The 113497-nt window shown below is 69.6% G+C and carries 106 protein-coding genes, 1 tRNA gene and 3 pseudogenes; 48 read left to right on the top strand and 62 right to left on the bottom strand.

Features of this window, described 5'->3' with window-relative positions; genetic code table 11:
- Window positions 1-25 precede the first annotated feature (25 nt).
- From WYO_RS00690 to WYO_RS30545, 3 genes are all read right to left on the bottom strand, one after another.
- Entirely contained in the window at window positions 26-1261 is a 1236-nt protein-coding gene (locus tag WYO_RS00690; RefSeq protein ID WP_007557791.1) for a DUF3095 domain-containing protein, read from the bottom strand.
- Window positions 1262-1618: 357 nt separating this feature from the next.
- Complete coding sequence (locus tag WYO_RS00685; RefSeq protein WP_007557789.1) at window positions 1619-1933, bottom strand: hypothetical protein; 315 nt, start codon at window positions 1931-1933, stop codon at window positions 1619-1621.
- Window positions 1934-2152: 219 nt separating this feature from the next.
- Window positions 2153-2506 carry a hypothetical protein gene (locus tag WYO_RS30545; protein WP_210160726.1) on the bottom strand — a complete coding sequence of 118 codons (354 nt, stop codon included), beginning with the start codon at window positions 2504-2506 and terminating at the stop codon, window positions 2153-2155.
- A 102-nt stretch (window positions 2507-2608) separates the two neighbouring features.
- On the opposite strand from WYO_RS30545, the gene WYO_RS00680 reads away from it, so the two are divergent.
- The 3 genes from WYO_RS00680 (at window position 2609) to msrA (ending at window position 6169) form a co-directional block, all read left to right on the top strand.
- The gene (locus WYO_RS00680) at window positions 2609-4159 is read left to right on the top strand and encodes a GMC family oxidoreductase N-terminal domain-containing protein (RefSeq protein ID WP_244424014.1); all 1551 of its coding nucleotides are present in this window, start codon (window positions 2609-2611) and stop codon (window positions 4157-4159) included.
- A 97-nt stretch (window positions 4160-4256) separates the two neighbouring features.
- Window positions 4257-5129 (top strand): class I SAM-dependent methyltransferase, encoded by an 873-nt coding sequence (locus tag WYO_RS00675; RefSeq protein ID WP_007557783.1) that lies wholly within the window; start codon window positions 4257-4259, stop codon window positions 5127-5129.
- 521 nt (window positions 5130-5650) lie between these two features.
- Window positions 5651-6169 carry a peptide-methionine (S)-S-oxide reductase MsrA gene (msrA, locus tag WYO_RS00670; protein ID WP_007557781.1) on the top strand — a complete coding sequence of 173 codons (519 nt, stop codon included), beginning with the start codon at window positions 5651-5653 and terminating at the stop codon, window positions 6167-6169.
- Window positions 6170-6226: 57 nt separating this feature from the next.
- On the opposite strand, the gene WYO_RS00665 is transcribed toward msrA, so the two are convergent.
- The 4 genes from WYO_RS00665 to WYO_RS30535 all read right to left on the bottom strand — a co-directional run bounded on the left by WYO_RS00665 (window position 6227) and on the right by WYO_RS30535 (window position 7634).
- Window positions 6227-6436, bottom strand: coding sequence for a hypothetical protein (locus WYO_RS00665; RefSeq protein WP_007557779.1), 210 nt, complete (start codon window positions 6434-6436; stop codon window positions 6227-6229).
- Window positions 6437-6670: 234 nt separating this feature from the next.
- Complete coding sequence (locus WYO_RS31320) at window positions 6671-6829, bottom strand: hypothetical protein (RefSeq protein WP_165486525.1); 159 nt, start codon at window positions 6827-6829, stop codon at window positions 6671-6673.
- Between the two features lie 98 nt (window positions 6830-6927).
- A complete protein-coding gene (locus WYO_RS30540; RefSeq protein ID WP_128754888.1) occupies window positions 6928-7170 on the bottom strand; it encodes a hypothetical protein in 243 nt (80 codons plus the stop codon).
- Between the two features lie 53 nt (window positions 7171-7223).
- A complete protein-coding gene (locus tag WYO_RS30535) occupies window positions 7224-7634 on the bottom strand; it encodes a hypothetical protein (RefSeq protein WP_128754887.1) in 411 nt (136 codons plus the stop codon).
- A 153-nt stretch (window positions 7635-7787) separates the two neighbouring features.
- On the opposite strand from WYO_RS30535, the gene WYO_RS30530 reads away from it, so the two are divergent.
- Complete coding sequence (locus tag WYO_RS30530; protein WP_128754886.1) at window positions 7788-8318, top strand: DUF2721 domain-containing protein; 531 nt, start codon at window positions 7788-7790, stop codon at window positions 8316-8318.
- 263 nt (window positions 8319-8581) lie between these two features.
- Here the strand turns inward: WYO_RS30530 and WYO_RS29450 are convergent, their stop codons facing one another.
- Window positions 8582-8833 carry a hypothetical protein gene (locus WYO_RS29450; RefSeq protein WP_081496900.1) on the bottom strand — a complete coding sequence of 84 codons (252 nt, stop codon included), beginning with the start codon at window positions 8831-8833 and terminating at the stop codon, window positions 8582-8584.
- A gap of 491 nt (window positions 8834-9324) precedes the next feature.
- Here WYO_RS29450 and WYO_RS00655 point away from each other — a divergent pair, with 491 nt between their 5' ends.
- Both WYO_RS00655 and WYO_RS28840 read left to right on the top strand, forming a co-directional pair.
- A complete protein-coding gene (locus tag WYO_RS00655) occupies window positions 9325-10089 on the top strand; it encodes a Crp/Fnr family transcriptional regulator (RefSeq protein ID WP_007557775.1) in 765 nt (254 codons plus the stop codon).
- A gap of 2 nt (window positions 10090-10091) precedes the next feature.
- Window positions 10092-10355 (top strand): hypothetical protein, encoded by a 264-nt coding sequence (locus tag WYO_RS28840; RefSeq protein WP_007557774.1) that lies wholly within the window; start codon window positions 10092-10094, stop codon window positions 10353-10355.
- 277 nt (window positions 10356-10632) lie between these two features.
- Here WYO_RS28840 and WYO_RS00645 read toward each other — a convergent pair whose 3' ends face one another.
- Both WYO_RS00645 and WYO_RS00640 read right to left on the bottom strand, forming a co-directional pair.
- Window positions 10633-11607: an alpha/beta fold hydrolase gene (locus WYO_RS00645; RefSeq protein WP_007557772.1), complete on the bottom strand. Its 975-nt coding sequence runs from the start codon at window positions 11605-11607 to the stop codon at window positions 10633-10635.
- Between the two features lie 118 nt (window positions 11608-11725).
- Window positions 11726-12088, bottom strand: coding sequence for a hypothetical protein (locus WYO_RS00640; RefSeq protein WP_007557770.1), 363 nt, complete (start codon window positions 12086-12088; stop codon window positions 11726-11728).
- Window positions 12089-12355: 267 nt separating this feature from the next.
- Between WYO_RS00640 and WYO_RS00635 the strand changes: the two genes are divergently transcribed.
- Window positions 12356-13534: a zinc-dependent alcohol dehydrogenase gene (locus WYO_RS00635; RefSeq protein WP_007557768.1), complete on the top strand. Its 1179-nt coding sequence runs from the start codon at window positions 12356-12358 to the stop codon at window positions 13532-13534.
- A 202-nt stretch (window positions 13535-13736) separates the two neighbouring features.
- Here WYO_RS00635 and WYO_RS28835 read toward each other — a convergent pair.
- Window positions 13737-14839 (bottom strand): annotated as a pseudogene (locus WYO_RS28835) (IS3 family transposase).
- A gap of 27 nt (window positions 14840-14866) precedes the next feature.
- Between WYO_RS28835 and WYO_RS00620 the strand changes: the two are divergent.
- The 8 genes from WYO_RS00620 to WYO_RS00585 all read left to right on the top strand — a co-directional run bounded on the left by WYO_RS00620 (window position 14867) and on the right by WYO_RS00585 (window position 23747).
- A complete protein-coding gene (locus WYO_RS00620) occupies window positions 14867-15118 on the top strand; it encodes a hypothetical protein (protein WP_007557764.1) in 252 nt (83 codons plus the stop codon).
- Window positions 15119-16545: 1427 nt separating this feature from the next.
- Window positions 16546-17160: a 2,3-bisphosphoglycerate-dependent phosphoglycerate mutase gene (locus tag WYO_RS00615; protein ID WP_193375331.1), complete on the top strand. Its 615-nt coding sequence runs from the start codon at window positions 16546-16548 to the stop codon at window positions 17158-17160.
- 147 nt (window positions 17161-17307) lie between these two features.
- Complete coding sequence (locus WYO_RS00610; protein WP_007557760.1) at window positions 17308-18405, top strand: putative sulfate exporter family transporter; 1098 nt, start codon at window positions 17308-17310, stop codon at window positions 18403-18405.
- 101 nt (window positions 18406-18506) lie between these two features.
- Window positions 18507-19646, top strand: a complete 1140-nt coding sequence (locus tag WYO_RS00605) for an adenylate/guanylate cyclase domain-containing protein (protein ID WP_007557758.1) — start codon at window positions 18507-18509, stop codon at window positions 19644-19646.
- A gap of 196 nt (window positions 19647-19842) precedes the next feature.
- Window positions 19843-21066 carry a molybdopterin-dependent oxidoreductase gene (locus WYO_RS00600; protein WP_007557757.1) on the top strand — a complete coding sequence of 408 codons (1224 nt, stop codon included), beginning with the start codon at window positions 19843-19845 and terminating at the stop codon, window positions 21064-21066.
- An 11-nt stretch (window positions 21067-21077) separates the two neighbouring features.
- Window positions 21078-21416 (top strand): cytochrome c, encoded by a 339-nt coding sequence (locus tag WYO_RS00595; RefSeq protein ID WP_007557755.1) that lies wholly within the window; start codon window positions 21078-21080, stop codon window positions 21414-21416.
- Window positions 21417-21599: 183 nt separating this feature from the next.
- Complete coding sequence (locus tag WYO_RS00590) at window positions 21600-22583, top strand: beta-propeller fold lactonase family protein (protein ID WP_007557753.1); 984 nt, start codon at window positions 21600-21602, stop codon at window positions 22581-22583.
- 78 nt (window positions 22584-22661) lie between these two features.
- Window positions 22662-23747, top strand: a complete 1086-nt coding sequence (locus WYO_RS00585) for a sulfite oxidase (RefSeq protein WP_007557751.1) — start codon at window positions 22662-22664, stop codon at window positions 23745-23747.
- A 3-nt stretch (window positions 23748-23750) separates the two neighbouring features.
- Here WYO_RS00585 and WYO_RS00580 read toward each other — a convergent pair whose 3' ends face one another.
- Genes WYO_RS00580 through WYO_RS00560 form a run of 5 tightly spaced genes read right to left on the bottom strand, consistent with a single transcriptional unit; the run spans window position 23751 to window position 26748 of the window.
- Window positions 23751-24122, bottom strand: a complete 372-nt coding sequence (locus WYO_RS00580; RefSeq protein ID WP_007557749.1) for a DUF202 domain-containing protein — start codon at window positions 24120-24122, stop codon at window positions 23751-23753.
- Entirely contained in the window at window positions 24119-25009 is an 891-nt protein-coding gene (locus WYO_RS00575) for a LysR family transcriptional regulator (protein ID WP_007557747.1), read from the bottom strand. Before WYO_RS00575 ends, WYO_RS00580 begins: the two co-directional genes overlap by 4 nt.
- Window positions 25006-25815 (bottom strand): anti-sigma factor, encoded by an 810-nt coding sequence (locus tag WYO_RS00570; protein WP_007557745.1) that lies wholly within the window; start codon window positions 25813-25815, stop codon window positions 25006-25008. The genes WYO_RS00575 and WYO_RS00570 overlap by 4 nt, the downstream gene beginning before the upstream one ends.
- Window positions 25812-26321, bottom strand: a complete 510-nt coding sequence (locus WYO_RS00565) for a sigma-70 family RNA polymerase sigma factor (RefSeq protein WP_007557743.1) — start codon at window positions 26319-26321, stop codon at window positions 25812-25814. The genes WYO_RS00570 and WYO_RS00565 overlap by 4 nt, the downstream gene beginning before the upstream one ends.
- Before the next feature lie 43 nt (window positions 26322-26364).
- On the bottom strand, window positions 26365-26748 hold the full coding sequence (locus WYO_RS00560) for a hypothetical protein (protein WP_007557741.1): 384 nt from the start codon (window positions 26746-26748) through the stop codon (window positions 26365-26367).
- Window positions 26749-26929: 181 nt separating this feature from the next.
- Here WYO_RS00560 and WYO_RS00555 point away from each other — a divergent pair, with 181 nt between their 5' ends.
- Both WYO_RS00555 and WYO_RS00550 read left to right on the top strand, forming a co-directional pair.
- Window positions 26930-27382: a DUF305 domain-containing protein gene (locus WYO_RS00555; protein WP_007557739.1), complete on the top strand. Its 453-nt coding sequence runs from the start codon at window positions 26930-26932 to the stop codon at window positions 27380-27382.
- A complete protein-coding gene (locus WYO_RS00550; protein ID WP_007557737.1) occupies window positions 27379-28815 on the top strand; it encodes a YncE family protein in 1437 nt (478 codons plus the stop codon). The genes WYO_RS00555 and WYO_RS00550 overlap by 4 nt, the downstream gene beginning before the upstream one ends.
- 484 nt (window positions 28816-29299) lie before the next feature.
- On the opposite strand, the gene WYO_RS00545 is transcribed toward WYO_RS00550, so the two are convergent.
- The 3 genes from WYO_RS00545 to WYO_RS00535 are packed head-to-tail and all read right to left on the bottom strand — an operon-like array spanning window position 29300 to window position 33868.
- Window positions 29300-32722 (bottom strand): ATP-dependent helicase, encoded by a 3423-nt coding sequence (locus WYO_RS00545; protein ID WP_007557735.1) that lies wholly within the window; start codon window positions 32720-32722, stop codon window positions 29300-29302.
- A gap of 16 nt (window positions 32723-32738) precedes the next feature.
- A complete protein-coding gene (locus WYO_RS00540) occupies window positions 32739-33296 on the bottom strand; it encodes a hypothetical protein (protein WP_128754885.1) in 558 nt (185 codons plus the stop codon).
- 8 nt (window positions 33297-33304) lie between these two features.
- Window positions 33305-33868: a hypothetical protein gene (locus WYO_RS00535; protein WP_007557732.1), complete on the bottom strand. Its 564-nt coding sequence runs from the start codon at window positions 33866-33868 to the stop codon at window positions 33305-33307.
- 198 nt (window positions 33869-34066) lie between these two features.
- On the opposite strand from WYO_RS00535, the gene WYO_RS00530 reads away from it, so the two are divergent.
- The 4 genes from WYO_RS00530 (at window position 34067) to WYO_RS00515 (ending at window position 38545) form a co-directional block, all read left to right on the top strand.
- The gene (locus WYO_RS00530) at window positions 34067-35326 is read left to right on the top strand and encodes a nucleotidyltransferase (protein ID WP_007557730.1); all 1260 of its coding nucleotides are present in this window, start codon (window positions 34067-34069) and stop codon (window positions 35324-35326) included.
- Entirely contained in the window at window positions 35323-35793 is a 471-nt protein-coding gene (locus tag WYO_RS00525; protein ID WP_230365442.1) for a hypothetical protein, read from the top strand. Before WYO_RS00530 ends, WYO_RS00525 begins: the two co-directional genes overlap by 4 nt.
- Window positions 35790-36818, top strand: coding sequence for a CBASS cGAMP-activated phospholipase (locus tag WYO_RS00520; RefSeq protein WP_007557725.1), 1029 nt, complete (start codon window positions 35790-35792; stop codon window positions 36816-36818). Before WYO_RS00525 ends, WYO_RS00520 begins: the two co-directional genes overlap by 4 nt.
- A 113-nt stretch (window positions 36819-36931) precedes the next feature.
- Entirely contained in the window at window positions 36932-38545 is a 1614-nt protein-coding gene (locus WYO_RS00515; protein ID WP_007557723.1) for a DUF2235 domain-containing protein, read from the top strand.
- A gap of 41 nt (window positions 38546-38586) precedes the next feature.
- Here the strand turns inward: WYO_RS00515 and WYO_RS00510 are convergent, their stop codons facing one another.
- The 16 genes from WYO_RS00510 to WYO_RS00435 all read right to left on the bottom strand — a co-directional run bounded on the left by WYO_RS00510 (window position 38587) and on the right by WYO_RS00435 (window position 55702).
- Window positions 38587-40917 (bottom strand): TniQ family protein, encoded by a 2331-nt coding sequence (locus tag WYO_RS00510; protein WP_007557721.1) that lies wholly within the window; start codon window positions 40915-40917, stop codon window positions 38587-38589.
- Between the two features lie 10 nt (window positions 40918-40927).
- Entirely contained in the window at window positions 40928-41944 is a 1017-nt protein-coding gene (locus tag WYO_RS31315; RefSeq protein WP_007557718.1) for a TniB family NTP-binding protein, read from the bottom strand.
- A complete protein-coding gene (locus tag WYO_RS00500; RefSeq protein ID WP_007557716.1) occupies window positions 41937-44336 on the bottom strand; it encodes a Mu transposase C-terminal domain-containing protein in 2400 nt (799 codons plus the stop codon). The genes WYO_RS31315 and WYO_RS00500 overlap by 8 nt, the downstream gene beginning before the upstream one ends.
- Window positions 44333-45085: a hypothetical protein gene (locus WYO_RS00495; protein ID WP_007557715.1), complete on the bottom strand. Its 753-nt coding sequence runs from the start codon at window positions 45083-45085 to the stop codon at window positions 44333-44335. The genes WYO_RS00500 and WYO_RS00495 overlap by 4 nt, the downstream gene beginning before the upstream one ends.
- Window positions 45082-45915: a hypothetical protein gene (locus tag WYO_RS00490; RefSeq protein WP_007557713.1), complete on the bottom strand. Its 834-nt coding sequence runs from the start codon at window positions 45913-45915 to the stop codon at window positions 45082-45084. The genes WYO_RS00495 and WYO_RS00490 overlap by 4 nt, the downstream gene beginning before the upstream one ends.
- A gap of 14 nt (window positions 45916-45929) precedes the next feature.
- Window positions 45930-46283, bottom strand: a complete 354-nt coding sequence (locus tag WYO_RS00485) for a hypothetical protein (protein WP_007557711.1) — start codon at window positions 46281-46283, stop codon at window positions 45930-45932.
- Window positions 46284-46646: 363 nt separating this feature from the next.
- A complete protein-coding gene (locus WYO_RS00480) occupies window positions 46647-46826 on the bottom strand; it encodes a hypothetical protein (protein WP_039901821.1) in 180 nt (59 codons plus the stop codon).
- A gap of 437 nt (window positions 46827-47263) precedes the next feature.
- Window positions 47264-47773: a hypothetical protein gene (locus WYO_RS00475; protein ID WP_007557706.1), complete on the bottom strand. Its 510-nt coding sequence runs from the start codon at window positions 47771-47773 to the stop codon at window positions 47264-47266.
- 255 nt (window positions 47774-48028) lie between these two features.
- Window positions 48029-48979: a 3'-5' exonuclease gene (locus tag WYO_RS28830; RefSeq protein ID WP_007557704.1), complete on the bottom strand. Its 951-nt coding sequence runs from the start codon at window positions 48977-48979 to the stop codon at window positions 48029-48031.
- 1 nt (window position 48980) lies between these two features.
- Window positions 48981-49946: a hypothetical protein gene (locus WYO_RS00465; protein ID WP_007557702.1), complete on the bottom strand. Its 966-nt coding sequence runs from the start codon at window positions 49944-49946 to the stop codon at window positions 48981-48983.
- The gene (locus tag WYO_RS00460; RefSeq protein ID WP_007557700.1) at window positions 49943-51886 is read right to left on the bottom strand and encodes an AAA family ATPase; all 1944 of its coding nucleotides are present in this window, start codon (window positions 51884-51886) and stop codon (window positions 49943-49945) included. Before WYO_RS00460 ends, WYO_RS00465 begins: the two co-directional genes overlap by 4 nt.
- Before the next feature lie 69 nt (window positions 51887-51955).
- Window positions 51956-52786 (bottom strand): metallophosphoesterase, encoded by an 831-nt coding sequence (locus WYO_RS00455; RefSeq protein ID WP_085985759.1) that lies wholly within the window; start codon window positions 52784-52786, stop codon window positions 51956-51958.
- Window positions 52783-53235, bottom strand: coding sequence for a hypothetical protein (locus tag WYO_RS32055; RefSeq protein ID WP_007557694.1), 453 nt, complete (start codon window positions 53233-53235; stop codon window positions 52783-52785). Before WYO_RS32055 ends, WYO_RS00455 begins: the two co-directional genes overlap by 4 nt.
- A gap of 95 nt (window positions 53236-53330) precedes the next feature.
- Window positions 53331-54419 (bottom strand): DUF6634 family protein, encoded by a 1089-nt coding sequence (locus WYO_RS29195; protein WP_244424013.1) that lies wholly within the window; start codon window positions 54417-54419, stop codon window positions 53331-53333.
- A 178-nt stretch (window positions 54420-54597) separates the two neighbouring features.
- Window positions 54598-54906: a hypothetical protein gene (locus WYO_RS00440; protein WP_007557691.1), complete on the bottom strand. Its 309-nt coding sequence runs from the start codon at window positions 54904-54906 to the stop codon at window positions 54598-54600.
- A gap of 10 nt (window positions 54907-54916) precedes the next feature.
- Complete coding sequence (locus WYO_RS00435; RefSeq protein WP_007557690.1) at window positions 54917-55702, bottom strand: hypothetical protein; 786 nt, start codon at window positions 55700-55702, stop codon at window positions 54917-54919.
- A gap of 430 nt (window positions 55703-56132) precedes the next feature.
- Here WYO_RS00435 and WYO_RS00430 point away from each other — a divergent pair, with 430 nt between their 5' ends.
- Entirely contained in the window at window positions 56133-57248 is a 1116-nt protein-coding gene (locus WYO_RS00430) for a DNA-binding protein (RefSeq protein WP_007557688.1), read from the top strand.
- A gap of 420 nt (window positions 57249-57668) precedes the next feature.
- On the opposite strand, the gene WYO_RS00425 is transcribed toward WYO_RS00430, so the two are convergent.
- A complete protein-coding gene (locus tag WYO_RS00425) occupies window positions 57669-57884 on the bottom strand; it encodes a hypothetical protein (protein WP_007557687.1) in 216 nt (71 codons plus the stop codon).
- Complete coding sequence (gene arsH / locus WYO_RS00420) at window positions 57881-58633, bottom strand: arsenical resistance protein ArsH (protein WP_007557686.1); 753 nt, start codon at window positions 58631-58633, stop codon at window positions 57881-57883. Before arsH ends, WYO_RS00425 begins: the two co-directional genes overlap by 4 nt.
- A gap of 50 nt (window positions 58634-58683) precedes the next feature.
- On the opposite strand from arsH, the gene WYO_RS00415 reads away from it, so the two are divergent.
- The 7 genes from WYO_RS00415 to WYO_RS00385 all read left to right on the top strand — a co-directional run bounded on the left by WYO_RS00415 (window position 58684) and on the right by WYO_RS00385 (window position 65161).
- Complete coding sequence (locus tag WYO_RS00415; RefSeq protein ID WP_007557685.1) at window positions 58684-59043, top strand: metalloregulator ArsR/SmtB family transcription factor; 360 nt, start codon at window positions 58684-58686, stop codon at window positions 59041-59043.
- Complete coding sequence (locus WYO_RS00410) at window positions 59036-59563, top strand: arsenate reductase ArsC (protein WP_007557684.1); 528 nt, start codon at window positions 59036-59038, stop codon at window positions 59561-59563. Before WYO_RS00415 ends, WYO_RS00410 begins: the two co-directional genes overlap by 8 nt.
- Window positions 59563-59988, top strand: coding sequence for an arsenate reductase (glutaredoxin) (gene arsC / locus WYO_RS00405; RefSeq protein WP_007557683.1), 426 nt, complete (start codon window positions 59563-59565; stop codon window positions 59986-59988). Before WYO_RS00410 ends, arsC begins: the two co-directional genes overlap by 1 nt.
- Window positions 59989-60096: 108 nt before the next feature.
- Window positions 60097-61392, top strand: a complete 1296-nt coding sequence (locus WYO_RS00400; protein ID WP_007557682.1) for an arsenic transporter — start codon at window positions 60097-60099, stop codon at window positions 61390-61392.
- Between the two features lie 127 nt (window positions 61393-61519).
- Window positions 61520-62395: a PhnD/SsuA/transferrin family substrate-binding protein gene (locus tag WYO_RS00395; protein ID WP_007557681.1), complete on the top strand. Its 876-nt coding sequence runs from the start codon at window positions 61520-61522 to the stop codon at window positions 62393-62395.
- Between the two features lie 17 nt (window positions 62396-62412).
- Entirely contained in the window at window positions 62413-63840 is a 1428-nt protein-coding gene (locus WYO_RS00390; protein WP_007557680.1) for a HAMP domain-containing sensor histidine kinase, read from the top strand.
- Complete coding sequence (locus WYO_RS00385) at window positions 63830-65161, top strand: sigma-54 dependent transcriptional regulator (RefSeq protein WP_007557679.1); 1332 nt, start codon at window positions 63830-63832, stop codon at window positions 65159-65161. The genes WYO_RS00390 and WYO_RS00385 overlap by 11 nt, the downstream gene beginning before the upstream one ends.
- Window positions 65162-65287: 126 nt before the next feature.
- Here WYO_RS00385 and phnE (WYO_RS00380) read toward each other — a convergent pair whose 3' ends face one another.
- The 4 genes from phnE (WYO_RS00380) to phnC are packed head-to-tail and all read right to left on the bottom strand — an operon-like array spanning window position 65288 to window position 68830.
- Complete coding sequence (gene phnE, locus WYO_RS00380) at window positions 65288-66115, bottom strand: phosphonate ABC transporter, permease protein PhnE (protein ID WP_244424017.1); 828 nt, start codon at window positions 66113-66115, stop codon at window positions 65288-65290.
- 29 nt (window positions 66116-66144) lie between these two features.
- Entirely contained in the window at window positions 66145-67029 is an 885-nt protein-coding gene (gene phnE, locus WYO_RS00375; protein WP_007557677.1) for a phosphonate ABC transporter, permease protein PhnE, read from the bottom strand.
- Between the two features lie 26 nt (window positions 67030-67055).
- The gene (gene phnD, locus WYO_RS00370) at window positions 67056-67985 is read right to left on the bottom strand and encodes a phosphonate ABC transporter substrate-binding protein (RefSeq protein WP_007557676.1); all 930 of its coding nucleotides are present in this window, start codon (window positions 67983-67985) and stop codon (window positions 67056-67058) included.
- Window positions 67986-68026: 41 nt separating this feature from the next.
- A complete protein-coding gene (gene phnC / locus WYO_RS00365) occupies window positions 68027-68830 on the bottom strand; it encodes a phosphonate ABC transporter ATP-binding protein (protein ID WP_039901814.1) in 804 nt (267 codons plus the stop codon).
- 291 nt (window positions 68831-69121) lie between these two features.
- Here phnC and WYO_RS00360 point away from each other — a divergent pair, with 291 nt between their 5' ends.
- The 4 genes from WYO_RS00360 to WYO_RS00350 all read left to right on the top strand — a co-directional run bounded on the left by WYO_RS00360 (window position 69122) and on the right by WYO_RS00350 (window position 74113).
- The gene (locus WYO_RS00360; RefSeq protein WP_007557674.1) at window positions 69122-69646 is read left to right on the top strand and encodes an arsenate reductase (azurin) small subunit; all 525 of its coding nucleotides are present in this window, start codon (window positions 69122-69124) and stop codon (window positions 69644-69646) included.
- Between the two features lie 13 nt (window positions 69647-69659).
- Window positions 69660-72287 (top strand): arsenate reductase (azurin) large subunit, encoded by a 2628-nt coding sequence (locus tag WYO_RS00355; protein WP_007557673.1) that lies wholly within the window; start codon window positions 69660-69662, stop codon window positions 72285-72287.
- Window positions 72288-72439: 152 nt separating this feature from the next.
- On the top strand, window positions 72440-72613 hold the full coding sequence (locus WYO_RS31310; protein WP_165486527.1) for a hypothetical protein: 174 nt from the start codon (window positions 72440-72442) through the stop codon (window positions 72611-72613).
- Between the two features lie 48 nt (window positions 72614-72661).
- On the top strand, window positions 72662-74113 hold the full coding sequence (locus WYO_RS00350; protein ID WP_202948041.1) for an inorganic phosphate transporter: 1452 nt from the start codon (window positions 72662-72664) through the stop codon (window positions 74111-74113).
- A gap of 26 nt (window positions 74114-74139) precedes the next feature.
- On the opposite strand, the gene WYO_RS00345 is transcribed toward WYO_RS00350, so the two are convergent.
- The 7 genes from WYO_RS00345 to pstS form a co-directional block, all read right to left on the bottom strand.
- Complete coding sequence (locus WYO_RS00345; protein ID WP_007557670.1) at window positions 74140-74559, bottom strand: helix-turn-helix domain-containing protein; 420 nt, start codon at window positions 74557-74559, stop codon at window positions 74140-74142.
- 32 nt (window positions 74560-74591) lie between these two features.
- Window positions 74592-75296: a phosphate regulon transcriptional regulator PhoB gene (gene phoB, locus WYO_RS00340; RefSeq protein WP_007557669.1), complete on the bottom strand. Its 705-nt coding sequence runs from the start codon at window positions 75294-75296 to the stop codon at window positions 74592-74594.
- Window positions 75297-75318: 22 nt separating this feature from the next.
- Window positions 75319-76038 (bottom strand): phosphate signaling complex protein PhoU, encoded by a 720-nt coding sequence (gene phoU / locus WYO_RS00335; RefSeq protein ID WP_007557668.1) that lies wholly within the window; start codon window positions 76036-76038, stop codon window positions 75319-75321.
- 59 nt (window positions 76039-76097) lie between these two features.
- Entirely contained in the window at window positions 76098-76916 is an 819-nt protein-coding gene (gene pstB / locus WYO_RS00330; RefSeq protein WP_007557667.1) for a phosphate ABC transporter ATP-binding protein PstB, read from the bottom strand.
- On the bottom strand, window positions 76913-77812 hold the full coding sequence (gene pstA / locus WYO_RS00325; RefSeq protein ID WP_007557666.1) for a phosphate ABC transporter permease PstA: 900 nt from the start codon (window positions 77810-77812) through the stop codon (window positions 76913-76915). Before pstA ends, pstB begins: the two co-directional genes overlap by 4 nt.
- Window positions 77813-77831: 19 nt before the next feature.
- Window positions 77832-78749, bottom strand: a complete 918-nt coding sequence (gene pstC / locus WYO_RS00320; protein WP_244424016.1) for a phosphate ABC transporter permease subunit PstC — start codon at window positions 78747-78749, stop codon at window positions 77832-77834.
- Window positions 78750-78855: 106 nt separating this feature from the next.
- Window positions 78856-79890, bottom strand: a complete 1035-nt coding sequence (pstS, locus tag WYO_RS00315) for a phosphate ABC transporter substrate-binding protein PstS (RefSeq protein ID WP_007557661.1) — start codon at window positions 79888-79890, stop codon at window positions 78856-78858.
- Between the two features lie 238 nt (window positions 79891-80128).
- Here pstS and WYO_RS00310 point away from each other — a divergent pair, with 238 nt between their 5' ends.
- From WYO_RS00310 to WYO_RS00290, 5 genes and pseudogenes are all read left to right on the top strand, one after another.
- Complete coding sequence (locus WYO_RS00310; protein WP_007557659.1) at window positions 80129-80443, top strand: metalloregulator ArsR/SmtB family transcription factor; 315 nt, start codon at window positions 80129-80131, stop codon at window positions 80441-80443.
- A gap of 53 nt (window positions 80444-80496) precedes the next feature.
- A complete protein-coding gene (locus tag WYO_RS00305) occupies window positions 80497-81882 on the top strand; it encodes an NAD(P)-binding protein (protein ID WP_007557657.1) in 1386 nt (461 codons plus the stop codon).
- Complete coding sequence (locus tag WYO_RS00300; RefSeq protein WP_039901831.1) at window positions 81879-83042, top strand: MFS transporter; 1164 nt, start codon at window positions 81879-81881, stop codon at window positions 83040-83042. The genes WYO_RS00305 and WYO_RS00300 overlap by 4 nt, the downstream gene beginning before the upstream one ends.
- A 156-nt stretch (window positions 83043-83198) precedes the next feature.
- A pseudogene (locus WYO_RS28820) lies at window positions 83199-84288 on the top strand (cation transporter); the annotation flags it as partial.
- A gap of 416 nt (window positions 84289-84704) precedes the next feature.
- Window positions 84705-85235 carry a hypothetical protein gene (locus WYO_RS00290; protein ID WP_128754883.1) on the top strand — a complete coding sequence of 177 codons (531 nt, stop codon included), beginning with the start codon at window positions 84705-84707 and terminating at the stop codon, window positions 85233-85235.
- A 25-nt stretch (window positions 85236-85260) separates the two neighbouring features.
- Here the strand turns inward: WYO_RS00290 and WYO_RS32050 are convergent, their stop codons facing one another.
- Both WYO_RS32050 and WYO_RS00285 read right to left on the bottom strand, forming a co-directional pair.
- A complete protein-coding gene (locus WYO_RS32050) occupies window positions 85261-85434 on the bottom strand; it encodes a PepSY domain-containing protein (protein WP_244424015.1) in 174 nt (57 codons plus the stop codon).
- A 69-nt stretch (window positions 85435-85503) separates the two neighbouring features.
- A pseudogene (locus WYO_RS00285) lies at window positions 85504-86181 on the bottom strand (adenylate/guanylate cyclase domain-containing protein); the annotation flags it as partial.
- Between the two features lie 392 nt (window positions 86182-86573).
- Between WYO_RS00285 and WYO_RS00280 the strand changes: the two are divergent.
- From WYO_RS00280 to WYO_RS00260, 5 genes are all read left to right on the top strand, one after another.
- The gene (locus tag WYO_RS00280; protein WP_039901808.1) at window positions 86574-86978 is read left to right on the top strand and encodes a hypothetical protein; all 405 of its coding nucleotides are present in this window, start codon (window positions 86574-86576) and stop codon (window positions 86976-86978) included.
- Window positions 86979-87060: 82 nt separating this feature from the next.
- Window positions 87061-87465, top strand: coding sequence for a FixH family protein (locus WYO_RS00275; RefSeq protein ID WP_007557650.1), 405 nt, complete (start codon window positions 87061-87063; stop codon window positions 87463-87465).
- Entirely contained in the window at window positions 87462-89012 is a 1551-nt protein-coding gene (locus WYO_RS00270) for an efflux RND transporter periplasmic adaptor subunit (protein ID WP_007557649.1), read from the top strand. Before WYO_RS00275 ends, WYO_RS00270 begins: the two co-directional genes overlap by 4 nt.
- A complete protein-coding gene (locus tag WYO_RS00265; RefSeq protein ID WP_007557647.1) occupies window positions 89009-92182 on the top strand; it encodes a CusA/CzcA family heavy metal efflux RND transporter in 3174 nt (1057 codons plus the stop codon). Before WYO_RS00270 ends, WYO_RS00265 begins: the two co-directional genes overlap by 4 nt.
- A gap of 19 nt (window positions 92183-92201) precedes the next feature.
- Window positions 92202-92678, top strand: coding sequence for a DUF411 domain-containing protein (locus tag WYO_RS00260; RefSeq protein WP_039901829.1), 477 nt, complete (start codon window positions 92202-92204; stop codon window positions 92676-92678).
- 13 nt (window positions 92679-92691) lie between these two features.
- Here WYO_RS00260 and WYO_RS00255 read toward each other — a convergent pair whose 3' ends face one another.
- Window positions 92692-93432: an NYN domain-containing protein gene (locus WYO_RS00255; protein ID WP_007557645.1), complete on the bottom strand. Its 741-nt coding sequence runs from the start codon at window positions 93430-93432 to the stop codon at window positions 92692-92694.
- A 478-nt stretch (window positions 93433-93910) separates the two neighbouring features.
- On the bottom strand, window positions 93911-94312 hold the full coding sequence (locus tag WYO_RS00245; protein ID WP_007557643.1) for a helix-turn-helix domain-containing protein: 402 nt from the start codon (window positions 94310-94312) through the stop codon (window positions 93911-93913).
- Between the two features lie 100 nt (window positions 94313-94412).
- Here WYO_RS00245 and WYO_RS00240 point away from each other — a divergent pair, with 100 nt between their 5' ends.
- From WYO_RS00240 to WYO_RS00230, 3 genes are all read left to right on the top strand, one after another.
- Window positions 94413-96608, top strand: coding sequence for a heavy metal translocating P-type ATPase (locus tag WYO_RS00240; RefSeq protein ID WP_007557641.1), 2196 nt, complete (start codon window positions 94413-94415; stop codon window positions 96606-96608).
- A complete protein-coding gene (lspA, locus tag WYO_RS00235; protein ID WP_007557640.1) occupies window positions 96608-97123 on the top strand; it encodes a signal peptidase II in 516 nt (171 codons plus the stop codon). Before WYO_RS00240 ends, lspA begins: the two co-directional genes overlap by 1 nt.
- 302 nt (window positions 97124-97425) lie before the next feature.
- Window positions 97426-98676: a sodium/hydrogen exchanger gene (locus tag WYO_RS00230; RefSeq protein WP_007557639.1), complete on the top strand. Its 1251-nt coding sequence runs from the start codon at window positions 97426-97428 to the stop codon at window positions 98674-98676.
- Between the two features lie 18 nt (window positions 98677-98694).
- On the opposite strand, the gene WYO_RS00225 is transcribed toward WYO_RS00230, so the two are convergent.
- The 5 genes from WYO_RS00225 to WYO_RS00205 form a co-directional block, all read right to left on the bottom strand.
- Window positions 98695-99981, bottom strand: coding sequence for a hypothetical protein (locus WYO_RS00225; RefSeq protein ID WP_007557638.1), 1287 nt, complete (start codon window positions 99979-99981; stop codon window positions 98695-98697).
- Window positions 99982-100127: 146 nt separating this feature from the next.
- Window positions 100128-101483: a TolC family outer membrane protein gene (locus tag WYO_RS00220; protein WP_039901805.1), complete on the bottom strand. Its 1356-nt coding sequence runs from the start codon at window positions 101481-101483 to the stop codon at window positions 100128-100130.
- A gap of 1071 nt (window positions 101484-102554) precedes the next feature.
- Window positions 102555-103088 (bottom strand): hypothetical protein, encoded by a 534-nt coding sequence (locus WYO_RS00215; RefSeq protein ID WP_047170697.1) that lies wholly within the window; start codon window positions 103086-103088, stop codon window positions 102555-102557.
- 33 nt (window positions 103089-103121) lie between these two features.
- Complete coding sequence (locus WYO_RS00210; protein ID WP_007557633.1) at window positions 103122-106370, bottom strand: CusA/CzcA family heavy metal efflux RND transporter; 3249 nt, start codon at window positions 106368-106370, stop codon at window positions 103122-103124.
- Window positions 106371-106380: 10 nt separating this feature from the next.
- A complete protein-coding gene (locus WYO_RS00205; RefSeq protein WP_007557631.1) occupies window positions 106381-107760 on the bottom strand; it encodes an efflux RND transporter periplasmic adaptor subunit in 1380 nt (459 codons plus the stop codon).
- Window positions 107761-108562: 802 nt separating this feature from the next.
- Here WYO_RS00205 and WYO_RS00195 point away from each other — a divergent pair.
- Both WYO_RS00195 and WYO_RS00190 read left to right on the top strand, forming a co-directional pair.
- Window positions 108563-108799 carry a hypothetical protein gene (locus WYO_RS00195; protein ID WP_007557629.1) on the top strand — a complete coding sequence of 79 codons (237 nt, stop codon included), beginning with the start codon at window positions 108563-108565 and terminating at the stop codon, window positions 108797-108799.
- 163 nt (window positions 108800-108962) lie between these two features.
- Complete coding sequence (locus tag WYO_RS00190; protein ID WP_007557628.1) at window positions 108963-109196, top strand: hypothetical protein; 234 nt, start codon at window positions 108963-108965, stop codon at window positions 109194-109196.
- A 49-nt stretch (window positions 109197-109245) separates the two neighbouring features.
- Here WYO_RS00190 and WYO_RS00185 read toward each other — a convergent pair whose 3' ends face one another.
- The 5 genes from WYO_RS00185 to WYO_RS00165 all read right to left on the bottom strand — a co-directional run.
- Window positions 109246-109932, bottom strand: coding sequence for a hypothetical protein (locus tag WYO_RS00185; RefSeq protein ID WP_007557627.1), 687 nt, complete (start codon window positions 109930-109932; stop codon window positions 109246-109248).
- Between the two features lie 2 nt (window positions 109933-109934).
- Window positions 109935-110897, bottom strand: coding sequence for a cation diffusion facilitator family transporter (locus tag WYO_RS00180; protein ID WP_007557626.1), 963 nt, complete (start codon window positions 110895-110897; stop codon window positions 109935-109937).
- Between the two features lie 106 nt (window positions 110898-111003).
- Entirely contained in the window at window positions 111004-111426 is a 423-nt protein-coding gene (locus WYO_RS00175; protein ID WP_007557625.1) for a helix-turn-helix domain-containing protein, read from the bottom strand.
- Window positions 111427-111986: 560 nt separating this feature from the next.
- Window positions 111987-112063, bottom strand: a tRNA-Arg gene (locus WYO_RS00170).
- 191 nt (window positions 112064-112254) lie between these two features.
- Window positions 112255-113497 (bottom strand): AMP-binding protein (locus WYO_RS00165; protein ID WP_007557624.1); only part of this gene is annotated, 1243 nt, incomplete at its 5' end.

Genomic DNA, 113497 nt, shown 5'->3' with positions numbered 1-113497 from the left:
GCAGCAGCCACGCTTCACAGCCGCCTCACGGGCTGGTCGGCACCACGGCCCCGACACGTGCCGCCCGACCCTTCAGCCGTGCGGCGGCCGCGGCGTAGCCTCCGCCAGCGCCATCGATGAAGTGCATGTGCCCGCTGCTCGGAACCGGAGGGCTGATGCAGGTCAACTGCGCAGCCGATTGCCGTTCCAGGCCGAAATGACAGATCCCCTGTGCCTCTGCAGCGGTGAGCTGCGCCTCCAGCCGATCCGCGAAAGCCTCGGTGCAGTCCAGGGTCATCCGCAGCGCATCGTCGTATTTGCGGAAGTCCGTATTCCCGACGATCTCGTGCCGAAACGCGGCGGGATCGAACGCGCCTAGCCGCAAGCCTGTGCGATAGAGCAGGTATTCCGGAATCGATCGTGCCACGAGCCGGAGCTTGCGCCAGAGGCGGCTCTTACGGCAGCCCGGCATGGCGCGCAGTTCGAGATCCAGCCCCATCCACGGTCCATGCATCTGCGGTCCGTCGTCCTGCATCGGACGGGCGACCTCGGCACTGATCTCCAGGCTGTGCAGGATCTCTTGCACGAGTTGCCGGAAGGCCGGCGCATCGCCGCTGTGCTGCGGCACGAGCATGAGCGAGAGCATCAATGCGTGGCGGGGACGGATCTCCTGCCAGCGGCAGGAGAGGCCGGTCAGGTCAGGCTGGCTGCCGGGCTCGGCCGGTACGACGGCATAGTCGCCGGCCTTCATGGCGGCTTCTGCCCAGGGCAGACCGCCTCCGCTGAACATCGCATAGGAAACGTGAGCACTGGGCGCGTAGCGGGCCACGCGCACGTCGAGCCCGCGATCGCGCACGGCTGAGACCGGCAGGAGAGCGGTGCGCAGCTCGAGCTGCAGCGCCTCACGGACCCAGACGGCCGTTGCCGCCAGCGCTTGTCTAGCGGTGTCGACGTCTTCCGGGCCAATGGCGAAGCTTGCCCCATCGCCGCCGAAGACGAAGGGAAACTCGCGCCGGCCGAGAGCATTGGAGACGGCCGCGATGATGGCTGCGCCGGCCGCATTGACCGCCTTGTAGCGGCCCAGCCCGATCTGCTGCTGGGAGCCGACGACATCGGCCACACCAAGCCACCACGTCGTGGGCAGCGGCCGATAGAGGGCTGGATCCATGAGGCTGGAGAAGGCGGTGAACCGCGGCAGGCTCTCGTAGAAATCAGGAGGCGTGAGGTGCTTGGCGGGTTCGACCTGCCGAGCTGCATCCGCCGGTTTCCGCGTCGCCGCCATCGCCCTGCTCCCCGGCGCAGACTCCGGCCGCGTGACGCGCCCGGATCCCGGCACTGACATCATCCTTGGTGGAACCACCATCACCACGGTCACGTGCACGCCTACAAGCGAACGCGCGACGGCGGCGACACACTCGCGACCGCTCCGCGCAGGAGCGAGCGACACCTCTAACGCGGTTGCGGCTCCAGTTTCGATATTCGCGCGGCATCTTCGGGACGAATGGGGCGGGGGGGGCCGTCACCAGTCCGTCGTCACAGCAAGCGGTGGTGTGCCGAGGTGGGCCAACGGGCCGCCGCTGCGTGTGCAGCGGCGGCCGGTCTCTGACCGAGGGCTCAATGAGCCGAGACGAAAGCTCCGTCAGCTGCAGACGCGCTCGTGTCCGAAGAACAAAGGGTTGTAGACGAAGCGGCAATCCCCGAAATCCGAGCTGAGGAAGTAGCGGCCTGCGGGATAATCCCAGTTGAACCCGCCGAAGCGCCGACGGAATCCACGGTGGTGGAAGTATCGATGGTGGCCAAATCCGCCGTACCCGAAGCCGCGATGGCCAAAACCGCCCTGATGGCCGAAGCCGCCGTGACCGAACCCGCGGGCGTCGGCGCTGGCAGCACCGCCGGCCAGCGTCGCGAGCGCGAGCCCCGCGACCATCATCGTCTTCGTCGAAATCGTCTTCATCGTGCTTCTCCCTGCTGGGGTGACAGCACTCTGCGCCCGACGATGGCCGGTCGCTGTGATCCCGGTCACAGAGAGCCGGACGCCCGGCGTGGCGCGGGATCTACGGCAGCGGCGCAGGTTCGCGCTTCAACCAAAGCTCGATGGGTTGGAACCGTCGGCGGATGGCCACCGTCCGCCGCGCGTCGAAGAGGCCGCCCGGCTCAGCGATACCGGCAGCCGTCAGGAGATCGGCGCTGACGGCGAGGCGGTCTCACCCACGGGATCGTGGAATGTTTTGAAGCGGGCGCGGGTGCGGACCGGGCCGAGGCGCTCACGCGTCGGACCGGTGCAGCCGGTGAGATCGATGAAGCGCACCGGGATCGCGCGCGTGAGGGGCGCAGCCAGATAGGTCGGGCCTGTAACGCATTCGGGGGCGTCTGCGAACAGGCCATCGTCAACGTCAGCCAATACTTCCTGTGTGACGACGATCACAGTCACGCAAGCCAAAGGCATGGAACATCCATCCGAAGTCCCGCGGCTCAAGAGCTTCGTCGCGTGCTCCGCAGCGATGCCGGGAGAAACCGTGCCGTTCATCAGCAACGGCCGCGCGGCAGAAGAAGGACTTCATATATCGTGAGCCAGTCTCGTCTCGAAGATCGCGATTCCTCGCGGCGCGCGCAGGAGAACCAGCACCGCTTGGTCGCGGAGCTGCGGTCGCAATACGACGTCATCATTTGCGGCGCCGGATCCTCAGGCTCGGTTGTGGCGCGGCGCCTCGCGGAGAATGCCGATCTGCGCGTGCTGCTGATCGAAGCCGGGGGCAGCGACGATGCCGAGGCGGTGCTCGACCCTGCCCAATGGCCGGCCAATCTGGGCAGTGAGCGGGATTGGGGATTTCAGGCGCAGCCGAACCCCCACCTGAACGGCCGTGCCCTGTCGATGGCGATGGGCAAAGGTCTCGGGGGCGGCTCCAGCATCAACGTGATGGTCTGGGCGCGCGGGCACCGCAGCGACTGGGATTACTTCGCTGCGGAGTCTGGCGATGCCGGGTGGAGTTACGACAACGTCCTCCAGATCTATCGTCGCATCGAGAACTGGCAGGGTTCGCCGGATCCCCGGTATCGCGGCGTTTCCGGACCGGTCTGGGTCCAGCCTGCTTCGGATCCCAGCCCCATCGCACACGCGATGCTCGATGCGGCCCGCGAGATCGGCATCCCGACCTTCGCGCATCCGAATGGCGTGATGATGGAGGGGCCGGGCGGCGCGTCGATCTCGGACATGCTGGTTCGCGACGGCCGGCGCCAATCGCTCTACCGGGCCTATGTCCATCCGTGGCTCGACCGCCCCAACCTGACGGTCCTCACCGACGCGACCGTGCGGCGCGTCCTGATCGAGCAGCAGCGCGCGGTCGGCGTCGAAGTGGTTCGCGCCGGGCAGATCCTGGAGATCAGTGCCCGGGCCGAGGTGGTGCTGTCGCTGGGGGCCATCCAGACGCCCAAGGTTCTGATGCATTCCGGCATCGGGGACCATGCGGAGCTGACGCGCTTCGGCATCCCGGTGGTGCAGCACCTGCCGGGCGTCGGGCAGAATTTTCAGGACCACGTCTCGTTCGGATGCATCTGGGATTATGCCGAACCCATCGCCCCCCGGAACAGCGGCAGCGAGGCGACCCTGTACTGGACGAGCCGCCCCGGGCTCGATGCGCCGGATGTGCTCTTCTGCCAGGTCGAATTTCCCGTGCCGAGCGATCGGACCGCGGCGCGCGGTGTGCCGGCGCAGGGCTGGACGATGTTCGCCGGTCTGGCGCGCCCGGCGAGCCGCGGCCGGCTTCAGCTGACGAGTGCCGATCCCTCGGTGCCGTTGGCGATCGAGGCCAACATGATGTCCGATCCCGCGGATATGGCGACGGCCGTCGCCTGCGTGGATCTGTGCCGCGCGTTGGGCAACGCACAGGCGTTTCGGCCGCATGTCCGCGGAGAGGCCATGCCGGGCGACATCAAGGGAGGCGCGCTCGAAGACTTCATCCGTGATGCCGCCGTGACCTACTGGCACCAGAGCTGCACGGCCAAGATGGGCCGCGATGCCCTGTCGGTGGTCGATGCATCGCTGAACGTCTACGGGATCGACGCTCTGCGCATCGCGGACGCTTCGATCATGCCGCGTGTGACGGCGGGAAACACGCAGGCCCCCTGCGCCATCATCGGAGAGCGGGCGGCCCAGATGATCGCCCAGGCTCACGGCCTGTGATCACCCTGCGCGTCGCGGCCCGGCATGGTTCTGAGGCTGCCTCTTCTCCTTCAGGCGTCACGCCGCCTCGCGGAGATCATCACTCGGGCGGTCGCCAATGACTTTCCAAGCCGTTGAACGCACGCTGCGGCAGATGGGCGATGCGGCGCGAGGCCTTGCCGCGATCGGCGCCGCCTTACGCCTGCGGCGGGAGGCGATGGAGGTTCCTCCCGAGGTCGCGCGCCGGTTGCACGACGTGGTTGCGGCCTTGGTGCCGGGGGGCCTCGGCGAGCTCGATCAGGCGCAGGTCTCCGCGTCCCTGGCATCCGTCACGCACGCGCTGCAGGAGGCGCGGGATCTGTTGGATGGTCTGGAACGACCGGCAGTCTGGCAGGTCCGCGATCCTGCGATGTTGCAGGCTCAAGGCCAAGCCTCACGCGTCGTCGTACGGCACTTGGCGGTTTTGGGGGCCGAGCGCCCGGCGCTCGCAGCCGCACTCTCCGGGCGCTTCCTGGATGTCGGCACAGGTGTGGGCGGCATCGCTCTCGAAGCCGCAGCGCAGTGGCCCGCGCTGCATATCGTGGGCCTGGACATCTGGGAGCCGGCTCTCGAACTGGCCCGTGCGAACGTTGCAGCAGGCCCGTTCGGCAGCCGTATCGACTTCCGCCTGCAGGATGTGACCCAGTTCGATGATCCGGCCGGCTACTCGCTGACATGGCTCCCGGCACCCTTCCTCTCAGAGGACGCGGCTCGGACGGCGCTCGACCGTCTGACGTCTGCCCTCAAGCCGGAGGGATACCTTGTCGTCGGACTTTACGCGCCGCCTCCGGATCCGGTCGGCGCCGCGCTTGCAGCCCTGCGGCTGGTCCGCAACGGCGGCCACCTATGGGCGTGCGCTGACGTGGAGGATGAACTCCGCTCCCGTGGATTTACCGCCATCGAGACCTGTGCGGGACAGCCGGTCACGCTCGTGATGGGACGACGCGCGTAGAACGCTCTCCGTCGAGGCAGCGCATCGAGCGAGCCAGTAGGGGCCGGGTCCAGTTGCGACGCGATCAGGGCCTGTGATCGGGCGACTCGCGAGGCGCTGCCGCGTCGCGCCTTCGGATGTCTATCCAAGCCGCGATCCGGTTGATGGGGCGTACCCTGAGGCCCCTGCCAGGACCGCTTCAAGTGTCCGCTCCCGTGCGGTTGGCGCCCGAAGCGAACCGACGGTTATCGGCCAGCCTCTGCCTGCGTGTTGAGCCGACGTGAGCGTCTCAGATGGGTGGATGTCCGCCGGTCTGCTTTGCGGCAGCAATGCGTGGGAGCGGACGATGTCTTTGATCCTCCTCACGGCCCACAGCGGACGCCCATCAGCCATTCAAGGGTGGAGGCCCGGCTACAAGGGTATCATCAGACCGGTGAAGAGGAGGTCCGGACGCGGGCTCCACCGGGGCGGGGTACAGGGTCGCGGGGCAAGTGCCCACGGAATCCCTATCTAGGAGCATGGCGGAGCCTACGGAGGACAACATGGCGAGCGAAAGAGCGGTGCTGGCAGGCGGCTGTTTCTGGGGCATGCAGGACCTGATCCGACGTCAGGACGGTGTGCTGTCGACCCGTGTCGGCTACACCGGTGGCGACGTGCCGAACGCCACCTACCGCAACCACGGCACCCATGCTGAAGCGATCGAGATCGTCTACGACCCGGCCAGGACGAGCTTCCGGCGCATGCTGGAATTCTTCTTTCAGATCCACGACCCGACGACGCCGAACCGCCAAGGCAACGACCGCGGGCTGAGCTACCGTTCGGCGATCTACTACATCGACGACGACCAGCGTCGGGTTGCGGAGGATACCATCGCCGACGTCGACGCGTCCGGCCTGTGGCCCGGGAAGGTCGTGACCGAGGTGGCGCCCGCCGGACCGTTCTGGGAGGCCGAGCCCGAGCACCAGGATTACCTGGAGCGGCGGCCAGACGGGTACACCTGCCACTTCGTCAGACCGAACTGGATCCTTCCCGTACGGTCTGCGGCCACGCAGAACGCCTGATCGCGGCTAGAGGCGTTGGCGCTCCCGAGCGCCAACGCCTCGCCGATGGGGCCGCAATTATCGTAAAGTCGCGGATTCCCCGTCCTTCAGGCGTCGCTCCTCACCATCGGGGCCGCCCTGCGCGACATGGTCGTTCAGGCGGCCCAAGTGCTCGAAGACGTGTTCGAAGGCTGCGACGGCAGCCGTCTCGAAGGCGCCGTCGCCCTTGCCTTGGGCGTCCTTGAGGGCGCCCAGCAGGGCGCGGTGCTTCTCAGTATCGGTAGACATGCGCTTCTCCCGGCCGGCGACCGTACCGACTCGGTGAGCCAAGCTCCTTCATCGGTGCCGGTTCCTGCGGAGCGCCTCACGCTCCGACCGCAGGGCGCCGTTCACCACCGGCCATGCCGAGAGCGGGTCCTGACCGAACGGCCCGTGCCGACAACGCTCGACCCCGGCATCAAGCCTTTGATCGTCGCAACATAGCCTCTGGCGGCAAGACCGCGTCCCTCCACCCCGGCAAACCTACGCGGAGCCGTTGCCACCCGTCGCGCCATGGACCTCGCCGGTGACGTAGCGCACCTCTTGGCTTGCCAGGAAGACGTAGACCGGGGCGAGCCCCACCGGCTGGCCAAAGCGGCCAAGCGACACTTCAGCCTTTAGCGTGTCGACCGCGTCCTGCATCTGACTGCCGGAGTGGCAGGCGGCCGATGCCGACCTCGTCGATGAGTCGAACGCCTCGAGTAGGTCCGACGACGCCCGACGATCAGTATTTCGCTCCATCAAAGAGCGCGCAGGCCTCGCGCCGCGACTTCTGTCGTCGCGCCGCGGCGTTTAGGGCGGCTGGATCGCACTGGGCGCTGCGCGGAGTCCTGTATTGCTCTTCCGATTCCTCGCACTTCCTGTCGCCGATTTGCCGTCCAGGCGTAGTTCATCGCCACCGTCAGCAGCATGGCGTTCTGGGCGATCCTTGCGTTCAACCGAAACGCCTCATCGGCCAGCCGAGCGACCTCGTGGTAGAGCATTTTGGTCTCCGATCTGGGTTAGGCACCGCAGGCTGCCCCGAAATTCAATCGGCTCACAGGTGTGCGTAGGAGAACGAACAATCCTGCGGCCCGACCGCCGTTCGGTCCCCGAGGACACTGCGGCCAGACGCGATGATTTGTACGGTCTGTCGGCGATCACAGGCGGTCCGCGCAAGGACCTCTAAATCGCGCAGGTAGGAGATCAGCAATTCGTGCGGAATTTCATCCGTGTTAAGGGCGTCACCAACCTTGGATGACACGGTACGCTCAAGCTCAGTCCAGAAAGTGGAGGAAAGTTCCGCTTGGTGATTCATGGCTGCCGCTCGATCCGAATGTGTCGAACTCCTTTTGGACTCTCCTGGCCCGGCAACTCCATCGAATGTTAGATTTTGTTCGTTTTGACGAATGATTTTACTGCTCGCCAGCGCGCCGAGTTCACCGCCGGGATCAAGACCGGCCGTCATAGGCCAGGTTCTGCTGCGAGCGGATACGGAGATTCACGTAAGGTGCTGATCGAACATTACCCCGTGTCCGCGATTGAACTCAGATAGTTTGGAGAGCGCCCCACGCTTTCCGCGGTCTCAGGCCGTCGCAAGGCATGGGAGCAGCTGAACCCTATGAACTTGGATCTCGCAAATGTGCTGAAGGTGATTGGGCCGGCAGCGTCGCTCATTTTCGCGGCCTGGATTTTCGTGGGCTTTCTTCAAACCAGATACGATGCCGCCGTAGAACGCTACCGAGACATAATCGAAACATATAGAACGTCCGATCTATCTGGGAGCAGAAAATCCAACATGATAGATCAGATCGTGCACTATAAGCGTCGCTGCGAGCTGATGAGCAGGGCGACAGGATGTGGATTGGTGTCCGCAATTCTATTGATCTTTACCTTGATATCCGGTGGCATCGCTTTATCTTTCCCGGAGGTTGAATCCCTGAAATTTTTAAGTGCCGGATCCGCATTGCTCGGCTTGCTGCTCGTTATTGCGGGCACCATCATCGTGATGTTCGAAGGAAGGATAATTTATCGGCAAATACATACCGAGTTGCTCGACCTGCCGGACCTTGCAGAGAGCATAGGAGAGGAAGCCGGCGCCGTAACCGATCCGAAGAGGCACGCGCATAATACGGAGCGAGGTCGGTCGTGAGGCCGCTGCTCTGACACTCACGAGCTTTGGGAGCGGCCCGCCAGTCGGGTTCATGGGGGCTCGAGCATGCTGGAAGTCATCCCCGGCCCCCGTTTGTGCCGCCGCGCTTCTGAGGGGGCTGGGCCGCAGGCTTGCTCAGCAAGAGGTCTAGGACCGGCGCAGGTACGGAAACGAGGCACCGCTACGCCCGACCCCGCCATCTGATCGCATTCCGGGGCGTGGGGTTAGCCGGATGAGGCCGTCGTCCGGCCCTCAAGAGGGCGCTACGTACCCGCACGCGGAATGTGCCACGCGCCCAATAAGTCGAGCGAGGCGGAGTAAACCACTGCTCCGCCCTCGTTCCGGACACGCACTGCGAAGGTGTGACGATCGCGGTCTGGGATCTTGTTGCGTGCCATATCCGGAAGGGCATCAAGTGCCTCAATGCGGGCCGCGTCAACGCTCGGTAATTCGAAACCCTCCTCATCCTGAAAGCGGAAATCGCCGTCATCGGTATCGAAGAAAAAATGCGGCATTGTATGTTCAGTCTTCACGCAGGCGGGAGCATTCGCATCTCTCTGCCGTTAACGCCCAGATATTCATCGACGGTATATTCTTTTACGCCAACGCACAAAACGGAAAACTATCATACTTCATTCATAAGTTCGAATGACAGACAGAACAATGTCAAACAGCGGCAAAATCTCAAATATCAAACTTATCAGAGATGTTTTGCATTCCGGCCCTAAAATTAAGTATGGCCTGATCAGATCAGATGCGCTCTGATCGAGGGCCGCATCACGACTTCACCCGTCGAACCTCGTCGTACGAGCCGATCCGCCTTCATTCAAATGCTGAAGCTCCATCCGGCGGATGCTCCGCATCTGCGCTTCGCTCCGTCCGAAAGCGAACAGTTGTAAAGCCCCAGTCACCTGCCTGCGGCAGACCGCGAATATCCATCATATGACAAGGTTTTTATTGAAAGCTGGACGTAAGGACGCAGGCCCCCCTTCGCTGCCGTGGTCCGATGCAAGATGCGCTGATCCGCAAGCTTGAGAGCTTCGAGGAACTGACGAACGCCGACCGGGAGGCGTTGCGCGGGTTTGCTTCGCGGGTTCGGCAGGTGGGGGCTCGAACGGACCTGATCCGAGAGAACGACGTCCCCGGCAACGTCCATCTCATCCTCAGCGGCTATGCCTGTCGCTACAAGGTCCTGGCCGACGGCCATCGCCAGATCATGGCCTACTTCGTGCCCGGGGGTTTCTGCGACCTCAACGTGTTCATCCTTGACCAGATGGACCACAATATCGGCACGGTCTCAGCCTGTCAGGTCGTAGAGATCCCACGGCAAGCCATCGAAGAGATCACGGCGCGCCACCCGCGGGTGATGCGGGCTTTGATGTGGTGCGCTCTCGTGGATGAGGCCGTGCTGCGGGAGTGGCTCGTCAACCTCGGCAGCCGTCCGGCCGACCAGCGCATCGCGCATCTGTTCTGCGAGTTGCTGCTGCGCCTGGAAGCGGTGGGGCACGTCAACGACAACAGCTATCTGTTCCCGTTCACCCAGACCGATATTGCCGACACGATGGGCCTGTCGGACGTTCACGTGAACCGAACGATCAAGGAGTTGCGCCGGCTCGATCTCATCACGCTGAAGAGCCGGGTCCTCACAGTCTTGGACGTTGAGCAGCTCAAGACGTATTGCGGGTTCAATCCCAATTACCTCCATATCAGGAACGCGCGTTGGAGCGGCCGCCGGCAGGTGCCTTGGTTCAGCAGCGCTCTGGGAGGGTAGAGGTGGCAGGCCGGGACAACGTCGAGACCCTGGTCGTTCTCCAGCCCATCTTGGTCGACACGGCGAGCCCGGACCAGGTCGGCATGCTGGTGATGGCCAACGGGCTGCTCGTGGCGGTTCTGGTCCGTCTCGACGCACCGGAGCATGCGCGCTGCGGGAGTTGGTTCCTGGAGGTTGGATTAGGCCGTCTCGCGGGAGCGCGCGCCCCCACGTTCGACACGCTTGAGGACGCCACGCGCTGGATGCGACAACACCTGAAGCGCTAGTTTACGCCGAACGCCATGTAGCCATCGAAGGACCGCCTCGGGAATACGCGAGCTGTTCCCATGCTGCTGGAAAGTAACGCCGTGAAATTGGCAGCGCCGCAACAAGACCGGACAGTTTCCTCACTGATGGGGGCCCGAGACGTCACGATAGTATCTAAGCTCGCTCCCGCGTCAGCGTGTCTCAAACGGGTGCTGCCGCCTCGGAGAGCCGTGCGCTTGCGCCTGCAACGCAAGGCCCGGGCCGCGACGCGCTCCGGCACCGGTCGAGGCCCGGATCTCAGGCGACCGCCCGAATGGCAGGCTCCGACGCGCGCGCCACGGCGGCGATCACCTGATCGGGCGCGAGGTGGTGGATCATGTGGCCCATGCCGGGGACGACCATGAACGTGCTGCCGGGCAGTTCCCGATGGAGCCGCTGCGATTGCCGGCCGACATCGGCGATCTGATCGTCCCCGCCCGTGATGATCACGACGGGGATCCTTAGGTCCCGGTAATGGTGCTGAAGCTCCGCGGCGGCCGGCGTCATCGTGGCGGCATCCTCCGCCGAGGCACGCAGCTGCAGCGGGCGCAGCATCATGTCCTTCGGGAAGGCGTGATCGAAACGCTCCGAGACGGCTGCCGGCGCGAACATCCCCTTGATCAGGGCGGGCAGCATCAGGCGCCCGGCCAACGGCGACACCGTGTAGCGCATCAGGTCGCCAATCCCGGGGATCGCCACCGGAGCGGTGAGGATCACGTCGGCGCGCAGTGTGGGATAGTAGTAGCCCGAGGCCAGGACGAGGCTGCGCACCAGGTGCGGGGCCTGCAGCGCCAGGGCGACCGCCACCAGCGTGCCCCAGGAATGGCCGAGCACGACGGCCCGCGACACGTCGAGCCGCTCCAGCGCCTTCTCGAACAGGGTGGCGTGGGCGCGGGGCGTCCAGAGGCCCCGGGGCCGGTCGCTGTAGCCGTAGCCGGGCCGGTCGAAGATGATGACGCGGTGGCGCTTGGCGAGATCGTCGACGATGCCGCTCACCAGGAAATCCTGGATCAGGGTACCGTTGCCGTGGATCAGGACCAGCGGTTCCCCGTGGCCGCGCTCGATGTAATGCAGGCGCAGCCCATCGATAGTCATGAACTGGCCGATCGGCGGGGTGCGCCGCTCCGCCTTGCGGGTCGCCGCCAGCGCGTAGAGGGCCGAGGCGCCCAGGGCCGCGACCGAGCCCACCAGGGTCGGGACGAGCCAGGGGCGGGCGGGAGAGCGACGCGTCATGATCAGATCCTGAAAGGTGAGGCCGTGCTCCTGATCAACCGGATCAATCCGAAGCGATGCCGTCTGGGCGGGGAGCGCAACGGCTGACGCGTCGCGCAGCGTGTTGTGGGACGCGGTTCTACGGCAGCGCGCCGATCATGCCTTTGGCTTCGGTCATCGTGTGCTCGCAGGCGCGCTGCTGGCCGGCGCGATCCTCGTCCACCGCCCGGCCGATGAGCCGCCGCGCGTCGGAGATGTGAGCCGCCGTCGAGATCATGTGCGCGTCGCTCGGCGCGCCGGCCGGCGCCTGCGCCAGGGCCTTCGGCGACTTGCTGCTGCGGATCGTGTGGCCGTCCTGAAGGCCGGCCACGTGGATGGCGCCGGCACTGTCGAGGCGGCGTTCGATCGTCCCGATCTGCTCGGCGCAGGAACTGGCCCGGACCGGCAGCGGCAAGAGACCGAGCAAGAGGACGGAGGCCCCGAGGGCGAGTGTGAGACGCATAGGCGATCCTTGAGGTGCGGGGTTCGGGCTCGCGGGGCGAGCCAGGCCGGCGATGGCGCGGCCGGAACCGAAAACGGGATGCAGCCGCGGTGATCGAACGGCCGCAGAAATATTGCACTGTAATAGAGAAACCCTGGGCCGCCCCGATCGATCCGTTCGGAGAGGGAAAATATTTAGCGGATCTCCAGCGCGTAATTTCCCGGGATCATTTGTCCAAAAGCGCCGGTTAGATCTATCGACGCCTAAAAATCGATGGAGATGTTTTGAATGAAAGCGCTCACCTGGCAGAGCCGCGGCACGATCACCTGCGAGACCGTGCCCGATCCGACGATCGAGCACGGGCGGGACGTGATCATCAAGGTCACCGCCTGCGCGATCTGCGGCTCGGACCTGCACCTGATGGGCGGGTTCATGCCGACCATGGAATGCGGTGACATCCTCGGCCACGAGACCATGGGCGAGGTCATCGAGGTCGGGCGCGACAATCACAAGCTCAAGGTCGGCGACCGTATCGTGGTGCCGTTCACGATCTGCTGCGGCGAGTGCCGGCAATGCAAATGGGGCAATTGGAGCTGCTGCGAGCGGACCAATCCGAACGGCAAGCTGCAGGCCCAGACCTACGGCTACCCGCTCGCTGGCCTGTTCGGCTTCTCGCACATCACCGGCGGTTTCGCCGGCGGCCAGGCCGAGTATCTGCGCGTGCCCTACGCGGATGTCGGCCCCATCGTGGTGCCCGAGGGGCTCAGCGACGAGCAGGTCCTATTCCTCAGCGACATCTTTCCCACCGCCTACCAGGCAGCCGAGCATTGCGACATCGGCCCGGAGGATACGGTCGCGATCTGGGGGTGCGGGCCGGTGGGCGTGCTTGCCGTGAAGTGCTGCTATCTCCTGGGTGCCAAGCGCGTCATCGCTATCGACAGCGTGCCTGAGCGGTTGGCGCTCGCCCGCGAGGCCGGCGCGGAGACCATCGATCTCGGGCATCAGAACGTGCAGGACACGCTCATGGAGATGACCCACGGCCTGGGCCCCGACTCGGTGATCGAGGCGGTCGGCATGGAGTCCCACGGGGCCGACACCACGCTCCAGAAGGTCTCCTCCGCCATCATGGAGCACACGGTGAGCCTGGAGCGGCCGTTCGCGCTCAACCAGGCGATCCTGGCCTGCCGCCCCGGTGGCAACGTCTCGATGCCCGGCGTCTTCGCCGGCCCCGTCGGACCGGTGGCGCTCGGCATCCTCATGAACAAGGGCCTGACCCTGAAGACCGGCCAGACCCACATGGTCCGGTACATGAAGCCGCTCCTGGAGCACATCCAGAACGGCGACATCGACCCGTCTTTCATCATCAGCCACCGCTCCACCAACCTGGAGGAAGGGCCGGCGCTCTACGACGCGTTCCGGGACAAGACCGACAACTGCACGAAGGTCGTGTTCAAGCCGCACGGCTGATCGCGAGCGCGGCGGCATCAGCCGCCGCGTTTGCGGTGACGACCTCACCCCGGCGATGTTCGGAGGCACCGAGTCTCGCGATTGCGCCACACCAAGAATCGCACGCCGATCCCCGGCGCTACTGGCCTGCCCCCATTTGGTGGCCCAGGTTTGAAGTTAGTGCATCGTCGGTGTGGAGTTGACCCGGTTTATGGTCCACGTCCTATGCAAGTTCTCGGGCTATGACAGCTTGGTTGGCGAAGGCTCGGGGCGTCAAGCCACCCAGGGCCGTGTGGGGTCGATCTTCGTTGTGGTGGCACCTCCATTCCTCGATGCGCTCGCGGGCATCGGCCAGCGACAGGAACCACGAGGCGTTCAGGCATTCCGCTCGCAGGCGGCCGTTGAACGACTCGATGTAGGCGTTGTCGGTCGGCTTTCCCGGCCGGGAGAAGTCGATCTCGACCCCGTTCAGGTAGGCCCACTGGTCGAGCATGCGGCCGGCGAACTCCGGTCCATTATCCGCCCGCAGGCTCTTGGGTCACCCCCGCAGCCTGACCAAGGCATCGAGTGCCTCGGTAACTTGGTAGGCGCGGAAGTTGGCTCTCGGTGTGAGCGAGAGCGCCTCTCGCGTATGGCAATCGACGACCGTCAGGATCCGGAACGGACGGCCGTCGAAGACGCGGTCGGATACGAAGTCCATCGCCCAGACCTCATTGGGTCCACCGATCGCCAGGCACCCTTGGCGATACCGCCAAGACCGCTTGCGCTTGGGCAGCTTGAATTGGATCGACAGCCCCTCGTCGCGGTAGATCCGGTAGGTTCGCTTGTGGTTCACGGCCCATCCCTCCCGTTGCAACAGGATGTGCAGCCGCCGGTTGCCATAGCGAACCCGTGCAGCAGCGAGCTCCTTCAGCCGCATGCGCAGCGCGACCTGCGGGTCGGAGCGCTTCCTGTAACGCTGGGACGAACGGCCAAAGCCGGTGGCCTGACTGGCCCGACGCTCGCTGATTCCGTAGGTCACCTGCAGGTGACCGGCGACCTCGCGGCGAACGGCGGGCCTCACCACTTTCGCTTGAGGACGTCCTGCAGCATGGAGCGGTCCAGCGTCAGGTCGGCGACCGGCCGCTTGAGCTTGCCGTTCTCATCCTCCAGCTGCTTCAGCCGCCGAATCTCCGGCACCCCCATGCCGACGAACTGCTTCTTCCAGCGATAAAAGGTCGGCTCGGACACGCCCATCTTCCGGCAGACCTCGTCCACCGTCGCACCGTTCTCCGCCTGCCGCAGGGCAAAGGCGATCTGTTCGTTCGTGAAGCGTTTGCGAGGCATGGCATCCTCCCTCCTTCAGGGTTCGGGATGCCCGAAAAACTTGCGCTCAGCGTGGACCAGTTTGCTGGGTCAGGGTCATTCGGCCGGCTGATGCGGGAGAACGTGACGACGGGCGAGATCCCGTTCCGGAAGGCGTGGCTCCAGGCGATCGTCGATCAGGTCGAGGTGAGTGCGGACGTAATCCGCATCGTCGGCGACAAGGCCAGCCTGCAGGCAGCCATCACGGGCAGCAGCGCATCAACCGTGGCAGGGTGTTCGCAGTTCTGTACGGAAGTCTAGGACGTCAGATAACGCGCGACTACCCCCTCAACAATATCAACCCTTTAGCGTCAGCGCCAAGCACTCTAAGCCCGACTTCGCGCCAACAAAGAGCCGACTTTTACGCCTCTGCGCCATCAAACACCCGACTCCCGGTTGGCTGGGCCTACACGGCTCGAAGATCGGTCCACGAGGATGCTCAGCTGCCTGCATCAAGGCGCACATCGATGAGCACGCCGCCGAACTCGAAGATAGAACCTCTGTTGGCGCCAGATCGGATCTCAGCGGGCGGCAGATCAAACCATATGGGTGTAAATCATTAAAGTTCGATGGAAAACTGTTTCAGCACCGAGCAACTGCGCCCGACAGCCACGCACACCTATCCTCCGGCACGCCACCGACCTTGCTTCCACGCCGACGGGACGTCGGGCTTTCCTTCCCTCGCATCCGCTCGGTGAGCTGGGTCAGCTGACGGAGGCCCGTCGACAGCGTCACAACCACCTCTTCTCCGTCGGCCACCCCGACCGCTCCATAACCCGGGCAGCAAATTCGTGGCATCGTCCGGGGTTGGCGGTTAGGCCCTGTGAGTGCCACGGCTCGCCCCCCGCGACATCACGGGTTTCCCGGCGAACCGGCCACCGGGAAAGGCAAAACTATGTCGGGCCAATGGTGGCGCCCGGTCGTGGTGAAGGTGGCGGTCGATAAGGTCGATGGTGACGTACGGTCGCTCCTTTTCCTGTCAAATGGCTGCCAGCGCTTAAGCTTCGGCTCTCACCGCGGCCATGGAGGCGGAGTGGATCAACCCGGACGCGCTGCGCAGCTGGCTGGCGACGGCTCACGCCCGGGCGCCGGCACCGCACTAGGCGACAAGCGGATGCCCCGCGGGTCTAAAGCCGGCAGAAGGCGCCAGACCGGAGCCCGGGACTTCAGGCTTGGTCCGCGACGTCACCTGATGGGCGGATGACGAGTTCACGCCGTAGGTCGGTCGAATAGACCTAACGCGGGGGATGCCGTCAGTGTCACCTCGATGCCTTTGGGGGGTGGTGCTTGTCTGCACCTTCGGGAAGACCGCGCAGAAGCTCGTTTCCGGCGACGGTTGAGAGGGCCGCATCAAGGATCAAGTCCGCGGTCCCAAGCCTCTACGCTTCCGCCGGTCGGTTCAGGCCATAACCTCCATGCACTCCGCGATGGTGTAGGGGCGCGCTACGTTCGAGATGCTACGTGAGCTATCCCTAGGGCTGGCATGGGTGGGAAGCAGCTTGGCTGCTTTCGGTCGCAAGACGTTCTAAAGCGGACCTAGGATGAATCGCCGTCTCCGGATGGACGGTCCAACCCATCTCAGGGTCGAAGTTCGTTAAAGCCGGATGCCGTTTTCATCAGAGGCGATGCGACCGACGCGAAAGTGCGTTGCCTTGGGAGACAGAGTGATTCACGATCGCAAAGCCCCAATCACGCGACGTCTCGTGCTGGTCCGGCATGGCCAGAGCGTAGCCAACCGATCCGGTCTGTTCACGGGATTGCTGGACTCGCCCTTGACCGAGCAGGGTCGGATAGAAGCCGTGGCAGCCGGGCGGCGTTTGGCCGAGCGCAGCTGGCGCTTTTCCGATGCCTTCACCTCGACGCTGACGCGGGCCGTCGTGAGCGGCCGGCTTATCCTCGATACGCTCGGGCAACCCGGATTAATCCCTCAACGCTTCGCCGCGCTCGACGAGCGAGACTACGGCGACCTCAGCGGGCTCGACAAGACCGCCGCCGATGCGCGCTGGGGGGCGGAGCGGATCGAGACCTGGCGGCGCTCCTACGCCGAGGCGCCGCCGAACGGTGAGAGCCTGCGCGATACCGTCGCCCGCATCGTGCCATGCTACCTCCGATCCATCCTACCGGCGGTCATGGGCGGGGACGTGCTCGTCGTCGCCCACGGTAATTGCCTGCGGGCGCTCGTTATGGCGCTCGACGACCTCAGCCCGGCGGAGGTCGAGCAACTCGAACTCGCGACGGGCTCCGTCAGGATCTATGAGTTTGCTGCGGACACGACGATCGAGGCCCGCTGGATCGACGGTTGAATCCGCCTGTAGGCCCCCAAGAATGGGTCGCCTCACGCTTCGAAGGGATCCCCATTTGATCTAATTAAGTGATTGGAATTATCTAATCATTCCGTTGGAGTGAATGAAAGGGAAGTGGGATTCTCCGGCATCACATCGGAGCCACCCATGTCCGCCCCCAGACTTGTCTCCCACCCTCGATCGATGCGTGCCCTGGCCGGCACGAGAGCCATCCTTCCAGGACTGGGCCTCTGCGTGGCAGTTACCGCCGCAGCGGTCGGCTTCGAAGCCGTCGAGACGCACCTGTTCGGTCGCGCTTGGCTCGAAGCCCTGGTGCTGGCGATCCTCCTCGGGAGCGCGATCCGCACCGCCTGGACCCCGTCGCAGCGTTTCTTTCCCGGCATCGCCTTCGGGGCCAAGACCGTGCTGGAGATCGCGGTCGTAATGCTAGGCGCGTCGCTCAGCCTCGCGACGATCCTCGCCGCCGGCCCGGGCCTGCTCTTCGGCATCGCGGGCGTCGTCGTGGTCGCGATCCTGTCGAGCTACGGCATCGGCCGGGCGCTCGGACTGCATTCGCGCATGGCGATCCTCGTCGCCTGCGGCAACTCGATCTGCGGCAACTCGGCGATCGCCGCCACCGCCCCGGTGATCGGCGCCGACGGCGAGGACGTCGCCGCCTCCATCGCCTTCACCGCGGTGCTGGGCGTGCTGGTGGTGCTCGGCCTGCCGCTGCTGGTGCCGCTGCTCGGCCTGTCGCCGATGCAGTACGGCGTGCTCGCCGGCCTCACCGTCTACGCCGTGCCGCAGGTCCTCGCCGCCACCGCGCCGGTCGCGGCGCTCAGCGTCCAGGTCGGAACCCTGGTGAAGCTCGTCCGGGTGCTGATGCTCGGGCCGGTCGTTCTGATGCTCTCCCTCGGCGCGAGCCGGCTGCGCGAGGAGACCGACGAGGCCGCCCCCGGCGTCACAACCGGCGACCGCCCGGCCCCCGGCGGCCTCGCGATCCACCGCCTGGTGCCGTGGTTCATCCTCGCCTTCCTGGCGCTCGCGGGACTCCGCTCGGCCGGGCTGATCCCGCAAGTCGCGCTCGCGCCGATGTCGGAGACCGCCAACGTGCTGACCGTAGTCTCGATGGCGGCACTCGGCCTCGGGGTCGACGTGCGCAGCGTCGCCAAGGCCGGGGCGCGGGTGACCCTCGCTGTGGTCGCCTCGCTCCTTGCCCTCGGCGCCGTCAGCCTCGGCCTGATCCATGTGCTCGGCCTCGTCTGATCCACGCTATGGCATCGATCCGACCCCTTGATGGAAGAATTGCCGTGACACGTTCGTCCCAATCTTCATCCGAGGCAGTCGCGCAGGCGACGGGATGGTTGATGGGGCCGGGTCGCGAAGCGGTGGACGCGGCAGCCCTTCTCGATGGGTTCAGTGCGTGCCTCTCGGGGCTTGGCCTGCCGCTGGCCCGCGCCACCACCCACGCGCCGACCCTGCATCCGTCGTTCCGGTGGGTGATGCGCGTCTGGCATCCAGGAACGTCGAGCCTAGCCCTGCGTCGCCGCCACGGCATCGAGGGCACGCCGACCTTCCACGGCAACACCGTCGAGCACGTGGTCGAGACGCGGACCCCACTCCAATGCCGTCTCGACGGGGATGGGCCGCTGCCGTTTCCCGTGCTTGGCGAGCTTCGCAACGAGGGTCTGACCGACTACCTCATCGCGCCGCTGCATGCCGCGCGTGGACGCATGGGTGCCGCCTCCTGGGCCACGGCGAGACCGGGCGGCTTCACGCCGATCGAGATCGAGACGTTGCTAGCGCTGGTCGAGCCGTTCTCGCTGCTGTTCGAAATCAAGGCGCTCGACGACATGCTTGGCGCGGTCCTGAGCGCCTATGTCGGGCGCGACCCGGCGCGGCAAATCCTGGCCGGCACAGTGCGGCGCGGCGACGTACGCCTCATGCGGGCCGCGATGATGCTGACCGATCTGCGCGGGTTCGGTGAACTGTCCGACCGGCAAAGCCCCGACCATGTCGTGGCCGCCCTCAACCGGATGTTCGATGCCATCGTGCCGGCCGTCGAGGCGGAAGGCGGCGAGGTGCTAAAGTATATTGGTGACGGGCTGCTGGCCGTGTTCGATGCCGATCGCGACGAGGCCGAGGCGCGCCGTGCCGCCTTGCGTGCCGCCGAGGCCGCACTCGATGCGCTTGCGACCCTGCGCGACGGTGACAGGGCTGCCTTTGAGGTCGGCGTCGCACTTCATGTTGGGGAGGTCGCCTACGGCAATATCGGCGGCGGCGACCGGGTCGACTTCACGGCGATCGGCCGCGATCTCAACGTGCTCGCTCGCGTCGAGCGCCTGTGCAAGACCTACGACACGCCGCTGATCGCCACCGACACCTTCCTCCACGGCCTGGCGCATGCCCTCGAACCGCTCGGCATTGTCGCCCTTCGCGGTTTCGCCGAGCGTCACGCCTTGTTCGGGTGTCGCAGGACCGCGCCTGTCGAAGCACCGGCGGTCTGACGTCGAGACGATATCTGGCACCACCGGCGCGGAGATCCAAAATTCTCAAATCATCGCATTGGGAGATCGTTCGCATCGCGAAAGACCGTTGGTGGGAATTAAACGCATCCCGTAGCATCTCCCTAGTCGCAAGGAATCGCCACGGGTCCGGTGCCCTCGAACGCATCGACGCCGACGAACTTTGAAGGGAGAGACGATGCACGGATTGGAAAGACCGACGAACCGCCGCCTCCTGTTGGGCGGGCTCGGGCTCGGCAGCCTTGCCGCCGCGATGCCGGCCTGGGCCGCGGGCTCGGTGAAGCTGCCGCTACCCGGCGGCCCGGATGTGCGGGATCTCACGACGGCCTTTCCCGGCAAGGGCGAGATGATCCTCCAGCGTACCCATCCGCCGCTGCTGGAGACGCCGTTTGCGGTGTTCGATGAGGGCGTGTTCACCCCCAACGACCGCTTCTACGTGCGCTGGCACTGGGCCTCGATCCCAACCGAGGTTGATGCCGGCACCTTCCGTCTCAAGGTCCACGGTCATGTCGAGAAGGAGCTCTCGCTCTCCCTCGATGCCATCGCCGGCCTGCCGCGCTTCGAGATCGCCGCGGTCAACCAGTGCTCGGGCAACTCCCGCGGGCTGTTCGAGCCGCGGGTTCCCGGCGCGCAATGGGCCAACGGCTCGATGGGAAACGCCCGCTGGACCGGGGTGCGCCTCAAGGACGTGCTCGAAAAGGCCGGGGTGAAGGCCGGTGCCGTGCAGGTGCGCTTCAGCGGCCTCGATGAGCCGGTCGTGGACGACGCGCCGGACTTCAAGAAGTCGCTCGATCTCGACCACGCCAACGACGGTGAGGTGATGATCGCCTACGCGATGAACGGCGAGCAATTGCCGCTTCTCAACGGCTTCCCGCTTCGCCTCGTGGTGCCGGGCTGGTACTCGACCTACTGGGTCAAGATGTTGTCGGAGATCGAGGTGCTGGACAAGCCCGACGACCAGTACTGGATGAAGACCGCCTACCGCATCCCGGACGTGCCGGGCGCCAACATCAAGCCCGGCCAGACCGGCTTCAAGACGGTGCCGATCAACAAGATGGTACCGCGCTCGTTCGTCACCAACCTGCAGGATGGCGCCAAGGTGACGGCCGGCGCGCCGGTGGCGTTGCGCGGCATCGCTTTCGGCGGCGATTGCGGGGTGAAGGCGGTCGACTTCTCCGGCGACGGCGGCGCGACGTGGTTTCCAGCACAGCTCGGCGCGGACGAGGGCCCCTACAGCTTCCGCCGCTTCGAGGGCAGCCTGCCGGCGTTGGCCGCCGGCACCCACACGGTGAAGGTCCGCTGCACCAACACCAACGGCGTCGCGCAGCCCACGGACCGGGTCTGGAACGGGGCCGGCTTCATGCAGAACGGTATAGAAACCGTGTCCTTCCAGGCCGCTTGAGGAGAACAGCCATGACCCCGATCCGCTCTGCAGCCCTCAGCGTCGCGCTCATACTGTCTCCCCTGGTGGCGCTCGCCGCCCCGGCTCCCGAGCCGATGCGCTTCACCTCGCAATCGATCGAGATGCCGACCTCCGACCGGATCTTCCCCGACGGGCCCGGGGCCGAGGCGGTCAACAACAACTGCCTCGCCTGCCATTCGGCCGGGATGGTGTTGACCCAGCCCAAGCTCACGAAGGCGCAGTGGACCGAGACCGTGAACAAGATGGTCCACATCTACAAGGCTCCGGTCGATCAGGCCGACGTGCAGACCATCGTCGACTACCTCACGGCGTTGAAGCCGACCCCCTGAACTCCCGAATCCCGAGGCCGCCGCGTTTTTTCGCCGGCCTCGGGGAATAGACCGCCCTCGCTGGCATCTCCTTAAGGCGATGCATGGCCGGACCGGTCCCGCACGACGCAATCCGATTTCGAACCCGCCCGCACGGCTGGCCCCGGCCGCCGAACGAGCGCGCATGCCCAAGAGACCCGCTTCATGACCCATATCCGCACCAGTCTCCGCGCCTTCCTCGCCGGAGCTGCCTTGCTTCTCGCCCAGGGCCAGCCCGGGTCCGCCGCTGGTTTCGACGGCGCGATCAAGAACAACGCCTTGGCGCTGAACGCTGCCGGGACCGTCGCCGCTGTATCGAACAGCGAGGAGAGCGCCGTCGTCGTCTACGACGTCGCCAAGGGCACGGTGCTGCGCCGCCTCGACGGCTTCGTCACGCCGCGCAACATCGTGTTCGCGCCGGACGGCGCCCGCTTCTACGTCTCCGACAGCGGCACCGGCCGGATCACGGTCTACGAGACCGCCACCGGCAAGGAAGCCGGCGTTCTCGCCGCCGGGCCCGGGGTCTTCGGCACCGTGCTCTCGGCCGACGGGGGCAAGCTCTACGTCAACAACGAGGCCGCGAGCACGCTGACCGTGTTCGACACCAAGACTATGCTGGCAGATGCCGTGATTCCCGGCTTCGCGCAGCCGCGCCAGGGCGTGAAGCTGTCGCCCGACGGCAAGACCGTGTTCGTGACGAACTTCCTCGGCGACAAAATCACGTTGGTCGATACCGCCACCAACAAGATCACCGGCGAGATCGCTGGGTTCGACAAGCTGCGCGCCATCTCGATCACCAAGGACGGCAAGACGCTGTTTGCCGCCAACAGCGGCCGCAATACCATCGGCGTGGTCGATATCGCCGCCCGCAAAGTCACCTCCGAGGTGGAGGTGGGCAAGGACCCCTACGGAGCCGCACTGACACCGGACGGTCGCTTCGTCTATTCCGGCAACCTCAAGGACAACTCACTCTCAGTGATCGACACCGGCACCCTCAAGGTTGTCGCCACGGTGACCGGCCTGAACGAGCCGCGCCAGGCGATCGCGTTCTCGGCCGACAACGCCCGCGCCTACGTCCTCAACCGCGATCTCAGCGTCGCCGTGGTCGATCGCGCGAAGAATGCGGTGGTCTCGACAATGAAGCCCTGAGGCGACGCGCGCCGGGGGCCTTATCGCCCCCGGCGCGTTCTCGTCGTCGACATGTCAAGTACGCAGGACAAAGACCCCATGCTCCGCCTGTTCCAGCGCAAGGACCGCCTCATCGTCCACGGAAAGGCGCCCTACAACGCCGAGCCGCCGCTCGATCGCCTGCGGGCGGCGTTCCTCACCGAACAGGCCGACTTCTACGTCCGCAGCCACGGCGACATCCCGGACCTCGACGCCGACAGCTACCGCCTGACGGTAGATGGCATGGTCACCATGCCGCTCGAACTCTCCCTCGCGGAACTCAAGGCGCGCTTTGCGCACGCCACCGTCACGGCGGTGATGCAATGCGCCGGCAACAGACGGGCCGACATGCTGGCGGTGGCGCCGGTCTCCGGTGACCCGTGGGCGCCCGGTGCCATCGGCAACGCGGAATGGACCGGCGTGCGGCTCGCCGAGGTGCTGCGCGCGGCCGGCATCGATGCAGATGAAGAGCGCTACGTCGCCTTCGAGAGCCACGACCGGATCGCGGACACGGACACGCGCTTCGGCGCCTCGATCCCTCTCGCCAAGGCGCTGGCGCCCGAGACGCTGCTTGCCTTCGCGATGAACGGCGAGCCTCTCGCCCCCGAGCACGGCCATCCGTTGCGCGTGGTGGTGCCGGGATTTGCCGGCATCCGCAGCCCGAAATGGCTCGCCCGGATCACGGTGCAGGACCGGCCCTCCGACAACCCGATGCAGGCCGACGACTACAAGCTGTTTCCGCCCGACGTGACGGCCGAGACCGCGGACCCCGCCCACGGCATCACCATCGAGGCGATGCCGCTCAACAGCGCGATCTGCGAGCCCGCCCGCGGCGCGGCGTTGAAGGCCGGCCGGCACGCGATCCGCGGCTATGCCATCGCCAGCGACCGCGCGGTCGCCCGCGTCGACGTCTCGACGGATGGCGGCCGCAGCTGGGCGCAGGCCCGGATCGACCGCGATGCCGACGCGCCCTACGCGTGGACATTCTGGGAGATCGAGCGCGAGCTGACGGCCGGCGAGCACGAACTTGCGGTGCGGGCCTGGGACTCCGCCGGCCAGACCCAGCCGGCCGCCCCCGACGACACCTGGAACTACAAGGGCTACCTTAGCGCCGCATGGCACCGGGTGCGGGTCACCGTGGCCTGATCATCACGCCCAGAGCAAGGCGGTGGCCGCGAGGCCCGAGATCGCGATCAGCAAGGCCGCGATCCCGATGGTGAGGATGCGCGGCATCATCGGGATCTCGGCATGGGCGAGACGCGCCCGGATCGCCCGGTCCCGCCATGCGGCGCCGGCGAACGAGGCAAGCGCGCAGCCGATCAACGTGAGCGACAGCACCTTCAGCGGCCAGACCGCCAGCACCTCCCGCAGGAAGCGCTGCGCGGCCAAGCCGACGCCCAGAAAGGCGAGCCCGGTTCGAAGCCACGCCACGAACGTACGCTCGGCTGCCAGCACCGTCCGGTCCTCGGCGAGCCTCACCCGCGGGTCGTCGGGGGGCACTGGTTTCGCGGGCTCGCTCATTTGATGTTCGCCGTCGCGATCAGGTCGAGAAGCGCGTCGGCGGCCCGGCTGCGGTAGCGCTCCTTGTGGCGCAGCACCCGGAACGGCCGGCTCGGTAAGTCGAACGCCGCCCGCACCAGGGTCCCGGTTCGAAGCGCTGCGGCGACCACGGTCTCGGACAGGACGGCGGCCCCGCCCCCGGCCTCGACGGCGGCGCGCACTGCCTCGTTCGAGGGCAGTTCGAGCATGACCCGGAGCTGGGCCGCGGCAAGGCCGGCCGCACCCAGGGTCGCCTCGAAGGCCGAGCGGGTTCCCGATCCCGCTTCGCGCAGCACCCAGTCGGCCCCGGCGAGGTCTTCGGGTGCGAGTGCAGCCGCCCCGGCGAAGGGATGGTTTGGGGCGACCACGAGGACGAGTTTGTCCTGGGCGATGGTCGTGCTTGCGAGCGTCGGGTCGTCCAGCGCCCCCTCGACGAAGCCGAGTTCGGCCTGCCCCGCGCGCACCGCGTCGGCGGCGTCGGTGGTGTTGCCCACCGCCAACCGGATAGCGATCTCAGGGTAGGCCCGGCGGAAGGCGACGAGGTGGCGAGGCAGCCAGTCGCTGGCGATGGTCTGGCTGGCAAAAAGCGCCAGCGTCCCGCGTCGTAGGCCGCTGAGGTCGGCGAGCACAAGTTCGGCGGCCTCGGCCCGGGCGAGCACGGCGCGGGCCTCGACGAGGAACACGCGCCCTGCTTCGGTCAGCTCGATCCCGCGGCCAACCCGGTGAAACAGCTTCGTCGCGTGCCGCCCCTCGATGTTGGCGATCGCCGTGCTGACCGCCGACTGGACGAGGTTCAGCGCCTCGGCGGCCCGCGTCACGTGCTGTCGCTCGGCCACCGCCACGAAGATGCGAAGCTGATCGAGGGTCATGGCTGCCGACGATCCGGCGCGAGGCCGCGGACGTGCGCATCGACCGCCTGCGCGACGGAGAGCAGCCGGGCCTCGTCGGTGCGGCCGGTGACGACGTATGACATGCCACCATCGACCCAGGAGAAGGCAGCGATGTCGCCCTCGCGGGCGAAGCGGAAGAGCGTGCGGCCGTCGCCGTCACCGACGCGGCTGTAGAGCGTCAGCCGGGTGCCGCGGTCGTCGTCGTACATCAACATCGCCGCGGGCTCGGTGCCGGCCGGCAACAGGCGCCCGCCCATCAGCCGGAAGCCCTGCGCCGAGAGGTCGGGGGCCGCGACCGCGTGACCGAGACGCTTCGAGAGCCACGTCACGAGGTGGGGCTTCTCGTCGGCGCGCACCTCCACCGGATGCACCGCCTCGACCACGAAGGTGCGGAAGGCTGCGACCGCGTCCTGCGTCGCCGGTGCCTCCGCCACCGCCGCCGCCGCGGGCACACCGTGCAGGGCATGGCCAACCCAGCCGCCGGCACTGCCGAGCGCGAGGCAGAGCACGGCCGCAGCCGCCATGGGGAACCAGCGTGCGCCAGGGTACAGGTGTCGCGAGCGGATGTTGGCCACCCGCAGTCGCGCCGGGATCGCCTCCTCGGCGATCGGCGCGAGGCGGGCGCGCAGGCGCTCGCGCAGAACTCGGTCCGTCGAGACTTCAGCCGCACGCGCGGGGTTCCCCACGAGCCACGCCTCGACCAGCGCCTGCCGCTCCGGTTCAAGGCGGCCGTCGATCAGGCCGTGCAGATCGTCCTCGCCGACCGGGCGCGGATCCCCGCTCATTTAACCCTCCTCAGCAGGCCTGTCCGGCCCGTCTCCACAAATCCGCGCATCCGCGTGCGCGCCCGGCTCAATCGTGACATCACCGTGCCGAGCGGCACCCCGAGCACCTGTGCCGCTTCGGCATAGGACAGGTCCTCCACCGCCACGAGGAGCAACACCGAGCGCTGCTCCTCGGGCAGGGTGTCGAGCCCTGCGAGTACGTCACGGGCTCCCAAAGCTGCCCCCGGGTCGGCGCTCGGATCGGGCACCTGCTCCAACGCTTCCGCGCCGAGATCGGCGCCGCGCCGGCCCCGGCGTCGGACGGCGGCGAGGAACAGGTTGCGCTCGATCGTGAACAACCACGCCCGCAGGTCGCCGTCGCGGCGACGCCCGGACCAGGCGGACAATGCCCGCTCCAGGGTGTCCTGGACGAGGTCGTCCGCCGCTTCGCGATCCCGAAGAAGCGCGACCGCGTAGCGCCGCAGGGCCGGGATCTGCGGTTCGATCAGGGGGGCGATCTCGTCCAACGACGTGTCCCAATCAGAGGGAGCCGATCCGGGCATTCACCGATCAGGGCTTTGCGATGTGCCACGCACCGTTGAGGAAGCCGTCACCGGTGGTGTCGCCCGGCTTGGTGTCCTTGGCGAAGGTGTAGAGCGGCTTGCCCTTGTAGGCCCACTGCATCGTGCCGTCGTCCCGGGTCACCGTCGTCCAATCGCCGGAGGCCGCCGATCCGGAGGCAGCCGTCAGGGCCGGCCAGTTGGCGGCGCAGGGGCCGTTGCACATCGACTTGCCGCCCATGTCCTTGTCAAAGGTGTAGAGGGTCATGCTCTTGGCATCCACGAGCGCCGGCCCCTTGGCGGTCTCGGCCGTCATGGCGGGCGCGGCGGCCTGGGCGGCCACGGCGGAGAAGGCGATAGCCGCGAAGGCGGTGCGGATCAGCAGATTGCGCATGGGTGAAGTCTCCCGCGGTCGAGCATGACCGCATCGGGAGGGATGCGAAACGGGCGCCTTTATTCCGCTGACACACGAAAAAAGGCGATCCCATCGGCGCGAACGCTTTTTCGGCCCCGCCGCGGAATAAAGGCGGTCCGCTGGCATCCCTTCCATTGATACCGGATCGCGAGGAGGCCGCATGCGCGGAGCACTGGGATTTGCCGTGACGTCGGCGCTGATGGCGAGCGGCCTCGTCGGCGGCCGGATGATGATGCGCCCGACGCTGGCCGCCAGCGAGCCTCCGGCCGCGTCGTCAACGTCGTTCGACGCGATGATGGCGCAGTCGATGACGCGGATGCACGCCGACATGATGGTCCCGCCCTCGGGCGATCCCGACCGCGATTTCGCCGCGATGATGATCCCCCACCACGAGGGCGCGATCGCGATGGCCAAGGCGGAGCTGCTCTACGGCAAGGATCCGGTCCTGCGTCGCCTCGCGCAGGGAATCGTCGTCGAGCAGGGCCAGGAGATCGATGTGATGCGCCGTGCGCTCGCCAGTCTTCCTAAAGCGCCGCAGCCATCGACTGGTGCGGCCCATTCCCACGACCACAGTGCAGCCCCCGCCGCCATGCCCTCGGAGACCCGCCGATGAAGACCGCCCTGACTATCCTCGCCCTCGCGCTGCTCTCCGGCCCGGCGCTCGCCGGGCAGGCCCCGGGCGCAGCTTCCGCCCCGGACGTGCCGGTTAGCGGCAAGGATCGGTTCTACACCTCCGACCAGTTCTCCAACACGGTCTCGGTGGTCGATCCCGCCGCCAACACCCTGCTCGGGGTGATCCGGCTCGGCGACCCGACGCCGATGAACCTGAGCCCGCTCTATCGCGGGCAGCTTCTGGTTCACGGCATGGGCTTCTCGCCGGACCACAGGACCCTGCTCGCGGTCTCGATCGGTTCGAACTCCGTGAGCTTCATAGACACGGCGACCAACGCGGTCCGCCACACCGCCTATGTCGGCCGCTCGCCGCACGAAGCCTTCTTCACGCCGGACGGCCGAGAGGTTTGGGTGAGCGTGCGCGGCGAGGACCATATCGCGGTGCTCGATGCCGCCACCGCCAAGGAGACCCGCCGGATCACCGTACCGAACGGGCCCGGCATGACGATCTTCTCGCCGGACGGCGCCTACGGCTACGTCTGCTCCAGCTTCAGCCCCGAGACCGTCGTCATCGACACCAAGACCCACACCATCGTCGGCCGCGTGAAGCAAGAGAGCCCGTTCTGCCCCGACATCGCCGCGACGCCGGACGGCAAGCAGGTGTGGTTCACCCTTAAGGATGTCGGCCGCACCCAAGTGTTTTCGGCGCGTCCGCCCTTCGCGCCGCTGAAGACGATCGAGACCGGGCCGATCACCAACCACGTCAACATCGTCTCGACCAAGGCCGGCCAGTTCGCCTACGTGACGATCGGCGGCCTGAACCAGCTCAAGGTGTTCCGCACCGACGACTTCTCTCAGGTCGCCACCATCGCGACCGGCGCCCTGCCGCACGGGCTCTGGCCCTCGGGCGACGGCAGCCGCGTCTATGTCGGCCTGGAGAACGCCGACATGGCGGCGGTGATCGACACGGCGTCGAACACGGTGATCGCTGAGGTGCCGATCGGGCAGGGTCCGCAGGGCGTCGCCTACGTCCCGAACGCCGTGCCGGAGGGCGACGGAAAGCAGAACCTCCAGCCGCTGGGTGCTGCCGGCAAGACCAGCGCGCTGACGCTCACCGGTTCCGATGACAAGCCGGCGACGCAGGTCACCCTGTTCGACCAAGGCGTGCTGCAAACGCTACAGGCCGCGGTCACAGGACTGCCCGCGAAAATGCCCTTCGTGCTGGCGCTCGCCGCCAATCCGAAGGGAGCGACCGGCCTGGAGCCGCTCGCCGCCTTCATGACCAACCCGGCCGGCGCGGCCATCGTCAACGCGATCGGCCCGATCCGACAGGTCACCCGCACGGATGCCGGCGCTAGCCGGCGCTACCTCGTGGTGGTCTCGGGCAAGCCCGGTGAACTCGGCAGTGTCGTCCAGATGCAGACTGTGGATTGATCGAGTGGGGGGCGCTAGTTCGGAAGGCGAACACTCATAAGAGTACCTTGGCGGCGCGAGCCCAGTTTCGATGTCTGCTTTCGAGAACGACGTCGGACTGCTTCTACGGCGCAGTTGGGTCGGTAGGAGCCCGTCCGGCATTGCAGCGGGCCTTCTCCGAAGCGGGCACTCCGCTTCCGGCCTTCGGGGTTAGCCAGGGACGATCACGCCTTCGGCAAGCGGCCCCTCCGCAGGTTTGAAATAAGTCGGAAACGGCTCCTCATGCGATCAAGCCGATCTGGTCTGACCGCGGTTCAGACGAATGGTGCCGCCAAGTCGCAGCTCAGGTGACGGCTGATCGGGTACGTCGTGGCGTGCGGTCGGCACTTTACCAGTCAAATAACTGCCACGGCTCATGGTTTTCATATCAAGCACCTCAGCCGAGCCCGACGCAGGCGGCCGCGGCATCGTCCGCAGCGTAATCACGACCTTGTCCAGCCGTCGGCTACGCCTCATCGGGACGGTGAGCCGCGAGGATGCCCGCCGGCACGGGCCCGCAGGTCACGTAGTGCGGGCACCGCGGGCAGGCCCTCTCGTCGGGTTCCGGGGGGAAGTCGCCCGCGAGGATACCCTCCGCGATCAGTCGCAGCTTGCGCTCGCGGTTCGTTCGCTTCCTCTGGGTCAGCGGGATGTCCATCACGCCGTCCCCGCTCAGGTGGATGGCCTCGACCCGCGCACCCGGGCCGTGGCGCAGGCCGGCCGCCATGAGATAGGCGGCGTAGACGAGGTCGTCCTCCTCTTCCTTCCTCCTCCGGCCGGTCCGCACCCTTCGGTAGACCGTGGCAGCCCCATCGCCGCGCACCTCGTCGGGCAACACGACGAGGCCGAGGCCGCCGAGATCGATGGCGACGGGCTCGCGCAGCCCGGGGACATGTCCTTCCCGGGTTCGCATGAGCGCCTCCACCAGTTCGAACCCCATCCGTCTGAGCTCCTCGGCATATCCCTCGGTCGGCCCCTTCTCTGACCAGACCGCGTCGAAGCACGCCCGCACCGCCTCAAGCGGGAGGCCCCAATTCCGCGCGTCCTCCCTGAGCCAGCGCAGGACCTCGTGCACCACGTCGTGCATCCTGACGAAGGGGGTCGAGCGGCGACCGCCGGCCGCGCCCAGCACGTGCGTGTAAAAGAAGCGGCGGGGACACCGGTCGTAGAGTGAGATCTGCTCGGCGGTGAAGGAGGGCGGCCCCTCCCACGCGACGCCGATCCGGTGACGGTCGGGCTCGGGCGCCTCGCGCAGGTGCAACGGCGGATCGGGCACGTCCCGCACGACCTCGGCGACCTTGTCGAGGAAGGGCGAGAGCGGGCGCCCGCTTCCGTTCGCCTTGCGGCGCGCCGCGAGGAGGGTGAGGTGGCGGCGCGCCCGGGAAGCCGCGACGAAGAAGAGGCATTCCTCCTCCTCGGCATGCCCGCGCCGGATCGCGTCCACTCCCGACAAGCCCTCGGCGCCGGCGACGAGCCCGTCCGGGGGCGGGCAGCGCGGGGTCCGGCCGCCGCTCGGAAATCCCTGACCCACCATACCGGGGATGTGCACGGCCTCGAACTCCAGGCCCTTACTGGCGTGGACGGTCATCAGGCTGACCCCGTCCATCGCGGCCGCGGCCGCGGGCATCTGGCGGAGATCCCGCTCCTCGGACAGGAGGACCAACCGCCTCGTGCGGTCCAGCAGGCGTTGGATCGGGAGCCCCTGGCCCGGCGGCAGCTCGCGGCAGAACGCGAGGAACTGCCAGAGGGCCACCATCCGCATCCGGTCCCGGGTCCGAAGCGGCGGGCGGGGATCGGGCAGCAGGTGCCGGCGATCGAACAGCAGGCGGCAGAGCGCCTCCCAGGGGTGGCTGGCCGCGCCCAGGCCCTGAAGGTCGGCGCGGAGGTTCGCCAGCGCCGCCGCCGCCGGGGCGCCGAGCGGGGCCGCCGATTCCGTCGCCCATGCCATCGGCTCCTCGCGCCGCGCGAGGACGCGATGGAGACGACCGACGTCTTCGAGCGGCATCGCGTACCGCGGCATGCGCGCGACCCGGGCCAGGGTGCCGGCCTTGGGATCGACCAGCAGCGCCAGGACGGCGAGCAGGTCGCGGATCTCGTCCCGCTCGAACAGGGTGCCGAGAAACAGCACGGGAACGTCGCGCCGTTCGAGCGCCGCCGCGACCGCGGCCAGGCGGGCGTTGCCTCGGCACAGGACGGCCTGGTCCCGGAAGTCCACGCCGTGAACCTGCCGAAGTTCGAGGATGCGGGCGGCGACCGCGGCGGCCTCGTCCTCCGGGCGTTCGACCGTGCGCGTCTCGGGGTGCGCGTGGGAGGCACCCGCGTGGGCGGTGAGGTCGAGCGGGAGGACGCCGCGCGAGGCCGCCATGTCGGTCGCGAAGGCCGAGAACGCCGCGACGACCTCCGCCGACGAGCGGTAGTTCACCGTCAGGCGCCCGATCCGGCGCCCGGGAAAATCGGCCTCGAAGGCCGTCATGTTGGCCGAGCAGGCGCCGCGGAACCGATAGATCGATTGGCGGGAGTCGCCGACGACCCAGAGCCGCTCGCCTCCGCCCGCCAATGCCTTGAGCAGCCTGACGCTCGCCCGGTTCACGTCCTGGTACTCGTCGACGAGGATGTGGCGGTGCTTGGCGCGCAGGATGTCCAGGGCGCCGCGGTCCCGCTCCAGCAGGAGCGTCGGCCGCATGACGAGGTCGCCGAAGTCGAGCCGGCCGAGCCGCCGCATCTCGGCGTCGTAGACGCGGTAGACCGCCGCGACCTCGATGGCCTTCTCGGCGCGCAGCCGGGCCTCCCCGTCGTCGCCGGCCCGTTCAGCCATCCGCTCGGCGAGGGCCATGTACGCGTCCGGAAGCGTGAGTTCGTCCTTCGCCCGCGACACCGCGGCGAGGATGTCGCTCAGTTCGAGCGTGGGGTCGTGCAGGTTCCGGAAGTGATGGAGCGGCAGCCGCGGAACGAGATCTTCGAGCATGCCGATGGCGTCGGCCTTGTCCACGAGCCGCGGGTCGTCGGGCAGCCCTTCGCGGTCGTGGAACTGCCGCAGGACGTCGAGGCCGAAGCCGTGGAACGTGCCGATCCAGGCCGCGGCGGCCGCCTCGGGCAGGCGAGCGGTCAACCGCTCGACGAGTTCGCCCGCCGCCTTGTTCGAGAAGGTGAGGACGAGGATCTCGGATGCGGTCGCGCCCCGGTCGAGGAGCCGTTCGATGCGGCTGACCAGCGTGCGCGTCTTCCCCGTACCGGGACCCGCCTGCAGCAGGAACGGAGTACCCTCGTGGAAGGCGGCGGCCCGCTGGCTGTCGTCGAGCGGACGCCCGGCCCCGGCACCGGGCTCGGCACGCGGCCGGTGCTCCGGCAGCAGCAGGCAATCGGCCAACTGCTGGAAGACGAGGGCTTGGGGCAGCCCGGTGAGGCGGACGATGTCCTCGGCACCGTGCCCATCCTCCAGGAAGAGGCGGCGCGCCGAGGCCCGCGGCAGGACCAGCTCGCGGGCGAACAGGTCGGCCTGCAACTCCCGACGCTCGCGCCGGCCGTAACCCTCGACCTTCTCCACGCCCGTGGCGGCGGCCTCCACGGCGCGGCTCGGGTCGATGTCGCCGTCGACGATGACGTCATCGGGATCGTGCAGGACGGCGTGTCCGAGCTCGTGCCCCGCGAGCAACGCCTTGGCCGTCGGGTCCCCGCGATCCTCGCAGGCGATGGCCGGGAGGCTCGGGTCGTAGAGGCCGCGCCCGCCGCGAAGGTAGGCATCGCCGGGGCGCAACCAGCTGAGATCGATCTCGTGGGCGTCGATGGCCGCGACCACGAGATCCAGGGGGCGGAACGGATCGGCGCCGCCCTCGACCGCCGCCGCGTGGACCTGCGCCGCCCTCGCCCTGACAACCTCGAACGCGTCCACGGCGGCGATGTCCTTCCTAGAGCGATGCCAGGTACCGCTTCTGCTCGTCGCTCAACCCCGAGCTCTCGATCGCCTCGGCCAGCGATTGCTTCTCGACGGCCTCCGGCTTGCCGTCCGACTTGAACCGCGCGGCCACGGGCACCCGCGCGGGCCCCGCGAGGAAGCGGGCAAGCTCGTCCGCGCCGGTCCCGAGCGCCTCGGCCAGACGTGCCAGGAAACCGGCGCTCAGATCCTCGACGCGGATGAGCCGGTCCTTGAGCCGCCCGAGGAAGTTCAGGTTGCAGCCGAAGCGGCGCGCCACCCCGCGCAATCCTCCGTCGGCCCGTGCGGCGAAGGGGTCGATCCCGCCTTCGGTCGTCGACGCGGCCGGTGGGGCAGCGGTTGGGGCAGGGCACGCGTCGGCGGCGCAGGCGGCGTGGGCGCGCTCGAAAGCGGCGTCCGCAATGGCGACGAGTGTGTCCGAGTCCTCCCCGATGGCGAGCAGCTCCGCCTTGAGCTCCTCGGGAGAGGCCGCCAGGATCCCCTCGATGTAGAGGTCATCCAGGGCGTCCAGGAACCTCTCGTCCTTGGTCATCTCTCGGTTCATGATCTCCATCCTTTCGGGTAGCGGAGGGAGAGCGCCTTCCTGATGCGCTTTTTCGCGTAGTCGAGATCGCCCTGTGCCAGCCCGGTGCGCTCCCTCAGCGCCTTGCCGGCGAGCTCGTCCCTGAGGGCTTCCAGCACCGCGAGCTCCTCCGGCTGGTCCTGGAACATCTCGAACACCTCCGCGATGATCCTCACCCTCTCCTGGGTGTCGATGATGGCGTCCTCCGCGCTACCGGCCCTCGGCTTCTCGCCAAGCCGGGCGCGCATGTGGGCGTCGACCTCCTCCGCGTCGTCGGTCGTGACCGACCGCTTCTGCCTCTCCCGCTCGTGCGAGACGAGGCTGCGCATCACGCCCACGAGGTAGGCGACGATGTTCAGCTCCCGGCCGCACTGCCTCGTGCCGAGCAGGGTCCGGCAGATCGCCTCGTTCAGGAGGTCGCCCGGGTTGAGCGTGGTGCCCCCGCACAACCGCTTCGCGATGACGACCAGTTTCTTGCGGTCGTCGCGCGACAGGTCGCGGTAGGCCGCCCCGAATTCCTCCGGGCTGAGGTCATCGCCCACCCGTTCGCCCCCGGCTCGCCTCCGCAGCCGACCGCCCGGCCAAACGTCCGACCGACATCCCCTATGCCCCCCGCCCGCGATTTTCAGAATCCGCGCCGGCCAAATTCTGAGACGCGAGCTTGGCCGGCATACCTCGGCAGGATGCCACGGACGCAGGGGTTTTCAACCTTGACGAGCGTCCAGCCAAGGAGCGACCCCATGAACCACTTCCGACACCCCCCCGGCCTCGACCCCTTCGCCAGCGCGCTCGACGCGGTCATGGCCGACATCGCCATCTCGGTGCAGCTGCCGCCCGGCCTGCACGCGAAGGCAGGCGGCCGCTACGAGGCCATCCGCGACTTCGCGGAACGTCCCGGCAGCCCGCTGAACGGGCGCATCCTGCGCTTCTACCCGCAGGGCAGCATGGCCATCGACGCGACGACGTCGACGCGCGGCACGGACGACGAGTACGATCTCGACATCGTCGCGGCGCTAGATCTCGATCCGCATTCCGGGCCGGACGCGGTTCTCGACCTGCTGTACCGCTCGCTGGAAGGATATCCGACCGGTCAGAAGGTCGAGCGCCAGACTCGGTGCGTGACCGTCCGCTACGCCGACCGGATGCACGTCGACGTGACCCCGGCGGTGCGCCTGGGACACGGCGCGGAGCGGGTCAGCCACATCTTCCACGCCCACCCGGACAAGCCCGTGTCCGAGCACTTCCACGTGCCGATGAACGCATACGGCTTCGCCGAGTGGTACCGGGCGCGCACGCCGCTGGAGCGCCGGTTCGCGGCCGCCTTCAACAAGCGGCTGCACGAGGCCTACGGCATGGAGGTGCGGGCGGACGCCGAGGTCGACGAGATCCTCGACCAGGTGCCCATCATCGTGAAGGCGGTGGCGACCGTCGCCCTGCAGCTGCTCAAGCGCCACCGCAACGTGGCCTACGCCGGGGCCACGGGGCGCATCCCGCCCTCGGTGATGCTCTCCTGCTTCGCGGGGCAGGCCTCGCATCCGGGCCTGCCGCTCGCCGACATGGTGATCCGCCTCGCCCGCTCGGTGGCGAGCGCCCTGCGGGCGGCCAGCGTCCGCCGCGAGCCCATCAGGGTCGTCAACCCCGTTCACGCGGAGGATTGCTTCACCGACCGCTGGCCGGAGAACCTCGCCCAGCAGGACGCGTACGCCGCCAAGCTCACGGACCTCGCGGACGGCCTCGCGTGGATCAAGCAGCACGGTTCGAGCCTGGAGGACATCCAGGACTGGCTGCGGGAGCGCTTCGGCGGCCACGTCGTCTCGACCTCGGTCCGCCGGTTCAACGACCGGACCGGCCGGGCGGTCCAGTCCGGGCTCCACGCCTACACGCCGCGGGGCGGCCTCTACGTCCCGAGCCGCCCGGCGCTGGTCGGCGTCGGCGGCGCGGCCGCCGCGGCACCGGCCCGGGCGAGCGCCCACACCTTCCGCGGGGGGCGCCGGTGGTGAGCGTCTTCCCCTCCATCGCCGACCAGGACCGGGCCATCCGGGCGTCATGGCCGTCGTTCAGGCTCGTCGAGCGCTCCGAGCGGGCGGCGACCTGGCTCGGCACGCTCAAGCCCTTCATGCTCGCCTACGAGGTGCGGGTCTCGTACCAGGTCCCCCTCGTCATCGAGCGGATCGCCCCCCTGCGGCAGCAGCCCGAGGTCCGGGTGATCTCGCCGGTCCTCCGGCGCCGCCCCGGGGACGGCGAGGGCACGCTGCCGCACGTCTACGTCGACCGGGCCGGCGACCCGGTCCTGTGCCTGTTCGACCACGAGATCGGCGAGTGGACCCCGTTCAGCCTGATCGCCGAGACGACCATTCCCTGGGCCCTCGACTGGCTCGGTTGCTACGAAGGCTGGCGCGCGACCGGACGGTGGTCCGGGGGCGGGCGGCACGCCGAACCCCCCGCCGCCAAGGAAGCCGGACGATGAGCTACGTTCCCCCGCGCCGCTCCGACGGCACCCAGCAGGACCGCAGGCAGCCCCTGCCGTGGCCCAAGGATCGGCCCTTCCGGATCCTCTCCGTCGACGGGGGCGGCATCTGCGGCATCCTCCCGGCCGCGGTGCTCGCCGAGCTTGAGGGCCGATTTCTCGAAGGGCGCTCGATCGCCCGGCACTTCGACATGATCGCCGGGACCTCGACCGGCGGCATCATCGCGCTCGCGCTCGCCCACGGCCTGACGGCGCGCGAGATCCGCGACGTCTACGTCGAGCGCGGCGGCAACATCTTCCCGCCCCCGTCGCGGATCGAGCGACTCACCCGGTTCGTGCGCCAGCGCTACCGCTACGTCTACGAGCGCAAGCCGCTCGAAGACGAGCTGCTGCGGATCTTCGGGGAGACCACCTTCGGCGAGGCCCGGACCCGGCTCTGCATCCCCGCCTTCGAGGGGTTCCACGGCGAGCCGTTCGTCTTCAAGACGCCCCACCACCCCGCCTACAGGAAGGACCGATCCGAGCGCATGGTCAGGGTCGCCCTGAGCACTGCGGCCGCCCCGACCTACTTCGAGGCGCTGGCGAACAACGGCTACGTGATGGTCGACGGCGGCCTGTGGTCGAACAACCCGACGATGAACGCGGTGGTCGACGCGCTCGCCTGCTTCGACATCGACCGCGGCCAGATCCAGGTGCTCAGCCTCGGCTGCGGGGAGACCGCTTTCAAGGTCGATGCGAACAAGACCTCCGGCGGCATGATCCAGTGGCGCGGCGTCATCCAGGCGGCCATGAAGGCGCAGTCGCACAACGCCATCGGGCAGGCGGGCCTGCTCATCGGCCGTGACCGGCTGACGCGCATCGACGCGCCGGAGAGCACCAACCCCATCGCGCTGGACGACTACCTGCGCGCGAAGGCGGAGCTGCCGGCCATGGCCCGGGTCCTCGTCGAGGGCGCCGGGCGCGAGATCCACCGGAACCTCCTCCTCGACGAGGTCGAGCCGTACACCCCGTGCCCCGTCGCCTGAGGCAGGCGCAAGCGCGGGCGGAAATCTGAAACCCCGTCCCGGGCGGCATCGCTGCCAGGGACGCAAAGGCTGCTGTCGCCCATCCCGGGCCCCGGCGTTCCAGAGGCAGGCGGATGCCCAAGAATATCGTGGTCTTCTCCGACGGCACCGGGCAGGATGGCGGCGTCCGCCCCGAGCAGCGAGTCAGCAACGTCTACAAGATGTACCGCGTCTGCAAGGTCGGGCCCGAGAGCGGCATCGACCCGGCGGAGCAGGTCGCCTTCTACGACCCGGGGCTGGGCACCGACATCGGCGCCACGGCGCTGACGGCGCCCGTGCGGTTCGTGCAGAAGATGGCGGCCTCCCTCTCGGGGCGCGGGATCACCACGAACATCGCGGACTGCTATCGCTTCATCATCGACCACTACGAGCCGGGCGACCGCATCTACCTGATCGGCTTCAGCCGGGGGGCCTACACGGTCCGCTGCGTGGCGAACCTCCTGATGTACTGCGGGGTGCCCGCCACGGGTGCCGGCGGCGCTCTGCTGCGCTTCCGCAAGATGACGCGGGACATCGCGCGCGAAGCGGTCGAGACGGTGCTGGAGCACGGTGCCGGCCACCCGCGCGCGGACTTCGACGCGGAGCGGCACGAGCTCGCCCGCCGGTTCCGGGCGCGGTACGGCTCTGAACATCCCGAGGGTGGCGGCAAGTCCAACGTCGAGCCCTACTTCATCGGGACCTTCGACACGGTAGCCGCGCTCGGCGTCGCCGGCCCGAAACGCACCCTGATCAAGGCCAGCTTGGCGGCCGCGGCCGTCATCCCGCTCGGCATCGCCATCGCCGTCACCTCCGCCCTGGTCGGGGGCATCTCCTACCTGTTCGACGGCCCCTTCTGGAAAGCGGACCTGATCACCGCGGGCATCCTCGTGGCCGCTTCCGTCGCGGTCGCAGGGGTGGTGAGGCGGCGCGTCGCCGCGGCGAAGACCAAGACCATCGTGGACTGGCCCGGGCCGGGAAGGTCGAAGAGCCACGTGGCGGAGTGGAAGGGCGAGAACTTCGACCGCCTCCTCAGCGCCCAGGTCGGCTACGCCCGCGCGGCAATCGCCATCGACGAGAGGCGCAAGGACTTCGACCGCGTGAAGTGGGGCCCGACCGAGGTCCGACCGCCGCGGGCGCCCGGCGCGCCCGACCAGTTCCGGCAGTTCTGGTTCGCCGGCAACCACTCCGACATCGGCGGCGGCTACGAGGAGACCGAATCCCGCCTGTCCGACATCGCGCTCCGGTGGATGCTGGAGCAGGCCGTCGGCGTCCCGGACGGCCTCAAGGTGGACGGGATGCCGCCCGTCGCCGATCCGCGCCACCCGGTCGAGGTGATGCGGATCCCGCGGCTACGCCTGCACCCGTCCGCCGCGGGCGTGCAGCACTGCGAGGTGGCCGGCATGCGGGACGCCATCGCGGCGCGCGTCTCGGCCTCGTGGGTGCCGGGTTGGGTACGACGCTGGGCGGAGGGCAAGACCTGGGAAGTCAGGGACCGGGAGATCAGGCCCGACGCCACGGTGCACCCGAGCGTCGACGAGCGCTACCGGCTCGCGTCCGTGGTCCAGTGCGACGGGGTCGCGCCCTACCGTCCCGCGGCGCTGGCCGACCACGTCCGGTTCAAGCCGTTCTACGCAAGTCCGGTGGCAGCCTCACCGGAACCCTCGGGAGCGGTCGGGCCGGGGGCGCCCGAGCGAGCGGCAGGCGCCTGAAGGCTTGGACCGGGACACCGCCGGTTGACCGAACGGCAGGTTCACGTCGCGGGCCGCTCGGATCGATCCGTCTCCGGGAAGGCCGGCCGCGCCGCCTTGACGCCACCGGGCGCGGTGGCTCCCCGGACCTGCGGGAAGGTCGCGCGCAACAGCTCGGTGCTGGCGACCGTACGGGCAACCAGGTCCGGCCAGGCGCGCGGCGCCGAGAGCTCGGATGCCTCGACGATGTCGGCAACCTCCAGCCGTCCGGCCACCTCGCGCCAACGCAGGCGTCCGCCGAGCGCGGCCTGGATCGCCACCTCCCGAGGCGGGCGGCCCCCGCGGGTCAGGACGACTTCCACCGCCTCCCGCTCGGGTTGGACCTCGATCCGGATCGTGAGGTCGCCGGAGGCGCTGGACAGGGTCAGGCCGCGGCTTCGCCCGACGAGCTTGAACGTTCCCCGCCGCCCGAGCGCGCGGAGCAGCGCGGCCTGGAACGCGAGCACGCCGCCGCCCGCCGGGTCGTCGGGGTCGCAGGCCAGCACCAATATCGAGCGCGCGCCGGCACGGTCGACCATGTGCGTGACGGTTCCGTCCTTCTGGGCAACCCGCAGCGTCTCGACGCCGAGCTTCTCCAGCGCGGCACCGGCCTCGTGACCCGACCGCACCGCCCCGGCGATGTCGGCATAGATGTCCGCGGGGGCCCAGATCCTGCGGAACCCATCGAGGGATATCTCGTCGATCCGGCGCCAGCCGCGCCCCCCGGAGCACACCCGCAGGTGACCTCCGTCGATCAGGCCGTCGACCGTCTCGACCCTGCATCCGAGCACGGTGGCGGCCTGGTAGCGGCTGAGGCCGGGGAGCGTCCGCAAGGCCGCGCGCGCGGCCCGCATGCCGCCCCCGCGGTCCCGGCGCGGGTCGAGGACCAGGAGGTCGCCGACGGTCGGTCCGAGCCTTCCCCGCGGGACCGCATACCCTTTCAGGATCGCCTCGACCGACCGCGCCGGGTTGGTCTTGCAGGTCCGCCTGAGGTCGGCCAGCCTCAGGTGGCCGTCCGGCACGTCGGTCGCGGGCTCGACCTTGTGCAGCAGGCGCGCGGCGAGCGTGGCCACGTCCTCGGGCCGGAACCGGTCGCGGTCGCGACCCGTGCCGATCCTGACGAAGTGGGTGATGACGCCGGCGCAGACGAGGGCGTCGAACGTGTCGCGCGGGAGCCCCAGCGCGTCGGCGGCCCCGTCCCGGTCGAGGCATGAGGCCAACGTCCGCCTGACCGACTCCGCCTGCTCCGGGCTGAAGGCCCGGTACCGCGCACGCGCGATTCCGAACTGGCGCTCGTGGATGCCGAGCGCCTCGGAGATGCGGCGAAGTCGCTCCTCCGTGAGGCCGAGCTCGGCCGCCAGGGTCGGGACCGGCAGCCAGCCCGCCTCGCCCGCGTACCAAGCCTCGCAGGTCGACGGCGAGAAGTCGCCCCGCTCGATCGCCACCCGCCGCATGCAACCGGCGAGGATCCCGATGTGCGAGCCTTTCTCCGCGTTCAGGGCCGAGCCGAGCCAGCCGAAGCTCGCGCGCTTGCCGCGCCCGTCCTTGAAGGCCGCGCGCGCGGCCGCGACCGCGTGGAGCAGCGTGACGAGCCCGTCCTCCCCCTTGCGCAGCACGTCGTACCCGGCCCGGTTCACGGCGGGCAGGCCGAAACCCTTGGTCACGCCAACGACCGGGCGCGTCCGCAGGGTTCCGCCGAGGGCGACCCGGCCGACGAGCTCCACCGCGTCGAGCACGTCGCCCAAGGTGGGGAGGCCATCGAGCAGCGGGACCGCCGGGGGCCCGGCGGCGCCCAGCCGGGCGAGGATGTAGCCCTCCAGGGACGGCCGCGGGACCGTGCGGCGCGGCACGCCGTGCCGCGGCAGCGGCGAGCCGGTCGGGGCGTGCGTGAACGACGCCGACCACCATGGGACGGGGTGGCCCGAGGCGTCGCGGTCGACGATGTCGATATCGTGGTCCGGGCAGCGCGCGAACGCCGGCAGGTCCCACCAGGCCCGGTGATGCGGGCTCTCGGCGAGGCAGGCCGGACAGAAGCGGCGCAGGCCGATCTGCCAGTGCCGCCGCCGGACTTCCTGGCCCATGATCACGACCGAGGTCGGGGAGACCACGGGGGTGGCATGGATCAGCTGCTCTTTTCCCGAGAGCGGGAAGGACAGCGCGAACTCCAGGCACTCGGCGGGCTGGATGTCCCGCCCGTTCAGCCCGTGCGAGTTCAGCAGGACGGCGACGCTGCCGATCCCGCTCATGGCTCCGAGGCGTACGACGTAGCCGTGGGCGGGCTCGCCCGGATGGGGCGGCCCCCAATCGGGGAGCGGAGGCTCGAAGCGCCCGTGCAGGTCCGTGAAGGTCCTCATGCCGGCCGCCTCACTTGACGAAGGCGCCCTGCGCCGGATCCTTCGGCTGCAGCGTCGGCTTAGCGGGCGGTGTCGCGCGGGCCGGGGCTTGGTCGATGTCGTCGCGGAACGGGTTGAAGGTCATCCCGACCGGCCTGACGAGGTCCCAGGCATCGGCGAAATGTCCGACCTCGACCCGCTCGGCGCCGTCGTTGAGCGCCCGGCACCCGGCCGCGAAGATGAAGTCCTTCAGCCGGCCGATGATGCCGTCGGTCACCCAGTAGAGCCGCGATGCGAACCACTGCGAGCCGAGGCCCGACTTCGCCGCGAAGGGCAGCCGGCCGTCGATCTCGGCGCAGAGCAGGCGGAAGAGGGCGCGCTCCTCCTTGCTGTCCCAGGAGTAGGGCAGCATGATGTGGTGCGGCAGGCCGCCCCGCCCCTCCAGCTGCTTGTCCGCCGCCATGATCCCGTAGGTCTCGACGAGCCCTGCGGCGGCGACGTTGAGCGTCCCGAGGTTGAGGATCTTGCGGACGAGTCCCAGGCAGTCCTTCAGCGCGCCTGGTCGTGCGGTGGTGAAGGCTTCCTGGACCTCGTCGAGGAGGACCAGCTCGACCTTCTGCTTGACCAAGGCGTTCAGCACGTTGCCGAACAATGCGTCGACCTTCATTCGGGTGACGTCGCCGGCGTTCAGCACTCCCGCGAGGGCGGTCACGAAGCCGGCCTTGTTGCAGCCGACAGGCAGGTCGACGTACGCCACCCGCCGCACGATTCCCTCGGAGCCGGTCAGGTCGGCCGGGAATCCGCGGGCATATCGCTTCAGGGCATAGCTCTTGCCCGTCCGCGGATCGCCGGCGAGGACGAACAGCGACCCGGTGTCCGGCAGGCCGTCCTTCACGGGCAGATGGAACCGCGCGACCGCCTCGGTCGCGGTCTCGAAGCGGTCGTGCCCCACGAAGAGGTTCTTCATGATGAGCTGCCGCTCGGCAGCCGGCTTCGCCGCGCGCTCGGCGCGGCGAAGCCGCTCGTCGTCCCGGAGGGTCTCACTCATCGCCCGTACTCCACTTCCTGTCGGCCCTGAGGGCCGCGAGTTCCTCGTCGAGATCGTCGTCGGGCCCGGGGGCCCCGGACGCGGGAATGGGGGCCTCCGGCGCCGGTGCCGGCACGATGGCCGACGAGGCCTCCTCGGGCTCGTCCCGGACCGGGGCAGGCGGCATCGGGCCGGGGGCACCGTCCGCCGACGCCATGGCGCCCTGTGGCGGCGCCGGGACCGACGCATCGCGGTGCCCGCCGGCGGCGAGGAGCCTCGGGGCCGGGGGCGACCCAGCGGGATCGGGCCCTGGCTCCGGCGCCGTCGCGGCCTTCGGACGGCGCGCGATGGCCAGGGGATCGAGGTGCCCCGCGGTGGTGGCGGGAAGCGCCGGCGTGCCCGTGCGCACCTCGCTGCGGAAGCGCCGCTTGCGCTCGCCGTCGAGGAAACGGGCGAGGCCGCGATGGATGGCCTTGCGCTCCGGTTTCGCCCGCGCTGCGGCGGCCGCGTCCCCGAGGAGGTCGAGCGCCCGGGCCATGGCATCGAAATCGAACGCGCCCTTGACCATGCGCCTGGCATTCTCGACGGCGAGGTCGTGGACGTGCCGGTGGCGCCCCTCGGCATAGGCGCGATGGGCCCGGGTCGCCGGCACCGTGATGATGCGCCCGTCTTGGTCGTACGGGTCGATCACGTAGATCCGGCCGATGTCGCTCGGGTCGCGCACGCACCGGTAGCGCGTGCCCGCGCCGTCCTCCCGCGCGTTCCGGTGCCCCGGGTTGGTGATGAGCGTGATCAGCTCCGGGCATTCGTACTTGACGTGGTCCCAGACGATCCCGTCGTTCTGGATCGTGCGGTCCTCCCACTCGCCGCACAGGGCGACGAACAGGTCGACTGGCGGGAGCGGGCCGCTGGGATGGCGGGCCGCCTCCTGGTTCCAGACCCGGAGCGGGATGTCGCCGATGCCGCGCAGGAGGCCCAGGCCCTTCGACCGGTGGACGTTGTGGACGTCGCAGATGAAGAACATCAGCAGCGCCTCGAACTCCGATTTCCGGATCTTGGCGCAGTCCAGGGTCTCCGGGTCGGGCTCGCGCCGCTTGACCGTGTTGGACAGCGTCGTGCCCGGGAGCAGGTGGATCAGACCCGTGTTGAGGTAGCCGAAGAATCTTTCGAGGGCGCCCTTGAGCCAGGGGCACTTCGGCTTGAACCGCGGCTTGTTCATCTTCAGCTCGCGCGCGGCGGCCTCGATGTCCTTGCCGATAAAATGCAAAGCATTGTCGACCCAGAGGTTTTCGATCCGGCCGAAGCACGGCCACGGCATCCGCACGGCCGGGAAGGGCGACATGTCCTTGGGGTACATCGCGTGCCGCAGGCCGGCGACGAAGCTGGCGAAGCTCGGGGCCTCGTAGCCGAGCGACGCCCCGACGATCATCCCCGTCTTGCGGCAGCGGAAAATAATCAGGTCCGGCCGGCCGAGGACGACGTCGCTGTCGTCGTCGACGAGCAGGATGTCGAGTACGCAGTGGTCGACCTCGACGTCCTGGTACGGCCGGTCCGGAAGCGGCTGCACCTCATAGGTGCGGTGCATCTTCGCCGCGTACTCGGGACCCTTGCGGTAGTAATCCCGGACGTACTTGTCGACGTCCTTGCAACGGCGCTGGAACGTGCGGATCGACGGGACCCGGATCTGGTCGAGTTCCTCCGGCGAGAGATGGCGCGAGAGGGTGCGCTTGTAGGCCCCGACCGAGGTGACGACCTTGGCGTAGGCCACCTCCGTGGTCATGTTCGGGCTGAGCCAGCGCCAGACGCCGCGCTCCAGCGCGACCTCGCCCACATGCCCGAACGGCCGGCGCCGGTTGCCCTTGTGCTGGTGCCGGTCGACGAGGCACGCCTTGCCGTGGATGTCGCCGAGCGTCATCCAGAGGTCGAACCAGTTGAGCACCGTGGTGAAGTGCGGCGCCTTCTCGCCCTTGCTCAGCGCCACCCGCAGGATGACGGGGTCGAGCGCCGGCTTCGAGCGTCGGAACTCCCAGGGCGCGCGGGGCCGCGCCTCGCCCTCGACGAAGCCCCGGATGCAGGCGTTCACGTAATCGAGCTTCCGGTCCGCCTCGGCGACCTGCTCCTTCGTGAGCTTGAGGCGGTTCGGCAGCGGGCCTCTCGGCTTGCCGTACTGGAAATTGCCGGCGACGAGCCGCGCCTCGCCCCTCGCCGACAGGAAGGCGAGTTGCTCGTCGGTGAGGAACAGCACGTCCTTGTCCTCGACGCGCAGGAACTGCAGCCGCCCGTCGAGGCGGCGCTCGAACTCGTGGGTCCGCCCGTCGAGGTTGAGGATGTCCTTGGTGCGCAGGTCGAAGCGCAGCGTCGCCGCCTGCCCATGGGCGGTTTGCACGGAGGGGACGGAAAACGGCGCGTTCACGGCACCACCTCGCGGATCTCGGCCTGGAAGGAGAGCGGCCGGGCAAGGTCGAGCGCGACCTCGCCCGCCAGCGCCAGGTTCATCACGGCGGTGTAGGCGCGGCACTCGCCCGGCCGGTCGTTCAGCCGGGCGGCCCTGACCACGGCCGCAATCGTGGTCGGCAGGCCGAGCGCCACGAGGGCGTCGCGGACGCGCAGCAGGGCGACGGCGTCCGGGACGATGTAGCGGTGCCGCTCCATGATCTGGGCGTTCGAGAGCCGGGGCTCGGCCCGGATCTCGGCCTCGTCCAGGGTCAGGAAAGCGACGCCGTGGTCGAGGCGGTAGGCCTCCTCGATGTGCGGCTGCCGCCGTGTCCAGCCCGGCCGCCCGGCGATGAACAGGGCCTTCGCGTCGATCACGACGATCGGGCCGGCTCGATAGCGGCACACCACGTCCGGGACGTAGACGTGCTTCTCCTGGCCGCCTCGACCGTCCGGGATGAAATAGGTGAGTTCGTGCGGCTCGACCGCGTAGTGCGCGATGTCGGGATTGGCCCCGAGGAGGGTCCGAAGATCACGTTCCAGAAGCGAGCGGAAGGGGGCGTCGCCGAGCGCCTTGTGGTCGCCACCGTCGCCATCGACGGCGCACAGGTAGTTGCGCTTCTTCACCTCCCGGACGACGGGGGCGCCTGGGAACAGCCCCAGGTTCGCCGGCTGCGCGGAAGACTTCAGGCGCAGGGGTTCCCCGGACGGGGCGGTCGCGGCGCTCATGTGCGGCTCCCCCGGGCGATCCGCGTGTCGGGTCCCAGGGGCTTCCTGAGGTCGAGCGCGACGTCACCGGCGAGCGCGAGCTCGATGACGCAGCCGAGGGTCCGGTCGAGGCGGCGCGCAGGGAAGGGCCGCGCCCGTCGGTGGAAGCGCGCCACGGTGGTCGGCAGCCCATGCCCGGCCAACGATTCCCGCACGCGCGCCACGTCGGGATCCTGGCACCCGGCCCGCTCGCGCAGCATGCGGGCGCGGTTCTCCCGGAGCGTCCGGGCGAACAGCACGTGCTCGGTCAGCATGCGGAAGCCAACGCCGAGGCGGCGGTAGCCCGCGCGGATGGCAGCCTCCGTCCTCGGCCATTCCGGGGCGGCCGCGTCCCGCTCCCAGCTGTGGATGAAGGTGTAGGCGACGGCCGAGCCGTCCAGGCGGCGCACGACCGCCTCCGGGCGGTGGCGTCCCTCCAGGACGGTGCCGTCGGCGGCGACCTCGCGGTAGCCGAGCACATGCCCGAACGGCACGACGAGCCGCGTGTCCGGATCGCACAGGAGCATCGTCAGCCCGGCGGTCTCCAAGGCAGCCGTGGTGACCGTCATGCCGCCGGGCAGCTTCTCGTGACGCAGCACGTCGGGGACCCAGCCGCGGGGCGGCCGGACCGGCGGGAGCGACCGGGGCGAAGAGCCCAGCCCGAGATCCGCGGGCATCACGAACGAGGTGCCGGGCCAGGCCTTGGTCCCCGGCTCGCACGGGACGGCGGCGAGATCGGTGAGCTTGAGGAGCTCCGCCGTACCGCGGAGAGGCGGGACGGCGGGCGCCGTGACGGCGGTCTGGATCTGCATGGCCACGGTCTCCCTCAGCGGTGGAATTCGAGACGCGCGTCGACGACGGCGCCGGTCGCGCAATCGATGCTCACGCCGATCCAGGGGCGGCGGGCGGCGCCGTCCTCGCCGACGACCAGGATGTCGAGCGGCTCGGAGCCGAAGAGCGTCTCGAACCCCTCGGCGACGGCGTCCGCGCCGGCGCAGTCGACGCACGGCCTCGTCGCGGCCCGGTTCGGGCGCGGCGTGCGGATCCTCCGCCGCGACGGGTTCGCCGCAGGGTCGGACTTACGGACGGGCTTGGGTGCGCCTGGCTCATCCGGGCGGTGGCCCGAGCCGCCGGGTGCGCCGTCGCCGTCCGGGGTCCAGGATGTCGTTGACCGGTCCATGACAAAGTTCTCCCGTCCCTCCGGAACACGGTTCCGGTCGGCTTGTGGTGCTGGCTCTGTCGGGCTAGGTTCGTGGTCGAGGATCACTCGACGCGGTTGGTCGAAGGCAGTGCGTCAGACCCGACGACTGATGAACTGTCCTTCACCGCGATCGCCGCGACGGATGCGGACGGTCCGCGACCGTTCCCGCATCGTCGGTGGCGTAGGCATCGGTCACCCCGGATTGGTCGGGGCGTCCTCACGGAGAGACCGACTAGAACCGCGCCGGGACCTCATCACCTGTATCGGGGGCGTGGTCGCGAACGGCCCTTGCCTCTCGTCCCGCCGGCTCGGCTCGACGGGGGATCGACCTGCGGCGAGCCTTCAGAACAGCGACAGCTGGCGGTCCTCGGCGGCCATCTTCGGCTCGCGCTTAAGGCAGTCGGCCGGGTCGGACGCCGCGGGGTGGGGATCGTCGTCGATGACGGGGCGCGGCGGCGGGGCCGCCCCGGGGCCGGGGTCCCCGAAATCGAACCGCAGCTGGTCAGGGTCGGGGCGCGCCAAGCGCGCGCGGTCCCGATATCGGAGGGGCATTCTCATGATGGCTCTCGCGGTTGTGGAAGGACCCGCGACCTGCCGAGACGGATGGGAAAAAGCCTGTCACCCCGCTTGCGGCTACGACCGAGCGGTGCTATCAGACAGATTCCAGCGCACTGGTCGTGACCAGTGTCGTCTGGTGGCCGGACGTGGGAGGCTTTCGAGGGAAACTTCGAGGCAAACCTTGTTTGGACGAGGATGGATGGGGTGGGGCAACCCGGCTCCTTGATGTCCGCACCGCCTGGTAAGCGGCGCGAACTCCGTTCTTGGTTGGCCCTCTCACCTTTCGTCGAGGCGAGGGCTAGTTTTGGCTGGTGAGGCCTAAAGGGCTCGCGTTGCTTGCAACGCGGGCCTTTTCTCATGGCGGGCCACGGGCCGAGTGCAGGGCGCGATGCACAATCATTTCAGGGGCTCTTCTTCCTGGTCTTTCGGGTAACGTTGGGCGCGGGGACGCCCGCACTTTGCGTTCCTTCCCCGGGGATGTGCTTCGGGCCTTTTCCGATGGCATACCAATGCGTCGCGGCCCGGTCGTGGCGGACGAGATTGGCGCGCTTTAAGACTACCTTCACCTTCTCGCTCGTGTCTTTTTGGAATCCTTTCCTAGCGACGATCTGATTGAGGGCCATCCCTGAGAGACCCGCATCGCCGGCCTCAGCCAAGGCCTCGACGATGATCTGGGCGACCGGGCTTCGCAGGCGAGGCGCCTGGGCCGCCTCGGCACCGCCCCCTTCCGGAGGGCGCGGGTCGAGACCCGGCAGGGCGACCGTCTCCGCGCGCAGGTTGACTAGGCTCTCGCGGAGCCCAGCGATTTCCGCACGCGACTTCAAGATCTCCGTCAAGGCGGCCTGCAGAGCCGCATCGGCGCGGTCGCAAGCCCGGATCTTCTCCGTCACGGAATCGGCGGGGTCCGCCATGACGCCTCCTGGACGCATCCACCCTCTCGTTCTAGAGGGGCGGGACCAAGAGTCAAGTCGAATCATCCGGGTGCCGTACGGGTGCACCCTGACGACACCGCCTTCCGTCCTGGCCTGCGTCCTGGCCGCCGCGTCCGGCGCGCCGGTTGCGCGCCCTGAGATCCCGGAGGCTCGGGGGCCGCCGCTCCCGGATGGGTCCCCGTCCATGGCCGGGCGCGTCGGCCCGCGTCGGTCCAGAACCGGCGGCAGCCCTTGCTAGGGCTGCCCCTCGACCACGACTGCTTGCTCGTCGGCCGCCATCGATGCGGGCCCGCCTCCCGGCCCTTTCAGCAGCATCGGCGCGGGGCGCGAGGAGCAGCGCCAGCGGTCGAGGAATGTCCCGAGATGGGGTCGCGCGCCCCTCTCGGCGGAGAGGTATTCGACCATTCCGGAGAAGCTCGCGTCGTGCCCGTCGACGTCGGACCTTCCGCACAGCAACGACCATCGGCAGTACAGCGCCAGCGTGTTCAGCACGTCGGTCTCGCAATAATTCCTGACGCGCTCGATCCGACCCTCCGAAACCATCGCCTCGACGTTCGAGCCGTGCTCCCCGGCCTTCCCCGGAAGGCCCATGGCCACCGCCATCTCGTCGAGCCCCATCCGGGTCGCGGCACCGTAGGACGACAGCAGCTCCATGACGTCGCTGTGGTAATCCGGGGCGTAGCGGTTGGCGTATCCGGCCCAACGGTCGCCGCGCAGGAAGTAAGCGCCCGTCGGGATGCCGTAGAGGAAGGCGCGAAGGAGGAGGACGGGCAAGTCGAAGGCGCGGCCGTTCCACGACACGAGCCGGAAGTCGCCCTCGGCGAAGTGGCGCCAGAAGCCACGGAGCAACCGCTCCTCGCTCCAATCCGCCTCGCCGCCGCTGCGGCAGCACTCCAGGATGTAGCGCTCGGACCCGTCGGCGCCGACCTCGATGCGGGCCTCGGCGAAGGCGATGGCCACCACCTTGTGCCAGGCAGGTTTAGGGAAGCGGTCCTTGGGGAAGTCCTCGGGAACCAGCTCCGCATCCGGCACGGTCTCGACGTCCAGGCAGAGGATTCGCGAGGGGCGCGCAGGCGCAGCCGGCCGACCGGCGGCCCGTGGCATCGGCCGGGTAGGCGCGGCCCCGGCGAGCCCGCGCGGCGGCAAGCCGGGCGAGGGAATGCCCCGGCGAGGGTCGAGCGTCATCTCACACCTCCACGATGAATGTCGGGTCGAACGGGGGCCGGCCGCACGCCCAGCCGGAGATCCGCGGGTTGGAGACGATCCGCGTCGGCCCCACCGTCACGTCCACCGGACCGGGCACGCTGCCGTGGATCCAGAGCGTCGGCGCGCCCCAGCCGGCCATGATCCCCTCCAGGTCGGAGGCGAGCGAGGCCCCGACCCACTCGTCGGCGAGCTCGGGCATCACCTCGGGTGGCAGGGCGCGCGCGGACGGGGCGTGGTGGGTCACGACGACCGCGCGGTCGCCGGGGCGCGCGTCCTGGACCAAAGCGACCGGCGACGCCCGGAACCCCGTCGCCTGCGCGACGATCGACCCGAGCGCGTCCTCGATGAACGCCCTCGACCGGGCGTGCGCGCCGCCCGCGTCGTGCGGCAGGTAGGGGAGCGCGCCGGCGCGACGGATGCGGCGGCAGTCGCCCAGGTGATGTCGGGCATGGCCGCGGGCGAGGGTCGCCCTCCGGGATCCGTGCAGGGCCCAATCGGTCCAGAGGGTGGCCCCGAGGAAATACAGGCCCGTCCCGCGACCGTCGTCGACGCGCAGGCCATCGTCCGAGAGGAGCGCGATCCCGGCCTGGCTCGCCAGCTCGCGGCCGCGCGCGAGGATCCCCGCGATGTCCCCGTCGCCGTCCCGGCCGCCCCAGAACTCGCGGTTGCCCGGCACCAGCACGACGGGCCGGGAGCCCTGGCGGCCGTCGAGGGCGCGCGCCAGCCACGCGACCGACGCCCGGAGGTCGTCGGAGACGTCGCCGGCCACCACGAGCGCGTCGAAGTCCGGGAGCGGGTCGGGCATGGCGAGGGGATGGCGGTCGACCGCGAGGTCGGACATCACCCAGAGCCGGTACCGGCGCGGGGGCGGCGTCGTGGCGCGCCCGGGCCCGGGCGCCGGGACGGCACCCCGTCCGAGGGCCAGGGGGTCGGCGTGCCGGGTCATCGGCCACCCCCCGGCTGCCTGGTCCGGCCGGGCCGCGCCTCGGCGATGAACCGGCGCAGCGCGTCGCCGCCGAGCACGCGGCGTTCGAGCAAAGCCTCGGCGACGGCCTGCACCACGTCCTGGTATTCGGAGACGAGGCGCTCCGCCTCCCCGAGGAGCCGGGCGAGATCGGCCTCGACCGCCGCGCGCAGCGCCGGATCGACGGCGAGGGTTCCTGCGATCGCCTCCATCGGGCCGCGATACGCGATGCCGCCCCCGAGCCCGAACGATCCGTGGATGCCCGCGACGAAGGCGGTGGCGCGCGCGAGATCCGAGGCCGCGTCGCCGCCGGAACCGGCGCTCGCGTCGCCGAGGAACACGGTCTCGGCCGCGCGGCCGCAAAGTAGGCCGGTCACCATCCGCTCCAGGTCGTCGCGCGTCGGCAAGGGGCCGAGGCGCGTGCGCATGCTGGTGCCGCCCGCGGCGGTCTCGCGCAGGATCAGGTCCACCTGTTCGACATGCGCGATCCGCAGGACCTCGGCGCCGACCGCGTGGGCCGCCTCGTGCAGGGCGCTCCGCATTTTTTCCCCGGCCGTCCGGGGGTCCGGCGGCGCCACCGCGTCCAGCAGGTCGTCCGCCTCCAACGGGCGCTTCTCCGCGCGGGCCCTGGCACGCGCTCCCTTGACCCAGCCGACGACCTGCGCCCCGGTGGCGCCGAGACCCAGCTCGGCGACGACGGCCAGGTCCAGGTCGGGCAGGTCGGCCCCGAGGTGCTGCCGGACGATGGCGGCGAGCTCGGGCGCCGCGGGGGGCACGATGCGGATGACCGGTCCCAGCCGCCCCGGGCGCACCAAGGCGGCGTCCAGCTTCTCCGGGTGGTTCGTCGCGCCGATGATGCAGACGCCAGCGCCCTCGCGCGCGCAGCATTCATCGATTTTCAAAAGCATATGGGTCACGACTGGGGTCCACCAAGATGAATTTCTTCCATCCATTGAAGATCTACTTGGAATACTATCGATTTCGTCCAAAAATAGTAGCGACGGAGACCGTGCATAAGCCTCTTCGAAAGTTAGATCTATGCTTTTAATAACTCCGTCTAAGTATCCATTTGACTGAGAAAACCACGAAGATACAGAACTAACCAGTAGCGGCAGTCGCGCGGACTTCGCCAGCGACCGCGCATACGTAGATTTACCTAATCCAGGATTGGATGCCAGGACAACGTTACGGTCGATGGCCGCGAAGGACCCGATGCGGCCTTCGCGCCAAGCTTCGAGCTCTTCGAGCAGCCGCATGCCCCAGGCGTGGGACGGGCCATAGCCGCGCAGGGCGGGGAACGGCATCGCGTCGGCGACCTGGCCGTCGACCGTGGACCGCGCCTCGGCCGCGGCGGCGAGGCGCTCGACGCAGGCGCGCGCCGACCCGGCGCGGATCGCGGCGCAGAGATCCCAGATCCCGAGGCCGGCGGCGATGGACGGGGGCATGGCGGGCGGGCGCTGTCCGGTCGCGGCGCGGATGACGCGCGCGACGACCCCGTTCGACGGCACGGCGATCCGGTAGCGCCCGTCCGCGGCACCGACGAGCGCTGACGGCAGGTGCCGCTCGCAGGCCTGCGAGACCCCGAGCACCCGCCCGCCCTCGGCCAGGCGCCGCGCCACGGCGTCGTTGCCGCGGTCGGGGCGATCCTCACGGGTGGCGCCGGTGCGGGCGTGGACGACCGGCCAGTTCCCCAGCGTCATGCAGGCCGCGCGGACGGGCTCCACCCAATCCGCCGAGGGGACCTCGATCACGAGGGCGAACGACTTGGCGCGGGCGATGCGGCGGCGGTCGGCCGCCGGGATGGCCTCCTCCAGGGCGAAGAGGGCCAGGGTGTCGATGGACGGGACGCGCCGCCCCCGGCGGCCGAGGACGGTCTCGCCGTCCTCGGCGTCGTCGCGGAAGTAGGTGTGATCGGCGATCATGGGCTCCCCGTCGTGCAGGTCCGCATTCGTCTTCGGCGTTCGTCTTCGGCGTCCCGGGTGGGGCCCGGTTCAGAGCTCGATCACCAGCCCGGGGTCGAAGCCGGGATTCTCCCCCGGGTAGCCGAGCGGGTTGCAGACCACCCGGGTCGCGCCGAGGCGGTAGTCGAACGACGTGTGGACGTGCCCGTGCACCCAGAGGTCGGGCCGACCCGCGCGGATGAGCGCGTCGAGGTCCGAGGCGAAGGCCGGGTTGAGGCGGTGGCCGGCATAGGCCGGCGCGACCGAGCCGGCGCTTGGCGCGTGATGCGTGATCACCACGTGCGGGCCGCGCCTCCGGGGGTGCGGGTCGCGCTCCAGCAGGGCGCGCTCAAGGAAGCGGCGCGATGCGTGGTGCAGGGCCAGCGCCTCCTCGGGCCGGAACGGCCTGAAGAGGCGCTGGCGCGACCATGCGATCACGCGATGATCCGTCAGCCCCATCCGCGCGGCGTCCATGGCGGCGGCGCGCGCGGAGAGGCCGTCGAGGGCGTAGTCGGTCCACAGCGTGCAGCCCGAGAACGTGCAGCCGCCGAGCGTGACGGTGTCGTTCTCCAGGAGGTCGATGCCCTGGCGCGCCGCGGCCCGCCGCCCGTGCGCGAGCTCCGCATCGATGGCGCCGCGATAGTATTCATGGTTTCCCGGCACCAGCACGACCGGCATGGCGGGGCGGATGGCGGCGGCGAGCCAGGCGACCGTGTCGGCGAGGCCTTCCCCGACGTCGCCGGCCACGACGGCGACGTCCGCGTCCGGGATGGCCGCCGGCGTCCATGGTTTCGCATGGGCGCGACGGTGAAGATCCGAAAAGGTCCAGATACGCAATCCTTGCACCTCCTGTTCGGCAGGGCGCGGGTGAGCCGGGCTCATCCGCGTGCGTGCGGCATGGGGCTTCGTCGGGGCCAGCGGGGCGCCCAGCGCGCGGCCCGGTCGAGCAGTTCGCCCGGCCGGGGATGCCGGCGGGCGAGGGCGGCCAGGCCGTGGGCGAGCACGAGGGCCGCGGCCGCGTTGCCGCGGGCGGCGTGGACGAGCAGGCCGCTCATGGCGAGGTCGGCCGCGGCAGTGCCGGGCGGGTGACGGCGAAGGACGTCGACCGCCGCGGCCACCGTCGCGGCCGGGTCCCCGCGCAGGGCGTCCGGCCAGCGCGGGTGGTGCAGGAGCAGCGCGGCCCCCACGACCGCCCGCTCGACCTCCGCGACCGTCGCGGGCGCGATGTCGCCCGGGTCGCATCGCCGCCAGACGCCCAGCGTCGGACAGGCCGGGGGATGGGTTCCTGCCGCCCCGGCCGGCCTTGCGCGTCCGCCTCCGTTTTTCCGCATCCGCTCGCCTCCGGATTGGACATGGCTCCGCGATCCGGCGCGCGGCCGGGCGGAAGGGACGGGATAGGTCGGGGGGGCGAAGGGTCGGGGCCGGCCTAGGACGGCAGGCCACGGCCCGATGCGGGCGCGCTCAATCTGTAATACCGCGACGCGGTCCTCGCCCACGACGCCATGTCGGAGGCATAGAGGTCGGACGTCGTGATCCTCCTGCCATCCGGGATGCTGGGGTGCCCGTAGACGCGGCCGGTGAGGATCCGGACCTCGCGGGTCGTGGATCGCCACCCCTCCAGGCGCGGCGCGTCCGCGAGATCGTCGGCCGAGGGCTTGATCCCGTCACGGATGCCCTGCAGCTCATCGGCGAGATCGTGCAGCCGGTCGCCGGCCTCGCGCTGGTCGGGCTGCCGTGCGGCCGCGAATTCCAAGCCGAGCGCGGCCGCGTACGCTTCCGGATCGACCGCCTCCGCGTGGGGGTCCCGGGCGGCGATGCGCAGGGCGGCCAGCAGCGGCAGGCCGGCCGCGAGGGTCCTCGCGGACCGGTCGCCCTCGATGACGCGAGTCGCCTCAGCGCGGCTCAGCGCCGGCAGGACCGCGGGCAGCACCCGCGCTTGCCCGGCCTCAGCCTGGACCGCCAGGCGGCCCATCGCGGCGGCGAAGGCCGAGGCGGCGGGGGTGCCGCCGCCGCGGCCGCAGCCGAGCAGCCAGGGCGGGGCGGCACCGGCGTCGGCTTGCGCACCGTCGTCGGCCAGGGCACGGGCCGCCATGTGCTCGTCGAGCGGGGTGGGGCCGACGACGATCACCGGCACGTCGATGCGGGCACGCAGCGCGGCGTCCACAAGGCACCGCCCGGGCAGGTCGAGGATCACGTGGCCGCCGGCCGCGGCGGCGATCTCATCGGTGACCAGCCGCCCCGCTTCGGCCGCCGTCGCGACATCGTGCTCCGCGACCGCGATCTCGTCGAGGCGGTAACGGCGCCCGGGGAGGCGGGCCTCCCCGGGCAGGGTGATGCGGACGAGGGTCACCGCCTCGCCGAGCGCGGCATGGGCATCGGCGAGGATCAGGGCGGCGTGCGTGGCGTCCGCGCGGCCGGAGCATCCGAAGGTGGCGCTGATCAGTGGGAACCTCCGTGGAAGGCACGGACGCCGACGGCCCGGCGGATCGACCGCCAGGCCGTATGCATCAGACATGCCGTGTTGAGAGGACGAATAATAGCGCAAAAACATCGATAAATGCAATAGCATTCGCTTGAAAGCAAGTAGTCTCAAGCAACGGTGGTTAATATCCACAGCAACCTGTGGATATCACCGGGCGAGGATCGGCCCGCGGCGGAGCGGACAGGCCGGACTCGCGCATCGAGCCCCGCGATCAGCCCCAGTCGTCCTCCTCGTCGCGGACGGCGCGATGCAGGCGCCCGGCGAGGGCCATCGCCAAGTCGTCGACGTCGTGGTCGAAGTCGCCGTCGAGCAGCAGCGGCAGCGGGGGCTCGTCCCAGCCCGCATACGGTTCGGGGACGTGGGGGGCCAACCCGACGTGCGGCACGGCGAGGCGCCCCATCGTCCGGTCGCGGGCCCGCCTGGCGGCGGAGCGCCTGCGGGCGCGGCGGCCCTTGCCGGGATCCGGCATCGGGCGAGCGGCAGGCGTGTCGTTCCAACTCGGCTTGGTGCTGATGCTCATGGCATTCCCCTCAGACTCGGGTGGCGAACGTGCACCCCGCCGCATGGCGGGGCGCGATGTGGGGCTTGGCGGTCCCGAGCTTGCGCAGTCCCGGCACCCTCGGCTTGCGCCGCAGGCTCGGACGCCGGATCGGCGTCCTCGGCGCGTGCGCTGCCACGGCATCGCCTTCTTCGCCGTCGAGGTCGGCGGCGAGGTCCAGCAGGGTCGTCCGGAGCGCCAGGTCCGCGGCGGTTCCCGGCCCGTCGAACAGCGTGTCGAGGCGACCCGGATCGAGGCGCGACGCGTGCGGATCCTCGGCGGCTAGGTGCAGCGCGGCGGCGAGACCGACGGTGCGAAACCTCAGGTCGGCGCAGGGCTCGCCGTCGAGCAAGCGCGTTGCCTTCGCGCGCCGAAGGGGCCCCAACGTCACCGGCAGCGCGCGCAGGCCGGCCGGGATGGCGCCGCGGCAGCAGGCGAGCAGCCACGGCGGGGGGAGGTCGGGCAGCGCGTCCGCCGCCATCGCACGCAGCGCCGCGGACGCCGCCAACGGCGTCGGGCCGAACGAGACGACCGCGACGTCGATGCGGTGCCTGATGGCGCGGTCGGCGAGATGGGCCAGCGGCAGCGCGACCATGAGGTGGCGCCCGTCGGCACGCGCGGCGTCGAGAGAGGTCGGGAGCGCCTCGACGATCCGGCCGCTGCCCGCCATGAGGCTGGGCGAGCCGTCGGGATCCGGACGGCCGCGGTCGAGGGCACTGCTTGCGAGGAGGGCTGCTTGGCTGGCCGACATGTCGTCGGCGAAGAACGCTGCGATCACGGTAAGCCTCCGTGAGTTGATCCGTGCCCCTTGGCACGAACGAATATTACCGCAGGTTCGAGCGTACGATCCAGTAAAATGTATAGTCACTAGAGCTTTTGCACGCCGTGCAGTTAAGATGAGGTTGCCGTTGGGGACCGCCCGGGGCCTTGTTCGAGCGCGAGCGGCCAGGTGAGGGGCCCTGTTTCGGGCATTTCCGGAGGCGAGCGGCGACGCCTGGGCCGTCGTCGAGCCGCATCGAGCCGACCGCGAACGCATAACGCACGTCGCTACGCGTGACCCGCCACGCTTCCGGGATGCCGCCGGCGACGGGGCGGCAAGCCCCCGCCCCCGCCGGCGGTCGGCGCCGGCCCGCGTCGGTGGAAGCCCGCGACGACCATTCCTTCACCGCCCGCGTCCATCATCCCGGCATCGGTCGGGGATGACGGGCATGGTCACTGAAAACGAGGTCAGGTCGGCGGCGGCACGGATACGCGCGCGGCCGGCGCCGCCCGGAGCCCTGAAGGAGCGCGTCTCCGTCCGCTCGATCAGGAAGGAACTCGGTGGCGGGTCCTTCGGCGATATCGCCAAGCCGCTCGCCAAATGGAAGGCGGACGAGGGCTATCATCCGGTCATCGAGCAGGCGGACCTGCCGGAGGCGTTCGAGACACGCCTCGCCGCCCTGGCCAGGGACCTGTTGGAGCAGGCCCGGGTCGAGGCCACGCGGGAGCGGTTGTCGGACTTCGCCGAGGTCGAGCGCCGCCGTGAGCGGCACGAGGAGATCCTCGCGGAGGCCGCGGCGCAGGTGGATCACCTTGAGGACAGGGTCGCGGCGCTGCAGTCCGAACTGGACCGGCTGCGCGCGGCCGGCTTAGCGAAACCCGAGGTCGAACCGGTCCCGGAGATCGCGGCGGCGCCCGAGACGCAGGCGGCCGCCGCACGCGGCTTCGTCGATGCCCTCATGGGACGGAAGCTCGCCCGTGAGGCGGACGCGTTCTGGGGGCAGGTGCGCGATGCGGTCGAGGCGGCGATGCGCGAGCGCGGGCCGATGCCGGCCCACGCGATCTACCGGGCTTTGCCGGACGCGCTGCGGCGACGGGGCGAGAGCGTCGGCTTCCCGCTGACCCCGGCCTGGCTGCGGTACCACCTGCTGCGGATGGCGGCGGCGGGCGAGGGATTCACCGAGATCGAGGGCCGCTTCGGCCTAGCCGGACCACGGCCCGAACCCGGGGCCGCCCGGCCAGCGGAACCGCCCCATGCGGGCGAGGCACAGGAGATGGGCAAGCGCCGGTTCTGGCGGCGTTTCGTGCACGCGGTCCATGACCTTCTCTCGAAGGAGGGGCCGCTGACGGCGGACGAGATCCTGGTGCGGATCGATCCCGCGTGGATCGGGGCGTCCGAGCGGTTCCAGAGGATCACCCCCGGACGTCTCCGGTACAAGCTGCGCGGGCGGATCGACGAGGGCAGGCCGTTCGAGGAGCTCCCGGACGAGCGGTTCGCGGCCTTGAAGGGAACAGACCCCTGGGACGGCGAGAGCGCGATGCCGGGGACGGCGCGGAACGGGTGACGCCCTGCTGCGCGGCCCGGCCGTTCTCGACGGCCGATCGCGATCCCCCGTCGGGGCAAGGGGACGGTCCGGAGCAGGCCGGCCTTCGTCGCGGGAGGGCCCGCGCACGGCTCTGCGGGAAACGCGTAACGGATAACGCTATGCGCTACCCGTTACGACCGGGTGCGCGGACGCCGTTCCCCCGTCGTGCTGTTCGGCCGGTCGGAGCGGGACCCGCTCTCGATTGAGGACGGCTACACGCCCGCTCGCCCGAGCGGCTCTGACGAATGCGGCCGGGCGTCTTGGTGACGGCGTACCCGCGGGAGCCGCTCAGGGTGGAGCCCCGCCTGGCGAGGGAAGGCTCTATCCGCCGGTCCATGCTCGGCGGCACGGGCGGGAAGCTGCGGTTCGTCGCTCCCGGCCGGTGAACCCGTACTCCGCTCAGTCCCACAAGGAAGAAGGGTCCACGCGCACCCAGTGCGCGATGACGCACAGCATCACGCCGACGATGCCCGCCGGCAGCATGACGAACATCAAGGCCTCCTCGCGCATGCCTTCGAGAAAAGGCATTGCGAGCGTGATCAGGGCACCCATCGCCGCGACGTAGATAAGGGTGAATCCCGCCGCGCTCAGCCGGAAGTTGTCGCGCCGTGTCACGGCGCCCCCTTGGCGAAGCCGATGTCCGCGGCGACGGCCTCCAGCCGCTCCGGTTCCCGTTCCTTGCGCTCGCTGTAGCGATCGACGAGGTAGTCCGCGCGCTCGCGGGTGAGCAGCGTGAACTTCATCAACTCCTCGCACACGTCGACCACGCGCTCGTAGAGGGGGCCCGGTTTCATCCGGCCGGCCTCGTCGAACTCCTTGTAGGCCATCGGCACCGAGGACTGGTTGGGGATGGTGATCATCCGCATCCAGCGGCCGAGCAGGCGCAGACCGTTGACCGCGTTGAAGCTTTGCGAGCCGCCCGAGACCTGCATCACCGCCAGGGTGCGCCCCTGGGTCGGGCGAACGCTGCCCTCGCTCAGCGGCAGCCAATCGATCTGGCTTTTCATCACGCCGGTGAGGTTGCCGTGCCGTTCGGGCGAGACCCAGACCTGGCCCTCGGACCAGATCGACAACGCGCGCAACTCCTGCACCTTCGGGTGGTCGGCGGTGCTGTCGTCGGGCAGCGGCAGGCCGTGGGCATCGTAGACCCGGACCTCGCCGCCCATGGCTTCGAGGAGGCGGGCGGCCTCGTAGGCGAGGAAGCGGCTGAACGAGCGCTCGCGCAGCGAGCCGTACAAGATCAGGAAGCGCGGCGGGTGCGCGAACGGCTGCGCGACCTGAAGCCGTACGGCGGTCGGCACCGCGAAATGCGCCTCGCTCAGGTTCGGCAGGCCATCGGTGAAGGGCTGAGGGGGCTTGTCCAAGGCGACGCTTTCTCCTACGTTCAAGCGATCGTCGTAACGTTGGAACGAAAATGGACGAACGGCAAGCCCTCGCCGCCTTCGTTGCCCTTGGCCAGGAACACCGCCTGCGACTGGTGCGGGCGCTCGTCACGGCCGGGCCGGACGGCTCGGCCTCCGGCGCCCTGGCGGTCTCGGTCGGCGTCTCGGCGTCCACCGTATCGTTCCACCTCAAGGAACTGGAACACGCCGGGCTGGTCCAGTCCCGTCGCGACGGTCGGTCGATCATCTACAGCGCCGCCTTCCCCGCCCTGTCCGGCCTGATCGCCTTCCTGATGAGCGATTGCTGCCAGGGGCGTCCGGAGGTCTGCGCCCCGGCCGTCGAGGCGCTTGCCGCCTGCTGCAACCCGAAAGGAGACATCACCCATGCCTGACCGCGTCTACAACGTCCTGTTCCTGTGCACCGGCAACTCGGCCCGCTCGATCCTGGCGGAGTCGATGCTGAACAAGGAGGGCAAAGGCGTCTTCCGCGCCTTCTCGGCCGGCAGCCAGCCAAAGGCCGACGTGAACCCCCTCGCGGTCCAGGTCCTGCGCGAGACCGAGTACCCCACCGAGGGCTTGCGCTCGAAGTCGTGGGACGAGTTCGCCCGCCCCGATGCGCCGGTGATGGATTTCGTGTTCACGGTTTGCGACAACGCCGCCGGCGAGGCCTGCCCTTACTGGCCGGGCCAGCCGGTGACGGCGCACTGGGGCATCGAGGACCCCGCCGCGGTCGAGGGCTCGGACCTGGAACGCAAGGCCGCCTTCATCACCGCGCAGCGCTACCTGAAGAACCGGATCACCGCGTTCGTGGCCCTGCCCATCGCCAGCCTCGACCAGGTCGCGCTGTCGTCCAAGGTCCGTGAGATCGGGCAGTTCGCCGGCGCGACCTCGCCCCGCCCGGAGGTCGCGTGATGGACGTCGTGATCTACCACAACCCCGATTGCGGCACCTCGCGCAACACCCTGGCGCTCATCCGCAACGCCGGCGTCGAACCGCACGTGATCGAGTACCTGAAGACGCCGCCGAACCGCGCCATGGTGCGCGATCTCGCCCGGCGGGCCGGCATCACCGTCCGCGAGCTCCTGCGCGAGAAGGGCACGCCCTACGCCGAGCTTGGGCTGTCCGACCCGGCGCTGACCGACGAGCAACTGCTCGACGCCATCGGCGAGCACCCGATCCTGATGAACCGCCCGGTGGTGGTGAGCCCGCAAGGCGTGCGCCTGTGCAGGCCGTCCGAGGCGGTTCTCGACCTCCTGCCGGCCCAGCAGGGCGAGTTCGTCAAGGAGGACGGCGAGCGCGTCGTCGACGACCACGGCCGCCGGGTCGCCACCGCCTAGGACGCTTCGCCCACCGATGACGCGCCGCGGGGCGGTCCGACGCTCGGACCGCCCCGCGCATTCGCGCGGCCCGAACCCATCCTCCCCCTCAGTCATCAACAGGCCGCGATGCTCGCATTCGTCATCTTCGCCGTCACCCTGGTGTTCGTCATCTGGCAGCCGAAGGGTTTCGGGATCGGCTGGAGCGCCCTGATCGGCGCGGGCGTGGCCCTGGCCACCGGGGTGATCCACGCCGGCGACATCCCGACGGTCTGGCACATCGTCTGGGACGCCACCTTCACCTTCGTAGCCCTGATCATCATCTCGCTGCTCCTGGACGAGGCCGGGTTCTTCCACTGGGCGGCGCTGCACATCGCCCGCTGGGGCGGCGGCCGGGGCCGGCTGCTGTTCCCGCTGGTGGTCCTGCTCGGCGCCGCCATCGCGGCGGTGTTCGCCAACGACGGCGCGGCGCTGCTCCTGACGCCCATCGTGCTCGCCATCCTGCTGCGGCTCGACTTCAAGCCGACCGCGGCCTTGGCCTTCATCGTCGCCTGCGGGTTCGTGGCGGATTCGACCAGCCTGCCGTTGGTCATCTCGAACCTCGTGAACATCGTCAGCGCCAACTACTTCGACATCGGCTTCGGCCGGTACGCCGCCGTGATGGTGCCGGTCGACTTGGTGTCGCTCGCCGCGACCCTCGTCGTGCTCTGGGCGTACTACCGGCGGGACGTGCCCGAGACGTATCGGGTGGCGGAGCTGGAGCCGCCCCGCGAGGCCATCAGGGACCCGCTCGTGTTCCGCGCCGCCTTCCCGCTGCTCGGGCTGCTCCTGGTCGCATACTTCGTCACCGCGCCGTTCGGCGTGCCGGTTTCGGTCGTCACCTGCGCAGGGGCGGCGGCGCTGCTGGCGCTCGCCGGCCGGACCGGCGTCATCCCGATCCGGAAGGTCCTGACCGGCGCACCCTGGCAGATCGTGCTGTTCAGCCTCGGCATGTACCTCGTGGTCTACGGCCTGCGGAACGCCGGCCTCACCGATTACCTGGCAGAGGGCTTGGTCTGGCTCGGCCGGCACGGGACCTGGGTCGCCACGATCGGCACCGGCTTCGCCGCAGCGATCCTGTCGTCGGTGATGAACAACATGCCGAGCGTGCTGGTGGGGGCGCTCTCGATCCAGCAAGCGCCGGACCTGTCGCCGCTGACCCGCGAGCTGATGGTCTACGCCAACGTCATCGGCTGCGACCTCGGCCCGAAGTTCACGCCCATCGGCAGCCTCGCGACCTTGTTGTGGCTGCACGTCCTCGACACCAAGGGCCAGCGCATCACATGGGGCCAGTACATGAAGGTCGGGCTGACCATCACGCCGCCGGTCCTTCTCGTCACCCTGGCGGCGCTCGCGCTTTGGCTTCCCTTCCTCGGGGCGCGATGACGGTCGCCCGGCGCCCGGGCCGTTGCCGGCCCTGCCCTCATCAGCCCTGCACTTGCCGGCCCGGGCGCCGGGCGCCTAACATCCCGCCGAAGCGGGTTCCCGGCCCGCTTCCCGGGAGGTGTTCGGGATGAGGCCGCAGACGCCATCCCGCAGGGCGTTCCTGCCGGCGGCGGCGGCGCTCGCCACCGCACCGATCCGCGCGCGCGCCTCCATGCTGGTGCCGGACGCATTCAGGTTCGGCCTCACGCCCGTATGCCTAACCTCCGACCTTGAACTTTTGGCCCGTCTGCAAGGGTATCTCGAACGCGCGCTGCGCAGGCCGGTGAAGCTGGTCACCAAGCGCACCTACCAGGAGATCACCGCCCTCCTGATCTCGGGCGAGCTCGACGCGGCCTGGATCTGCGGCTTCCCGTTCGTCGCCCACCAGCCGCGGCTCACCCTGGCCGCGGTCCCGGTCTGGCGGGGGGCGCCGCTGTATCGGTCGTACCTGATCACGTCGAGCGAGCGGGACGCAACGGGGCTTCCGGACCTGGGAGGCGACATCCACGCCTTCTCCGACCCGGACAGCAACAGCGGCTGGCTCGTCACGGCGGCCGAGCTCGCGACCGAGCATAGGTCGCCGGACCGGTTCTTCCGCCGGACGTTCTTCACGTGGGGCCACAGAAACGTCGTGCGCGCCATCGCCTCAGGGCTTGCCGATAGCGGCAGCGTCGACGGTTACGTCTACGAGGTCATGCGCGAGACCGAGGCGGACCTGATCAGGCGCACGCGCATCGTCCGCGCATCCGAATGGTTGCCGTTCCCGCCGGTGGCGTTCGCCGCCGGTTCGGCCTCGTCCGATAAGGCGACGCGGTTCCGGGAGGCCATGACGGCCATGGGCGGGGACGCCGAGGGCCGCGTTGTCCTCGCGATGCTGCGCCTCGATGGTTTCCGCCAGGAGGATAGCGGCCTCTACGATCCCATCGCGCGCAAGCTCGCGGCCGTGCGGGGCATGCCCGGATGAAGCGAGGCCCGCTCCCGATGGCGGTCAGGCTGCCGCTCGTGGTCGTGGTCTTCATGGCCGCCGTGGCGGGCATCGTCTCTTGGCAGGTCCTCACCCGCCTCGACGAGGCCCAGACCCGCCGCCTGCGCGACGTCGCGGCCGCCAACCTCGACGGCCTTGCCGCCGCCGTCACGGATCCGGTCATCCGCGAGGACGTCTGGGAGGCCTACGACGCGCTCGACCGGGCGCGACAGGACCATGCCGGCCTGAGGCCGACGGACACCGTCGTGGCCACCCCGACGGGTCTCGTGCTCGCAGCCTCGAACCCGAAGGCTTTTCCCTCCTGGTCCGCGCTGCCGGAGACGTTCGCCCGCGAGGCCGCCCCGGCCGCGGCGCTGATCCTGCGCGCCGACGGGGCACGGCCGCTCGCCCGGCGGGACCTGTCATCCGGCGGACGGCAGATCGGGCGGATCTACGCGACCTTCGACGTCGCGCCGCTGATGGCGGAGCGGCGGGCGGTACAGCGGACCCTGGTCGCCACCATCCTCGGTGTCACGCTCGCGCTCGCGGCACTGGCATGGCTCACCGTGCGGCGCATGATGCAGCCGGTGCAGGTGCTGACCCGTCATCTCCAGGCGAGCGGCGAGGCCGTCACGCCGGTCCCGGCCGACGAGGCCTGTCGGGCCGGCGCCGAATTCCGGCAGCTGTACGGGACGTTCAACCGGATGGTGGACGCCGTTCGCGAGCGCGAGGCGCTCGCCCACCGCCTCGCCGAGGAGGAGCGCCTGGCGAGCCTCGGACGGCTCGCCTCGGGCATGGCGCACGAGATCAACAATCCCCTCGGCGGCCTGTTCAACGCCATCGATACCCTCAAGGCCCACGGGGAGCGGCCCGATGTCCGCCGACGCAGCCTCGACCTGATCGAGCGGGGGCTGAAGGGAATTCGCGATGTGGTGGGCGCGACGTTGGTGACGCATCGGACCGACCATGACCGGCGTGACCTGGAGCCCGCCGACCTCGACGACCTTCGCCTACTCCTCGGGCCGGAAATCCGCCGTCGCGGCCTGGTTCTCACCTGGGACAACGCCGTGGATCGCCCCCTGGCAGCCCCGGCCGGGGCCGTCAGGCAGATCGCGCTGAACCTTCTCCTGAACGCCTGCCGGGCCACTCCCCCGGATGGCGAGGTCGGCTTCGCCGCGAGGGTGGCGGACCAAGCCAAGCTGGTCATGACCGTGGAGGATACAGGCCCCGGCCTCGATGCACGCGGCCGGGATGTCCTCAGGGGAGGGCGGGACCGGGGCGCCGAGGGCGTCGGCTGCGGAAACGGCCTCGGGTTATGGATGGTCCGCCGCCTCGTCGGGGAATGCGGGGCCACCCTCGGCGTCGCCCACCGCGAACCGACGGGGACGTCGATCACGGTCGAGGTCCCCTTGGCCTTCGCACGGGAGCTCGCCGATGTCGCTTGAGGGGCGCTCGATCGCCTTGGTCGAGGACGATCCCATCATGGGGGAATCCCTCGTCGACCGCCTGACCTTGGAAGGTGCTCGCGTGCGGTGGTCGCGGGGGCGCTGCGACGCGGTCAGGGACATCGGGCTGCATGCGGCGGACCTCGTCGTCTCGGACATCCGCCTGCCCGACGGGACGGGCGAGGACGTGTTCGCCGCCGCCTCGGCGATGGCCGACGTGCCGCCGTTCCTGTTCGTGACGGCGCACGCCGACATCGACCAGGCCGTGCGTCTGATGCGGTCCGGTGCCGGCGATTACCTCACCAAGCCGTTCGAGATGTCGGTTTTCCTCGGGCGCGTCGAGCAGTTGATGCGGCCCATGGAGAGGCCGGGCACGACGGTGCTCGGGGTCTCGCCGGCCATGCTCGACGTCGAGCGCCTGCTCCGGAGGATCGGACGGATCTCCTCGACCGTGCTCCTGACCGGGGAGACCGGCGTCGGGAAGGACGTCTGCGCCCGCTACCTTCACGAGCTCCGCGGACCGGACCGGGGTCCGTTCGTCGCCGTCAACTGCGCCGCCATCCCGAAGGACCTGATGGAGAGCGAGCTGTTCGGGCACGAGAAGGGGGCCTTCACCGGGGCCGCCACGCGGCACCTCGGCTACGCCGAGCGGGCTCGGAACGGCGTCCTGTTCCTCGACGAGATCGGCGAGCTCGACCTGAAGCTCCAGGCCAAGCTCCTGCGCGTGATCGAGGAGCGCGCCTTCCACCGGGTCGGCGGAGAAACCCCGGTCCCGCTGACCGCCAGGCTCGTCTGCGCCACGAACGCAGACCTTCCGAAGCGGGTCGAGGCGGGCACGTTCCGGGAGGACCTGTACTACCGCATCAACGTCCTGACGGTGCCGGTTCCCCCGCTTCGCATGCGTCCGGACGACATCGAATGGCTCGCCAACGGATTCCTCGAAACGATGGTGTCGGACCTCGGGGTCGAGGTGTCCGGCATCGGCGCGCTCGCCATGCGGGAACTCCGCTCCCATGCGTGGCCGGGCAACGTGCGCGAACTCCGCAACCGGATGGAGCGCGCCGTCGCGCTCGCGCAGGGACGTCACCTGCTGACGGGCGACCTTTTCCCGGACCGGGCGCCGGTGGCCGGCGACCTGCCCGGGCGGCCCCTGTCCCTGGAGGCGGCCCGCGAGGAAGCGGAATGCCGCGAGATCAGGCGGGCGCTGGCGAATGCCGGCGGGGGCATCGCCGCGGCTGCCGCCGCCTTGAGGATCTCGCGCACGACGATGTGGGAGAAGATGAGGCGCCACCGGATCGAGCCGAAGGCCGGCGAGGCCTAGCTGGGCTCGGCGCGTCGTCTCGTACGACAAAGCCGAAAGCCCGAGACGTGCCCAGTGCATCTCCTGCCACGACGACCAACCCAAGGGATGGAGCGCCCCCGCGACAGCGATGACGGACTGGGAATGCTACCGCGCCTGCTCCCCGATCAGCGCCCGTCGGAGGCGTGATGAGATCGCGTCGATGGCCGCCACGGTGACCAGGATCATGAGGACGAGGAACGCGACCTGTTGGAGTTCGAGAACGCGGATCAGCTCCGTGAGGTACTGGCCGATGCCGCCGGCCCCGACGATGCCGATGATGGTCGCCGAGCGGGTGTTCGATTCGAAGTAGTACAGGACCTGGCTGCCGAGCACCGGCAGGACCGCCGGCACGATGCCGAAGCGGATACGGTGCAGGTTGGAGCCGCCCGAGGCGGAGACACCTTCGGCCGCCTTCCGGTCGACGGTCTCGACGGCTTCCGAGAACAGCTTTCCGAGCGCCCCGAAATCCGAGCAGGCGATGGCGAGCGCGCCCGCGAAGGGGCCGAGGCCGACGACGTTGATCCAGATCAGGGCCCAGATCAGCACGTCGACCGAACGGAACACGTCGAGGCTGCGCCGGGCCGCGAAATGCACGAACACGTTCGGCACCACGTTCCGGGCGGCGAGGAACGCCATCGGGAAGGCCAGCACCGCCGCCGTCAGCGTGCCCAGGAACGCGATCGCCAGGGTCTCGCCGAGCGCGTGAAGGAAATCCCAGAACCGTCCGCCCGCCGAGGGCGGCACCATCATGAGCGAGAAATCGGCGAGACGCCCGAGGCCGCCGAGGAGGCGGGCGGGAGAGAAGTCGAGCCGGACCATCGCGACGGCGGCCAGGCCGAGGACGGCCGCCGTCGCGGCGACCACGGCGAGACGGCCGCGCCACGGGGTGCGGAACGCGTCGGGATAGAGCCGCCGCAGCGCCGCGACGTCCACGGCCCGGTCCGGGGACACATCCCGGCGGATCACCGTTCCGTCTCCAGGCCGAGGAGGTAGTGGCGCAGGCGCTCGGTCATGAGGTCGATGGCCATCACGGTGAGGACGATGAGGAGCAGGATCGCGCTGACGTCCGTGTAGTAGAAGTTGCGGATGGCGGAGATGAATTCCTGCCCGATGCCGCCGGCGCCGACGAAGCCCATGACCCCGGCGCCGCGGACGTTGATCTCGAACCTCAGGAGCCCGTACGAGGCGAAGTTCGACAGCACCTGCGGCAGCACGGCGAACCGGATCGTCTCGACGTGCGTCGCCCCCGCCGACTTCAGGCTCTCGACGGGCTTCATGTCGATGTTCTCGACCACCTCGGAGAACAGCTTGCCCAGCGCCCCCGACGTGTGGATGGCCAGCGCAAGGACGCCGACCATCGGCCCGAGGCCGAACGCGATGACGAACAGGAGCGCGAACACGATCTCGGGCACAGTGCGGCAGAGTTCGAGCCACCGCCTGATCAGGAAGCAACCCGTCCGGCTCCGCGCGAGGTTCGATGCGGCTCCGAAGCACAGCACGAAGCCGGCGACGCCCCCGAGCAGGGTGCCGAGGTAGGCGATGAGCAGCGTCTCGCCGAGCAGCCCCAGCCACCGCGGCAGGGCCCAATACCATTCGGCGACGTCGCCGCGGAAATTGCCCAGGGTGAGGTGCGGGAGGAGGCGGGCGAGGTAGGTGGTGAAGTTGCCGATGTTCTCGGCGAACACCAGCGGCTGCACCTCGGCCATGTACCCGGCGAGCACCACCAGGACGACGACGGTGGCCGTCGTCGCGAGGGTTCGACGCCGGGTCGCGCCCACGGCCCGCGCATAGGCGCCCGCCAGCGCCTCGGCGCGGGCGGGCGGCAGGGGCGCGATGCGCCCGTTCATCGATGCGCCTTCGCCACGTGCCGCGCTCAGGACTTGCGGCGCTGCGCGTCGTTGAACCTCAGCATCTCGATCATCGGCTCGAAGTCCTTGAGCGTCACGGGATTGAGGCCGATGTCCTTGCCGTCGGAGAGGGTATTGAAGGCGGCCGTGTCGGCCTTGGGAAGGTCGAGGAATGCCTGACGGATCCTCGCCTTGAGGTCGTCGGGCAGGCCGGCGAGGATCGCGAAGGGGCCTTCAGGCAGGAAGTCGGACTTGAACACGACCCGGAAATCGGCCTGCGTCATCGCCGAACCGTCCGGCTTCCTCAGCATGCCCTTGGCCGCCATGCGGGTGACCTGGGTGTCGGTGTCGGTGTTGTAGAGATTGGCCGCGGCGTCGGCGGTGCCCTGGACCAGGGCGAGAACGGCGTTCTCGTGGCTGCCGGCGTAGACGGTCCGGCCGAAGAACTTATCGACGTCGTAGCCGGCCTTGTTCAGGAAGTACCGCGGCGCCTGGTTGCCCGACGCCGAATTCGGGTCGACGAGGGCGAGGTTCTTTCCCTTCAGGTCGTCGATCGTCTTGTAGGGGCTGTCGGCCCGGACGTAGATCACCGAATAGTAGCCGGAGGCGCCGTTGCCGTGCGTCTGGTTGACGATGGGCTCCGCCTTGACGCCGGTCATCACCGCCCTGGCGAACGCGGCCGGCCCGTAGAACCCGATGTGGATGTTGCCGGCGCGCTGCCCCTCGATCACGGCGGCGTAGTCGTTGGCGACCCGCAGCTTGACCGGGACGCCGAGTTGTTTCGAGAGGTAGGCCGTGAGGGGGGCGTACCGGTCCGTGGTGCCGGAGGCGTTCTCGGCCGGAATCACGCCGAGGGAAAGCTCGGGATACTTGGCCTTCCACTCCTGGGCGCCAGCCGGAAGGGCGAAACACCAGGACGCCGCGAGGGCCAGGGCGAGCGTACGACGCGTGAGCATGACGATTTCCTTCGGACGATGATGCGGCTGCATGCCGAGGCTCAGGCCACGAGGGCACGGGCCTCGACCAGGGGCCGGTGCGCGACCGGCTGGCGGTCCATGACTTCCCCCGCCTCAAGGCCGTAGAGCCGTTGGGCCACGTCCTCGGTGAGGTCGAAGGCGTTGCCATCGAAGACCACGCGGCCGTCGGCGAGGCCGACGAGACGGTCGCAATAGGCGCGGGCGAGATCGAGGGAGTGCAGGTTGCAGAGGACGGTGATGCCATGACGCCGATTGGCGTCCGCCAGCGCGTCCATCACCAGCTTGGTGTTGCGGGGGTCGAGGGACGCCACCGGCTCGTCGGCGAGGATGATGTCCGGTTCCTGCATCATGGCCCGCGCAATGGCGACCCGCTGCTGCTGGCCGCCGGAGAGCTGGTCGGCCCGTTGTCCCGCGAGCTGGGCCATGTCGAAGCCCTGGAGGGCCGCCAGCGCAAGCGCGCGATCCTGGGGCGACCACAGCTTCAGGAGAGAGCGGTGGCTCGGGACCCGGGAGAGCCGCCCCATCATGACATTGGTCAGCACATCGAGGCGTCCGACCAGGTTGAATTGCTGGAACACCATGGCGCAGCGGGCGCGCCAGCGGCGGAGGTCCGCGCCCTTGAGCGCCGTGACATCGACCCCGTCGAACAGGATCCGGCCGGCCGAGGGGTCGGCGAGGCGGTTCAGCATGCGCAGCAAGGTCGACTTGCCCGCTCCGGAACGGCCGATCACGCCGACGAAGCTGCCCTGCGGTATGCGTAGGGAGACCCGGTCGACCGCGTGCCTGGTCCCGTATGTCCGGGTGAGGTCTTCCAGCAGAAGCATTGCATTGCCCGTCGGGAACACGACCGTTCCGTAGACGCGTCGAGGTGACACTAGGATGACGCTCGGTCGGGTCATGCCGCGGGTTCGAAAGGGTGAATCCCTATTCGCAGCGCTCGCCGAGCCGCGATGTTCCGTCATCCGAACATCGCGGTGCCCGAGGTTCGGAAATCCGAACATCCGGCGGCCCGGCCTCGGGCGTAAAGCTCATATTACACTTGTACTTAGAACGATTTCACGCGCTGGCACGGCGCGTGCGCAAGTCCCCGAAACCGAATGCTTGGGGAGGTCACCGTGAAGAAATGCGATCTCATGATCGACGCGGGCCGGAGGCGGTTCCTGTCCGGCGCCGGCGTCGCCGCGGCGGGGGCCGCCGCCACGACGGTGCTGGCGCCCCAGGCGGCGAAGGCCGCCATCCCCATGGCCCGGGTGACCTACCCGAGGACGCACCTCGCCAACCTGAAGGACCTGAAGCCCGATCAGCCGTTCACCGTCGCCTACCCGGACGCGGACGCCCCGGGCGTGCTGATCAAGCTCGGCAAGCCGGTGCCGGGCGGGGCCGGCCCCGACGGTGACATCGTCGGGTTCAGCACGGCCTGCCCGCACAAGGGCTTCCCGCTGCATTACAACGCCGAGCGCCGCACCCTGAACTGCCCGGGCCATTACTCGGTCTTCGATTGCGAGGCGGGCGGCCAGGAGACGTGGGGTCACGCCACCCAGAACCTCCCCCAGTACGCGCTGAAGGTCGACGCGCAGGGCGACATCACCGCCGAGGGCGTCGACGAGCTGATCTACGGCCGCCTGTCGAACGTGCTCTGAGGGGAGAAGCGAGATGACCTACAAGAGACAGATCGACCGCCTGCCGATCATCCCGGCGGACGCGAAACGGCACAACGTCACCTGCCACTACTGCATCGTCGGCTGCGGCTACCACGCCTATAGCTGGGACATCGACAGGCAGGGCAGCGCCGACGCCGCCGGGAACGTCTTCAAGACGGACCTGACCCAGCAGCAGGGCCCGAACGCCGAGGCTTGGTACTCCCCCTCGATGTACAACGTGGTCAAGCAGGACGGCCGTGACGTGCACCTCGTCATCAAGCCGGATACGGACTGCGTCGTGAACTCGGGCCTGGGCTCGGTGCGGGGCGCCCGCATGGCCGAGATGACCCATTCCGCCGTGCGCAACACGGAGCGGCAGCGCCTCACCGACCCGATGGTCTGGCGCTACGGGCAGATGCAGCCGACGAGCTGGGACGACGCCCTCGACCTCGTCACGCGGGTCACCGCCGCGGTCATCGCCGAGAAGGGCGAGGACGGGCTCTTCGTCTCTGCCTACGACCACGGCGGGGCCGGCGGCGGCTACGAGAACACCTGGGGCACCGGCAAGCTCTACTTCGGCGCCATGAAGGTGAAGAACATCCGCATCCACAACCGCCCGGCGTACAATTCCGAGGTCCACGCGACCCGGGACATGGGCGTCGGCGAGCTCAACAACTGCTACGAGGACGCGGAACTCGCCGACACCATCTTCGTGGTCGGGGCCAACTCGCTGGAAACGCAGACCAACTACTTCCTCAACCACTGGGTTCCGAACCTGAACGGCTCGTCCCTGGACAAGAAGAAGCAGCAGTTGCCGGGCGAGCCGCACGCGCCGGGCCGCATCGTCGTCGTCGACCCGCGCCGGACCGTCACCGTCAACGCCTGCGAGGTCGAGGCCGGCGCCGACAACGTCCTGCACCTGCCCATCAACTCGGGCACCGACCTCGTGCTGCTGAACGCGCTCCTGACCCACGTCGCCGACAAGGGGTGGACCGACGCCGAGTTCATACAGGCCTCGACGAAGGACTTCGACAAGGCCCGCGCCGCCAACCGGACGAGCCTGGAGGACGCGGCCGCGTTGACCGGGCTCAGCGTCGACCAGATCCGGAAGGCCGCGGAGTGGATCGCGCAGCCCAAGGAGGGCGGCCACCGCCGCCGGACCATGATCGCCTACGAGAAGGGGTTGATCTGGGGCAACGACAACTACCGGACCAACGGCGCCATCGTGAACCTCGCGCTGGCCACCGGCAACGTCGGCCGGCCGGGGGGGGGCTGCGTGCGCCTCGGCGGCCATCAGGAGGGCTACTCCCGCCCCTCGGACGCGCACGTGGGGCGTCCGGCCCCGTACGTCGACCAGCTGCTCATCAACGGCGCCGGCGGCGTCCACCACATCTGGGGTTGCGACCACTACAAGACCACGTTGAACGCCCTGCAGTTCAAGAACGCCTACAAGCGCCGCACCGACCTGGTGAAGGAGGCGATGTCGAGCGTGCCCTGGGGCGACCGCAAGGCGATGGTCGAGGCCATCATGGGCGCGATCCGCAAGGGCGGACTGTTCTCAGTCGACGTCGACATCGTGCCGACCCAGATCGGGCAGGCCTCCCACGTCTGGTTGCCGGCCGCGACCTCCGGCGAGATGAACCTGACCTCGATGAACGGCGAGCGCCGGATGCGCCTGACCGAGCGCTACATGGACCCGCCCGGCCAATCGATGCCCGACTGCCTCATCGCGGCCCGGATCGCCAACGGCCTGGAGCGCGTGTTCCGCGAGATGGGCAAGGCAGACGTCGCCGACCGCTTCAAGGGCTTCGACTGGAAGACCGAGGAAGACGCCTTCATGGACGGCTACCACCAGCACGAAAAGGGCGGCGAGTTCGTGACCTACGCCCGCCTTCGCGCGATGGGGACCAACGGCTTCCAGGAGCCGGCGACCGGCCTTGAGGGCGGGCCCTCCCGTGCGGAGGGGACGAAGGGCGGGACCACGACCGGGCAGACGTCCGGCATGGTCGTCCAGGGCCCCGCCATCGAGGCCGCGCGGGGCAAGGAGCCGGCGGTCCAGGCCGAGGCGAAGAGCGCCGCCGTGCCGGTCCCCACGGGCGGCAACGAGCGCATCATCGGCACCAAGCGCCTCTACGCCGACGGGAAGTTCACGTCGAAGGACGGCAAGGCCAGCTTCCTGGAGACCCAGTGGCGGGGGCTGCAGGCGGCCGGCAAGCAGGAAGAGAAGGACCGCTTCCCGTTCCTGATCAACAACGGTCGCGCCAATCACGTCTGGCAAAGCGCCTACCTCGACCAGGAGAACGACTTCGTGATGGACCGGTACCCGTGGCCGACCATCGAGATGAACCCGCGCGACGTCGCCGACCTCGGCCTCAAGGCCGGCGACCTGGTGGAGGTGAGTTCCCCCTCCGGCTTCACCCAGGCCATGGTCTATCCGACCGACAGGGTCCAGCCGAAGCAGACGTTCATGCTGTTCGGATTCCCGGCCGGGGTGCAGGGCAACACCGTATCGGCGGGCGTCAACGAGTTCGTCATCCCGAACTACAAGCAGACCTGGGGCAACGTCCGGAAGATCGCGGACGCCCCGGCGGGGCTTCGCTGGCACTCGTTCAAGAGCCAGGACTACACCGCACCGGTCTGAGGCCAGGCGGGTCGCGCCACGGGGAACGTGCCGCGCGACCCGCCTTGAGGTTCATCCCGTCGACATACCCCATGCGCAAATCGAACTCGCCCATTCCGGGTGTTCGAAGGTCCCTACGGGATGCTTCGAATGGCCCCGTCTGGTCCGCCACGGTGCGTCGGACGGCCACGGCCTTGGTGGCGGCGATCGTCGGCGCCCTGATGGGCTTCGGCGCCCTTTGGCTAGGACCTCCCTACGCCGGGTTGGCCTGGCTGCACGGCGTCCTCGGCGCCCTCGGTGCGGCCGTGTTCATGCTGTTCTTCGCCGAGGCGCTCTGGCGGCGCTGATAACGGCATTCGACGGTTCGCTCCCCCTCTACGGCGATGACATCCGGCATGGCCCGTTGCGCGACCGTCATTCGGCTGTGCGCAAATCGTTCGCCGCAGCTGAACGGAGCCCGCGCCGCCATGATCGCATCCGCCGCGCCGGGCTCGACCCTCGTCCTCGTTCTCCTCATCGTCGCGCTCGTCCTGGTCCTCGCCTTCGAGTTCTCGAACGGGTTCCATGACACCGCGAACGCCGTGGCGACCGTGATCTACACCGGGACGCTGAAGCCGATGCAGGCGGTCGTCTGGTCCGGGCTGATGAACTTCCTCGGCGTGATGCTGGGCGGCATCGCGGTGGCCTACACCCTGGTCGAGCTCGTCCCACCGGACGTGCTGCCGCCTCCCAACGGTGGGCAGGCGGTCGGAATGCTCGCCGCGCTGCTGGTCTCGGCGCTGGCGTGGAATGTCGGCACTTGGTGGCTCGGCCTTCCCAACTCCTCGTCCCACGCCCTCATAGGCGCGCTGATCGGCATCGCCGTCGAGCACGCCCTCGCGCAAGGCCGCGGGTTGCAGGAAGGCGTGGACTGGAGCGAGGTCCGTGGGGTCCTGGGCTCGCTGCTCACTTCGCCGGTGCTCGGCTTCGCCCTCGCCTTCGGGCTCTTCCGCCTGATCGCCCGAACCGCGCACGACCGCCGTCTCTACGAGCCGCCGCGCGACGGTGAGGTACCCGTCTGGTGGATGCGCGGCATCCTCGTCCTGACCTGCACGGGCGTCTCATTCGCCCACGGGACGAACGACGGTCAGAAGAGTATAGGCCTGATCATGCTCGCCATCATCGGGTTGTTCCCCGCCGACTACGCCTTGAACTCTTCGATGGGCGGGGACACCCTGGCGGCACTCGGCCGACGGATGCCGGAAATCGACCGCCTGATTGCCCGCTACGGAGGCGACAGGAAGGAAGAGGGTGCGGCGGCCGTCCGTAGCATGGCCGAACGGCTGTCGACCGCAGCCTCGGTCGCCGACCTCTCGCCCGAGGATCGCACCACACTGCGCCACCACCTCAATCAGGTCTCGGAACAGCTCAAGCGCATCGGCGAGGACAGGAAGGTCCCCGAGGCGCAGCGTGCGGAAGCGAAGGCTGCCCACACCGAGATCGGTCGCTCGGTCGAGTATGCCCCTTGGTGGGTGCGTGCCCTCAGCGCGGTGTTCCTGGGGGCCGGCACGATGGTGGGTTACCGGCGCATCGTCACCACGCTCGGCGAGCGGCTCGGGAACAGCCATCTCGTCCCGGCGCAGGGTGCCGCCGCCGAGCTGGTCGCGGCGGGCCTGATCGGAGCGGCGGGCTTCACAGGATTCCCGGTGAGCACCACCCACGTCGTGACCGGCGGCATCGCCGGCACCATGGCCGGGGCGAGGGTCGGGGTTCAGCGCCCCATGCTCAGGCAGATCGCGACCGCCTGGGCGCTGACCCTTCCGGCGACGATGGCGCTATCCGCGACCACCTTCTGGTTGCTCTCGTAGGCCGACGGGGACCGCCGAACCCTCGGCTATGCGACACCCGGCATGGCGGGGTCCCGCGGGTGCAGCAGCGCAGGATGACCGTCCTTCTCCGCACGTCCGGCGAAGAAGGCCGCAAGCTTGGCGGCCTCGCTCCTGTCGGCGGAGAAGAAGCGGCCGCCCCTGCCATCGTCCTCGACCTCGATGAGCCGCTCGGCGATGAGAACGTGCAGGTTCCTGAGCACCGTGGACGTGCGCTGCCTGGACAGGGCCGCGATGGCCTTGGCCGACAGGGCGCCGTCATGGCGGACCAGGATCGCGTAGATGAGAAAGCGCACCCCGTGCGCGAGCGCCGAGATCCTACCGAGGAGGACGGCGACGTCGGCCGGCTCTATGCGATCCGCCTCGTCCAGCGCCCCCGTGAGGGTCTGTCGTAGCCTGCGCGTCGCCCGCGGACGAAGGGTCTCCATGGTCGATATGGACGGCGGAACGCGCGGGCAAGTCAACCCGCCGCCTGATAGAACGTCTCGTCGAAGGAGTACCCCGAACCGCGCACGGTGCGGATCGGGTCGCTGTCGGAGGTCGCGTTGAGGGCCTTGCGCAGCCGCCCGACGTGGACGTCGACCGTCCGCTCGTCGATGTAGACGTCGCGGCCCCAGACCCCGTCGAGGAGCTGCTCGCGGGAATAGACCCGCCCCGGCGTCAGCATCAGGAATTCGAGCAGCTTGAACTCGGTCGGCCCGAGATGGAGCTCGTGGCCGCCGCGCTTGATCCGGTGGCTGACGCGGTCCAGTTCGAGGTCCCCGGCCACGAGGAAATCCGAGACGTGCGAGGGCTTGGCGCGCCGCAGGAGCGCCCGCACGCGGGCGAGGAGTTCCGGCACCGAGAACGGCTTCACGACGTAGTCGTCCGCTCCCGTCGCGAGGCCGCGGACCCGGTCGCCTTCCTCGCCGCGCGCCGTCAGCATGATGATCGGGAGGGCGTGCGTCTCTGCCCGGGACCGGAGCCGGCGGCACAACTCGATGCCGGAGATCCCGGGCAGCATCCAGTCGAGCAGGACGACGTCCGGCATCTGCTCGCGGATGCGCAGCTCGGCCTCGTCGCCACGCTCCACGGAATCGACGGCGAAACCCTCGGCTTCGAGATTGTAGCGCAGGAGGGTGGTGAGTGCCTCCTCGTCCTCCACGATCAGGATGTACGCGTTCATCGGTCGACTGGGATGCGGGGGATCAGGCGCCGGCGGGCTGGGCGACGGTGGCGTAGTTGGAGGCGTCGTCCTTCGGCCGCTCGCCGTCGATCTGACCGCCGGTGACGAGGTAGTGGATGGTCTCGGCGATGTTGGTCGTGTGGTCGCCGATGCGCTCGATGTTCTTGGCGCAGAACAGCAGGTGCGTGCAGAACGAGATGTTGCGCGGATCCTCCATCATGTAGGTCAGGAGCTCGCGGAACAGCGAGTTGTACAGGGCGTCCACGGCGCCGTCGCGATCCCACACGTCGCGCGCGGCCGAGACGTCGCGGCTGCCGTAGGCGTCGAGCACGTCCTTGAGCTGCTCCTGCACGAGGTCGCTCATATGCCGCACGCCGAGCACGATCTTCTGCGGCTGCACCTCGTCGCTGATCGCGACCACGCGCTTGGCGACGTTCTTGGCCAGGTCCCCGATCCGCTCCAGGTCGTTGGCGACGCGGATCACGGAGACGGTCTCGCGCAGGTCGATGGCGATCGGCTGGCGCCGTGCGATGACCAGCACGGCGTTCTCCTCGATCTGCCGCTGGAGCATGTCCAGCCGCTTGTCGGCGGCGATGACCGCCTGCGCGAGCGGGGCGTCGCGCCGGACCAGGGCATCGCTCGCATCGACCGTCAGCTTCTCGGCGATGCCGCCCATCTCGGAGATGGAACGGCGCAGGTTGTCCAGATCCTCGTCGAAGGATCTGACGATGTGCTCGCCCATGGCGATGTCCTTGCTCAAGAGGCCCGCGGGGCCGGTGCCGTACGGGGCGGTGATCGGGCTCAGCCGAAGCGACCGGTGATGTAGTCCTGGGTCTGACGCTTCTCGGGGTTCATGAAGATGCGGTTCGTCGGGCCGAACTCGATGACCTCGCCGAGGTACATGAACGTCGTGAACTGCGAGATGCGCGCGGCCTGCTGCATGTTGTGCGTGACGATGACGATGGTGAACTCGTTGCGCAGCTGCTCGATCAACTCCTCGATCTTGCCCGTGGAGATCGGGTCGAGCGCCGAGGTCGGCTCGTCGAACAGGATGATCTCCGGCTTCTGGGCGATGGTGCGCGCGATGCACAGGCGCTGCTGCTGACCGCCCGACAGGCCCATCCCGGACTGCTTGAGCTTGTCCTTGACCTCCGTCCACAGCGCGCTTCGGCGAAGGGCCTGCTCGACCCGGTCGTCGAGCTCGGACTTGGGAAGCCGCTCGTTGAGGCGCAGGCCGAACGCGACGTTGTCGTAGATCGACATCGGGAACGGCGTCGGCTTCTGGAACACCATGCCGATGCGGGAGCGCAACTCGTTCAGGTCCAGGGCCGGGGACAGGATGTTGCGCCCGTCGAACATGACCTCGCCCTCCGCCCGCTGCTCCGGGTACAGGCTGTAGATCCGGTTGAAGCAGCGCAGCAGGGTGGACTTGCCGCAGCCGGACGGGCCGATCAGCGCGGTCACCTGCCGGTCGTGGAAGTTCAGGTTGATGTTCTTCAACCCGTGGAATTGCCCGTAGTAAAAATTCAGGCCCTTCACCGCCATGCGGACGCGCGCCCGTTCGTCGGCGTCGGAATGGCCGACGACGGTCTGGGTGGCAATGGTTGCGGAGGCACTCATCGGGCGTTGTCCCTTCCAAGCGCGTAGCGTGCGATGGTGGAGAAGAGGAGGATGGCGGCGGTGATGATGAGGGCCCCGGCCCAGGCGAGCTGACGCCAGTTCTCATAGGGCGCCGAGGCGAACTGGAAGATCGTCACGGGCAGGTTCGGGATGCCGCCGATCAGGTTGGCGTTGAACCAGGCGTTGTTGTTGAGCGCCGTGAACAGGAGCGGGGCGGTCTCGCCCGCGATGCGGGCCAGCGCCAGGAGGATGCCCGTGACGATGCCGGCCTGTGCCGCGCGCCAGGTCACCCGTTGCGTGACCATCGAGGTCGGTGCCCCGAGCGCCACCCCGGCCTCGCGGAGCGTGCCGGGGACGAGGCCGAGCATGTCGTCCGTGGTCCGGACGATGACCGGCAGGGCGATGATGGCGAGCGCCACTGCGCCGGCCCATCCCGAGTAGGCGCCCATCGGCTGGACCACCAGGGTGTAGACGAACAGCCCGATCAGGATGGACGGCGCCGAGAGCAGGATGTCGTTCAGGAATCCGATGAGGGCGGCGAGCTTCGAACCGCGCCCGTACTCGGCCAGGTAGGTGCCGGCCAGCACGCCGATGGGGGTGGCCACCGCAATCCCGAGGAAGGTCAGCACGAAGCTTCCGAGGATCGCGTTGGCCAGCCCGCCGCCTTCGGAGCCGGGGCCCGGGGTGGCCTGGGTGAAGACCGCCAGCGATAGGGACGACCCGCCCTGGTAGACCAGCATGCCGAGGATCCAGAACAGGACGACGACGGAGATGCCGGTGGCGGCGACCGCGCCGCCCTTCAGGAGCTTGTCGGCGATCCGGCGGGAACCTCGGACGCGTCCCCAGGCGGGTGGGGCGTCCGAGGGCGCTGCGGGAAGCGGGTTGGCTGCATGCATGATTGCGTCTCCCACCGTCTCAAACGGTCTTCATGCGCGCGACGAGCAGGCGCGCCACGACGAGGACGATGAAGGTCACGAGGAACAGGATGCAGCCGGTCGCGATGAGGGCGTTCATCTGCAGGCCGATGGCCTCGTTGAACTCGTTGGCGATGCGGGAGGCGATGGTCGAACCGGGGTCGAGGATCGAGGTCGAGAGCCGGTTGGCGTTGCCGATGACGAAGGTGACCGCCATGGTCTCGCCGAGCGCGCGGCCCAGGCCCAGCATGATCGCGCCGATGATGGAGACGCCCGCCTGCGGGACGAGCACGTACCGGACCACCTCCCAGGTCGTGCAGCCGATGCCGTAGGCGCTCTCGCGTAGCACCGTTGGGATCTGCGCGAGCATGTCGCGAGCGATCGAGGCGATGAAAGGTACGATCATGAAGGCGAGGATGATGCCCGCCGTCGCGACGCCGAGACCCGTCGGCGAACGCGCGTAGAGGATGGTCCCGACGACCGGCAGGCCCTCGGTCACGTTGGAGACCGGGACCTGGAAGTACCGTGCGAACAGCGGGACGAAGATGAACAGGCCCCACATGCCGTAGATGATGCTCGGGACCGCCGCCAGGAGCTCGATGGCCGTGGCCACGGGGGTTCTGATCCAGCGCGGGGCGAGCTGCGTCAGGAAGATGGCGACACCCAGCGACAACGGCACGCCGATCAGCAGCGCGATGACCGCCGAGGAGAGGGTGCCGGCGATGGCCGGCCAGGCACCGTACTGGTCGGACTGGGTGTCCCAGGCCGAGCCCGTGAAGAACTCCAGCCCGAATTCGCGGAAGGCCGGCCACCCTCCGATCAGCATCGAGAGGAGGATGCCCGCGAGGACCGCGAGCACCAGGAGCGCGGAGGACAGGCAGAGGGCCCGGAAGATCGTGTTTCGGGTCGAGAGGGACATCGTTCGGCCGCGCGTGGCCCTCTCGGTGTAGGTCACCGCTTCGGTTCCTGCGGACATGTCCTCTCTCCCGTCGTTCAACATCCAGGCCCTTCGCCGTCGCCGGGGACTAGAACAGCGGCTTGCCGTTCGGGTCGGTGATGTCGCTCTTCCAGACGGCGCGGACCTGGTCCTTCACGTTCGCCGGCAGCGGGACGTATTCCAGGTCGGTGGCGAGCTTGTCGCCGTTCGCGTAGGCCCAGTCGAAGAACTTGAGGGCCGCGGCCGAGCCTTCCGGCTTGGTCGACTTCTTGTGCATCAGGATGAAGGTCGCCGACGTGATCGGCCAGGCCTTCTCGCCGGGCTGGTTGTTCAGGATGATGCCGAAGCCGGGCGCTTCCTTCCAGTTCGCGTTCACCGCCGCGGCCTGGAACGACTCGATCTCGGGGACCGGGTACTTGCCGTCCTTGTTCTGGACGAGGGCGTAGGACATCTTGTTCTGCTTGGCGTAGGCGTACTCGACGTAGCCGATCGAGTTCGGGACCTGCTTGACGGTGGCGGTCACGCCCTCGTTGCCCTTGCCGCCGACGCCGACCGGCCAGCTGACCGAGGTGTTGGCGCCGACGCTGGACTTCCACTCCTCGGATACGCGGGAGAGGTAATCGGTCCAGACGAAGGTCGTGCCGGAGCCGTCCGAGCGGTAGACCACGTTGATGCCGGCGCTCGGGAGCTTCAGGTCGGGGTTGAGCTCCTTGATCTTCGGGTCGTCCCACTTCTTGATCTTGCCCAGGTAGATCTCGGCGAGCACGGGGCCGCTGAGCTTCATCTGGCGGGCCTCGACGCCCGGGACGCTGATGGCTGGCACCTCGGCGCCGATGGCGGACGGGAATTGGGTCAGCCCGTCCTTTTCGAGGTCCGCGCCCTTGAGCGGCATGTCGGAGGCGCCGAAGTCGACAGTGTTGGCCTTGATCTGGCGAATGCCGCCGCCCGAGCCGATGGACTGGTAGTTCAAGCCGTTCCCGGTCGCCGCCTTGAAGGCCTCGGCCCACTTCGAGTACAGCGGGAATGGGAAGGTCGCCCCGGCACCGGTGATCTCCACGGCGAGCGCGGGGCCGGCCGAGGTCAAGCCCAGGCCGGCGATGACGGCGAGTGTCCGGAATTTCATGGTGGTCTCCCGATGGAGCGAGCGTGTAACGCGTCGGGGTCCGCGCCCTGAGGTGCGCCGCGTCGTCGGCCCCGATGGCGCCAGCCCCTATGAAATTTCGGCGACAGTTCCGTGACGGTCGGCCGGGATGGGCTGAATGCCTGGCAGCGGAAGGCGTGCACGGACGAGACCGCTCGGTCTTTCCATATCTATCGAAATACGGGTTGCGCCGTCGAATCAATCGCGGCATGCTAATTCCATGGACATCGAATTAGCGGCGCGGCAGCTGGAGGCCCTTGGCAGCCCGACCCGTCTGAGGGTCTATCGCACCCTCGTCCGCGCGGGCCATGACGGCCTGCCGGTCAGGGGGCTCCAGCAGCGTGTCGAGATCCCGGCCTCGACCCTGTCGCATCACCTGCACCGCCTGATCCAGACCGGTCTGGTGGTCCAGGAGCGCCAGGCCACGACCTTGATCTGCCGGGCGGTGTACCCGGCGATGCGCAGCCTGGTCGGCTTCCTGGTGGACGAATGTTGCGTGGACGAACGCTGCGGCCAGGCCGACGAGGCCGCCTGATTTTTTCTATGGCCATTATTTCGATGTTTCTAGAAATTAGAAAGGATCAGGCGATGACGACGTCCAATCTTCCGATCGCGGTCATAGGCGCCGGGCCCGTCGGCTTGGCCGCGGCCGCCCACCTCATCGCGCGCGGAGTGCCGGTAAGGGTCCTGGAGGCGGGCCCGACCGTGGGGTCGCATGTCAGGGCCTGGGACCATGTGCGCCTGTTCTCGCCCTGGGAGTATGACGTCGACCCGATGGCCCGCGAGATCCTGCTTCGGCATGGCTGGCGCGAGCCGGCGGGGACCGCGTTCCCCACGGGGGCGGAACTGGCAGCGGCCTACCTCGAACCACTCGCGGCGACCCCGGAGCTCGCACCCGTCATCGAGACCGGCGCGCGCGTGACCGCCATCGGGCGCCTCGGCGTCGACAAGGTCGGCAGCCGCGGCCGGGCGGAGCGACCGTTCGTCCTGACGATCGCCGATGCCGACGGCGGGACGCGGCGGGCGTTGACCCGGGCGGTCATCGACGCCTCCGGGACCTGGGCGACCCAGAACCCCCTCGGCGCGGACGGGCTGCCCGCTGCCGGCGAGGGGGAGGCCGCGGACCGCATCATACGCGGGATCCCGGACGTCGCCGGACGGCATCGCGCCGAACATCGGGATCGCACGACCGCTGTCGTCGGCGCCGGACATTCGGCGGCGACGGTGCTGCTCGACCTCGCGCGGTTGGCCGACGAGGCCCCGGACACGCGCATCGTGTGGGTCACCCGCGGCGCCGACCTCGCCCGCGTCTTCGGCGGCGGGACGGCCGATCAGCTGGCGGCGCGCGGCGCCCTCGGGTCCCGCCTCAGGGCGCTGGTCGAGGGGCGTCGGATCGAACTCGTCGCCGGCTTCGCGGTGGCGGGCGTCCATCGCGAGGGCGACCGCGTCGTGCTCGAAGGCCGGGACGCCGGAGGCGTCCGCCGATTGCCCGCGGTCGACCGTATCGTCGTCGCGACCGGCCAGAGGCCGGACACGGGGCTCACCCGGGAGATCCGCGTCGACCTCGACCCCGCCCTGGAGAGCGTTCGTGCGCTCGGGCCGATGATCGACCCGAACGAGCACAGCTGCGGCTCGGTGAGGCCTCACGGCCATCGCGAGCTCGCCCATCCCGAGCCGGGTTTCTACACCGTGGGCATCAAGTCGTACGGGCGGGCGCCGAACTTCCTGATGCTGACCGGCTACGAACAGGTCCGCTCCGTCGTCGCGGCGCTCGCCGGCGACCTCGCCGCGGCCGACGACGTCCGGCTCGTCTTGCCCGAGACGGGGGTCTGCTCGCTGCAGCCGACCGACGCGGCGCCGAGCTGTTGCGGGAGCCCGCCCGTCGCGGCTCCAGAGGCCTGCCGGACGACCGGCGAGGCCCCTGCTGAGCCCCCGGCGGCGGGGACGTCGCCGTGCTGCGGCAAGGCGGCATGAGGGATCCGCACCGGCTGGCCGTGATCGGCGCCCTCGGCGTCGTGCAGATCCTCGCCTGGGGCTCGTCGTTCTACCTGCCTGCCGTGCTCGCGGGGCCGATCGCGGCGGACACCGGCTGGCCGCTCGCCTGGGTGGTTGGCGGCCTGTCCATCGGGCTCCTGGTGGCCGCCTTCGCATCGCCCCGGGTGGGCCTTGCCATCCAGCGGAACGGGGGACGCCCGGTCCTGGCGGCGGCCGCGCTGCTGCTGGCGGCGGGCCACGTCGTGCTCGGCCTGGCGCCGAGCCTGCCCGTGTTCCTGGCGGGCTGGCTGGTGATCGGCCTGGGCATGGGGTGCGGCCTGTACGATCCGGCCTTCGCGACGCTGGGGCGGCTCTACGGCGCCGAGGCCCGCCCGGCCATCACCACGCTGACCCTGTGGGGCGGGTTCGCCAGCACCGTGTGCTGGCCGCTGTCGGCCTATCTCGTCGCGCATGTCGGCTGGCGGGGGACCTGCCTCGCCTACGCCGGGCTGCACCTTCTCGTGACCTTGCCGCTCGTCCTCGGCCTGATCCCCGAGATGCCCGCGTCGTCGGCCGCCGAAGGTGCGGACCGCACGGCGAACGAGCCGCTCTCGCCGCGGGAACGGCGTGCGTTCCTGCTGATGGCGGGCGTGCTGGTGCTCGGCGGCACCGTGATGACGCTCGTGTCGGTGCACCTCATCACGCTTCTCCAGGCACGCGGCGTGGCGCTCGCCGCCGCGGTGTCCTACGGCGCTCTGATCGGTCCCGCCCAGGTCGGGGCCCGCATCGTAGAGATGGCGACCAAGGGCCGCCATCATCCGCTCTGGACGCTGACAGCGGCCATGGCGCTGGTGGCGGTCGGCCTGGTGGTGCTCGCGGCCGGCGCGCCTGCCGTCGGCGTCGCGCTGGTGCTCTACGGGGCGGGCAATGGCATCTATTCCATAGCCCGAGGCACCGTGCCCCTCGCGCTGTTCGGGGCGGCCCGCTACCCGGTGCTGGTCGGTCGCCTGGCCCGGCCGGGCCTCATCGCCCAGGCTCTCGCCCCGTCTCTCGGAGCCGTGGCGCTGACCTATGGCGGAGCCGACGCGGCCTACGCTCTCCTAGTAGTTCTTGCGCTGGCGAATGTCGGGCTCGCCGGCGCCCTTTGGAGCATGCGGTAGCAGGGCGACACGGCCGGCTCCATCGCCCGGCCGCACTCCGGCTCCAGGGCTTGGAGACGTCGCGCGCACTTGGCCGGGGGTGTCGCCGCCGCCTCTTGCTCCTCTAGCGGCTAGAGGAAGCACGGTGACAACCGAGAGATGCGGAAGGCACGGCCGATGAGCGACGGCGCGACCCTAGACCGGACCGGAAGCCCCCCCGACGCGCCTGCGCGTGACGGGGATGGATTGCGCATCCTGTGCAGCCAAGGTGGAGAATGCCGTGCGGCGCCTGCCCGGCATCGAGGGCATCCAAGTCTCGGTGGCGACCGAGACGCTCACGGTGCGCCACGGTCCGGGCCTTGATGCCCGGGCCATCGCCGCGACGGTGCGCGGGCTGGGCTACGGCGCCGAGGACCCCGATGCGCCCGCGATGCCGGAAACGGACACCGCCGAGACTCCGTGGCGGCGGACCTCGAAGGCGCTGCTTGCGCTCGCCTGCGGGACGGCCCTGGTCCTGGCCTACGCCGTCGGGAAGTTCGCGCCCGCGACCGAGCGCTGGGCCTTCCTCGCCGCCATGGCGGTCGGGCTGGTGCCGGTCGCGCGGCGGGCCGTCTCGGCGGCCCGGCACGGGACGCCGTTCTCCATCGAGACGCTGATGTCGGTGGCCGCGCTCGGAGCGACCCTGATCGGGGCGACCGAGGAGGCAGCGACCGTCGTGTTCCTGTTCCTGTTCGGCGAGGTTCTGGAAGGCGTCGCCGCCGGCCGCGCCCGGGTGAGCATCCGCGGCCTCGTCGGCCTGGTGCCGGATACAGCTATGCTGGAGCGCGACGGGGGAGTGGGGCGGGTGCCGGCGGCGAGCCTTCGGGTCGGGGCGACCGTCTTGGTGCGACCGGGCGACCGAGTCCCGGCGGACGGCAGCGTCGTCGAGGGCGAGAGCGCCGTGGACGAGGCGCCGGTCACCGGCGAGAGCGTGCCGCGGCGCAAGGGCCCGGGCGAGCCCGTGTGCGCCGGCACGGTCAACGGGGACGGCGCGCTGCGCGTCCGGGTCACCGCGGCGGCGCGGGACAACACCATCGCCCGCGTCGTGCGCCTGGAGGAGGCGCAGGAGGCCAAGGCCCCGACCGAGCGCCTGATCGACCGGGTCTCCAGGGTCTACACCCCGGCCGTGGTCGGCGTGGCGCTCCTCGTCGCAGTACTGCCGCCGCTTCTCGGTGGCGCCCCCTGGAGCGAGTGGGTCTACAAGGGGCTGGCCATCCTGCTTACGGGCCTCGGCGTCGCGGTGCGAGTACAAGCGAAGATCCGGACGGCGGGCTTCTCCGCCCTGGCCCGCGGGGCCGCGGCGGGTTTCGGGCCGGGATGCGTCCCGGGGGCCGGCTTCGCGGGCGTGCCGGGCCTCTCGTTACGGGTGCGGGCGCGGGCGCGCATGGAAGCCCCCGTCAGGTTGCCGGCCAGGTTCGGGATTTATGCGCCCTGGACCGGGTTTGTCCCTGCGGGGAAGGGGATGGCCCGGACGGCGTCGGCCCCGCTCGCGGCGTTTCAGGTGCGAGACTCCGCGGGGAACGCGTAACGCATGACGGCATCCGCTACGTGTTACGCCGCCGGTCAGCGGGCGCCGCGGTCTCTTGACCCTCTGGCCGCTTGAGGACGTACGGTGACCGCCGAGAGATGCGGAAGGCGCCGGCGATGAGCGACGCTGTAGCCCGGGACCGTCAGGCGGCGCGGGCGATGCGTGGGCCCATGCGCCGAGCGTACGTGAAGGGCGGTATGGCAAACGAGGTTTCGATGAGGCGGCGCGCGCTTCTCGGCTACGCAGGCATCCTGCTGCCGCTCCTATCGGGATGTGGGGGAGGAACGCTACCGGGTATCCAACTTGGCTCGGACGATGGCGGCAGCACGCTCGGCTTCGACTCCCTGCCTTTCCGGATCCAACGCATCGACGGCAGCGTCCTCACCGGCCACGCGTCGGTCCGCCTCCTACGGGTCAGCTTCTTCGCGCGCGACGCGACGGGGTACGTCGCCTGCAGCGGCAGCTTCACGTTGGATCTCAATCATGCGCCCGTGCCGGTGGGCGTCGACTGCACCGGCGCGGGCATCCTGCATGGCACCGTGACGACGGCGCGGGCCGACCATGGGGAGGGTGCATTCACCGAGCGGTCCGGGGGCACCTCGACGTTCCGCTACGGCGCGCCGCTCTCGCCGGCCACGGGTAGTTGAGGGCCATTCCCGGGGCCGGAGCGTCTCAGTCGTCCGTCCGCTCGGACAGCATCGCCCCCGTCCGCGGATCGACGTGGAACCTCACCTCCATGCCGTTTTTGACCCCCTTGCCGTCCCACAGCCCGTCATCGGGCTTGAGCTCCGTGACCGACGTGTAGCCGGTGTCCAAAAGCCTCTGGCGGATTTCCGCGGCTGGCATCCAGTCCGCGCCGACACGACCGTCGGCAAGGGCCGTCGGCGGGACCTGCCCCGTCTCGCGTGGCGTCATCCAGGACCAAAGCCCGAGGCCGCCGAGGGCGGCGAGGATGAGCAGCCCGCCGGCGAGCGCGGGACGTCTCGACAACCGGCGCGCCGCGGGCCGGACCCGGACCGCAGGTCCGGTCTCGCCGTCATCCTCGGCCGGCATCGCCAGTATGGCCGCGGCGGGCAGCGCGAACATGCCGACCGGCCGGGCGATGTTCTTCAACGCCTGCTCGCCCCGATCCTCGAAGGGGTAGCCGAGCTTGTCCCGGACCTGATCGTGGACCGTGTGCGAGATGCAGATCCCGCCCGGCTCCGCGAAGGGTTCGAGCCGAGCCGCCACGTTGACGCCGTCGCCGTAGAGGTCGCCGTCCGGCTCGGCGACGACGTCGCCGACGTTGATGCCGATGCGCAGCCTGAACGCGTGGTTGTCGGACACGCCGGCTTCACGCGTCAGCATCGCCCGCTGGATCGCGACGGCGCAGGACACGGCCCGGACCGGGCTGGGGAACTCGGCGATCAGGCCGTCGCCGGTCGACTTCACGACGCGGCCCCGGGCCGCCTCGATGCGCGGATCGAGCAGTTCCCGGCGCAGGCCCCTGAGCCGGCGCAGCGTCCCCGCTTCGTCGGCGCCCATGAGGCGGCTATAGCCGACGACATCGGCGACCAGGATGGCGGCGAGCCGGCGCTCGTCGACCTCGTCCATGCGTCTCTCCCGGGACCATCCCCTCCAGCCTGCACCGCGCTCGCCGCAGATGGAAGGTCATGTCCCGAAGGAATCGCGCGGGCGGACGTCCGGGATCACGACAGACCGGAACCGGGTCCATCGTCGCTCCGCGCGGTCTTGCCGGCCGACGGCGGCCCCGACGCGCTCCGGACGGTGCCGGAATTCATGCTGCGCCGGCATCTGAACGACCTCTTGGCGGTCCGGAAAGGCCGGCGGACAGAAAATTTCCCTCCGGGTTCGGGCCGTGTCCGCATTTTTACGCGGCTTCCGCCCCGTGCGGACTTCACGTGCGGGTACGAAGCGCCGGATTTTGCCCACCCGGTCGATGGGTGGGGCTTTCATCGGGGCGCGGATTTTGGCATCATGGTGCGGTGACCTTTTGGCTCGCCTTCCGGCGACTGTTGCCGCTCCTCGCGGTCCTCGGCTTCGCCCTGACGCCTGTAGCCGTCCCCGCGGCGACCTCGGGTATGCGCGCCTTCGCGGCGCCGTCGGCCAACGTCCACCACCGCGCCATGCCCGACATGGACATGGGCCATGACGCTGGCGGCATGGCCATGGACGACATGCCCTGCTGCCCAAACGAGAAGGCCGCCAAGCCCGATTGCGGCAAGGGCTGCCCACTGATGGCGCTGTGCCTCGCCACCGCGGCCTCGCTACTGCCCGCGTCGGTCGCCGTCCCGGTCCCGGGCGCGACCCGTGCACCACCGACCTGGCCCGGCGCCGCGGCGCTCGCCAGCGTGCGGCCGCCGCCGCTACCGGAGCCTCCCCGAGCCTGAACCGATGACGCCGACGCCGCGTGCGCCGGCATGGTGACGCGCGCCCGCGCGGCCCTTCACATCGTGTTCAGGAGACATCCCAGTGACCAGGAATTCCCTCGCGCGCGCCGTCGCGGCCGCGCTGCTCGGCGTCGCCCTGTCGACCCCGGCCCTGCCGGCGCTCGCCGACGTCAAGGACTACCAGTTCCAACTCGTCCAGGAGGAGGCGAAGGTCGGCGACGCGGTCCTCGCGGTCCGGCTCCTCGACAGGCGCACCGGCAAGCCGGTGCCCGACGCGGTGATCTTCGCCAAGCGCCTCGACATGGCCCCCGACGCCATGGAGGAGATGGCCACCAAGGTCGAGCAGGTCCCCTCGACCGAACCCGGCATCTACCGCTTCAAGGCCCATCTCGGGATGCAGGGCCGCTGGCGCCTGTCGCTGGCCGCGAAGGTCCAGGGCGAGACCGGGACGGTCGAGGACAAGCTGATCGTCCAGGCCACCAAATGAGCCGGTCGGCATGGTTCGCCGGGTCCCTCGCCGCGCTCGCGGCCTGGGGCACCGGGCTCTGGGTCGGGCGCGACGGCCCGTCCGTGTCCGACCTCGCGGCGCGGGCGGCATCGAGACTGCCGGTCGCGTTCGTCGACCGGGCGCGGGACGGGTTCGCGCGCTGGATGCCGTCCGCGGCGGGGCCGCCTGCGGCCCGTCTCGCCGCCGCGTCCGGCCCGGTCGTCTATTACCGGGACCCGGACGGGAAGCCGGCCTATTCGCTCGCGCCGATGGCGACAGGGGACGGGCGGGAGTTCCGGGCGGTCCACGCCAGCGAGGACGTGCGGTTCGACGGCGAGGATGCCGAGGCCGGAGCCATGCCCGCCGAGGTGACCGGTAAAGACATGACCGGCCACGACATGGGCCAGGGTGGGATGGCGGCCGGCGCGGCCGGTCCCGGCAATCGCCGCGTCCTGTATTACCGCAACCCGATGGGGCTGCCGGACACCTCGCCGGTTCCGAAGAAGGACTCGATGGGGATGAACTACATCCCCGTCTACGCGGGCGAGGACGAGGGCGGCGGCGTGAAGATTTCGCCGGGCAAGGTCCAGCGCACCGGCGTGCGGACCGAGGTCGCCGAGCGCCGCGTCCTGTCGTTGCCGGTTCGGGCGCCAGGCAGCGTCGAGGAGGACGAGCGCCGCATCTCCGTCATCGCCATGCGCACCGACGCCTACATCGAGAAGGTCGAGCCGGTCACCACCGGCGACCACGTCCACAAAGGCCAGCCGCTGCTGCGCCTGTTCGCGCCCGAGATCAACGCGGTCGCGGCCCAGTACCTGACCTCCATCGGCTACGAGGGCGGCCGGCGGCGCCTGGAGAACCTCGCCATCCCGCCGGAGGTGATCGACGAGATCGAGCGCACCCATAAGGTGCCGCCCTCCATCGTCTGGTCCTCGCCGCGGGACGGCGTCGTGGTCGAGCGCAACGTCTCGGACGGGATGAAGGCCAAGTCCGGCGACGTCCTGTTCCGCATCGTCGACCACACCCGCGTCTGGGTGCTCGCCGACGTGCCGGAGCGCGACCTCGCCGCGGTGGCGGAGGGGCAGAAGGCCACGGTGCGGGTCCGGGCCTTCCCCGAGCGGACCTTCTCCGGGACCGTGACGCGGATCTACCCGCACCTGATGGCGGAAACCCGGACCGCCCGGCTGCGCATCGAGTTGCCGAACCCCGACGGAGCGCTGCGCCCGTCGATGTACGCCGACGTCGAGATCGCGACCGGCGACGCCAAGCCGGTGGTGGCGGTGCCCGACGACGCCGTCATCGACACCGGCGAGCGCCAGGTCGTGCTCCTCGACCACGGCGAAGGGCGCTTCGAGCCGAAGCCGGTGAAGATCGGCCTGCGCGGCCGGGGCTACACGGAAATCCGCGAGGGCGTCTCGGCCGGTGACCGGGTGGTCACGGCGGCGAACTTCCTGATCGACGCCGAGAGCAACCTGAAGGCCGCGCTGCAGTCCCTGACCGCGCCGAAGGACGATCGGCAGGCGGCGGGCACGGGGGCGACGCCATGATCGCCCGCCTCATCGGCTGGTCGGCCCGCAACCTCGTCCTGGTGCTGATCGGGACCGTGTTCGCGGTCGCGACCGGCGTCTTGGCGCTGCGGACCCTGCCGCTGGACGCCATCCCCGACCTCTCGGACGTGCAGGCCATCGTCTACACCGAGTATCCGGGGCAGGCGCCTCAGGTCGTGGAGGACCAGGTCACCTACCCGCTGACCACCGCCATGCTGACGGTGCCGAAGGCGAAGGTGGTCCGCGGCTTCTCGTTCTTCGGGGTCTCCTTCGTCTACGTGATCTTCGAGGACGGCACCGACCCGTACTGGGGCCGCTCGCGTGTGCTGGAGTACCTCAACGGGGCGGCGAGCCGGCTTCCCGCGGGGGTGACGCCGACGCTGGGGCCCGACGCGACGGGGGTGGGCTGGGTCTACCAGTACGTGGTGGTCGCCAAGGAGCGGACGCTCGCGGAGCTTCGCTCGATCCAGGACTGGGTCGTCCGCTTCGGGGCCTCGCGCGCCGAGGGGGTCGCCGAGATCGCGGGCGTCGGCGGGTTCGTGAAGCAGTACAACGTGGTGGTCGACCCAAACCGGCTGCGCGCGCAGGGCATTAGCCTCAACAAGCTCCGGGACGCCATCCGAGCGAGCAACGCCGACGTGGGCGGCCGCACGGTCGAGCTGTCCGAGTTCGAGTTCATGGTGCGCGGCCGCGGCTACATCCGCAGCGTCGCCGACATCGAGAACATCGTGCTGAAGACCTCGGGCGGCACGCCGCTGCGGGTCCGGGACGTAGCCCGGGTCGAACTCGGGCCGGACGAGCGCCGCGGCATCACCGAGATGAACGGCGAGGGCGAGGTCGCCGGCGGCATCGTCCTGCAGCGTTTCGGCGCCAACGCCCTCAACGTGATCGAGGGGGTGAAGGCGAAGCTCGCCGAGGTGGCGAAAAGCCTGCCGGCCGGCACCGAGATCCTGCCGGTCTACGACCGCTCGCAACTCATCGACGCGGCCATCGACACCCTGCGGCACACGTTGGTCGAGGAGAGCATCGTGGTCTCGCTCGTCTGCGTGGTGTTCCTCCTGCACGTGCGCAGCGCCCTGGTCGCCATCCTGATGCTGCCGGTCGGCATCCTGATGGCCTTCGCCGGCATGAGGGCGCTCGGAATCGGAGCCAACGTCATGTCGCTCGGCGGCATCGCCATCGCGGTCGGCGCCATGATCGACGCCGCCATCGTCATGATCGAGAACGCCCACAAGCACTTGGAGCGGGCGCCCCCGGGAAAGCCGCGTGTCGAGGTCCTGGTCGAGGCGGCGGCGGAGGTGGGTCCCTCCCTGTTCTTCTCGCTCTTGGTCATCACGGTCTCCTTCCTGCCGATCTTCACCCTGGAGAGCCAGGAGGGGCGGCTGTTCGGGCCGCTCGCCTTCACCAAGACCTTCGCCATGGCGGCCGCGGCGCTCCTCTCGGTCACCCTGGTGCCGGCCCTGATGGCGCTGTTCGTGCGCGGGCGCATCGTGCCCGAGCACCGCAACCCGCTGAACCGGCTCCTCATCTGGCTGTACCGGCCGCTCATCGCCGGCGTGCTGCGGGCCCGGGTGCTCACCATCCTCCTCGCCCTGGGCGTGCTGGCGGCGACCGCATGGCCGGCCCGGCAGCTCGGGTCGGAGTTCATGCCCGACCTCGACGAGGGCAGCCTGCTCTACATGCCGACGACCCTGCCCGGGATCTCGGTGACGAAGGCCGGCGAGCTCCTGGCGACCCAGGATCGGATCATCAAGAGCTTCCCCGAAGTGGCCTCGGTCTACGGCAAGGCGGGTCGCGCCAACACGGCCACCGACCCGGCGCCGATGGAGATGTTCGAGACGGTCATTACGCTGAAGCCGAAGGCGGAGTGGCGCTCCGGCGTAACCCTCTCCAGCCTCAAGGCGGAAATGGACGCGGCGCTCCAGTTCCCGGGCGTGTCGAATGCCTGGACGCAGCCGATCCGCGCCCGGATCGACATGCTCTCGACCGGCATCCGCACGCCGGTCGGGGTGAAGGTGCTCGGGACCGACTTGAAGGCCATGGAGGGGGTCGCCCGTCAAGTCGAGGGGGTGATCCGAGCCGTGCCAGGAACGTCGAGCGCCTATGCCGAGCGGGTCATCGGCGGCTACTTCCTCGACATCACCCCAGATCGCGAGGCGCTCGGACGCTACGGCCTGATGGTCGGAGACGTACAGGACGTCGTCGCCTCGGCGCTCGGCGGCCAGTCCGTGACGAACACGGTCGAGGGCCGCGAGCGCTACACCGTGAACGTGCGCTACCCCCGCGCCTTCCGCTCGGATCCCAGGGCCATCGCCGACGAGGTGCAGGTACCGCTGCTGGCCGGGGGCACGGTCCCCCTGCGCGAGGTCGCCAAGGTCGAGCTGACGCGGGGCCCGACCTCGATCCGCACCGAGAACGGCCAGCTCGCGGTCTACATATTCGTGGACATCGCCGGCCGCGATCTCGGCGGCTACGTGGCCGAGGCACGCAAGGCAGCCACCGACGAGGTCAAGTTGCCCCAGGGCACGACCCTGCAGTGGAGCGGGCAGTACGAGTACCTAGAGCGGGCGGAGGCGCGCCTCGCGGTCGTGGTGCCGCTGACGCTGCTGATCGTGTTCCTGCTGCTCTACCTGAACTTCCGGCGCCTGACCGAGACGCTCATCGTGATGCTGTCGCTGCCCTTCGCCCTGGTCGGCGGGGTCTGGCTGCTCTGGTGGATGGGCTTCAACCTGTCGGTCGCGGTGGTGGTCGGCTTCATCGCCCTGGCCGGCGTCGCTGCCGAGACCGGGGTGATCATGCTGGTCTACCTCGACCACGCCCTCGACGAGGTCCGCGCCCAGTGCGGGCGCGAGGGACGCCCTCTCGCGCGCCCGGACCTGCGTCGGGCCATCATGGTCGGCGCGGTCGAGCGGGTGCGGCCCAAGATGATGACGGTCGTCGCCATCATGGCGGGCCTGATGCCCATCCTCTGGAGCACCGGCTCGGGCTCCGAGGTCATGCAGCGCATCGCGGTGCCGATGATCGGCGGCATGGTCTCCTCGACCGTCCTGACGCTGGTCGTGATCCCGGCAGTCTACGCCTTGGTGAAGGGGCGTGGGCTGCCCCCGGCCGGCGCGGTCCGCGAGGGGACGAACGCTGAGGCGATGCGGCTGCCTCAGGCGGCCGAGTAAGAGGGAACGGGAGATGACGATGAGGAACGATGCGATTCCATCCCGACGTGCCGTGCTCGTGGGCTTGGCGGCGGGGCTGGCGCTCGGACGGGGCGCCTTGGCGGAGGGGCTGCCGACGGTCGCGGTGAACAAGGACCCGAGCTGCGGCTGCTGCGAGAGGTGGGTCACCCACCTGCGTAAGGCCGGCTTCGCCGTCACGGTGACCGAGGGCCCGGTGAACCCGCTCAAGATCCGTCTGGGCGTGCCTCGCGAGCTTTTCTCCTGCCACACCGCCCAGGTCGGCGGCTACGTGATCGAGGGGCACGTCCCGGCCGGGGTGATCAAGCGGCTCCTCGCAGAGAGGCCCGAGGGAACGGGTCTGGCCGTGCCGGGCATGCCGGTCGGTTCGCCCGGCATGGAGGTCGAGGACATGCAGCCCGAGACCTACGACGTCGTCCTGTTCGGGAAGGACGGACGGTCGACGTTCGCGCGGTACCGGGGCGGGGAACCGGCCTGAGGCCGCGGCGGGTTCAGCGCTCGGGCATCGCCGCCGCCGGCGCGGCCGCTTTCGCCCCCGACTTGGGCGCGGGCTTCGGACGCTGGTCCCACATCACGTAGCCGGCCGGCGGGTCGTACTCGTGCGGGCGCATGACGGAGGCCTGCCCCTCCGCGGTGACGAGCCCCGGAAACAGCGCCCTCTCGATATGCTCTCGGTTGAGCGCGATCTTGTGCGGGGTGTGCGACAGGATGTGCTGCGAGTGGGTCCGGCCGGGGGGGCTGACGCTGACGAGCTTCTTGCCGGGAAAGCGCTTGGCGAACAGCTTGGCTGTCGCCGCTTGGTCCGTATCGGCGGTCAGGAGATATGCAGTATCCATGACGTCCTGTACGGCATCGTCGTAGACGCTGAGCGCGAGATTGATGTCCGTGGCCTTCTCGGTCGGCTTCTGCCAAATGGAGCCGCAGTCCCGGCACTTGGCGTCTTCATGGCTGAAGTGGCCGAGGACGGTCTCGACGCCGACCAGCTTGAGCGCCCGGACCAGGCGTTCGTGGCGTATTTTCTTGCTGTGGTCGCCCGGGTAATAGGCCGTGCAGAACACGACGCGGACGAGCTCCTCCGACTGCCGCGGGATGATCGACTCCCCCAGCTTCCAGAAGTTGCACCACTTCAGGAAGGGCTCTCCTAAGTCGTTGACGGAATGATATAAATTGAAACCGTCGATGTAGAGTGCGGCCCGGATCCTCGATTTTTCCGCTTGACTATCCAGCCCCATGCACTCATATCCGATCCGTCAACGCTGAACGGTGCGCCGTCAGCAACCCATGGGCTCCGGCCCGTGTGAAGCCCACAGGTTCCAACCTGTGGGCTTCTTGGTTTCCGAGGCCGTTCTAGTCTGAGTTCGCCTCGCGCGGTACTGTCTTTTTATCTCCCGGGGGCTGGCAGCGCCGGCCCTTCCGGCCTTGACCGCCGACATGGTATCCCCAGGCCTCGGAACGTCGCGGGGGCAAGCCCGCGATGCCCGTCGGCCGGAACGGGGCGGTTCGCGTGGAACGCCATGCTTGGGGCCAGAGGAATGCGGGCCGTCGCCGTCGCGTCAGGCCGCACGTCCGGGCCGCCGCACGCCGAACCTTCGTCGCAATTGTGGTCGCCATCCTCGCCGTCGCGTGCTGCGGGTTCATGGCCAAGGGGCTCTTCGAGAGCCGGGTGCTGGTGACGCCCTACGTCGCTCGCTGACCCCGGGCCCAAATCGCTCACGCGGGTTCACCCAACGGCGACAGGGCCTCGATGATGCGGCAGTCGGCGACCGACCCGCAGCCGCACTGGCCGATGACCTCGCGGAGTTCCGAGGCGAGCCGGGTCAGGTCGGCCAGCTTTCGCTCCACGTCGGCGAGATGGGCGCGGGCGATGGTGTCGACCTCGCCGCAGGAGCGATCCCGGTCGTCCGCCAAGGCGAGCAGGTCCCGGATCTGCTCCACGGTGAAGCCCAGGGCTCGACCGCGGCGGATGAAGCTCAGCCGGCGCAGGTGCTCGGGCCCGTAGAGCCGGTAGTTCCCGCTCGACCGCGCCGGCGGAGGCAGCAACCCGACCTTCTCGTACCACCGGACCGTCTCGACACGGGTCTGCGTGGCCTCCGCGAGGCTGCCGATCGTCATGGAAGAGGCGGTCCGCACGGCCTTGACCCTGTAGCGACTACAGGGTGCATGTAGGCTGCCTTCCCAGTCCGGACCAGGATCCGGGCGAACGGAGCGCACCATGAACCAGGCCGCCGGCGCGGACCGCACCCCCTTCCCCACGAACGGTCCGCAGGCCCTGCGCTACAGGGTCAAGGGCATGGACTGCCCGACCTGCGCCGGGAAGATCGAGACCGCCGTCTCCCGGCTGCCGGGCGTCGCGGACGTGCGCGTGAACTACGGCAGCCAGGTCCTCGACCTCGCGCTCGACGAGGCCGCGACGCCGAGGGCCGATTTGGAGGGACGCATCGAGCGCCTGGGCTACGGCGTCGCGCCGCTTCCCACGGCCGCGGACCTGGCTATGGCGCAAGCCTCGGGCGGCACCCCGTCCGCCGAGACCGCGGCGGAGCCCGAGCCGCCGCTCTGGCGGAGCCGCAAGGCGCGGCTGGGCATCCTGATCGGCGCCCTGTTCGCCGCCGGCTTCCTGGTCGAGCGGGTCGCGCCGGGCGTGGCGGGCGAGTACGCCTACTGGCCGGGCGCGCTCGTCGGGCTCGCCTATTACGGTCGCCGCGCGGCCATGGCGGCGTTCGCCGGAACGCCCTTCTCCATCGAGATGCTGATGTCGGTCGCGACCGCGGGGGCGCTCGCCATCCACGCCGCCGAGGAGGCCGCCATCGTCGTGCTGCTCTTCACGGTCGGCGAGATGCTGGAGGTCGTGGCGGCGGGCCGGGCGCGGGCGGGGATCAAGGCGCTCGCGGCCCTTGTGCCGAAGACCGCCCGCCTTGTCGACGAGGCCGATGGCACCATCCGTGAGGTGGCCGCCGCATCGCTGGCCATCGGGCAGGTCGTGGTCGTGAGACCGGGCGACCGCGTGCCCGCCGACGGGGTGATCACCGACGGCGCGTCGAGCCTCGACGAGTCCCCCATCACCGGCGAGTCGGTCCCGAAGCCCAAGGAGGTCGGCGACCCGGTCTACGCCGGCAGCGTCAACGCCGACGGCGCGCTCCAGGTCCGGGTCACCAAGACGGCGGCCGACAACACGGTCGCCCGCATCCTGCACCTCGTCGAGGAGGCGCAGGCATCGAAGTCGCCCACGGCGCGCTTCATCGACCGGTTCAGCGCGGTCTACACGCCCGTCGCGTTCGCATTCGCGGCCGCGGTCGCCGTCGTGCCGCCGCTGCTCGGCGCCGACTGGGGCACCTGGATCTACCGGGGCCTGGCGCTCCTCCTCATCGCCTGCCCCTGCGCGCTGGTGCTCTCGACCCCGGCGGCCATCGCCTCGGGACTGGCCGCCGGTGCGCGGCGCGGGCTGCTCGTGAAAGGCGGGGCCGCGCTGGAGGTCATCGGGCGGGTGCGCACGGTCGCGTTCGACAAGACCGGGACGCTGACCGCCGGACGGCCGCGGGTCTCGGACATCCTGGCCTTCGCACCGGACGCGTCGGAGCGCTCGCTCCTCGGGTTGGCCGCCGCGGTCGAGAGCGGAAGCAGCCACCCCATCGCCCGGGCCATCCTCGACCGGGCGAGCGCGGACGGGGTGCCGCTGCGGCCGACGCGGGACGCCCGCGCCATCCCCGGCAAGGCGGTTCAGGCCACGGTCATGGGGCAGACGGTGCTTGTCGCCTCCCCGCGCCACGCCGCCGAGCGCGCGCGGCTCGGTCCCGAGGCCGAGCGCGCGGTCGCGGACCTCGAAGCCGGCGGCAAGACGGTGGTCATCGTCGTCCGTGGCGCCGAGGCCCTGGGTGCCATCGCGGTCCGGGACGAGCCCCGCGCCGACGCGGCAGCCGGCATCGCGGCCCTGCGGAAGCTCGGCGTGCGCAGCGTGATGCTGACCGGCGACAACCGGCGCACGGGCGAGGCGGTCGCGTCCGAGCTCGGGCTCGACGTGAAGGCCGAGCTCCTGCCCCAGGACAAGCTCGCCGAGATCGCGGCCCTGAAGGAGATGGGGCCGGTCGCCATGGTCGGCGACGGCATCAACGACGCGCCGGCGCTCGCCGCCGCCAGCGTCGGCGTCGCGATGGGCGGCGGCACCGACGCGGCCCTGGAGACGGCCGATGCGGCGGTGCTGAACGACCGGGTGGGCGACGTGGCCGCGCTGGTCTCCCTCTCTCGGGCGACCCTGGGCAACATCCGTCAGAACGTCGCCATCGCCCTCGGTCTCAAGGCCGTGTTCCTGGTGACGACCATCGCAGGCATCACCGGCCTCTGGCCGGCCATCCTGGCCGACACCGGCGCGACCGTCCTGGTGACGGCCAACGCGCTCCGTCTCCTGAGGGCGTGATGATGGTCCAGTCGGGGTGGGCCGGCCGGGTCGGGACCGTGGCCGGGGTGGCGGTGGCCGCCGCGGCCATCGACCTCGGCGCGAAGGCGGCGGCCGAGGCGTGGCTGGACGAAGGCGCCGTCAGGGGCGCGCTGCCCTTCGTCGACCTGAGCCTGTCGTTCAACCACGGCATCAGCTTCAGCCTGCTCCCGGCGCACGACCCGTCCTCCCTGGCGCTGCTCCTCGCCATCCAGGGCACGCTCACCTGCCTCGTGGCCGGCTGGGCCCTGGCCGCGGGCGGCGGGCTCGAACGCCTCGGGCTCGCCGCGATGGCGGGCGGGGCCGCCGGCAACTTCGTCGACCGGCTCATGGACGGCGTCGTCACGGACTACCTCGACCTGCACACCGGCGGCATCCGCTGGTTCACCTTCAACCTGGCGGACGTCTGGATCTCCGCCGGGGCGGTCCTGCTGTTCCTCGGCGGATTCCTCGCGTCCGATCGGCGGCGCGCCGCTGCCGAGGGGGAGATTTCGTGAGGGGCTCGATCCGGCGGTCGCCGTCCTGCGGACCGGGTGCGTGCTCTGCTCACGCCAGCCGTTCGGCGCGGCCGCACCGTTCCCGTCGGAGAGCCGAACGGAGTACCCTCCGACCGGCCGATCACGCACCTCGGGCGGGCGCCGCCAGCGTGATGGGGGCGGGATTGGCCGGGGCCGCCGGACACATCGGATAGGGCGCCCGGCGAGGTTCGGTCACCCCGCCGCGGCCGTGGGCCCGCCCGGCGGCGGCGCCCGCCCGCGCCCGGCTGCCACGGCCCGTGAGTGTGACGAGGAGGGACGGAGTGGGACGCTTCCTGATGCTGGTCGCCCTCGCGGTCGCGGCGGCGACGCCGGCCCTGACCTTGCGGCTGACCGGCCTGCAGGTCGGGCCCATCGGCGAGACGGCGGCCTTCGGGGCCGCCATTCTCGCGGCGGGCTTCCTGCTGTCCTGGGGGGCGGAAGCCGCCGAGCGGCACGTCTCGCAGGGGCTGATCATCGCCGTCGTCGCCCTCGTGACCGTGCTGCCGGAATATGCGGTCGACCTCTACTACGCCTACCAGGCCGGCAAGGCGGGGCCGGGCTCGCAGTACGTGCACTACGCCGCCGCCAACATGACGGGGGCCAACCGGCTGCTCGTCGGCTTGGCCTGGCCGCTCCTGGTCGCCATCCATTGGGCGCGGGGCGGCGGCCGCGCGGTGGAGTTGACCCGAGCCAACGCGGTCGAGGTCGCCTTCCTGCTCCTGGCAAGCCTGTACGCCTTCGTCATCGTGCTCAAGGACGGCATCGGGCCGCTCGATTTCGTGGTCCTGGCGGCGTTCTTCGGCGCCTACGTCTGGCGCACCCGCAGCGCGCCCGAGGACGAAGATGAGGATGAGGAGCCCGGCCCTGCCGCCGCCCTGAACGCGTTGCCCGTGGCTATGCGGTGGGCCGCGACGGCGGCTCTGACGTTGGTCGCCTGCGGGGTCATCCTGGTCTCGGCCGAGCCGTTCGCCGAGGCGCTGGTCGGCGCCGGCCGGGTCCTCGGGCTTGACGAGTTCCTCCTCATCCAGTGGCTCGCGCCGCTGGCGAGCGAAGCCCCGGCCATGACCGTCGCGGTCCTGTTCGTGCTGGCGGGCCGGGCCGCCAACGGGCTCGGCACCCTCGTCAGCGACAAGATCAGCCAGTGGACGCTGCTGGTCGGCATGCTGCCGCTCGCGATGAGCGTCGGCGCCGGCTCGCTGGCGAACCTGCCGCTCGACGCCCGCCAGGCGGAGGAGTTCCTCCTGACCGCCGCGCAATCGCTGTTCGCGTTAGGCCTGCTGCTGCGGCTACGTCTCGGCCTCGTCTCGGCATTCGCCCTGGCGAGCCTCTTCGGCCTGCAGGTGGGGCTGGCCTTCGCCTACCGGGACGACGCGGCGCGCACGGTGGCGACCCTGTCCGCGCTCGCCTGGGTCTATCTCGGGCTCGCCGCGATCCTGTTCCTCGTGAACCGCCGCCACCTCGTCGACCTCCTGCGCGTCGCCTTCCTGCCGCCCGCGGCGGGCGCGCCGGGCCGGCCGGAGCGGCCGGATTGAACGCTTGGCCGCTCGGGCCTATCGGGGCGCAGGGCCCGGCGGAGCGGGGCGGAGCGCCGTCGTGACCTCCTCGAACCGGGCGTTCGCGTCGGACCAGCTCTGGACGAAATCGAACACCTCGCGCATCGCCGGCGCGATCTCCCTGTAGGCCGCCAGCGCGGCGACGAGCGCGCCAAGCGAGAGGCGCTCCTGCACGACCAGGTAGCCGCCGATCGCGAAGAAGAAGAACGGCGTCAGGTTGGAGGTGTAGTTGTACAGGCCTTTGAGGCGGCCCTTGAGGTCGTTGATCTCGACGCGCACGCGCTCAAGGTCCTCGGCCAGGCGCATCTGCCGCGACCGGGCCGGCGTCCGTGCGGGCCGGTCGCGTGGCGGCGTGGCCTCCCGACCGGCCGGCGCCGCGGTCAGGAGACCTCCCAAGGCCCGCGTCGCGTGGACCCGCTCGCGCACCTTCGCGTTCAGGCGCCGCTGCAGGGGCGGCAGCAGCGTGAGCTGGACCGGCAGCATCATCAGCGCCGCCAACGCGAGGGCGGCGTTCTGGAGGAGCAGGAAGACGATGCTGGTCGCGAGCGTTCCGCCCTGCATCAGCGGCACGACGACGAGGCTCCCGCCGAAATAGCCGATCGGCTCGACTTCCTGCATGGCCACGGCCGCGAGCGCGGCCCGTCGGTCGGGGGAGGGCTCGCCGCGCGCGCGGCGGAGGATGGCGAGGCGCAGGCGGCGCACGAGACGCTCGTTGACGCGCCCGCGCGACCGGTTGACCGCATACTTGGCGAGCCCGCCGAGCGTGAGCACGGCCAGGTAGCTCCCGCACAGGGCGAACAGGAGCTCCACCTGGCTCAGGGTGAAGCCGAGGACCACCATCTCCGGATGCCCATCCCCATCTGCGTCGGTGATGGCGCGATTGATTATGTGCTTGGGGATTTCGAGGAGGAGCCACGCCGCGGGCAACGTCAGCAGCGAGAGCAGCACGAGACGCAGCTGGAAGCGCAGCGTCGCACGGACGACGAAACGCTCCAGGCACCAGCCATAGTTGCCCTCGCGGGCGCTGCCGGGCCTCGGCGGCACCGATCCGGCGCGGGGCTCGCGCGACGGGACGGCGACCGGGTGGACCCGTCGACGTCCTCCCGGCCCCATCCATCGCAGGCCGAGCCGGACCAGCAGCCATCCTGTCCAGGCCGGCGCGACCACGAAGGCGAGCAGGGCCAAGAGGTCGACCCACCAGTGGCTGTGGGGGTAATCGACCCCCGTCATCCGGTGGGCCAAGGCATGAATCAGGGAGGGCGTGACCAAGAAGGGCTCCGACATGGTGTCCGGCCCTCTCTCGTGAGAGCCTCGGGGCTTCCCGCGCCGTTCCGCAGCGGCGGGCTTGAGAGTGGGGGTGGCGCAGGGTGGCCGGGCCGCGGGCGATCCCGGGGGAAAGCTGTCCCGGGCGGCGTCTCGCGGACGGGGCGTCAGCGGCCGTCGGGCGTGCGCAGGCCCGCCCAGAGGTCCTCGACCTGGTCGTAGTGGGCCTTGGCGCCGTAGGGAGCCACGGGCAGCTCCGCGAAGCGCGCGGTGAGGCGGCCGAGTGCCTGGACCAAGCCGTAGGAGAACACGACGCGGTCGCGCTGCGCCACGACAAGGCCCACCCGGGCGTTGAGCAGTTCCTGTTGGGCGTTCAGGACGTCGAGGGTGGTGCGCTGGCCGGCCCGCGCCTCGTCCCGCACGCCGGCCAGCGCCACCTCGTTGGCCTGGACTTGGGCTTGTGAGGCGGCGACCTGCGCCTTCGAGGCCTCAAGCTGTGCCCAGGCTGCGACGATGCCGGCGCGGACGGCGTCGCGCACCTGCTCCGCCTCGATGCGCAGCTGCCCGGCCTGCTCCTTGGCCTGCCGGACCTGCGCGTAGACCTGCCCGCCCTCGTAGACGGGAACCGTCACCTGCCCGGCGATCCCGGCCGCAAGGACATCGTCGCCCGGCTCCTCCTCGTCGCGGCGCCTCTGTACGACGCCCGAGGCGCCGGCCCGAGGGTAGAGCCTCCCCTCGAAAACCTTCGCCTGCGCCTCGGCGGCATCGACCGCGTGGAGCGCGGAGAGGATCCGTGGATGTTCGGCCAGCCCTATGCCGAGCGCGAGTTCGAGACGTGGCGGGACCAGGCGGTCGAGCGGGCGCCCGGGGGCGAGCCGGCGCGGGTCCACGCCGATGACCTGACGGAAGACGCCGGTGCGGGCGCGGAGCTGCGCCTCCGCCGCGCTCAGCTGCGAGCGGGCTCCGGCCAGGCGGGCGTCGGCCTGCGCGGCATCCGTCCGGGTCAACTCGCCGAGCCGGAAGCGCAGGGTCGTCTGGCGGCGCTGCTCCTCCAGGACCGCGATGTTGTTGCGGTTGAGCTCCACGGTCGCGGTGTCGCGCAGGACGTCCATGTAGGCCTGCGCGGCATTGAACAGGATCGTGTTCTCGGCGGAGCGCAAGGCCTCGCGCCTGCCGAGCACGTTCGATTCCGCGCGATGGGTGTCGTTGTCCGTCTGGAAGCCGTTGAACAGGGTCTGTTCGACGGTCAGCCCCGCACCGCGCGGGAACGAGGTTCGCGCCAGGCGCTCGCCGCCTGCGGCCCCCTGCACGTTCCGTACGCCGACGTCCGCGTCCGCGGCGACGGTCGGACGGTAGCCGGCCCGCGCCATCGCGACCTCCTCGTCCGTCGCCCGCAAGCCCGCCCGCGTCGCGTTCAGTTCCGGGTTCGCGCGGTAGGCACGCCCCAGCGAGCCCTCCAGCGTCTCGGCCCGCGGGCTGCCGACCGCGCTCGCCGCGAGGGCCGCGAGGGCCGCGAGGGCCAACGCGAGGGTGCGGCGGCCGAGCCGACATGGGACGAGCCTCGCTCGGGGCGGCCAGACCGCTTTCGAGGTGTCCAACGGCAGTGGGCTCCCTCGCACCGAGGGGTCCGGGACGTCCGACGGACGTCTTCGCGCTAGCCGGAGGCCGTCGGCGCCGAGGCCGACGGTCGGCCGTGCGGGGGTGGCCAAGGGGGGACTGGGTACGCGCATCGCTCCACCCGATCTCGTAGGCGGTTCCGACCTGCGGCTGCGTCACGGCGACGGGCCGCGCGCTCACGCGAGGCGAGCGCACTCACATCCAGGTCAAGGACGGGGCTCTTCGACCCGGGGCGCCGCCGCGGCTCGCGGCAGCGGAGCGGTCAGGCGCGTGGCGGGTCGTGGGGCGGGGCGGCCTTCCGGGACCGGAAGCCATCGCCGGACAACAGGAACTCCACGGCCCGCGCGACACGCACGGGCAACGCGAGTGCGCCGTCGGGCCGAATGGCCCCATGACAGGAGCAGTGACCGTTGCACCGAGGCGATCCGGGGCGCCCTCGGTCCGCGTAGTCGTCCGCGGGCGACATGGTCGCATCCGGTTCGAACAGGGACGACGTGCCGGGCCCATTCGCGTGTTCGGGTCCGACCCGGGGCGATGTCGGGGCCGGGTCCACGAGAGCGATGATCAGGGCAAAGGCGAGCAGGCAGGCCAATGCACGGCGCCAAACGCCGTCGGTGCGCCGGTCCCGAGGCCGCCGAAGCCCGATCAGGGACGCGACCATGGAGCGAGGCGTTCCGGCCGCCGTTGGGCTGGCCAGGGCGGCCGGTGCCGACCGCCCGCCCGGTGCAGGCGTCCGGCGCGCGAGGCATTCCCCGCCATCGAGCACGCCGGCCCTGGCCGTCCGACGCTGCACGCGGCTCCTCTCGGCAGGGGGCTTCATCCCGGCCTCGTCGCTTCGCCCCGCCGTGCCGTACCGGAACGCCGCGAGGCCGACGCCGGCCTTGCTCTCGTCCGGGCGCCATCGAACGGGCGTCCGTCTTCGAGCGATCCGCGCCCGCGCATGCAGTACCGGCCGGGATTTGTACCGGGGAGCCTCATCAGGGGGCGCCGACACCGATCAGGTCGGCGACGTGCACGCCGGCCGGGTGTCCGGTCGCGTCGCGATGGGCCGCCGAGCAGGCTGGGTAGCCGGGGCCGAATGCGGTCATGACGAGTTCGCGCCGCCCATCCGTGACCTCGCGGCTGGCCAGGAGCGCCCGGCCGCCCGGCCAGAGCTCGGAATCGGCCACGGGCCCCGGTGCGGGCTCGCCATAGCGGCGAACGCCTTCGTCGTGGATGGCGCGCCGCGTCCTCGCCAGGGCCTCGCCCGACATCGGCAGGCCAACCCAGACCACCTGTTGCAGCCCTTCGTCCCGGCAGACCACGAGGACCACCTCCGCGGTGCCCGCCCCGATGGCCGGCGGCCAGCCATGCGGATAGTAGAGGGCGGTCAGGTTGGCCTCGCGGTCGACCTTGAGCGGACGCGGCACCGCGTCGACCGGTCCCCAGGACAACCCGAACGGTGCGTCGCCGCCCTCGACCCCCGCCGCGGGCGATGCGGGAGTGGTGACGAAGGTGGACAGGGAGGCCATGGCGGCCGTGATCGCGAGGATGCGCATCCGGGGCTACTCCGCAGCCTTGAGGTGCCGCGATACGGTCTCCGTCGGCCGCTTGGCGGCCTTCGGCATCGCGGCCTTGCCGAAGCGGGCGTAGAGCGCCGGCAGCACGATCAGCGTCAGCAGGGTCGCGCTGATCAAGCCGCCGATGACCACGGTTGCGAGCGGCCGCTGGATCTCGGCCCCCGTCTCGGTGGCGATGGCCATCGGCACGAAGCCGAGCGATGCGACGAGCGCCGTCATCGCCACCGGACGCAGGCGGGTCATGGCACCCTCCAGGATGGCCTCGCGCTTCGGCCGGCCCTCCGCCACGAGCTGCTTGATGAAGGTCAGCATCACGAGGCCGTTGAGGACCGCCACGCCCGAGAGCGCGATGAACCCGACCGCGGCCGGAACCGAGACCGGCATGCCGCGCAGCCAAAGGGCGAAGATTCCCCCGGTCAGGGCCAGCGGCACCGCGCTGAACACCAGCAACGCGTCCCGCGGCGAACCCAGGGCCGAGTAAAGCAACAGGAAGATCAGGAAGAAGCAGACCGGCACCACGACGGTCAACCGCCGCTTGGCCGAGGCGAGGTTCTCGAATTGCCCGCCCCAGGTCGCGTAGTAGCCCGGCGGAAGCTGGACTTGGCTACCCACCTTCGCCTGTGCCTCGGCCACGAGCGAGCCGATGTCGCGGCCCCGGACGTTGGCGGTCACCACCACCCGTCGCCTGCCGTTCTCCCGGGAAATCTGGTTCGGTCCCTCGCTCACCGAGAAGGAGGCCACCTGCTTCAGGAGTACGGAAGTCGCGCGCCCGTTCGGTCCCGGCGGCAGCGGCACCGGGATGTTCTCCAACGCCTCGCGGTCTTCGCGGACCTTGTCGGTCAGGCGCACCACGATGGGAAAACGCCGATCGCCCTCGAACACGACGCCGGCCTCCCGGCCGCCGATGGCGGCCCCGATGACCTCCTGGATGGCGCCGGTGCTCAGCCCGTATCGTGCGGCCTCGGCCTTGTTGATCTTGATCTCCAGGAACGGCAGGCCCGCCGTCTGCTCGACCTTCACGTCCTCGGCGCCGTCGATGCCGCGGAGCAACGCGGCCACTTGGTTGGCGGCCTTGAGCATCGGCTCGAACTCGTCGCCGAACACCTTCACTGCGAGGTCCCCGCGGGTCCCGGCGAGCAGCTCGTTGAAGCGCAGTTGGATCGGCTGGGAAAACTCGTAGACGTTGCCCGCGAGCGCGCCGACCGCCTTCTCGATCTGCTCCTGCAACTCGGCCTTGGATAGGCTCGGGTCGGGCCACTCCTCCTGGGCTTTCAGAATGACGAAGGTGTCGGACGAGTTCGGCGGCATCGGGTCCGAGGCGACCTCGGCGGTGCCGGTCTTCGAGAAGACGTAGGCGACCTGGGGGAACTTCGAGACCGCCCGCTCGACGTTGAGCTGCATCGTCTGCGACTGGGTCAGCGACGTCGACGGGATCCGGGTCGCGTTGAGGGCGATGCTCTTCTCGTCGAGCTGCGGGATGAACTCGGTCCCGAGGCGGGTGAACAGCACGCCGGCCCCGACGAGGAGGAGCAGGGCCCCGCCGACGAAGAGGAATGGCGCCCGGACCGCCGCGCCCAATACCGGCCGGTAGAGGGCTTTGAGGGCGCGGATGATGAGGTTGTCCGTCTCGGTCACCTTGCCGGTGATGACGATGGCGATCAGCGCCGGCACGAAGGTCAGCGACAGCACGAAGGCCGCGACGAGCGCGATGATCACGGTCAGCGCCATCGGCTCGAACATCTTGCCCTCGACCCCCGTGAAGGTCAGGAGCGGGACGTAGACCAGGATGATGATCGCCTGACCGTAGAGCGACGGCTTGATCATCTCCTCGGCCGATGCCCGCACCGTCTCCAGGCGCTCCTCGGTGTCGAGGGCCCTGCCCAGCCCATGCTGCCGCTCGGCGAGGTGGCGCAGGGCGTTCTCGGTGATGATCACCGCCCCGTCGACGATGAGGCCGAAATCGAGGGCGCCGAGCGACATCAGGTTGGCCGAGATCTTCGCCTCGACCATGCCGGTCATGGTCATCAGCATGGCGACCGGGATGACGAGCGCCGTGATGACGGCCGCCCGGATGTTGCCGAGCAGCAGGAAGAGGACGACGATGACGAGGGCCGCGCCTTCCGACAGGTTCTTCACCACCGTCCTCACCGTGGCCTCGACCAGCACCGTCCGGTTGAGCACCGTCTGGACCTCGACGCCCGGCGGCAGGGACTTGCGGATCTGCTCCATCTTGGCGTCGACCGCGGCCGCCACCGTGCGGCTGTTCTCGCCGATCAGCATCAGGGCGGTGCCGACGACGACCTCTTGGCCGTCCTCGCTGCCCGAGCCCGTGCGCAGGTCGCGCCCGATGCGGACGTCCGCGACGTCCTTGATCCGGACCGGCACGCCGCCCCGCGTGGCCACGACCACGTCGGCGATCTCGTCCATGTTCTCCAGGCGACCGGCCGCGCGGACGACGTAGCCCTCGCCGTTGTCCTCCAGGTAGCGGGCGCCCTGGTTGGCGTTGTTGGTCTCCAGCGCCCGGGTGACGTCGGAGAAGGACAGGTCGCGCGCGGCTAGCTTCGTCGGGTCGGGCTGGACGTGGTACTGCTTCTCGAAGCCGCCGATGCCGTCGACGCCGGCGACGCCCGGGACCGTCTTGATCAGCGGACGGATGATCCAGTCCTGGACCGTGCGCAGGTAGGCGACCTGCTCAAGCTCGGTTCGGAGCGCCTGTCCCTCCGGGGTCAGGTACCTTCCGTCCGGCTGCCAGCCCGGCTTGCCCGATGCCGAGACCTTCCGTTCGGCGGGCTGCGCGTAGTGGATCGACCACATGTAGATTTCGCCCAGGCCGGTCGAGATCGGGCCCATCCGCGGCTCGACCCCGGGTGGCAGGTCCGCCCTCACCTGGGCGAGACGCTCGGCGACCTGCTGGCGGGCGAAGTAGATGTCGAGCTTCTCCGCGAAGACGGCGGTGACCTGCGAGAAGCCGTTGCGCGAGAGCGAGCGGGTGTATTCCAGGCCCTTGATGCCGGCGAGCGCGGTCTCGACCGGGTAGGTCACCTGCTTCTCGACGTCAACCGGCGAGAGCGAGGGGGCGGTCGTGTTGATCTGGACCTGGTTGTTGGTGATGTCCGGCACCGCGTCGATGGGCAGCCTCGTCACCGCGTAGCCTCCGAAGCCGGCGGCGAGCAGGGAGAGCAGCAGGACGAGCCAGCGCTGGCGGACCGAGACGTCGAGAATTCGATTGATCATGTCCCGCCCCTCAGTGGTCGTGGTCGGCTTCGGCCTTGCCGAGCTCGGCCTTGAGCAGGAAGGTGTTGGCCACCGCGATCTCCTCGCCGGGCTTGAGCCCCGCCTTGACCTCGAAGGAATCGTCGTCGGAGCGCCCGAGCTCGACCTCGCGCTTCTCGAAGCCTTCCTCGGTGCGCACGAAGACGACGCGCTTGCCCTCGATGGTCTGCAACGCCGCCTTGGCCACTCGGACGGGGACCTGCTCGGTCGCGATCTCGACCTCGGCGGTGACGTAGGTACCGGGCCGCCACGCCATGTCCTTGTTCGGGAGGGCGACCACGACCCGGGCGGCACGGGTGTCGGCGTTGAGCAACGGGCTGACGAAGATCACCTTGCCGCGCTCGTGCCGCTCCTCACCTCCCTGGCTCGGCGTGACGGTGACGATGGCGCCCTCCCTGACCTTGGCGAGATCGGAGGTCGGAACCGAGAGCTCGATCCAGACCGTCCCGAGGTCGGCCACCGTGTAGAGGTCGGCCGGGTCGCCCTGACTGCCGACAGTGGTCCCGACGTCGACCTTGCGCTCGACGACGCGGCCTGCGAACGGCGAGCGCAGTTCGTAGCGGCGCAGGCTCGACTGGTTCGGCGTGGCCTCGTCGCGCTTCTGCGCCGCCTGGACCTCGGCGGCGTTCAGCCCGAGCGCCGACAGCTTCTGGCGGGCGAGGTCGACGCGCAGTTGGTTCTCCAGGAAGGTCGCGCGGGCGTTCTGGAACGCGGCCTCGGACGCGGCCTGGGAGGCGAGCAGCTTCTGCTGACGCTCGAAGTTGATCTTCTGGAGCTCGGCCTGGACCTGGGCGGTCAGGTAGTCGCTCTTGGCGTCGGCGACCTCGCGGCTGTCGAGCACGGCCACGATCTCGTCCTTCTGCACGGCGTCGCCGAGGCGCTTGCGCATCTCCGCGACGGTCCCGACCACCCGGGCCGGGACGCGGGCGATCCGGTCGGTATCCGGCGTGATGGTGCCGGGGACGAGGAGATGGCGCGCCAGCGTGCCGCCGTCGGCCTTGGCGACCTGGATGCCCTGCGTCTCGACCTGCTCCGCCGTCATCCTGACGTGGCCTTCCTCGCCCTCAGCCTCGGAATGCGCGTGCTCGCCTTGGGCATGTCCGTCCATGACTTTCGCGGCGGGCTTGGTCGCGGGCTTGGCTTTGGGCATGGCATGGTCGTGGCCGTCGCCCTCGGCATGGTCGGGCTCGGTCGCCGGCGCCGCGGCACCCGTCCCGCCGGTGAACGCGAATAGGGTCGGCGGCACCCCCGCGGCCGACAGGGTGTTGCGGACGAAGCCCGAGACGGCGGGCACGGTCGCGCCGACGGCTATGCCGACGGCCAGGACGACCGCGAGAACGAGGATGCGCATGGGAACCACTCGACCGGGACGCCGGGCGGGCATGCATGCCGCCGCGGTCGTTCCGCTGCATTCAAGAAGGGACGGGTCCGGAGCCCGTGGGGCGGCCGGACTAAAGATCCGCGCGCGGATGCGCGCGGCGTCACCTCAAGTGCGGGGCGGTCGTGCCGGACGGCCGGGCGCGATGGCGACGGGAGCCTCCGCCGTCCGTGCGTAGGACGGCCGCGGGCGGTCCGGTGCGGGCGCGAGGGGGGCGCCATCGAGGTAGGCAAGCTGATGGCAGCCGCAATGGGCGTGGCACGCGAGGCCAGGGTCGGCTGACGACGGCGCGGCGGAGGCCTCGAACACGGTCAGTTCCGTGGCCCGATGGTGACCGCCGGCATGGAAGGCCAGGTCCTCGGCGAACCCCGCGGACGGGGCGGCGAACGCGAACGTCAGGACGAGCATGAGCGTGCGGACGGCCAGCGCCCACCCGTCACGCGCCGCTTGCCGGCGCCTATGCCATCCACCGAAGTCCATCGTCGCCCTTATCCGCGATTCCGGCCCGTCGACACAAGTGGTGCCGCCTGCGACTTGAACTCACGATGAACGCCATGACCTGCCAAGTTCATCGACGGCTCCCGTTGGTCAAAACGCGTGATCGCACGATGCTCCTCAGCAACTCGCGCATATACGACGGGACCATCCTCGATCCGCACAGCACAATTTAATTGCTCTCTCTCGAATGTTCGGCCCGGGCATGGACGGGAATCATTCCGGAACGGTTTCGCGGGGATATACATTCCGAGATCGATCCGAACCGAAGGAGATGCGGATGAAACTCACGATTGCCGCCCTGGCCGCCTCGGCTGCCCTCGTGCTCAGCCCACTCGGGGCGTTCGCCCAGCACGTGGACGTCGGTCCCGGCGGTGTCGCGGTCCACGGAGACCGTCATCACGACGAGGTCGAGCATACCCATTCGACCGTCGAGGAGCATCACCGCGACCGCCCGGTCGTCCACGATCACCACGACGTCCACGAGCGCACCGTGGTGGAGGAGCACCGGCACTGATTCGTATGCCGGTGGGGACCGCGAGGCCGAGTGGCAAGCCCGCGCCGCGGCCCTTCGCTTGTTGGGATGCGCGAAGGTTGCCGTTTGCTGAACGTCTGTCTCAGGGTGCGTTCAATCCGTTCGTACCAGGATGCCTGCATCTGATCGAGCTTCGGAGCGACCCATGAGAACGATCTTCGCCGGATTGGCAGTGGCCCTGGCCTTCGCGCCCATGGCGGCGTCGGCGCAATACTATGAGGGCGGTTACGGCCAGCGGCGGCCGCACGACCACGTCGATGTCTACCGGCATGGCGACCACGAGGACGTCGTCGTCCGGCACCACCACCCCCGCCGCTACGAGGACCGGCCGTTCTTCGAGGAGCGGGGCCGTCACCACCATCATCACCACGACGACTGAGCGGGGTTTCGCCGGGGCGGACGACGCCGGCGTTTCGGGGAGCGCCTGTTCAAGAGACTGCCTCGTCGAGGAGCAGCAGAAGCAGGAACCCGGCGAAGAACATCGCCGTGACCCAGGGCCGGTCCTCGGTCTCGTGTGCCTCGACGAGCAGTTCCTCCGTCACGAGGTAGAGTAGCGCGATCAGGCCGAACGCGAGGAAGCCACCCTGGAAGGCGGGCGGCAGCGAGCCGACGGGACCGCCGAGGAGCGCCCCCAGCGGCAGTAGCAGGACGAGGACGGCCGTGAGGCCCACCACCCACCGCTTCGAGGCGCCGCCCGCGCCGAGTTCGCTCGCGACGGTGAGGCCGAGGAACAGCACCTCGATGGTCAGTGCGACGGTGAGCAGGATGCCCGCCTTGGCGCCCGCCGCGAAGGCGATGCCGAGGACGAGGCCGTCCACGAGGATGTCGATGCCGGTGACGGACAAGAGCCCGACCGGGCCCGACACCCGCCTTTCGAGGCTGCGCAGGCCGAGCATCGCGGCGACCCCGAAGCTGCCGCCGAACAGGGTCGCCCAGATCGACCCGGCATGCTTGAGGTCGGGCAGGATCTCGCCTGCGGCCGCGGCGAAGACGACGCCGGCGGCGAAATGCTGGATGGCGCTGACGAGGATGGGCCCGGGGCGCAGGTTCACCGCCACGGCGGCGCCTGCGATGGCCGCCGCTGCGGGGATCAGCGTGTAGATCCAGGCTTGCATGCTCAGACCACGGTGTCGGGGGCCAGCGCGCAGGCGTTTGCCCCTTCGATCTCGACCTGCAGGGTGGTGTGGCCGATCCCGAAGCGCTCCCGCATCGAGCGGGCGGCCTCCATCAGGATCGCGTCGTCGGGATATCCTCCGGGCACGACCAAATGGGCGGTGAGACAGACCTCGGTGGTGCTCATCGGCCAGATGTGGAGGTCGTGCAGGGCCGTGACGCCCGGAAGGCCTTCGAGGTGGTGGCGCACTGCCGCCGGGTCGATGCCCGGGGGAACGGCGGCCAGCGACATCGCGAGGCTGTCGCGCAGGAGGCCCCACGTGCTCCAGACGATGACCCCTACGATGCCAAGGCTCACGACCGGATCGAGCCAGGTCAAGCCGGTGTAGAGGATCACCAAACCGGCGAGCACCACGCCCGCGGAGACGGCGGCGTCCGCGGCCATGTGCAGGAACGCCCCGCGGATGTTGATGTCGCCCTTGGCCCCGGCAGCGAACAGCCAGGCGGTGATGCCGTTCACAAGGATGCCGACGGCGGCCACGACCATCACGGTCTTGCCGGCCACCGGGGCCGGTTCGCCGAAGCGCTGGATGGCCTCCCAACCGATGGCGCCCACGGCGACGAGGAGGAACACGGCGTTGAACAGGGAGGCGAGGATCGAGGATCCTTTCATCCCGTATGTGTAGCGTGAAGTCGGGGCCCGCTTGGCCAGAACGGTGGCGACCCAGGCCACGACGAGACCCAGCACGTCGGAGAGGTTGTGGCCCGCATCCGCCAGGAGCGCCACGGAGTTCCCCAGGACGCCGAAAGCCGCCTCCAAGAGCACGAACCCAACGTTCAGGGCGATCCCGATGGCGAAGGCCTTGCCGAAGCTTGCCGGCGCGTGGACGTGTCCGGCGTGGCCATGGGAATGGCCGGTATGATCATGGGCGTGACCATGCTCCGCGTGGTCGTGGTGTTCCGTCATCGGCGATCCCGGTTCGGCTCGCGGCGGCCGGGAGGACCACGCGAGAAGATCGGCGAGGCATAACTTCTCTAGCGGCTAGAGAAGCAAGGGCCTGGCTCCGGCGTGATCAGTGCTGTTCGCTCAGGCACTGTCCGTGATCGGCCAGCACCTCGATGACCCTGCATTCGCGGACTTGGCCACCGGTGCACTGGTCGAGCATCGCCTGGACCTCTGCCCTGAGACCCGTCAGCCGGGCGATCCGGTCGTCGATGTCGGCGAGGTGACGCCTCGCGACGACATCGGCCTCCGCGCAGGGCCGCTCGGGGTGGGCGGCGAGATCGAGCAGCGTCCGAATGGCCTCCACTTCAAACCCGAGCTCTCGCGCGTGCCGGATGAAGCGCAGGCGCCTGACCGTCTCGTCGTCGTAAGTCCGACGGTTAGTTTGCGTGCGTTCCGGCGCAGGCAGCAATCCGATGGATTCATAGAACCGGATGGTCGGGACCTTGACCCCCGTCCGATCCGACAGCACGCCGATGGCGAATGACCGCATACGATCCCTCTGATGCTCTAGTCACTAGAGGCATACGGGCATCACAATCGGTTGTGAAGGTACGCGACAGGTCGGTCCACCGGCGCTGCGTTTCTTTGATCGGCCAGATCCGATCCCGCCAGGGACGGGAGATCCGCCCCGGCACGCGTCGGGGGCGCGGACCTATCCGTCTCTATCCTTGAGAGAGCGTGGATGTGGTTCCTGCCCGGTCAATCTCCGAAAATACGAGCTTGCCAGAGGTCGATTTCCGTCATCGGTGCAGATGACACGCGCAAACCAAGACCGGCGGTCGGCAGGAGAGCGCGTCTTAGGCTTGCGAAATGCGCCTCTTAGGTCTGGGCCCGAGACGTGACCGCGAATATCCGGCACCATCCCTGGTGACGTCACACCCGTTACCCCAATGCGAGCGTATCAGGCGGCTTGGTCAACTCACGGCTCGCCTGATCGCCAGCGGAGGAGAAAAAGTCTTGCGCCACAGGGTTTTACTTGTAGAATCTTTCCTGGCGCGTAGTTGCACCTGAATGGCGCCAGTCGAAACTTATGTGGCGCCCAAGAGGAAGTGGCGCACCCGACACGATTCGAACGTGTGACCTTTGCCTTCGGAGGGCAACGCTCTATCCAGCTGAGCTACGGGTGCTAGCCGCGCCGATTTCCTAACCCAACTGCGCCGCAAGCGCAACGGCTCGGGTGCGGCTCGATCGGCATGGCACGGGAGCGCCGCCGCGCCCGGCGGATGAATGTCTGTGCCCATCCGAGCTTACAGGTGCGACCACGCCGCCCGTCGCGCGATGGCCGGTCGGGGCGTGTCATCGACGCCGCGGCAGCGCATCATCCGGCCGTGCCGTCGCGCGCGAGGCCGAGCTGGTCCTCGACGATGTGGCGCATCCGGAACTTCTGGACCTTGCCCGTGACGGTCATGGGGAAAGACTCCACGAAGTGGATGTAGCGCGGGATTTTCTGGTGCGCGATCTGTCCCCGGCAGAAGGCGCGCACCTCGTCCTCCGACACCGTCTCTCCGTCGCGCACCCTGATCCAGGCGCAGAGCTCCTCGCCGTATTTCGGATCGGAAACCCCGAAGACCTGGACATCCTGGATCTTCGGATGGCGGTAGAGATATTCCTCGATCTCGCGGGGATAGAGGTTCTCGCCGCCCCGAATGACCATATCCTTGAGGCGGCCGACGATGTTGCAATAGCCGTCGGCGTCCAGGGTAGCGAGATCGCCGGTGTGCATCCAGCCCGCGGCGTCGATGACCTCGTCGGACTTCGCCGGGTCGTCCCAGTAGCCGAGCATGACCGAATAGCCGCGGGTGCACAGCTCGCCGGGTTCGCCGCGGGGCACGACGCGCCCCTCCGCGTTCACGATCTTTACCTCCAGATGGGGGTGGACCCGGCCCACCGTCGCGACGCGCCGCTCCAGCGGGTCGTCGACGGCGCTCTGGAAGCTGACCGGGCTCGTCTCGGTCATGCCGTACGCGATGGTGATCTCGCGCATGTGCATGCGCTCCACCACCCGCCGCATGACCTGGATCGGGCACGGTGCGCCCGCCATCACGCCGGTGCGCAACGTGCCGAGATCGAAGCGTGCGAAATCCGGGTGGTCGAGCTCGGCGATGAACATGGTCGGCACGCCGTAGAGCGCGGTGCAGCCTTCGGCCTGCACGGTTTCGAGGGTCGCGTGCGGGTCGAACCCCTCCCCCGGATAGACCATGGCGCTGCCATGGGTGAGCGCCGCCAGGTTTCCGATGACCATCCCGAAGCAGTGATACAGCGGCACCGGGATGCAGATCCGGTCCGCCGCGCCGAGCCGCAGGGCGCGGCCGATGAAGAAGCCGTTGTTGAGGATGTTGTGGTGCGTCAGCGTCACGCCCTTGGGCGAGCCGGTGGTGCCGCTGGTGAACTGGATGTTCACCGCGTCGTCGAACTGCAGCTGGTCGGCGAGCCCGCGCAGCCGCGCGCGTTCGCCCGCGCCGCCCAGGGCCGCCACCTCCTCGAAGGCGATCGTCCCCGGAGCCGGCGCCCCGCCGATCTGGATGACGCTGCGCAGCTGCGGCAGGCGGGCGGCGGCGAGC

Source organism: Methylobacterium sp. GXF4 (assembly GCF_000272495.1).
In the GTDB taxonomy this organism is placed as follows: Bacteria; Pseudomonadota; Alphaproteobacteria; order Rhizobiales; family Beijerinckiaceae; genus Methylobacterium; species Methylobacterium brachiatum.
This window is presented reverse-complemented; position numbering and strand designations above follow the sequence as displayed.

Coding starts and splice junctions, on each gene's coding strand:
- WYO_RS31320 (WP_165486525.1), bottom strand. CDS start 6,829: ATGCAGGACGCGGTCGACACGCTAAAGGCTGAAGTGTCGCTTGGCCGC.
- WYO_RS00665 (WP_007557779.1), bottom strand. CDS start 6,436: ATGTCTACCGATACTGAGAAGCACCGCGCCCTGCTGGGCGCCCTCAAG.
- WYO_RS00185 (WP_007557627.1), bottom strand. CDS start 109,932: ATGCAAGCCTGGATCTACACGCTGATCCCCGCAGCGGCGGCCATCGCA.
- WYO_RS00685 (WP_007557789.1), bottom strand. CDS start 1,933: ATGAAGACGATTTCGACGAAGACGATGATGGTCGCGGGGCTCGCGCTC.
- WYO_RS00395 (WP_007557681.1), top strand. CDS start 61,520: ATGAGGCCGCAGACGCCATCCCGCAGGGCGTTCCTGCCGGCGGCGGCG.
- msrA (WP_007557781.1), top strand. CDS start 5,651: ATGGCGAGCGAAAGAGCGGTGCTGGCAGGCGGCTGTTTCTGGGGCATG.
- WYO_RS00440 (WP_007557691.1), bottom strand. CDS start 54,906: ATGAGCATCAGCACCAAGCCGAGTTGGAACGACACGCCTGCCGCTCGC.
- WYO_RS00675 (WP_007557783.1), top strand. CDS start 4,257: ATGACTTTCCAAGCCGTTGAACGCACGCTGCGGCAGATGGGCGATGCG.
- WYO_RS00255 (WP_007557645.1), bottom strand. CDS start 93,432: ATGGGGCTGGATAGTCAAGCGGAAAAATCGAGGATCCGGGCCGCACTC.
- WYO_RS00195 (WP_007557629.1), top strand. CDS start 108,563: ATGAAACTCACGATTGCCGCCCTGGCCGCCTCGGCTGCCCTCGTGCTC.
- lspA (WP_007557640.1), top strand. CDS start 96,608: ATGATGGTCCAGTCGGGGTGGGCCGGCCGGGTCGGGACCGTGGCCGGG.
- WYO_RS00540 (WP_128754885.1), bottom strand. CDS start 33,296: ATGACCAAGGACGAGAGGTTCCTGGACGCCCTGGATGACCTCTACATC.
- WYO_RS00510 (WP_007557721.1), bottom strand. CDS start 40,917: ATGAGGACCTTCACGGACCTGCACGGGCGCTTCGAGCCTCCGCTCCCC.
- WYO_RS30540 (WP_128754888.1), bottom strand. CDS start 7,170: ATGCTCTACCACGAGGTCGCTCGGCTGGCCGATGAGGCGTTTCGGTTG.
- WYO_RS00240 (WP_007557641.1), top strand. CDS start 94,413: ATGAACCAGGCCGCCGGCGCGGACCGCACCCCCTTCCCCACGAACGGT.
- phnD (WP_007557676.1), bottom strand. CDS start 67,985: ATGCTCACGCGTCGTACGCTCGCCCTGGCCCTCGCGGCGTCCTGGTGT.
- WYO_RS00225 (WP_007557638.1), bottom strand. CDS start 99,981: ATGTCGGAGCCCTTCTTGGTCACGCCCTCCCTGATTCATGCCTTGGCC.
- WYO_RS00265 (WP_007557647.1), top strand. CDS start 89,009: ATGATCGCCCGCCTCATCGGCTGGTCGGCCCGCAACCTCGTCCTGGTG.
- pstS (WP_007557661.1), bottom strand. CDS start 79,890: ATGAAATTCCGGACACTCGCCGTCATCGCCGGCCTGGGCTTGACCTCG.
- WYO_RS00305 (WP_007557657.1), top strand. CDS start 80,497: ATGACGACGTCCAATCTTCCGATCGCGGTCATAGGCGCCGGGCCCGTC.
- WYO_RS00605 (WP_007557758.1), top strand. CDS start 18,507: ATGGGGCCGGGTCGCGAAGCGGTGGACGCGGCAGCCCTTCTCGATGGG.
- WYO_RS00300 (WP_039901831.1), top strand. CDS start 81,879: ATGAGGGATCCGCACCGGCTGGCCGTGATCGGCGCCCTCGGCGTCGTG.
- WYO_RS00640 (WP_007557770.1), bottom strand. CDS start 12,088: ATGCGTCTCACACTCGCCCTCGGGGCCTCCGTCCTCTTGCTCGGTCTC.
- WYO_RS30530 (WP_128754886.1), top strand. CDS start 7,788: ATGAACTTGGATCTCGCAAATGTGCTGAAGGTGATTGGGCCGGCAGCG.
- WYO_RS00190 (WP_007557628.1), top strand. CDS start 108,963: ATGAGAACGATCTTCGCCGGATTGGCAGTGGCCCTGGCCTTCGCGCCC.
- WYO_RS00600 (WP_007557757.1), top strand. CDS start 19,843: ATGCACGGATTGGAAAGACCGACGAACCGCCGCCTCCTGTTGGGCGGG.
- WYO_RS00645 (WP_007557772.1), bottom strand. CDS start 11,607: ATGACGCGTCGCTCTCCCGCCCGCCCCTGGCTCGTCCCGACCCTGGTG.
- WYO_RS00635 (WP_007557768.1), top strand. CDS start 12,356: ATGAAAGCGCTCACCTGGCAGAGCCGCGGCACGATCACCTGCGAGACC.
- pstB (WP_007557667.1), bottom strand. CDS start 76,916: ATGAGTGCCTCCGCAACCATTGCCACCCAGACCGTCGTCGGCCATTCC.
- WYO_RS00260 (WP_039901829.1), top strand. CDS start 92,202: ATGAGGAACGATGCGATTCCATCCCGACGTGCCGTGCTCGTGGGCTTG.
- WYO_RS00415 (WP_007557685.1), top strand. CDS start 58,684: ATGGACGAACGGCAAGCCCTCGCCGCCTTCGTTGCCCTTGGCCAGGAA.
- WYO_RS00495 (WP_007557715.1), bottom strand. CDS start 45,085: ATGAGCGCCGCGACCGCCCCGTCCGGGGAACCCCTGCGCCTGAAGTCT.
- WYO_RS00690 (WP_007557791.1), bottom strand. CDS start 1,261: ATGGCGGCGACGCGGAAACCGGCGGATGCAGCTCGGCAGGTCGAACCC.
- WYO_RS00270 (WP_007557649.1), top strand. CDS start 87,462: ATGAGCCGGTCGGCATGGTTCGCCGGGTCCCTCGCCGCGCTCGCGGCC.
- WYO_RS00555 (WP_007557739.1), top strand. CDS start 26,930: ATGCGCGGAGCACTGGGATTTGCCGTGACGTCGGCGCTGATGGCGAGC.
- WYO_RS29195 (WP_244424013.1), bottom strand. CDS start 54,419: ATGTCTGATGCATACGGCCTGGCGGTCGATCCGCCGGGCCGTCGGCGT.
- WYO_RS00430 (WP_007557688.1), top strand. CDS start 56,133: ATGGTCACTGAAAACGAGGTCAGGTCGGCGGCGGCACGGATACGCGCG.
- WYO_RS00215 (WP_047170697.1), bottom strand. CDS start 103,088: ATGGCCTCCCTGTCCACCTTCGTCACCACTCCCGCATCGCCCGCGGCG.
- WYO_RS00290 (WP_128754883.1), top strand. CDS start 84,705: ATGAGCGACGCTGTAGCCCGGGACCGTCAGGCGGCGCGGGCGATGCGT.
- WYO_RS00210 (WP_007557633.1), bottom strand. CDS start 106,370: ATGATCAATCGAATTCTCGACGTCTCGGTCCGCCAGCGCTGGCTCGTC.
- pstA (WP_007557666.1), bottom strand. CDS start 77,812: ATGCATGCAGCCAACCCGCTTCCCGCAGCGCCCTCGGACGCCCCACCC.
- pstC (WP_244424016.1), bottom strand. CDS start 78,749: ATGTCCCTCTCGACCCGAAACACGATCTTCCGGGCCCTCTGCCTGTCC.
- arsC (WP_007557683.1), top strand. CDS start 59,563: ATGGACGTCGTGATCTACCACAACCCCGATTGCGGCACCTCGCGCAAC.
- WYO_RS00655 (WP_007557775.1), top strand. CDS start 9,325: ATGCAAGATGCGCTGATCCGCAAGCTTGAGAGCTTCGAGGAACTGACG.
- WYO_RS00475 (WP_007557706.1), bottom strand. CDS start 47,773: ATGGCGGACCCCGCCGATTCCGTGACGGAGAAGATCCGGGCTTGCGAC.
- WYO_RS00620 (WP_007557764.1), top strand. CDS start 14,867: ATGCCCGAAAAACTTGCGCTCAGCGTGGACCAGTTTGCTGGGTCAGGG.
- WYO_RS00350 (WP_202948041.1), top strand. CDS start 72,662: ATGGCCCGTTGCGCGACCGTCATTCGGCTGTGCGCAAATCGTTCGCCG.
- WYO_RS00575 (WP_007557747.1), bottom strand. CDS start 25,009: ATGACCCTCGATCAGCTTCGCATCTTCGTGGCGGTGGCCGAGCGACAG.
- WYO_RS00560 (WP_007557741.1), bottom strand. CDS start 26,748: ATGCGCAATCTGCTGATCCGCACCGCCTTCGCGGCTATCGCCTTCTCC.
- WYO_RS00490 (WP_007557713.1), bottom strand. CDS start 45,915: ATGCAGATCCAGACCGCCGTCACGGCGCCCGCCGTCCCGCCTCTCCGC.
- WYO_RS00385 (WP_007557679.1), top strand. CDS start 63,830: ATGTCGCTTGAGGGGCGCTCGATCGCCTTGGTCGAGGACGATCCCATC.
- WYO_RS00205 (WP_007557631.1), bottom strand. CDS start 107,760: ATGCGCATCCTCGTTCTCGCGGTCGTCCTGGCCGTCGGCATAGCCGTC.
- phnC (WP_039901814.1), bottom strand. CDS start 68,830: ATGCTTCTGCTGGAAGACCTCACCCGGACATACGGGACCAGGCACGCG.
- WYO_RS00460 (WP_007557700.1), bottom strand. CDS start 51,886: ATGATCGCCGATCACACCTACTTCCGCGACGACGCCGAGGACGGCGAG.
- WYO_RS00520 (WP_007557725.1), top strand. CDS start 35,790: ATGAGCTACGTTCCCCCGCGCCGCTCCGACGGCACCCAGCAGGACCGC.
- WYO_RS00390 (WP_007557680.1), top strand. CDS start 62,413: ATGGCGGTCAGGCTGCCGCTCGTGGTCGTGGTCTTCATGGCCGCCGTG.
- phoU (WP_007557668.1), bottom strand. CDS start 76,038: ATGGGCGAGCACATCGTCAGATCCTTCGACGAGGATCTGGACAACCTG.
- WYO_RS00455 (WP_085985759.1), bottom strand. CDS start 52,786: ATGAGCCCGGCTCACCCGCGCCCTGCCGAACAGGAGGTGCAAGGATTG.
- WYO_RS00515 (WP_007557723.1), top strand. CDS start 36,932: ATGCCCAAGAATATCGTGGTCTTCTCCGACGGCACCGGGCAGGATGGC.
- WYO_RS00585 (WP_007557751.1), top strand. CDS start 22,662: ATGCTCCGCCTGTTCCAGCGCAAGGACCGCCTCATCGTCCACGGAAAG.
- WYO_RS00345 (WP_007557670.1), bottom strand. CDS start 74,559: ATGGAGACCCTTCGTCCGCGGGCGACGCGCAGGCTACGACAGACCCTC.
- WYO_RS00180 (WP_007557626.1), bottom strand. CDS start 110,897: ATGACGGAACACCACGACCACGCGGAGCATGGTCACGCCCATGATCAT.
- WYO_RS32055 (WP_007557694.1), bottom strand. CDS start 53,235: ATGCGGAAAAACGGAGGCGGACGCGCAAGGCCGGCCGGGGCGGCAGGA.
- WYO_RS00580 (WP_007557749.1), bottom strand. CDS start 24,122: ATGAGCGAGCCCGCGAAACCAGTGCCCCCCGACGACCCGCGGGTGAGG.
- WYO_RS00590 (WP_007557753.1), top strand. CDS start 21,600: ATGACCCATATCCGCACCAGTCTCCGCGCCTTCCTCGCCGGAGCTGCC.
- phnE (WP_007557677.1), bottom strand. CDS start 67,029: ATGAACGGGCGCATCGCGCCCCTGCCGCCCGCCCGCGCCGAGGCGCTG.
- WYO_RS00310 (WP_007557659.1), top strand. CDS start 80,129: ATGGACATCGAATTAGCGGCGCGGCAGCTGGAGGCCCTTGGCAGCCCG.
- WYO_RS29450 (WP_081496900.1), bottom strand. CDS start 8,833: ATGCCGCATTTTTTCTTCGATACCGATGACGGCGATTTCCGCTTTCAG.
- WYO_RS00570 (WP_007557745.1), bottom strand. CDS start 25,815: ATGAGCGGGGATCCGCGCCCGGTCGGCGAGGACGATCTGCACGGCCTG.
- WYO_RS31315 (WP_007557718.1), bottom strand. CDS start 41,944: ATGAGTGAGACCCTCCGGGACGACGAGCGGCTTCGCCGCGCCGAGCGC.
- WYO_RS00410 (WP_007557684.1), top strand. CDS start 59,036: ATGCCTGACCGCGTCTACAACGTCCTGTTCCTGTGCACCGGCAACTCG.
- WYO_RS32050 (WP_244424015.1), bottom strand. CDS start 85,434: ATGCCAGCCGCGGAAATCCGCCAGAGGCTTTTGGACACCGGCTACACG.
- WYO_RS00175 (WP_007557625.1), bottom strand. CDS start 111,426: ATGCGGTCATTCGCCATCGGCGTGCTGTCGGATCGGACGGGGGTCAAG.
- WYO_RS00465 (WP_007557702.1), bottom strand. CDS start 49,946: ATGACCCGGCACGCCGACCCCCTGGCCCTCGGACGGGGTGCCGTCCCG.
- WYO_RS00530 (WP_007557730.1), top strand. CDS start 34,067: ATGAACCACTTCCGACACCCCCCCGGCCTCGACCCCTTCGCCAGCGCG.
- WYO_RS28830 (WP_007557704.1), bottom strand. CDS start 48,979: ATGACGCTCGACCCTCGCCGGGGCATTCCCTCGCCCGGCTTGCCGCCG.
- WYO_RS30535 (WP_128754887.1), bottom strand. CDS start 7,634: ATGACGGCCGGTCTTGATCCCGGCGGTGAACTCGGCGCGCTGGCGAGC.
- WYO_RS00610 (WP_007557760.1), top strand. CDS start 17,308: ATGTCCGCCCCCAGACTTGTCTCCCACCCTCGATCGATGCGTGCCCTG.
- WYO_RS00485 (WP_007557711.1), bottom strand. CDS start 46,283: ATGGACCGGTCAACGACATCCTGGACCCCGGACGGCGACGGCGCACCC.
- WYO_RS00595 (WP_007557755.1), top strand. CDS start 21,078: ATGACCCCGATCCGCTCTGCAGCCCTCAGCGTCGCGCTCATACTGTCT.
- WYO_RS30545 (WP_210160726.1), bottom strand. CDS start 2,506: ATGAACGGCACGGTTTCTCCCGGCATCGCTGCGGAGCACGCGACGAAG.
- phoB (WP_007557669.1), bottom strand. CDS start 75,296: ATGAACGCGTACATCCTGATCGTGGAGGACGAGGAGGCACTCACCACC.
- WYO_RS00355 (WP_007557673.1), top strand. CDS start 69,660: ATGACCTACAAGAGACAGATCGACCGCCTGCCGATCATCCCGGCGGAC.
- WYO_RS00550 (WP_007557737.1), top strand. CDS start 27,379: ATGAAGACCGCCCTGACTATCCTCGCCCTCGCGCTGCTCTCCGGCCCG.
- WYO_RS00245 (WP_007557643.1), bottom strand. CDS start 94,312: ATGACGATCGGCAGCCTCGCGGAGGCCACGCAGACCCGTGTCGAGACG.
- WYO_RS00400 (WP_007557682.1), top strand. CDS start 60,097: ATGCTCGCATTCGTCATCTTCGCCGTCACCCTGGTGTTCGTCATCTGG.